This window comes from Lysobacterales bacterium (assembly GCA_014946745.1).
Classification (GTDB): domain Bacteria; phylum Pseudomonadota; class Gammaproteobacteria; order Xanthomonadales; family Xanthomonadaceae; genus Aquimonas.
Window position 1 is genome coordinate 2,983,749 of record JADCRD010000001.1, and the last position, 113,422, is coordinate 3,097,170.

A 113,422-nucleotide genomic window follows, 5' to 3' on the forward strand; every position below is an offset into this window, starting at 1 on the left:
CGCCTGGCGCCAGCGGCGTCGATCCAGGCTCAGGGCGAAGCCCTTTGCCGAGACCGTTGCCAGCAGGACTTCGGGCGCTGAGGCCAGCACCGATGCGCTGCCGATCACGCCGTCCGAGCCGAGTATCAGCAGCTGGCTCGCCCCGACCCCCGTGCCCGCCAGGGACATCGACACCAGTCCCGCCAGCGGGAACAGCAGCGCAGCCCCTGGCTGACCCACCGTCGTCAGCCGCTGGTCGACGCTGAGTTCGCGCAGGCCGCAGAGCTCGATCAGCGGCCGTCGCTGCCGCTCCGGCAGCTGCTGCAGAACGCGATTGGCCGACAGGTTCGGCGGATCCGCTGCGGTGACAGAGATCATCGGGGGCTCTCCTCGGGGTGGCGGACGTGGATCCAGGGGCGTCAGCGACTCCCGCTGCGCACCGTGCAGGGCCGCCGGCCCGGCTGTCTGTACGCTCACTCACTCAGCCGCGTCCGCGCCATTTGTTTGACTTCAGGGCGCGTCGTAAATCCGACACCGCCTCGACGGACCGACCTGCGGCAGGGCAGCGAGCCCGGCACGGCGCTTGCAACCCGGGCGCTCAGTCACTGTCCGGAGAGCTCCATGGCTGCCAAGCCTGCTGCCAAACCCGCCGCTGCTGCGGCGCCCGCCGCGGGCGCCGATGCGCCCAAGAAAGGCTTCCCTATCGTGCTGGTCGCCGTGGTCCTGCTCGCTGGGCTGGGCGTCGGCGGCGGTGCGGCCTTCTTCCTGCTGCCGAAGCCCGCCGCCGAAGCCGAAGCCAGCGAGACCGGGCAACCCGAACGCAAGCCGGTTGAACGCGGCACGCCTGCGCAGTACGTCGCGCTGGAGCCGGCCTTCGTGGTCAACCTGGCCGACGAGGGCAGCACGCGCTATCTGCAGACCGAAGTGCAGCTGAGCTCGCGCGACCCGCAGGTGATCGCCGACATCGGCACCCACAGCCCGGCGATCCGCAACGCCCTGCTGATGCTGTTCGCCAAGAAAACCCAGGCGGAACTGCGCTCGATCGAAGGCCGCGAGCAGCTGCAGAAAGACGCGCTGGCCGAAGTCAATCGCGTGCTCAAGGATGAAACCGGCTACGACGGCGTCGACGCGCTGTTCTTCACCAGCTTCGTGACCCAGTAAGCGGGCGCCCGTGAACAGGGACATCCTCAGCCAGGACGAGATTGATGCCCTGCTGCACGGCGTCGATGCCGGCGTGGTCTCGACCGAGCCGGAGTTCGCGCCGGGCGAGGCGCGGCCCTACGACTTCGCCACCCAGGACCGCATCGTGCGCGGGCGCATGCCCACGCTGGAGATGGTCAACGAGCGCTTCGCCCGCCTGATCCGCATCGGCATCTTCAACCTCTTGCGGCGCTCGCCCGAGATCTCGGTGCGCGGCATCGAGATGCTGAAGTTCGCCGAGTACACCCACGGCCTGTTTGTGCCGACCAATATCAACCTGATCAAGGTCAAGCCGCTGCGCGGCACCGCCCTGATCATCTTCGAGCCCAAGCTCGTGTTTGCGGTGGTGGACACCTTCTTCGGCGGCGGTGGTCGCTTCCACGCCAAGATCGAAGGTCGCGAGTTCACCGCCACCGAGATGCGGGTGATCCAGCTGCTGCTGGAGCAGGTGTTCCGCGATCTGATCGAGTCCTGGGCGCCGGTGCTGAAGCTGGAGTTCGAGTACGTCAATTCCGAGGTCAACCCGCACTTCGCGAACATCCTGACTCCGCGCGAGTACATCGTGGTGTCGCGCTTCTCGGTGGAGCTCGAGGGCGTGGTGGCCGACATCCACATCAGCTACCCCTACGGCATGCTGGAGCCGCTGCGCGAGCAGCTCGATGCCGGCCTGCAGAGCGACCGCGCCGAGCGCGACGAACGCTGGGTCACCGAGATGCGCGCGCAGATCAACGACACCGAAGTCGAGATCAGCAGCGTCCTGACTCGCAAGACGCTCGCCCTGCGCGACCTGCTCAATCTGAAGCCCGGCGACATCCTGCCGATCGAGATGCCGAAGCAGCTCGACCTGCTGGTCGAGAACGTGCCCGTGTTCCGCGGCGAATTCGGCGCCCACGGCGGCAAGCGCGCAGTGAAGATCACCGAAGTGCGCCCGCCCAGCATTCCCCTGAGCCCCGCCCTGCAGAGGCCACAGCCATGAACAGCAATTCCGATGTCCTGGGCGCCACCGCAGCGCAGTTCGGCACCCTGTCGCCGGAGGGCGGCGGCGGCGAGTTGAACCTCGACGTGCTGCTGGACGTACCCGTCACCCTGCAGCTGGAAGTGGGCCGCGCGCGCGTGCCGATCCGCAACCTGCTGCAGCTCAATCCAGGCTCGGTGATCGAGCTTGAGCGCGGTGCTGCCGAACCGCTGGATGTCTACGTCAACGGCACCCTGATCGCGCACGGCGAAGTGGTGGTGGTGAACGACCGCTTCGGCGTGCGCCTGACCGATGTGGTCAGCCCGGCCGAGCGTCTGCGGCGCCTGCGCTGAGGCTCGCCATGTCATCGCCTTTCGCCAGCCTGCTTGCCAGCGCCGCGGCGGCGCCCGCGGCCAGCGCACCTGCGCCAGCCTCGGTCGCGAGCTTCGGCACGCTTGTCGGCATGGCGGGCTCGCTGCTGCTGGTGATCGGCCTGATCCTGCTCTGCGCCTGGCTGCTGAAGCGCATGGGCAGCCTGCAGGCCGGCGGCAGCGGCGTGCTCAAGCTGCGCGCCAGCCTCGCGGTGGGCATGAAGGAGCGCGTGGTGCTGGTCGAGGCCGCCGGCGAAACACTGCTGCTCGGCGTCAGCCCCGGCGGGGTGACCTGCCTGCATCGCTTCGAGGGTCCCGTTCCGGCGGAGACGAACGCGCCGGCGAGCTTCGCCCAGCTGCTGCACAAGCAGCTCGGTCTGGGGCCACGGGCATGAGCGGCCAGCGCCTCATGCGCCTGCTGCAGATGCTGCTGGCGGTACTCGCCATCAGCCTCGGCACCGACGCGCTGGCGGCCCCGCCGACCGTCACGCTGCCGCCGATGCCGGACGTGACCGTCGCCACCGTCGGCACGCAGACGGTCAGCCTGCCGCTGCAGATCCTGGCGCTGATGACGGTCATCACCCTGCTGCCGGGCATTCTGCTGGCGATGACCGCGTTCACCCGGATCATCGTGGTGCTGGCCCTCTTGCGACAGGCACTGGGCACCGGCCAGACGCCGTCGAACCAGATTCTGCTGGCGCTGGCCCTGTTCATCACCGCACTGGTGATGGCGCCGGTCATCGACGCCTCGTGGGCGCAGGGCATTCGCCCCTATCTCGACGGCCAGCTGGGCTTCGAGGCCGCACTCACCGCCACGCTGGGGCCGATCCGCGAGTTCATGTTCGCGCAGATCCGCGAGGCCGACCTGATGCTGTTCGCCGGCATGAGCGGCAGCACCGGCTACGCCTCGCCCGATGAAGTGCCTTTCACCGTGCTGATGGCGAGCTTTCTGACCAGCGAGCTGAAGACCGCCTTCCAGATCGGCTTCTTCCTGTTCGTGCCCTTCGTGATCATCGATCTGGTGATCGCCAGCGTGCTGATGTCGATGGGCATGATGATGCTCTCGCCCATGCTGATCTCGGCCCCCTTCAAGATCCTGCTGTTCGTGCTGGTCGACGGCTGGTCGCTGGTGGTCGGCACGCTCGCTGCTTCGTTCGTGACCACATGAACGCCGACAGCGTCATGTCCGAGCTGCAGACGGCGCTGAGCATGGGCCTGCTGATCGCCACTCCGCTGCTGGCCGTGGCCCTGCTGATTGGTGTCGTGATCGGCCTGCTGCAGGCCGCCACCCAGGTCAACGAACCCGCCATCGCATTCATCGCCAAGGTGTTCAGCATGGCCCTGGTGCTGGCCGTGGGCGGCGGCTGGATGTTGAACCAGCTGGTGCAGTTCACCATCGGGCTGTACCAGCGCATTCCCTCGATGCTCGGCTGAGCTCCGCGATGGACGCCACCACAGCGATCAGTCTCGAAGGCCTCAACCTGCTCAATTACGGCCAGCAGGTGATCTGGCTGTCGCTGCGCATCGGCGGCCTGCTGCTGCTCTCGCCTTTTCTCGGCACCCAGGCGGTGCCGCGGCGCATCCGCTTGATTCTCGCGCTGGCGCTGTCGGCTGCGATCGCACCGCTGGTGCCGGCGCCGGCCATCCAGGCCAACATCAATGCGGAGACCGTGCTGGCGGTGGCGCGCGAACTCGCGATCGGCGCCTCGCTGGGCTTTCTGATGCGGCTGGCGCTGGAAGCCGTGGCGATGTGCGGCGAGCTGGTGGCGCAGGGCATGGGCCTGTCGTTCGCGCAGATGATCGACCCCATGCGCGGCGTGCAGAGCGGCGTGGTCGCCCAGTGGTTCACCGTCGTCGCCGGCCTCACCTTCTTCGCTGTCGATGCGCATCTGGCCCTGCTCGGCGTGGTGTTCGAGAGCTACCGCGTGCTGCCCGCCGGCGCCACGCCGGTGGCGATGTATACCCTGCTCGATGCCATCCCTTCGTTCGCCGGCATCATTTTCCTGGCCGGCGTCAGCCTGGCCCTGCCGATCATGATCGCGATGATCACCGTGAACATCGCCTTCGGCGTGATGGCGCGCACCGCACCCTCGCTGAACCCGATTCAGATCGGTCTGCCGTCGGCCCTGCTGGTCGGCTTCGTGCTGATGATCGCGCTGTTGCCGCATCTGCTTGAGCCGCTGCGCGCGCTGTTCGAACAGGCCCTCACGGTGGGCTCCGGGCTGGTGCAGTGATGGCCGGCGAAGACGAAGGCGAAGACAAAACCGAAGAGCCAACCCAGAAACGGCTCGACGACGCGCGCAAGGAAGGCCAGGTCCCGCGCTCGCGCGAACTGGGCGGCGCGGCCATGCTCGGCATCTGCGTGCTGATTCTGTTCGCCACCGGCGGCCACCTCACCGCCACCGCCGGCGCCTGGCTGGACCGCGCGCTCTCGCTGCCGCGCGAACAGGTGCTGCGGGGGGATCCGGTGGCGCACGTGGGCGAGCTGCTGTTCGGCCTGTTCTGGCCGGCACTGCCGCTGATGCTGGCCGGCGCCATCGCCGGCGCGCTGGCGCCGCTGGTGCTGGGGGGTTTCAACTTCAGCACCAAGGCGCTGGCGCCGAAGTTCAGCAAGCTCGATCCGATCGCCGGCGTCAAACGCATCTTTGGCACCGAAGGCTTGCTCGAGACCGGCAAGGCGATCCTGCGGGTGAGCTTGATCCTGCTGGTCGGCGTGTGGGTGCTGCATTCGCAGCTGCCCGAGCTGATCAGCCTGATCAACGAGCCGCTGCCGCGCGCGGCGGCGCACGGCGGGCGCATGGCCCTGGTCCTGCTGGGCGCACTGACCATCGCGCTGATCTTCGTAGGGATCATCGACGCGCCCCTGCAGCTGTGGAACCACCGCCGCCAGCTGAAGATGACCCGCAAGCAGCTGATGGACGAGTTCAAGGAAAGTGAGGGCAGCCCCGAGCTCAAGGCGCGCGTGCGGCAGGTGCAGCAGGAGATCGCCAACCGCCGGATGATGGAAGCCGTGCCCTCCGCCGACGCGATTCTGGTCAACCCGACCCACTTCGCGGTGGCGATCGTCTACGACGGCCAGAAAATGCGCGCGCCCAAGGTGGTGGCCAAGGGCGTCGATCTGATCGCCGTGACCATTCGCGAACTCGGCGAGAAGCACAAGGTTCCGATCGTCGAATCGCCGCCGCTGGCACGCGCCTTGTATCGGGAGTGCGAGATCGGCCAGGAAATTCCGGTGCGGCTGTATGCGGCGGTGGCCCAGGTGCTGGGCTTCGTCTACCAGCTGAAGCACTGGCGCCGCCACGGCGGCGCACGCCCGACGGCGCCACGCGTCGAGGTCGAGGAAAACCCCGAAGCCGTTCCACCCTCCGACGACAAGGACGCCTGATCCATGGCCGAGCCGGCCACCGCCAGTCGCAGCAGCCAGCTGATGGGCATGCTGCGCCAGGGCCTCGGCGCCCCGCTCATCGTGCTGGTGATGATGGCGATGATCGTGGTGCCGCTGCCGCCGTTGGCGCTGGACGTGCTGTTCAGCTTCAACATCGCGATCTCGCTGGTGATCCTGCTGGCCGTGCTGTACGTGCAGCGGCCGCTGGAGTTCTCGGTGTTCCCCAGCATCCTGCTGATGGTGACCCTGCTGCGGCTGGCCTTGAACGTGGCCTCGACCCGGGTGGTGCTGCTGCACGGGCACGAAGGCCCGGATGCTGCCGGCAAGGTCATCGAGTCGTTCGCCGCTTTCGTCATCGGCGGCAACTTCGCGGTCGGCTTCGTGGTGTTCGCCATCCTCACCATCATCAACTTCGTGGTGGTGACCAAGGGTGCCGGCCGCGTCTCGGAAGTGTCGGCCCGCTTCATCCTCGACTCGCTGCCCGGCAAGCAGATGGCCATCGACGCCGACTTGAACGCCGGCCTGCTCTCGCGCGAAGAGGCCATGCGCCGGCGCGAAGAGGTGCGCGAGGAATCGGACTTCTACGGCTCGATGGACGGCGCGTCGAAGTTCATTCGCGGCGACGCCATCGCCGGCATCCTGATCCTGTTCATCAACCTCATCGGCGGCTTCGCCATCGGCATGGCCCAGCACGGCCTGTCCGCAGGCGAAGCGGCCGAGATCTACACCCTGCTGACCATCGGCGATGGCCTGGTCGCGCAGATCCCCGGGCTGCTGGTGTCGACCGCCGTGGCGATCCTGGTGACCCGCGTCTCGCGCTCGCAGGACATGAGCGGCACGGTGATGAACCAGCTGTTCGGGCAGTACAAGGCGCTGGCCATCGCCGCCACCCTGCTGGGCGTGGTCGGCCTGGTGCCGGGCATGCCCAACTTTGCGTTCCTCAGCTTGGCCGCGGTGCTCGGCTACGCCGCCTGGGTGCTCTACCGGCGCAGCCTCGCGCCGGCACCCGCTGCCGTGGCCGAAGAGGCACCGAAGCCGGCGGCACCGACGGAGCTGAGCTGGGACGACCTGTCGCCGGTCGATTCGCTGGGCCTGGAAGTGGGCTACCGGCTGATTCCCCTGGTCGACCGCGCGCAGGGCGGCGAGCTGATGGCCCGCATCAAGGGGGTGCGCCGCAAGCTCACCCAGGAGCTGGGCTTTCTGATCCCGCCGGTGCACATCCGCGACAACCTGGAGTTCTCGCCCGGCGCCTACCGCATCCTGCTGCACGGCGTGCCGATCGGCGCTGGCGACATTCTTCCGGACCGCGAGCTGGCCCTGAACCCGGGGCGCCTGCCGGTCAACATCGACGGCGTGCCGACCCGGGACCCGGCCTTCGGCCTCGATGCGCTCTGGATCAGCCCGCTCAACCGCCGACAGGCTGAAGCGCTGGGCCTGACCGTGGTCGACCCCGCGACGGTGATGGCCACCCACGTCTCGCACCTGGTGCGCCAGCATGCGCCCGACCTGCTGGGCCACGAGGAGGTGCAGCAGCTGCTGACGGCACTTGGACGCAGCCATTCGAAGCTCGTCGAAGATTTGACGCCAAGAACCCTTCCGCTTTCCGTCATCGTCCGCGTCCTGCAGAACCTGCTGACGGAGAAAGTGCCGATCCGCCAGCTGCGGCGGATCTGCGAAGCCCTGCTCGAACATGGCCCGAACACCCAGGACGCCGCGCAGTTGACCGCTGCCGTGCGCGCCGGACTGGGCCGTTTCATCGTCCAGGAGATCAACGGCCTCGCCCCCGAACTGCCGGTCTACACCCTGGCCCCGCCGCTGGAACGGGTGTTGCAGGAGTCCGTCAGCGGCAACGGCGCCGCGCTGGAACCGGGACTCGCCGAACGCATGCACCAGTCGCTGCTGGAGTGCGTGAAACGGCAGGAAGCGGTCGGCGAGCCCGCCGTGCTGCTGGTGCCGGGGCCGGTGCGATCGCTGATCGCCAAGCTCACCCGCACCGGGATTCCCGAGCTTCATGTGCTGGCCTACCACGAGGTGCCGGACGACAAGAAGCTCAAGCTGGTCGGCAACGTCGGCTGAGGTGATCGCCCTGCGGGGCAGGCGCCCAGCGCGGCATTCGAGTCCACGAGTACAGGCGGAAAGCGCTCATGAAGATCAAACGGTTCTTTGCCCAGGACATGCGCACCGCGCTGCGTCTGGTGCGCGAGGAGCAGGGCCCGAATGCGGTGATCCTGTCGAACCGTCGCGTCGAGGGCGGCGTCGAGGTGGTCAGCGCCACCGACTACGACGAGTCGCTGGTCCAGCAGTCGCTGACGGCCGCACGCCGCGCCGCCGAAGCGGCCAGCGAAGCACCGGCCGCCGCTGCGGTTGCGGTCGCGCCTGCGCCCCGCACCGAAGCGCCACGCGCGCCCAGCGCCCTGATCAGCCCGCCGGCGCCCCCGCCGCCGCCAGACCGTCTGCTGCCGCCGCAGGCCGCGCAAGTCGCGGCGGTGGCGCGAGCGGAAGCCATGAACCCGCGTGCACCGGCTGCCGTGTCCGTCGCACCGGCGCCGCGCACGCAGCTGGCTGCAGTAGAGTCACCACAGCGGCCGATCACCGCCATCGACCAGGTCGAGCGCGCGGCCGCGCGCCGACTCACCCGCATCCCCGACCAGGTCGCCCAGCTCTGCGTGGAAGACCCGCAGATCGCCGAGATGAAGCGCGAGATGGCGCTGCTGCGCGACAGCCTCAAGAAAGAGCTGGAGCGCTTCTCCGACCAGCGCATGCGGCTGTCGCCGGCGCGCGCGGCGGCCTTCGAGGAGCTCGCCGGCTACGGCTGCGATGAGGGCTTCGCTCGCGGCATCGTCGAGCGCATCCCCGCCGACCTCGATCCGCAGCGCGCGCGCGGACTGCTGCTGGGCCAGCTCGCGAAGTCGCTGCGCGTCTGCGAGGACGAGCCCATCGCCCACGGCGGCGTGGTCGCCCTGGTCGGCCCGACCGGCGTCGGCAAGACCACCACCCTGGCCAAGCTGGCGGCGCGCTACGCCGCCCAGCACAGCGCCCGCGACGTCGCCCTGGTCACCACCGACGGTTTCCGCATCGGCGCCCGCGAGCAGCTGTTCACCTACGGACGCCTACTCGGCATGCCGGTGATCGAAGTCGCCAACCCGGGCGAGCTGGGCGAAACCCTGGACCGCCTCGGCGACTACCGGCTGGTGCTGGTCGACACCGCGGGGCTCTCGCACCGCGATCTCGCGCTCGGCGCGCAGCTGTCGGCGCTGGCCAAGCTGCGCCACGTCAATACCCAGCTGGTGCTGCCGGCCAACACACACGCGGACGACCTCGACGAAGTGGTGCGCCGCTTCGGCATCGCCCGGCCGCGCGGCGTCGTGCTGAGCAAGGTCGACGAGACCGGCCGCCTGGGCGCCGCGCTCGGCGTGACCGTGCGCCACGGCCTGCCGATCAGCTACCTCACCGACGGCCAGCGCGTGCCCGAAGACATCCACCGCGCCGAGGCCCACCGCCTCGCCCTGCGCGTGACCGAGCAGCGCCGCGGCAGCAGCCACCTGCACGAGGAGATCGAGCATGTCGCAGGGTGATGCCCGCGCCGATGCCCCCATGGACGATCAGGCGCAGGGCTTGCGCAAGCCACGGGTGAAGCCCGTGCGGGTGATCGCCGTCAGCGGCGGCAAGGGCGGCGTCGGCAAGACCAGCGTGTCGGTCAACCTCGCTGTGGCCCTGGCCGATGCCGGGCGCCACGTCATGCTGCTCGACGCGGATCTCGGCCTGGCCAATGTCGATGTGCTGCTCGGCCTGTCGCCGCGCTTCACCCTGGCCGACGTCATCGAAGGCCGCTGCCAGCTGCAGGACACGATTCTCGAAGGGCCGCACGGGCTCGCCGTGATTCCCGCGGCCTCAGGCAAGCGCGCGATGGCCGAGCTGTCGGCGCCCGAGCAGGTCGGCCTAATCCGCGCGTTCTCCGAGCTCGATCGCGAGGTCGACGTGATGGTGGTCGACACCGCCGCCGGCATCCACGAGAGCGTGCTGACCTTCGCCCAGGCCGCGCAGGACGTGATCCTGGTGGTCTGCAACGAACCGGCCTCGATCACCGACGCCTATGCGCTGATCAAGGTGCTCTCGCGCGAGCGCGGCGTGAACCGCGTGCACATCCTCGCCAACATGGTGCGCAGCCCGGCCGAAGGGCGCGAGCTGTTCGACAAGCTCTCGCGCGTCACCGACCGCTTCCTCGACGTCACCGTCAGCCTGCTTGGCATCATTCCCCACGACGAGTGGCTGCGCCGCGCGATCCAGCGCCAGCAGGCGGTCGTCGAGGCCTTTCCGGCCTGCCCCTCCGCGCACGCCCTGCGCGGCATCGCCCGTCGCATCGACCAGTGGAGCGCGCCCAGCGGCCCGCGCGGCCCGGTCGAGTTCTTCGTGGAGCGCCTGGTCGCTCCGCCCGAGGCGCATGTGTGATGTCGCAGGCGGAAGCCGAATACCGCGCGGTCCGCCGACCGGACGCCAACGAGACCGTGGCCCAGCACGGCACCCTGGTGGCGCGCATCGCCCACCACCTGGTGGCGCGACTGCCGGCCAGCGTTGACGTCAACGACCTGATCCAGGCCGGCATGATCGGCCTGATCGAAGCCTCGCGCAGCTACGACGCAAGCCAAGGCGCGGCCTTCGAAACCTATGCCTCGATCCGCATCCGCGGCGCCATGCTGGACGAGATCCGGCGCGGTGACTGGGTGCCGCGCAGCGTGCACCGTCGCGTGCGCGAACTGACCGCCGCCACGGCCGCGATTGAACAGAGAACCGGCCGCGCCGCCCGCGACGTCGATGTGGCGCAGGCGATGCAGATTCCGGTCGAAGAGCTGAACCGTCTGCTCGAAGATGCCTCGCGCGGGCAGGTGCTCAGCATCGATGCGCATGCGGATGAATCGGGCGAACTGCGCCTGCCGACCAGCACCGCCGCCAGCTCGGCGGCCGTGGGCGTCGAGCGCGAGGCCTTCGCCAACGACCTTGCGGCAGCGATCGGCAAGCTGCCCGAGCGCGAGCAGCTGGTGATGAGCCTGTACTACGAGCAGGAGTTGAACCTGCGCGAGATCGGCGCGGTGCTTGGCGTCACCGAATCGCGGGTCTGCCAGTTGCATGGGCAGGCTCTGGTGCGCCTGCGCTCCCGCCTAGCCGACTGGATCCAGGATCCCGTCGAAGCCGACTGACCCCGTCCCTACCCACGATCCTCTCCTGACGAGCCGTCTCCCATGGACAAGAACATCAAGATCCTCATCGTCGATGACTTCTCAACGATGCGCCGGATCGTCAAGAACCTGCTCAACGACCTCGGCTTCCAGATCACCTCCGAAGCCGAGGACGGCAACAGCGCGCTGGCGCACCTGCGTTCAGCCCCCTGTGACCTGGTGATCACCGACTGGAACATGCCGGGCATGACCGGGATCGAGCTGCTGAAGTCGATCCGCACCGACCCCAAGCTGGCGCATCTGCCGGTGCTGATGGTCACCGCCGAAGCCAAGCGCGAACAGATCATCGAAGCCGCGCAGAGCGGGGTGAACGGCTACATCATCAAGCCGTTCACCGCCCAGACCCTGCAGGAAAAGCTGCAGAAGATCTTCGAACGCATGGGCAGCGCCGCATGAACGCTTCCGCAGCAGAGCGCGAGCACCTGCTGCACCTGATGCATGCGGCGCTGGGCGCACTCGAACAGGGTGACGACACGCTCTACCGCAGCTGCATCGAGTCGCTGGCCCAGTGGCGCTCGCGGCCGATCTACGCCGCCATCGACCGGCTGGCCCGCGAGTTGACCGGCGCCTTGGCCAAACTGCCGATCGACGCGCGCCTGGGCGCGCTGGCGGGCGAAGAGCTGCCGGATGCGCGCGCGCGGCTGAGCTTCGTGGTGCAAACCACGGAGGAGGCCACCCACCGCACGCTCGATCTCGTCGAGGACTGCCGCAACCGCATCGACATGCTGCGCAGCCAGGGCCTGGACTCGGCCGTCGAGAACGAACTGATGAGCGTGCGCAGCAATCTGTCGAGCATCGCGCTGGCGCAGGAGTACCAGGACCTCACCGGCCAGACCATCAAGCGCGTGGTCGGCCTGGTGCAGCAGGTCGAGCAGGCGATCGGCAAGATCAGCCATGCGCTGGGCATGCCTGAGCAGCGCCGTGACACCGGCATCGAAGCGCAGGGCCCGGCCCTGCCAGGCATCGACCGTCATGGCGTGAGCCAGGACGACGCCGATGACCTGCTGGCCGGTCTGGGACTCTGACGGGCACTCTGACATGAGCGGACACGACGACATCGCCGCGGACTTCCTGGTCGAGGCCAGTGAGATTGCCGAGCGCCTGGGGGATGAGCTGGTGCAGCTGGAGATCCAGCCGCAGGACACCAATCTGCTGAACGCGATCTTCCGCGGCTTCCACACCATCAAGGGCGGGGCCAGCTTTCTCAACTTCTCCCCGCTGGTAGAGCTCTGCCACGGCGTCGAGGAACTCTTCGACCTGCTGCGCAAGGGCCGCCTCGCGGTCGACGGCGAGCTGTTCGACCTTGCCCAGGGCGCGCTCGACCATCTCTCCGGCCAGCTGGCCGCGCTGCGCGGCGGCGCGCCAGCGGAGCGTGCCTCCGAACACCTGTTGAACGCGATCCGGATCGCTGCCCTGCCGGATGCGAGCGCTCCGACCGCGCCCGCACCCGCCAAGCCCGCGCCGACGCCGGCCGCCACGCCAGCGAAAGCCAAGACGAACGGCAGCGAGAGCATTACCGAGGACGAGTTCGAAGCGCTGGTCGACATGTTCCAGGCCGCGCAGCAGGTGCCGGCCGGCAAGCCCACGCCGCTGCCGAAAACGCCGGTGCAGACGCCGACGCCGCGCCCATCCGCCGCGCCCGCGCCACCGTCGCCCGCAGCCGCGAGTGGCGCCGCAGCCAAGGCCGCGCCGCCGGCCGAGAGCAGCGTGCGCGTCGACACCAAGCGTCTCGATGGGCTGATGAACCTGGTCGGCGAACTGGTGCTGGCGCGCAACCGTCTGAAGGCCTTGCGTCGACGCACCCGCGACGAGGACATGGAGCGCGCTGTCTCCAACCTCGACGTGGTCACCGCACGCCTGCAGGCCGAGGTGATGCGCGTGCGCATGCAGCCGGTCGGGCGCGCGTTCTCGCGCTTCCCCAAGGTCGCGCGCGATGTCGCCCGCACGCTGAAGAAAGAAGTCAACGTCCAGCTGATCGGCGAAGACACCGAGCTGGACAAGAACCTGGTCGAAGCGCTGTCCGATCCGCTGATCCACCTGGTGCGCAATGCGATCGATCACGGCATCGAAGCGCCCGACCGCCGCGAGTCGATCGGCAAGCCCCGCGCCGGCACGCTCAAGCTGTCGGCGCAGCAGGAGGGCGACCACATCGTCATCATCGTCGCCGACGACGGCGGTGGCATCGACCCCGACATGCTGCGCACCAAGGCGCGCGAGAAGGGGCTGATCGATGCCGACACCGCAGCCAGGCTTTCGCCCACCGAGGCGCTGCAGCTGATCTTTCTGCCGGGCTTCTCGACCAAGGAGCAGGCCACTGATATCTCCGGCCGCGGCGTCGGCATGGACGTGGTCAAGAGCAAGCTGGCCGAGCTGAATGGTCAGGTGCTGATCGAATCCACCCGCGGCGAAGGCACCCGCTTCGTGATCCGCGTGCCGCTGACGCTGGCGATCCTGCCCACGCTGATGGTGACCGCTGCGGGTCGGCCCTACGCGCTGCCGCTGTCCAACGTGCTGGAGGTGTTCAAGTATCGGGAGAGCCTGGTGCGCTTCATCGACGGCCACGAGGTGCTGGACCTGCGACAGCAGACCTTTCCGCTGGTGTTTCTGCGGCGCTGGCTGGGCAAGCCGGTCTCGACCGAGGACGCGGGCGTGGTGGTGGTGCAGACGCAGAACCGCAAGCTCGGCATCGTGGTCGACCAGGTCCGCGGGCGCGAGGAAGTGGTGGTCAAGCCGCTGCCGCAGTCGCTGCGCGGGCTCACCGGATTGGCCGCCGCGACGATTACCGGCGACGGAAATCTGGCGCTGATCCTCGACATCGCCGGCCTGCAGAACGCGGTCTAGGCCCCACGCCGACCGCCTCGCCACGCTGCCGATGATCTCCCCACCCTCAAGCCCCGAGCGCCAAGGCCGCTAGCGTTCCGCATGGATATCCTGAGTGTCATCGGCATTGTGCTGGGCCTCGTCGCCATCATCGGCGGTGCGGTCGCGAAGGGTGCCGGCCTGTCCTCGCTGTGGTCGGCGGCGGCCTTCATCATCGTCATCGTGGGCACGCTCGCCGCCATCCTGGTGCAGACGCCCATGCGGACCTTCCGCCGCGCGCTGCAGATCTTCGTGTGGATCGTCAAGCCGCCCGAAGATCCCGGACGCCAGCTGCTCACCCAGATCGTCAACTGGAGCACGCGCGCACGCAAGGACGGTTTGCTCGGGCTTGAGAACGACATCGGCAAGCTGTCCGACCCGTTTCTGCGCAAGGGCCTGCAGATGCTGGTCGACGGCAACGAACCCGACACCCTGCGCAAAGTGCTGGAGATCGATCTCACCAGCCAGGAGCAGACCGATCTGGCGGCCGCCAAGGTGTTCGAAGGCATGGGCGTCTATGCGCCCACGTTGGGCATCATCGGCGCGGTGCTGGGCCTGATGGCGGTCATGCAGAACCTCGCGGACCCGTCCAAGCTCGGCGTGGGTATCGCGGCGGCGTTTACCGCGACCATCTACGGCATCGCCTCGGCCAACCTGTTCTTCCTGCCCGTCGCGGCCAAGCTGAAGTCGGTGATCCGCCAGCGCGCGCGCACCCGCGAGCTGGTCATCGAAGGCCTGATTGCGATCGCCGAGGGCGAGAATCCGCGCAATCTCGAATCGCGCCTGCAGGGCTACCTGCCGTGAGTCGCCGCCGCGCCCGTGGCGGCCGCGGCGCGCCGCTTGCAGGGTAGGCCCGCACCTGCCGCCTGCGAGTCGCCATGGGCCGTCGACACAGCCACGAAGAGCACGCCAATCACGAGGCCTGGGCGATTCCCTACGGCGACCTCGTGACCCTGCTGCTGGCCTTTTTCGTCGTGATGTACTCGATTTCCTCGGTCAACGAGGGCAAGTACCGGGTGGTGTCGAACTCGCTGTCGGAGGCCTTCGGCGGCCCCGGCAAACATATTCTCCCGGTGCAGTTCGGCGAGCTGCAGCCCGACGGAGCCCGGCTCGATGCGCGCTCGATCATCGGCAGCCAGCTGCCGATGGGCCTGGTCGCCGAACGGATCGCGCAAAGCCTGCCCGAGGAGGAGCGCCAGCGCTGGCTGGACCAGCGCGCCCGCGAGAACGCTCTGCAGCAAGGCCGCTCGCGCGACGCGCTGTCGGCCATCGCAAGCGATATCGAGCAGGCGCTCGACACCCTGATCCTCGAAGACATCGTGCAGGTGTACCGGCGGGGTGACTGGCTGGAGGTCGAGATCAAGTCCGACATGCTGTTCGCCTCCGGCTCGGCGGCGCCACGTCCGGAAGCCTTGGCCGCGGTCACCCGCGTCGCCCAGGTGCTGCGCGACGCGCCCAACCTGATCCGCATCGAAGGCCATACCGACAACGTGCCGATCGCGACCGCGCTGTTTCCCAGCAACTGGGAACTGTCGGCGGCGCGCGCGGCCAGCATCGCCCGCGTGCTGGTCGGCTCCGGCGTGGCCCCGGGCCGGCTCACCGTGGTCGGCTACGGCGAGTTCCAGCCGGTGGCCGACAACCTCAGCGAAGGCGGCCGCAACGCCAACCGTCGCGTCGTGCTGGTGATCCTCGCCCGCAGCGACGCCGAAGACGCACTCACCCCCCCGCAGGAGGGCCCGTAAGCCATGCGCACCTGGTGCATTGCCAACCAGAAGGGCGGCGTCGGCAAGACCACGTCCACGCTCGCGATCGGCGCCTGTCTGGCCGAGCGTGGATTCCGCACGCTGATGGTTGATCTCGATCCTCACGCCTCGCTCTCGCGCTGGCTGGAAGTTCCTGAGGATCCGCCCCCGCCCGGCGTGTTCGAACTGTTCGCCGACGTGCCGCCGCCGCTGGTAACGCTGGCCACGCCCAGCGGCCAGCCGGGGCTCGATCTGCTGCCCGGCCAGCCGGGGCTGGCCACGCTGGAGCGGCAGAGCGCCACGCGCCAGGGATTGGGGCGCGCGCTGGTCCGCGCTTTTGCCGGTCAGCATCGCTACGACTACGCCCTGCTTGACTGCCCGCCGACGCTGGGCGTGCTGATGGTCGCCGCGCTGGCCGCCGCCGATGCGCTGATCATTCCCACGCAAACCGAACCGCTGGCTCTGCATGGGCTGAACGCGATGCTGCGCACCGCCGAGATGGTGCAGCGCTCGCGCCGCGCTCCGGTGCCGGTGCGCATCGTGCCCACCCTGTTCGACAAGCGCACCCGCGCTGCCGTCGACAGCCTCGGCGAGCTGCGCAACCGCCACGGCGAGGCCGTGTGGGATGAAGAGATCCCCGTCGATACCCGGCTGCGCGAAGCCAGCCGGCAGGCGCTGACGCCGTCATCGCTCGGCGCCAGCGCGCGCGGCGCCAGCGCCTACATGCGCCTGACCGACTGGCTGGTGACCGCTGACCTGAAGGCCGCCGCCGACGCCCCCACCCGAGGCAGCACGCCATGAACGGCAAACCCACACTGGACGATTACTTCGACGCCCTGCTCGGCGAGCCATCCGCGGCAGCCGAGCCCGTGGTCGGCCCTTCAGCGGCCGCTGCAGGGCCGGAGCAGCCGGCATCGCCACCGCCGCAACCGCCGGCGCAGACCGACGCGCCGCAGGCCGCCGCAGCGCCCGCTGCCGCTGCCGCTGCCGCTGCCGCAGTCGTCAGCGCACCGCTCGGCGCGCCGCTCGACGAGCTTGAGGCCGTGTTCGAACAGGCCCACGCCGAAGCCAAGGCGGCCGGCGTGTTCAACCAGGCGCCCAGCACACCCGCACCCGCCGCGCCGCTGGGCGATCCCCTCGACGAGCTTGAGGCCGTGTTCGAGCAGGCCCATGCCGCGGCGAAGGCCTCTGGCGTGTTCAACCAGGCGCCCACCACAGCCGCGCCCGCCGCGCCGCTGGGCGATCCCCTCGACGAGCTTGAGGCCGTGTTCGAACAGGCCCATGCCGACGCCAAAAAGGCCGGTGTGTTCCAGCAGACGCCTGCCGCCCCGCCCAAGAGCGCGGGCAACAGCGAGCTGGACGAACTCGAAGCCGCCTTCGAGGCGGCGGCCGAAGCCGCTCGCAGCGCACGTCAGGCGGCTGTGGCGGCCGCGCCCCCACTGCCCAGCCGTGCGCCCCTGCCGGGCCCCGCCGAGGTGCCGCCGCAGCACGGCGTGCTGAAGCCGCAGCTGGCCAAGCGCAGCGAAGCCATGCGCCGCCGGCTTGCGCGCCGGCGCCAGGTGGAGGTGTCCGAAGACGCCCCGATCGCGGTCGAGAAGTTCCACCGCTGGCTGCGCTTCCAGATGGGCGGGCAGAGCTACGCCGTCGAGCTGCTGAAGGTGCAGGAAGTGCAGCGCGTGCCGGACATCCTGCCGGTGCGCGGCGCGTCGTCGCACGTGATGGGGGTGATGAACCTGCGCGGCCAGATCATCGCGGTGATTGATCTCGGCGCCTGCATCGGCCTTCCGCACGAGCCGCTGACCGAAGCCTCGCGCGTGATCGTGCTGGAAACCGAAGAAGAAACCGTCGGGCTGCTGGTCAGCGCGGTGGCCGAAGTGATCTCGCTGTCCGAGCGCGCCGTCGAGAACCCGGTGAGCTCGATCCCCGCCCTGCCCCGCGAAGCCCTGATCGGCATCGCCCGCCACGGCAGCCACATGAGCGTGCTGCTGGATGCGACGGTCTTTCTTCGGTGAAGCGGGGATTCGGGATTCGGGATTCGGGATTCGGGATTCGTTGAAGCAGGCCTCGCCGCGCCATGCCTCCCGGCCAGCCCGGACGGCCGAGCGCCCGTTACCCCAAGCCTCGCGTGCGCACGCTCCTCCGAATCCCCAATCCCTAATCCCCAATCCCCGCTCTCAAGCGCCGCAATCCCGTCACAGACCGCCCGGCACGCCACTTGCCTAAGCATCGTCACGGGCTACCGCGGTTCGCGGCAGACCACGCATCGAGGCCCTGAGCACCGCCATGAGCACGATCCAGATCCCCGAAGACCTCGGCATTGAAGCCGCTGAGCCCCTGTTGGAACAGCTGCGCGGTGAGGCCAAGGGCAAGAAGCCGCTGAAGCTCGACGGCAGCAAGGTCAATCGCCTGCACGCGGCCTCGCTGCAGGTGCTCGCCGCCCTGGTGCTGCAGCGGCGTGGCGCCGGGCTTGAAACCCAGATCGAAAATCCCTCGGACGAGTTCAAGGCCGCGGCGCGCATCTGCGGCCTGGGCGGCCTGTTCGGTTGGTCCTCCCCCTGATACGCATACGGAGTACGCGCAATGAGTGGTGCACGCATTTTGGCCGTGGATGATTCCGCATCGATGCGGCAGATGGTCGCTTTCGCGCTGCGTTCCGCCGGCTGGGAGGTCGAAGAGGCCGAAGACGGCGTGGTCGCACTGGAGAAGGCGAAAGGCGCGAAGTTCAACTGCGTCGTCGCTGACGTCAACATGCCGAACATGGACGGCATCACCCTGATCCGGCACCTGCGCCAGCTGCCCGACTACAAGTTCACGCCGCTGCTGATGCTGACCACCGAGGCCGGCATGGACAAAAAGCAGGAAGGCAAGGCCGCCGGTGCCACCGGCTGGATCGTCAAGCCTTTCGACCCCGACCAGCTGATCGCGACCATCCGCAAAGTGATGGGGTGAGGCCGCCATGCCCATCGACATGAAGCAGTTCCAGGCGGTCTTCTTCGCCGAAAGCCGGGAAGGCCTCGATGCAATGGAGTCCGGCCTGCTCAGCCTGGAGTCGTCGGGCAACGATCCGGACACGATCAACACCATCTTCCGCGCGGCCCACTCGATCAAGGGCGGCGCAGCCACGTTCGGCTTCTCCGCGATTACCGGCACAACCCATCTGCTGGAGACCCTGCTCGATCAGGTGCGCGCGGGCAAGCGGGAGATCAGCCCCGAGCTGTCGGACGCGCTGCTGGCCTCGGTCGACGTGCTGCGCGACCTGCTGGTGGCCGCCGAGACCGGAGACCCCGACGACACAGCCCCCTGCGCCGAGCTCAACCGCCGCCTGTCCGCCCTGCTTGAAGCCGGTGCTCCGGCCGCAGCGGCGCCAAAGGCGGCAGGCGCACCGGCAGCCGCCAGCGCGGCCCCCGCATCGAGCGGCTGGCGCGTCAGCTTCGCCCCCCATCCCAATCTGTTCATCACCGGCAACGACCCGCTGCGCATTCTGCGCGAGCTCGATCGCCTGGGTGGGCTGACGTCGGAATGCGATGCCTCGCAGCTGCCCGCGCTCGACGCCCTGGAGGCAGTGACCTCGTACCTGCGCTGGACCCTGACCCTGCCGGCCAGCGTCAAGCAGGCGGCCATCGCCGACGCTTTCGCCTGGGTCGAAGACGAGTGCGACCTCAGCATCGAGGCGATGACATCGGCTGCGCCTGCACCTGCGCCCGCCGCACCCGCGCCTGCGCCCGTCGCCGCACCCGCAGCTCCGGTCGCGACCGCCGCTGAAGCGCTGCCGGTGCCGGCCAAGAGCGCCGACATCGTGCCGATGCCGCAGGCCGGCGAGCGCAAGGACATCGCCAAACCAGGCGCAGCGGGCGCCAAGGCCGAGCGCCCTGCGGCCGAGGTCGACAGCTCGATTCGCGTCAGCATTTCCAAAGTGGATGCGCTGATCAATCTGGTCGGTGAGCTGGTCATCACCCAGGCCATGCTGCGCCAGCAGTCGCACAGCCTTGACCCGAGCCAGCACGAGAAGCTGCTGAACGGCCTGACCCTGCTGGACCGCAACACCCGCGACCTGCAGGAAGCGGTGATGAGCGTGCGCATGCTGCCGGTGGAGTTCGTGTTCTCGCGCTTCCCGCGCATGGTCCGCGACCTCGCCACGCGACTGAGCAAAAAGGTCAACCTGCGCACCTTCGGTGAGGGCACCGAGCTGGACAAGGGCGTCATCGAACGCATCGTCGACCCGCTGGTGCATCTGGTGCGCAACTCGGTCGACCACGGGCTCGAAACGCCCGAAGAGCGCGAGGCTGCAGGCAAGGATCCGGTCGGCACGGTAGAGCTGGGCGCCTCGCATCAGGGCGGCCACATCGTCATCGAAATCACCGACGACGGCCGCGGCCTCAACCGCGAGCGCATCCTGCGCAAGGCGATGGAGCGCGGCCTGCCCGCCCATGAAGGCATGGCCGATGCCGACGTCTGGCAGCTGATCTTCCACCCCGGCCTGTCGACCGCTGAACAGGTGACCGACGTGTCGGGGCGTGGCGTTGGCATGGACGTGGTGAAGTCCAACATCTCCGAGCTGGGCGGCGAGATCGACATTGAAAGCCACCCCGGCGAGGGCACCCGCGTCACCATCCGACTGCCGCTGACACTGGCCATCCTCGACGGCATGACCGTTGCGGTGGGTGGAGAAACTTTCGTCCTGCCGCTCGGCTACGTCATCGAAGCCATGCAGCCCGATCTGCAGGAGATCCGCAGCGTGCACGGCAGCGGCAAGGTGCTGAAGGTGCGCGGCGACTACCTGCCCCTGGTCAATCTGGCCGAGTTCTATCGCCTGGGCGATGCGCGCCTGGATGAGAGCAGCCTGGTCGTGGTGGTCGAAGGCGCCGGCCGAAAGCTGGCGCTGGTGGTCGACGAGCTGCTGGGCCAGCAGCAGGTGGTCGTCAAGAACCTCGAAGCCAACTACCGACGTATTCCTGCCGTGTCGGGGGCCACCATCCTGGGCGACGGCCGCGTGGCCCTGATTGTCGACATCGGTGGCCTGGTTCGAGCGCTGGCCACCAGCGCCGCGGCCTGAGGCCGCCTCGCCGCTTTCCCACGGTGGCCGCAGCGCGATCGCTGCGGCGCCCCCGCAGCCGGGAACCGAACGCATGGCACACCCTGCAGTCACTCGAATCGCCGCCGCGCTCCGCGCGGCCCGCGAGCGGCTGATCCCCACCGCCCGACGCGCCTGGCAGCGCCTGCGCCAAGGCGGCCTGGTGCGTCAGGCCTCGACGCTGTTCCGCAGTTCGCTGGGCTTGCGGCTGGCCACCGTGGTCGCTGCGGGCGTGCTCACGGTGCTGGCCAGCACCACCCTCGTGGTCGGCTGGCGAGCCGCAGGCGCGCTGACCCAGCGCTCGGTGGACCAGCTCGATACCGCGCTCGACGTCGGCGAACGCCTGCTCGCCACCTACGACAACACCCTGCGGGACAGCGCCAGTCGCATGTACGACACCTTCCTCGCCTTCCTGCCCGAGGAAGACGTCGAACGCATGGATGACGAGATGCATGCGGCTGGCGAGCTCGAGCTGCCCGCGCTGTACATGGGCGAGACCCTGCTGAACGGCAATGACGACCCGGTGGACCGCTTCGAGCTGGCCACCAACGGCGTCGCGATGATCATACAGCTTCATGAAGGGCGCTTCGTTCGCATCAGCACCAACCTGCGCGACGACTCCGCATTCCGAGCCATCGGCAGCACGCTGCCCGAGGATCATCCGGCCCATGCGGCCCTGCTGGCCGGCGAAAACTGGAGCGGCCAGGTCGATCTGTTCGGCACCAACTACATCGCTTACTACAGCCCGGTCAGCTACTTCGACCCCTCCACCGGCGCCAGCGACGAGATCGTCGCGGCGTTCGGGGTCGCCTTCGACTACGCCGAGACCCTCGAAGCGCTCAAACAGTCGCTGAGCGAAACCGAACTGGGCGTCGACGGCTACTTCATCGCGATCAACGTGCGCGAAGGCGAAAGCTTCGGCCTGATCGAGCTGCACCCGGAACTGCAGGGGCAGCGGATCGCCGACCTGGAGGACGCCGATCTGCGCGCCGCGCTCGAAGCACTCGCGACGGGCGATGTCGAGGAGGAATATCGCTTGGACCTGAAGTCGCGCAGCGGCGAAGCGCAGACCATGGTGGCCAAGGTCCGCGACTTCCCAGCCTTTGGCTGGCGTCTGGTGGCGCTGGAGTCGCGCAGCGCGGCCATCAGCGCGGCGCTGGGCCTGCTCAGCACGATGTCGGTGCTGGCGGTGCTGGCGCTGGCCTTTCTGGTGCTGGGCCTGCGTTGGATCGCGCGCCGTCTGGTCACCGAACCCCTGGGCGAGGCCGTGCAGGCGGTCGAAGCCGTCGCCTCCGGCAACCTCGACGTGGCGCTGCGCACCGACCGCGAGGATGAAGTGGGTCGCCTCTATGGCGCGATGACCCGCATGAGTGCGCAGATCAAGGAACGGATGGAGGCCGAGCGCCGCATCGCGAAGCAGAATCTGGGCATTCGTCTCGCCCTCGACCAGGCCAGCGTGGGCGCCCTCATCGCCGACAACGAGCTTCGCATCGGCTACGCCAACCCGGTGGCGCAGCGGCTCCTGGCCCAGCGCGCCGAAGCGATCCGCGCGGTCACCCCGGACTTCGACCCGGAGGCCCTGATCGGCAGCCCGCTGTCGGTGTTCTCCGACGGCCGCACCGATGTCGGCGCGTTCGCGGCCGGGCTGAGCGGATCGCAGCGCCGCGAACTCAGCTACGGCGAGGTGGTGCTGGAGCTCAGCCTGTCGCCGGTGCGCGATGAACAGGGCGAGGCCCTGGGCCTGGTCGCGGAATGGCAGGACCGCACGATCGAGCGTCAGATCGAGCGCGAAGTGGCTTCGGTGGTCGGCGCGGCCGCCGGCGGTGATCTGGCCGTGCGCATGCAGGCCGAGGGCAAGAGCGGCTTCTACGCCCTGTTGGCCGGCAGCCTCAACCAACTCATCAGCAAGGTCGACCTGGGCATTCGCGAGATTCGCGAAGTGCTGGGAGCGCTGGCCCACGGCGACCTCTCGCACACCATCGATGTGCAGATGGACGGCGTGTTCGGCGAGATGACGTCGGATACCAACGCCACCATCCAGCACCTGCGCGAGATCGTCGGCCAGATCCAGGCCGCGGCCGACAGCATCAACACCGCCGCGGGCGAAATCAGCGCGGGCAACATCGACCTGTCGAACCGCACCGAACAGCAGGCGGCGTCGCTGGAGCAGACTGCGTCTTCGATGACCGAGCTGACCGCCACCGTGCAGCAGAACGCCGAAAGCGCGCGTCAGGCGAATGTGCTGGCCGCTGGCGCCGCAGAGGTCGCCGTCAAGGGCGGCCAGGTGGTGGATGGCGTGGTGCGGGTGATGGGCGAGATCAGCACAGCGTCGAAGCAGATCGGCGACATCATCGGCACCGTCGACAGCATCGCCTTCCAAACGAACATTCTGGCGCTGAACGCCGCGGTCGAGGCCGCTCGCGCCGGTGAGGCCGGACGCGGCTTCGCCGTGGTCGCCACCGAAGTTCGCGCACTCGCGCAGCGTTCGGCCGACGCCGCCAAGGAGATCAAGCAGCTGGTCGGCAACTCGATGGACAAGGTGGGCGCCGGCGCTCGCCTGGTGAACGACGCGGGCGCCACCATGCAGCAGATTGTGCAGTCGGTGAAGCAGGTGACTGACCTGATCGCCGAGATTTCAGCAGCATCGGGCGAGCAGTCCCGCGGCATCGAAAAGGTCAACCAGACGGTTGGCCAGCTCGACGAAATGACCCAGCAGAACGCGGCCCTCGTCGAAGAAGCGATGGCTGCCGCGCGTTCGCTGGAGGACCAGGCCCAAGACCTCGTACAGTCCGCTGCGGCTTTCCGCCTACCCAGCTAGCCCCCATACACGGAGACTGCATGCATGAGCACCGATATCGCCAAGGCCACCGCGGCCGCCACTGAAGCCCATGCCGGCATCGGCGATGAGTACCTGACCTTCAGCCTCGGCGATGAGGAGTACGCCGTCGACATCCTCAAGGTGCAGGAGATCCGCGGCTACGAGAACGTCACGCGCTTGCCGGATTCGCCGAACTTCATCAAGGGCGTCATCAACCTGCGCGGCGTCATCGTGCCGATCGTCGATCTGCGGCTGAAGTTCGAGTTGGGCCACGCCAAGTACGACGAGCTGACGGTGATGATCATTCTGAATCTCGGCAGCCGCGTGGTCGGCATCGTGGTTGACAGCGTGTCCGATGTGGTGCGTCTGCCGGCGACCGACATCAAGCCGTCGCCGGATCTCGGCGGCGCCGTCGATACGCGCCACCTGAAGGGTGTCGCCACCGTGGCCAATCGCATGCTGCTTCTGCTCGACATCGAGCCGATGATGCTGGGCCGCGACATGTCCCTGACCGACGCCGCAGCCTGAGGGCCGCTTGCGCGGCGGCTTGGGGCCGCGCATGCCGCCGCCGAGCCGCGGCCCGCGCAGTTCACGCACCACCCCTCAACCGTCCACAGCGCCCATGCCGCCAGGCGGCCGGGCGCAGGCCTACGTCGCATCGGTGTGAGCCCCACTGAGGGCAATCGCGGCACGCCATTCGATGTGGCGCGGCGCCTGAGTACGACGGCGTTGCGCACGCCCATCCTGGGCGTAGTCTTCGCGGCGCGAGGGCGGCACCCAAGGCAAGACGGATCACGTCCATCCTGGCCTCAATCCGTGGTCACCAGTCCAGCACAGGTCCAGACTCGTTCGGCCGCCACGCGGCGACGCTGAGATCTTCAGCGTTGCCTCAAGGCGACGCTCTCGCAGACAGCATCTACGCTCCGCCTCTCGACCATCGCACGCCGATGTGTCAACGCGACGCCGCACGCGATAGCGCGAGCAGAAGCAGCGGCAGCGCCTGCGCCTGCGGCTGCGGCTGCGCCAGAGTCGATGCGTGGGCATCCGCTTGCAGCCGCGGCACTTACGCGCAGCTCGGGCACGGCGCGGCTGCGCAAGCCTCGCGAATCCGTCAGCGCATCAGCGCAACGTCAAGGCGCAGCTCTTGCACTAGCAGCGCAGGCACACCAGACCCCGACGAGGCGCGCACGATGAAGAGCCCCCTTTCGCTGCTGAGCCTTGCGCTGTGCGCAGGCCTCGGCTGTTCAACTGTGCAGGCCCAAGCGCTGCCCCAAGGCTGGACACTTACGCCCACACTCAGTGCCAACTACGACTGGCTGCGCGTGGATGAAGACACGCGCAGCTTTCCCGACGCGCGCGACTTCCGCCGCGCGCGCATCGGCGTCACGATCCGCTCCGGCGAACGCTGGCAGCTGCGCGCCGAGCATGATGTTGAAGAGCGCACGGCTCCGGAAGCCAGCCTGCAGATCTTTCTCAGCGGCGGTCGACACCTGCGCTTCGGCCAGTTCAAGCATCCCTTTCTGCTCGACGATGTGATCAACGAGCGGCAGACGCCGCTGATGGAGCAGTCGCTGGCCACCACCTACGCGGTGGCGCGACGACTCGGCATCGCTTACGGGCAGTCGGACGAGCGGCACAGCTTCGATATCTCGCTGTTCGACAAGCGGCTTGACGGTCGCTTCGAGGGCACGGGCTTGGCAGCGCGCTACACGCGCGTGCTGCGCCGCGACAGCGCGGGGCTTCTGCATCTGGGCGCCTCGCTCGCGCTGGACGATCCACGCGCGGACAGCGCGCGCTGGAGCACCCGTCCAGAGTCGGGCATCGCAAGCGTGTCCCTGGTGGATACCGGCACCTTTGCTGGTGTTGATACCAACCAGCGCTTCGCGGCCGAAGCGCTGTGGCTGCACAACGCGTGGTCGATCCAGGCCGAGCACGCCATCGGGCGCAGCACGCGCTCCGGCCTCGGCGACTTCAGCTCGGACGCGAGCTATGCCCTGCTGAGCTGGTCGCCCACCGGCCACGCCCGCAGCTACAAGTCCGGCGTGGTGGGCTCACCGAAGGCCGGCGAGGGCGAGACGCCCTGGGAGCTGTTCGTCCGCTACAGCCGGGTCGACCTGGACGACGCGCCGGTGCTGGGCGGCGTCGAGCGCGACTGGACGGCCGGCGCCACCTGGTACGTGCACCCGAACGTGCGCCTGCTGGCGAACTACACCCACGTCGACAGCCGCCGCCGCGGCGTGGTCGACAACCCCGATCTGTTCCAGTTCCGGATTCAGTTGACCTACTGAACGGACGCCGCCGCCGAGTCCAAGCTTTGTCACCGCAAGAGCCGCCATCCCAGGGATCGCGGCAAGGAGCCCCCCAATGATGCGTTGGTTCAACAATCTGTTCATCGGCCGCAAGCTGACGATCGCGTTCGCTGTGCTCACTTCACTGGCCGTGCTCATCGGCGGGTTCGGCATCAAGGAGCTGCGCGACGAGAGCGCGTTGATCTCCGATCTGACCGAGCGCGCCCTGCCGGCACGCACGGCGCTGCTGGAGCTGCGCGGCATTCTCGGCGAGTACCGCACCTTCGAAGTGGCCCAGCTGGGCTACCAGGGCCAGGCGGCCGAGCTGGCGGACTATCGCAATCGCACCACCGGCCTGCGCACTGACTTCGACAGCACGCTGGGGCGCTATGAGGCCCTGATCCGCAGCGACGCAGAGCGCGCTCTGTTCGACAAGATCAAGGCGGCGGGTGCCGCCTACTTCGGTGCAGGCACCAAGATCGCCGCGGCGATCGACGCGGACGACTTCGATACGGCGCGGGCGATCTCCGGCGACGAAGCGCGACCGCTGCGACGCGCCCTGATGGACGAGATCAAGGCGCTGATCGAAGAGACCAGCGGCCAGCTGGATGCACAGGTGGCCTCGGCGCAGGAAGCCGCCAGCGCCGCAACCTACCAGCTTGGCGGCGGCATGCTTGCGATCGCCGCTTTTGCCGCGGTGTTCGGCTGGAGCATCACCCGCGCGATCACCCGACCGTTGGAACAGGCCACCCGCGCCGCCGAAGGCATCGCCCGCGGCAAGCTCGATCAGGTGATCCGCGCCGAATCGCGCGACGAGTCCGGGCAGCTGCTGGCCTCGATGGCCGAAATGCAGAAACAGCTCAACGCCGTCCGCGAGGCGCAGCGGCTGCTGGCCGAGCAGCATGGAGCCGGCATGCTCGATCAACGCATCGATGTCAGCCGCTTCACGGGAGATTTCGCGCGCATGGCGGAAGAGGTCAATGCCGTGGTCGACGGCCATGTGAATGCGCAGCGTCGTATGGCCGAGGTCATGGGCTTCTACGCCGAGGGCGACTTCAACCACGACATGGATCGTCTGCCGGGCCAGCAGGCGGCGATCTCCCTGGCGATGGATACGGTCAAAACCCGCCTGGGCGAGATCAACGCCGCCATCTCCGAGCTGTCGACCGCAGCCAATCGCGGCGACTTCAAGACCCGCGGCGATGCCGGCCGCTTCCAGCACGATTTCCGCCGCATGGTAGAGGGCCTGAACTCGCTGATGGCGACCACCGACACCCAGCTCACCGGCATCTCGGTGCTGCTGCGCGCGCTCGCCGAGGGCGACCTCACGCAGCGCCTCGAGAGTCAGGCGCAGGGCGTGTTCGCGCAGATCCGCAGCGACGCCAACCAGATGGTCGACCGACTGCGCAGCATCATCGGCGAGATCAAGGCCTCGTCCGCGACCGTGCGCTCCGCCGCAGGCGAAATCGCCGCCGGCAACGCCGATCTGTCGGTGCGCACGGAGCAACAGGCCGCCTCGCTGGAAGAAACCGCCGCCAGCATGGAAGAACTCACCTCCACCGTGCGCGGCAATGCCGAGAACGCGCGCAGCGCGAACCAGCTCGCGATCGGCGCCGGCGATGTCGCCGAGCGCGGGGGACAAGTCGTGCGTCAAGTGGTCGACACCATGGGCCAGATCAACGCGCAGTCGCGCAAGATCGAGGACATCATCGGCGTCATCGACGGCATCGCTTTCCAGACCAACATCCTCGCCTTGAACGCCGCGGTCGAAGCTGCGCGCGCCGGCGAACAGGGCCGCGGATTCGCCGTGGTCGCAGGCGAAGTGCGCACACTGGCGCAGCGCTCGGCGGCCGCCGCGCGCGAGATCAAGGGCCTCATCTCCGAGACCGTGCAGCGCGTGGGCACCGGCAGCCAGCTGGTCGACTCCGCCGGCGCCACCATGGCCGAGATTCTGTCGGCGGTGAAGCGCGTCACCGACATCATGGGCGAGATCAGCGCGGCGTCGGCCGAGCAGACCTCTGGCATCGAACAGGTCAGCGCCACCGTCACCCACATGGACGAAGCCACCCAGCAGAACGCCGCCCTCGTCGAAGAAGCCACCGCGGCGGCACGCGCGCTCGAAGATCAGGCCACGCGGCTGGCGGAGAACGTGGCGAGGTTCAGGCTTTGACGATCGGGATTCGAGATTCGTGATCGGGGATTCGCAAAAGCGGGGCGTGGCGAGGTCGAGACAGGCGCATCACTTGAACGTCTGAGGGGCCGCAGTGAGGTTTAGGCCCCAAGGTCCGCGATTCGAGATTCGTCAGAGCAGCTGGTCGAGGACGTCGCGCGAGCGCTTCGCGTTTTGCCCCGAGCCGAGCTCACGAGCCGCAGCGGTCTGGATCACAGCCGCCCCCTGCTCCAGCGAATCCCCAAATCCCCAATCCCGAATCCCAGCTTCACAGGCACAGGCCTTGCCTCCTGCAGCTGCAACCGCCGCCAAACCGTCACCGCCGCCTCGGAGCCGCCATGTCCTTCGCCCTTTCCAGCAGCAAGCGTTCGTCCTCGGCGCGGGCGGCAGAGGCCGCCAACGAAGCGCGTCAGGAGTTCCTCACCTTCCGCCTGGGGCCGCAGGAGTTCGGCGTCGACATCCTCAAGGTGCAGGAGATCCGCGGCTACGAGAACGTCACCCGCATTCCCGATACGCCGGACTACCTGAAGGGCGTGATCAACCTGCGCGGCGCTGTCGTTCCCGTGGTCGACATGCGGCTCAAGTTCCGACTGCCGGCGGAGTACGACGCCTTCACCGTGATGATCGTGCTCAACATGGCCGCGGCGGTCGTTGGCATCGTGGTCGACAGCGTGTCGGATGTCACCGCCTTCAGCCCCGACCAGCTGAAGCCCGCGCCAGATTTCGGAAAGACGGTAGACGCTCGCTTTCTGACCGGCATCGGCATGGCCGGTGAGCGCATGGTGCTGCTGCTCGACATCGACGAGATGCTGCGCGCCGAAGCGCTCAGCCTGATGGCCGCCGCCGGCTGAGGCTCAGCCCAACTCAGATCACGGTGGAGGGCTTGCCGATGAGCCGAAGTATCCAGGCGCGTTCCACCTTGATCCTCGGCGCGCTGGCCGCGCTGAGCTTTGCGCTGGCGACGGTGTTGATCCAGAGCAAAGCCGGTGACGCCCAATCGCTGGCGGCCAGTCGCGAACTGGCGGCCATCGCCGAGGCACAGGCGGGGCGGGTGCAGAGGCTGGCCGAGAGCCCCCTGTTCATGAGTCGCGCGCTGGCGGCCAGCACACGCGCTGAGATTCTAAGCGGCACGCCTTCGCGCCAGCGCATTGTCGAAGTCGTGCGTCAGCACGCGCTCTCCGACCCCAGCGCCTTGGGCTACTGGATCGAGTTCGAGCGCGACGGCTTCGACGGCCTCGATGCAAGCAGTCCTGCCGACGCCAGCCTTGGGGTCACCGATAGCGGCAGGCTGTCCATTTACTGGGTGCGGGACGCATCGGGCGCCGTGTCGCTGGAGGATTCCACCGGTACCGAGAACGACACCAATCTGGACGAAGAGGCGTACTACGCGGCTGCGCGCACGCGCGGCGCCGAGATGATGTTTGAGCCGTATCTGTACACCGTCTTCGATCGTGAAGTGCTGATGACCAGCCTGATGGTGCCCATCCTTGTCGATGGCCAGCATCGCGGTGTCGCCGGTGCGGATGTCACTCTGGAAGGCATGCAGCGCGCACTCGGTGAGGTGCGCCCCTTCGAGACCGGCGTGCTGCGCCTGTTCTCGCCCAGCGGCAAAGTGATGGCGGCCCCCGAAACCGAACTGCTTGGCAAGGATTGGCCGAGCCTCCGCTCGCCCGAGGAGCGCGCAAAACTCGCCCAGGGACAGCGCGTGCTGGCAGAAGCCGAAGATCCCGCGGTGGGTGGCCCTGCCATGCAGGTGTTCCTGCCTTTCCGGGTGGGCGCCGGCAGCGATCTGTTCGTGCTGCAGGTCTCGGCGCCTGTCGAAGTGGTCATGGCCAGCGTCGCCGAAGTACGCAACCGCATTCTGTTGATCGGCCTGCTGAGCGTCCTTGTGCTGGTTGTCGCCGTCGCGCTGATCATCCGCCGTCTGGTTGGACAGCCGCTCGCGTCGGCCGTGCAGTCGGTCGAGCGCCTTGCAGCCGGCGACTTCGATGCCCGCATCGACGCCACCTCGGATGACGAGGTGGGGCGTCTCGGCAAGGCGCTGGTGCAGATGCGTGACCTGCTCGGCGCCTTCATGCTTGAACAGATTGAGCTCTCACGTCGACACGCCGAGGGCGAGTTGAGTCTGCGCGTCGAGGCCAGCCGATACCGCGGCGCTTTCGGAGGCATGGCGGCTGGCGTCAATCGCTTGGTCGACCAGCACATCGCGACCAGCAGCCAGATCATCGATGTCGTGCAGGCCTACGCCCGCGGCGATCTGAGCCCCTCGATGCCCGCGATGGCGGGCGAGATGCGCCGCTACAGCGACGCCTTGGCCGGCGTACGCGGCAACCTCACGGCCATACGCGATGAGATCCTGCGGCTGTCGCGCGGCGCCGCGGCCGGTGACTTCCACCTCCGCGGTGATGCAGACCGGTTCGAGCATGCTTTCCGCGAGATGGTCGATGCGCTGAACGCGCTGATGGAGAACGCCGACACGGGTCTCAGCCGCACCTGCGAGGTGCTGGGCGCCATCGCCCAGGGCGATTTGCGCAAGCGCATCGAGGGCGCGGCCTCAGGGCGCTTCGCCGAGCTGCAGGCCTCGACCAATGCCACCGCCGAAGCCCTGCGCGGGATTCTTGGCGAGATTCATTCGGCGGTGGACGCGATCAACAGCGCTGCCAGCGAAATCGCCGCGGGCAATGCCGATCTCTCTTCGCGCACCGAGCAGCAGGCGGCGTCTCTTGAAGAAACCGCTGCCAGCATGGAAGAACTCACCTCCACCGTGCGCGGCAATGCCGAGAACGCGCGCAGCGCGAACCAGCTCGCGATCGGCGCCGGCGATGTCGCCGAGCGCGGGGGACAAGTCGTGCGTCAGGTGGTCGACACCATGGGCCAGATCAACGCGCAGTCGCGCAAGATCGAGGACATCATCGGCGTCATCGACGGCATCGCTTTCCAGACCAACATCCTCGCCTTGAACGCCGCGGTCGAAGCTGCGCGCGCCGGCGAACAGGGCCGCGGATTCGCCGTGGTCGCAGGCGAAGTGCGCACGCTGGCGCAGCGCTCGGCGGCCGCCGCCCGCGAGATCAAGGGCCTCATCTCCGAGACCGTGCAGCGCGTGGGCACCGGCAGCCAGCTGGTCGACTCCGCCGGCGCCACCATGGCCGAGATTCTGTCGGCGGTGAAGCGCGTCACCGACATCATGGGTGAGATCAGCGCGGCGTCGGCCGAGCAGACCTCGGGCATCGAACAGGTCAGCGCCACCGTCACCCACATGGACGAGGCCACCCAGCAGAACGCAGCGCTGGTCGAAGAAGCCACCGCAGCAGCACGCGCGCTCGAAGACCAGGCCGCGCGGCTGGCGCAGAACGTGGCGAGGTTCAGGCTTTAAGCGCCCGAGTCTCTGGGCATCAGGCTGGGCAGGTTCGGGCGCTCGACGAAGAGGGAGCTGGCCACGACCTTGCCGTCGGCATCGAGTTCGGCCTCCGGCTGCAGCGGGTTGGCATACAGCAGGCCCCACTGGCGCACGCCGTTGATGCGCTTGCCGACGTGGCGGTACAAGCCTTCGAAGTGGCGGGGAATGACGCGGGCGTCTGGCGGCGATCCACATCGGTGTCGCATATCGACGCTCAAAAAGCAGAACGCCGGCGCAAGGCCGGCGTTCGCTTGAAGCTCGACGCGTGGGGCGCCGGCCTCAGTGCTTCAGGTTCTTGCGCAGGCGCTCCAAGGCCTGCAGCTGCGCGACCGCTTGCGCCAGCTGGGCTTGAGCCTCGGCCACTTCCATGGCTTCGCTGCGGTTGGCGAGGATGCGCTCGGCTTCTTCCTTGGCCTTCTTGGCCGCGGCCTCGTCGATGTCCTTGCCGCGAATGGCGGTGTCCGTGAGCACAGTCACCACCTGCGGCTGCACTTCGAGAATGCCGCCGGAGACGTAGAACAGCTGCTCTTCGCCGTTCGGCAGGATCACACGAACCTGGCCGGCCTTGAGGCGAGTGATGAGCGGCGCGTGCTTGGGCGCGATGCCGAGCTCACCCATCTCGCCGGTGGCGACCACCATGGAAACCGGGCCGGAGTAGATCTCCTCCTCGGCGCTGACGATGTCGCAACGGATGGTGCTCATTGGTGCTCTCTCGCTTTGCTCGTTCGCAGAATTCGGGATTGGGGATTGGGGATTCGTAAGAGCGGACTGAGGCGAGCTTCTGCTCTACGCCTTTGCAAATCCCGAATCCCGTCTCCCGAATCCCGGTCGGTCGCGGCCTTAGGCCGCGGCCGACATAGCCTTTGCCTTCTCGAACACTTCGTCGATGCCGCCGACCATGTAGAAGGCCTGCTCGGGCAGGTGGTCGCACTCGCCGTCCACGATCATCTTGAAGCCGCGGATGGTTTCCTTCAGCGAGACGTACTTGCCGGGCGAGCCCGTGAAGACTTCGGCGACGAAGAAGGGCTGCGAGAAGAAGCGCTCGACCTTGCGCGCGCGCGACACGACCTGCTTGTCCTCTTCGGACAGCTCGTCCATGCCGAGGATCGCAATGATGTCCTTCAGCTCTTTGTAGCGCTGCAGGGTCGACTGCACCTTGCGGGCGGTGTCGTAGTGCTCGTTGCCGATCACGTTCGGGTCCAGCTGGCGGCTGGTCGAGTCGAGCGGGTCGACCGCCGGGTAGATGCCCAGCGAAGCGATGTTGCGGCTCAGCACGACGGTGGCGTCGAGGTGGGCGAAGGTGGTCGCCGGCGACGGGTCAGTGAGGTCGTCCGCGGGAACGTAGACGGCCTGGATCGAGGTGATCGAGCCGGTCTTGGTCGAGGTGATGCGCTCCTGCAGGACGCCCATTTCCTCGGCCAGGGTCGGCTGGTAACCCACCGCCGACGGCATACGGCCCAGCAGCGCCGACACTTCGGTGCCGGCCAGGGTGTAGCGGTAGATGTTGTCGACGAACAGCAGCACGTCGCGGCCTTCATCGCGGAAGTGCTCGGCGATCGACAGGCCGGTGAGCGCAACGCGCAGACGGTTGCCCGGCGGCTCGTTCATCTGGCCGTAGACCAGGGCGACCTTGTCGAGGACGTTCGAGTCCTTCATCTCGTGGTAGAAGTCGTTGCCTTCGCGGGTACGCTCACCGACGCCGGCGAACACCGAGTAGCCGCTGTGCTCGATCGCGATGTTGCGGATCAGCTCCATCATGTTGACGGTCTTGCCGACGCCGGCGCCGCCGAACAGGCCGACCTTGCCACCCTTGGCGAACGGGCACATCAGGTCGATGACCTTGATGCCGGTTTCCAGCAGTTCGTTGGCAGCCGCCTGGTCTTCGTACGAGGGCGCGGGCTGGTGGATGACGCGGTAGTGTTCGGCATTGACCGGGCCGGCTTCGTCGATCGGGTTGCCGAGCACGTCCATGATGCGACCCAGGGTTTCCTTGCCGACCGGCACCTTGATGCCTTCGCCGGTGTTGTCGGCGAGCAGGCCGCGCTTCAGACCTTCCGTCGAACCCAGTGCGATCGTGCGGACCACGCCGTCGCCCAGCTGCTGCTGGACTTCCAGCGTGATGTCGGTGCCACCGACCTTCAGCGCGTCGTACACGCGCGGGACCGACTCACGCGGGAATTCCACGTCGACGACGGCGCCGATGATCTGGACAACTTTACCCTGGCTCATTTCTGTGCTCCGAAGTGTGTTTCTTTGTTCGCTCGGTGATGCGGGCTTGGGTTCGAGGCGCTAGCTGCGTGTTGCCGCGCTGGTCAATCCCGAATCCCCAATCCCGAATCCCGTGCTCTTAAACCGCCGCCGCGCCGCCCACGATCTCCGAAATTTCCTGGGTGATCGCGGCCTGGCGGGCCTTGTTGTAGATCAGGTTCAGCGTGTCGATCAGCTTGCTCGCGTTGTCCGACGCCGACTTCATCGCAACCATGCGCGCCGCGTGCTCGGACGCGAGGTTCTCAAGCACGGCCTGGTAGACCAGCGACTCCACGTAACGCGTCAGCACGTCGTTCAGCACGCTGGGCGCGTCCGGCTCGTAGATGTAGTCCCAGTCGTGGCTCTGGGCCATTTCCTCAGCGGGCGGCAGCGGCAGCAGCTGGTCGACGGTCGGCCGCTGCGTCATGGTGTTGATGAAGTCGTTGTAGGCCAGCTTGACGCGATCGACGGTGCCGCTCTCGTAGGCGTCCAGCATGACCTTGATGATGCCGATCAGCTGCTCGACCTGCGGCTTCTCGCCGAGGTGGGTGACCGAAGCCACCATGTTGACCTTGAGGCGACGGAAGAAAGCGTTCGCCTTCTGGCCGATCGCCACCACATCAACCTCGACGCCCTGCTGCTGGTGCTCGCGGATCTCGCCGAGCAGCTTGCGGAACAGGTTGGAGTTGAGGCCGCCGCAGAGGCCGCGGTCGGTGGACACCACGATGTAGCCGACCCGCTTCACCGTGTTGCGCGCCGCCATATAGGGGTGCACATAGTCGGTGTTGGCGCGGGCGATGTGGCCGATCACCTGCTTCATCAGTCGCGCATACGGGCGCGAGGCCTTCATGCGGTCCTGGGCTTTACGGATCTTGGATGCCGAGACCATCTCCAGTGCGCGGGTCACCTTGCGGGTGTTCTGCACCGACTTGATCTTGGACTTGATTTCGCGGCCGCCTGCCATTGCTTTGCTCGCTCTGCTCGCTGCGCGGGAATGGGGATTCGGGATTCGGGATTCGCAAGCGGGGCGCCGGGTCGCCCTTGCGAATCCCGAATCCCCACTCCCGAATCCCGGCTACATCACCACGTCCCGGTGGACTTGAACTCGCTGATGCCCTTCTTGAAGGCGCCTTCGATGTCCTTGTTCCAGTCGCCGTTCTCGACGATCTTGGCCATCAGTTCGCCCTGGGTGTTGGCGAAGTGCGCGTGCAGGCCGGCCTCGAAGGCGCCGATCTTGTTGAGCGGCAGGTCGTCCATGTAGCCGTTGTCGACGGCGTACAGCGACAGCGCCATCTGCGCGATCGACAGCGGCGAGTACTGCTTCTGCTTCATCAGCTCGGTAACGCGCTGACCGCGCTCCAGCTGCTTGCGGGTGGTTTCATCGAGGTCCGACGCGAACTGCGCGAACGCCGCCAGCTCGCGGAACTGCGCGAGCGAGAGGCGGATACCGCCGCCCAGCTTCTTGATGATCTTGGTCTGGGCGGCACCACCGACGCGCGACACCGAGATACCGGCGTTGACGGCCGGGCGGATGCCGGCGTTGAACAGGTCGGTTTCCAGGAAGATCTGGCCGTCGGTGATCGAGATCACGTTGGTCGGAACGAAGGCCGAGACGTCGCCGGCCTGGGTCTCGATGATCGGCAGCGCCGTCAGCGAGCCGGTCTTGCCCTTGACGCGACCGTTGGTGTGCTTCTCGACGTACTCCTCGTTGACGCGCGCAGCGCGCTCAAGCAGACGCGAGTGGAGATAGAACACGTCACCGGGGTAGGCTTCGCGGCCCGGCGGGCGACGCAGCAGCAGGGACACCTGGCGGTAGGCCACGGCCTGCTTGGACAGGTCGTCATAGATGATCAGGGCGTCTTCGCCGTTGTCGCGGAAGTACTCGCCCATCGAGCAGCCTGAGTACGGGGCGATGAACTGCATCGCAGCGGACTCCGACGCGGTGGCGGCAACCACGATGGTGTGGGCCAGCGCGCCGTACTCTTCCAGCTTGCGCACGACGTTCGCGATCGAGGAGGCCTTCTGGCCGATCGCCACGTAGATGCACTTAACGCCGGTGCCCTTCTGGTTGATGATCGCGTCGATCGCCAGTGCGGTCTTGCCGGTCTGGCGGTCGCCGATGATCAGCTCGCGCTGACCGCGACCGACCGGGATCATGGCGTCGACCGACTTGTAGCCGGTCTGCACCGGCTGGTCGACCGACTTGCGCCAGATCACGCCCGGAGCCACCTTTTCGATCGGCGCACTTTCGGTCGCTGCAATCGGGCCCTTGCCGTCGATCGGAGTGCCGAGCGCGTCAACCACGCGACCCAGCAAGCCGGTGCCCACCGGCACTTCGAGAATGCGGCCGGTGGTCTTGACGGTGTCGCCTTCGCGGATGTGCTCGTAATCACCCAGCACCACTGCGCCGACCGAGTCGCGCTCGAGGTTCAGGGCCAGCGCGTAGGTGTTGCCCGGCAGCTCGATCATTTCGCCGGCCATCACGTCGACCAGGCCGTGGATGCGAACGATGCCGTCGGCGACCGAGGTCACGGTGCCTTCATTGCGCGCTTCGGCGGCGAGCTTGACCTTCTCGATGCGGCCGCGGATCAGTTCGCTGATTTCGGAGGGGTTGAGCTGGCTCTGCATGGGAGATCCCTGGAGATTTCGAATTCGTGAATGGGGTGCCGGACCGACGCCTCGGGCTGGCCGCCCGCTGCGCGCCGCAGCTCACCCTTGAGCGAGCGCGCGCGCAGCAGAGGACTGCAAGCCTGGTCTCGTGTCCGCCGACGGTCCCTAGGGACCGACGCGAACCGGCACATCCCTGCGCCCGGGGAGCGACTTGCCCCCCGCGGATGGCGCCCTGCATGCGGCAGGACGCCGAAAAACAGAACAGCGCGTCTGGCGTCAGGACGCCAGAGCGCGCTCCATACGCTTCAACTTGCCGCGGACCGAACCGTCGATGACGATATCGCCCGCGTTGATCACCGCGCCGCCGATCAGCTCGGCATCGACCGCGAGGGTGATGCTGACGTCGGCGCCGAAGCGCTTCTTCAGCGAGGCCTTCAGGGCTTCGACTTCGGCGTCGGACAGTGCGGCAGCGGACACCACCTGCACCGGCACCACGCGCTCGGCTTCGGCGCGCAGCACTTCGAACTGGGCCGCGATTTCGGTCAGCAGCGAAACGCGACCGTTCTCGGCCAGCACGGCCAGGAAACGGATCTGCTCCTCGCTGGCGCCGGGCGGCTGCAGCAGTTCAACCAGCGCCTTGGCGCCGACGTGCGGATGACCGAACAGGGCCGAGACCGCGGGGTTTGCGGCGGCCTGGGCGCTGAACGACAGCGCTGCCGACCAGGCCGGCAGGGCCTGCTGGCCGCGCGCCACCTGGAAGGCGGCACGGGCGTAGGGACGGGCGAGAGTGGCTGCGCTGCTCATGCTCAGATCTCAGCCGCCAGCTCGGACAGCAGCGCCTTGTGGGCGTCGGCATTGATCTCGCGGCGCAGCACCTTTTCGGCGCCAGCCACGGCCAATGCGGCGACCTGCTGGCGCAGCTCCTCGCGGGCGCGGTGCGACGCGGCTTCGATTTCGGCTTTGCCCGCGGCGAGCTGACGCTCGGCTTCGGCAACAGCGTCCTGCTTGGCCTTGTCGATAATCTGGTTGGCGCGGGCGTGGGCCTGCTCGATGATCTCGTTGCCCTTGCCGCGGGCTTCCTTCAGCAGATCATTGACGCGGGTCTCGGCCTGCACCAGGTCGCGCTGGCTGCGCTCGGCGGCGGCCAGGCCTTCAGCAATCTTCTTCTGGCGCTCTTCAATGGCCTGCAGAAGCGGCGGCCAGATCTTGGTCGCAACGATCCAGATCAGGCCGGCGAAGGCCAGACCTTGGGCGATAAGTGTGGCTAGGCTCATGGGATGTTTTCCGGAGAAGTGGGCCCCAGCGCACTGCCGGGGCATCGCTCACCGGCAGCGCCGGCGTTGGCCGGCGCCACCGACAGATCCGGATCAGCCGCCCTGGATCACGCTGATCAGCGGGTTGGCGAAGGCGAACAGCATGCCGATCGCGACGCTGATGATGAAGGCCGCGTCGATCAGGCCGGCGGTGATGAACATGCGGACCTGCAGGACCGGAATCAGCTCCGGCTGACGCGCAGCAGACTCCAGGAACTTGCCCGCCATGAGCGCCATACCGATACCGGCGCCCAGCGCAGCCAGACCGATCATGATGCCGATGGCCAGCGCGGTGGACGACTGGACGGACGCGAGGTGGAGGATGGCTTCCATGGTTTTTCTCCGAGAGCGAAGTGCTTTGAGGTGGGTGAAACGAAAGGGTGAGATCCGCGCGGGGGCGGGGTGCTGCGATTGACCAAGCGCCCCGGGCGCTTAGTGGTGCTCTTCCATGAGGCTCAGGTAGACCACCGACAGCATCATGAAGATGAAGGCCTGCAGCGGGATCACCAGTAGATGGAACAGCATCCAGCCGAGGCCGAAGGCACCGCTGGCGACGACGCCGAACACGCCAGCGCTGGCGAGCACCCAGATGAGCAGGAACACGATTTCGCCGCCGAACATGTTGCCGAAAAGACGCATCGCCAGCGAAACGGGCTTGCTCAGAAGCTCGACCGCGTTGAGCAGCAGATTCGCCGGGAACATCCAAGGACCGAAGGGCGCGACGAACAGCTCCTTGACGAAACCGCCGAGCCCCTTGGCGCGCAGCGCGAAGAAGATCATCAGGAAGAACACGCTGATGGACAGGCCGAGGGTCGCATGCACGTCCGCGGTCGGCACCGGCTTCCAGTAGTTGTACTTGCTGGGGTCCTCAGCGCCCGCCATTTCGGCGACGAGCATGCTGAGCTTGCCCATGGGCACCGCAATGAAATCTGCCGGAATCATCTTCAGCAGGTTCATCAGCAGGATCCACACGAACAGGGTGATCGCGATCGGCGTAACCAGCTTGGAGGCGCCGTGGTAGGCGTCCTTGGCCTGCTTGTCGAGGAACTCAAGAACGATCTCGACAAAGGCCTGCCACTTGCCGGGCACGCCCGCCGTGGCCTTGCGGGTCGCCATCCACATCGCAAACACGCCGATCAGACCCATGAAAACGGCCGTCAGAAAGGTGTCGACGTGCAGCGTCCAGACACTGCCTTCCTGAAAGCTGACCGTAAGGTTCTTCAGGTGGTGCTGGATGTAGGTCGTGGGAGTCTGTGCGCCTTCAGCCGCCATTGCGATGGATCCCGAAACGTTTGAATGCGGAGAGCAACCCGTAGCACCGGGCCGCGGGGGTGGCTTAGTTGCGCTGCGGTCCAGCGCTCGAGGCGGGGATGGCGGCCGCGACCGCGAAGGTCACCAGCCCGACAACCACACCGAGCAGCAAGGGCAGCGGCGGCAGCCGCCACAGCCCGAACCCCAGCAGCAGGACAAATCCCACCACGAGAATCTTCATCACCAGACCCGCCACCAGACCGCCGAGCGCCTCGCTGGGGCTGGGTGCACGACCCGGAAAGGCGCGCCACCCAAGCAGCAAAGTGCCGGCCCCGAGTGCCGCTGACCCGAGCCCTGCAGCCACCGCCGCGAGCGGCGACACCAGCAGGAATGCGAATGCCAGCACGCATGCCATGACCAGCTGGGCCAGCGCACAGCGCCGCGCCAGACGTCGGCCGGAGGCCAGGGGTGAAGTCACGGTTGCAACCTGTCTGCGTGAAAATCGGCACTGTCGGCCGACCAAAGCCGGCGAAGTATAGCAGTGCGGAAAATGGCCGGACAACTCGCCCGAGGTCGACAAAGTCGGAGCCGGGCAGCGAAAACTCCGATATCTGGCCCGCTTCGGGCTGGACCGGGTCCACTCCAGCGAGCCAGATGCACGGGCTAACCCAGCGCGCGGCGGCGCTGCGAAGGCGTCCCATCGGGCTCGTTACGCCTGCCGGCCCAGGCTAGTGAGAAGCGCGCTTGGGGGCCTTAGAGAGGAGCTCGCACAGGGGCTGCGCTCGCGCGGCGGCCGCGGAGGCGACCAACTCCCTGCCTCGCCGGGCGTGCCCATGGGGCCTGATTCACCGGCACGCACACCCGGCCAGCACCTTGCGGGCCAACGGGGTGCCCAGTGCGGTGACGGACGGCTGCAGCGTTCAGCGAGTCAGGTCACCGAGCGCACTCGCCGCCAGCAAGAACGCCCCGCTGCGCCCCGAGCGTTCGCCCAAGCCTGGCGTGATCAGACAGGTCTCCGGCTGGAATCCGCTGCCGTCTGGATCGAAGTAGCCCGCGAGTTCGGCTGCCGCGACCGCGCGCACTTCGGGCAGCAGGCGCCTGTCCTCGAACACGCCGCCGCCCAGCAGCACGCGCTCGGCGCCCGTCAGTACCAGGGATGCGCAGAGCTGCCCGAGCGCATGAGCGACGATCTCGATGCCAGCGTGCCCGTCCTCCAGCGCCACGAGGGGACTGCCGTAGCGGGCAAGAATCGCTGGGCCGCTGGCCACGCCCTCAAGACAATCGCCGTGGAAGGGGCAGGTTCCGGCAAAGCCGAGATCCAGCGGGTGTCGGCGCAGCTTCAGATGGCCCAGCTCGGGATGCAGGGCGCCGTGCACCGCCCGCCCATGCACGACCCAGCCCCCGCCGATGCCGGTGCCGACGGTGACATAGACCAGCGACTGGCAGCCCTGCCCTGCGCCCCAACGCGCCTCCGCCAGCGCGGCCGCATTGACGTCGGTGTCGAGCGCGAAGGCGCAGCGTGGCCGCTCACGCAGCAGTCGACGCCAGTCCGTCCCCTGCCAACCGGGCTTGGGCGTGGCGAGCACGCACGCGTAGTCCGGCGCCTGCGGGTGAACCCGCACCGGGCCGAAGGCAGCCACACCGATCGCTGCGATCGGGCCATGGGTGCGCTCAGCATCAACGAGAACTCGCTCGATCGCCTCCAGGGTTTCGGGGCCAGCGCCGGTGGCCACGCGCGCGGAGTGCAGCACGCGATCGGGACCGTGGCCGACTTCCACCCAGCATTTGGTGCCGCCCGCTTCAATCGCCGCCAGCAGCGGCCCGGGCGCACTCATCCGAGGTCGTCCCGGCGATACCACTGGAACTGCAGCGGCGGCAGCACGTCCGAAGGCGCCTCGTTTCGCAGGGCCCGCCAGCGCCCCGTCGGCAGAGCGATGCGGGTGGACTCAGCGCCAAAGTTGAAGGCGGCTAGGAAACCCTCCCCGCTTCGCAGCAGCAACTGACCCGGCGATTCCGAGGGCACGCGGCGGCAGTGCACGCCAGCGCTCAACTCCGGCTGCTCGGCGCGCAGCGCAATCAAGGTCTGGATCGCCGCCAGACAGCGCAGGCCGATCTCGTCCGCCTGCGGATGCTCCGGACCCGCCCAGGGCATCGGGGGACGATGCAACCAACGTCCCTCGTGGCAGCGCTGCGGATCGCTGCGCCAGCCCGCGTCGTTGTCGAGCGCGATCTCGTCGCCCATGTACAGCACCGGCAGACCGGGCAGAGAGAAGCTCAGCGCGTACATCAGCAGCAGGCGATCCAGCGCAGTCTGCAGCGCTTCGCTGTCGCCCAAGCGACGCGCCGCACTCAAGCCACACAGGGCCGCGGTCATGCCGTTGGTGCCGTGCGCATGCGCACCCGCTTCGCTTTGGAAGCTCTCGCCCCGGGCGAGGCTGCCGTCGGCGCCGGTGTAATGCTCCGCAATGCGGGCGAGGTCGATGCCCGCCCTCGCACACTCCGTGGCGAGCACCTGCCATCCGATGTCGTCGTGACAGCGCACGTAGTGCACCCACGCACACGCAGCAGGCAAGTCCGGCAAGGCGTCAATGACCTGCGCTGGCACCTGCGTATCGCGCGCGGCAAGCGCTACCCATCCCGCGGCCATCCAGCTGCTGCAGTAGGCCAGCTGACACTCGCGCTCGGGGCGCGCAGGATCGGACAGACCGAAGTAGGCGGGCACTTCGGCCGTGGGGACAATCGCTTCCGCCTTCAGCAGCACGCCGGGCGCCACCCGATCGAGACCCGCGCGCAGAGCCTGGACGATCCAATGGGTCTCCGGTTCGTTCATGCAGCGCGTGCCTTGCCGCTTCCACAGGAAGGCCGTCGAGTCGAGCCGGAACACATCGATGCCGCGGTTGGCCAAGCGCGTCATGGTCAGCAGCATCTCGCCGAAGACCTCGGGGTTCGACCAGTCGAGATCCCACTGGTAGGGGTAGAAGGTGGTCCACACCCAGCTGTCCAGTGCGTCCACGCGGGTGAAGTTGCCCGGCGCGGTGCGCGGAAAGATCTGCGGCAGCGAAGCCTCCCAGCGCCGCACGGCATCGGCACTCGGAAGCGTGCGATAGAACGCGCGGAAGCGTGGATCTCCCGCGCGCGCCGCCTGCGCCCAGGCGTGGTCATCGGCGGTGTGGTTCAGCACCAGGTCCGCGCAGAGGCGGATGTCCGCGCGGCGAAGGGCGCGGGTCAGCGCAAGCAGGTCCTCGTCGCTGCCGATCCGGGGATCCACACGCTCGTAGTCGCGGACCGCAAAGCCGCCATCGTTGTCGCCCTCTCGCGGCAGCGTGAAAGGCAGCAGATGCAGGTAGCCCACACCGAGTCGCTGCAGGTACGGGATACGCTCGATCACCCCGCGCAGGCTGCCACCGAAGCGATCCACATACGCGCAGTAGCCGATGCCCGCCGGTCCGACTGCAGCGTCTTCCGCTCGTCGGGCATCCAGCGACCGCAGCTCAGGCGAACGGTCCGCTCGCAGCGACTGCAGCTGCGCCTCAAGCGCCCGCATCCAGGCGTTGAAGCCCGGATGCGATCCATAGAGTCGCTGCAACCGCTCGCGCAGCGCATTGCCCTGCGGGGCCTGCTTGGGCACCGTCAGCGGCGTCTGTGGAGTGTCACCGGCCATCAGAACGCGTACCGCAGGACAAGGTTGGCGGTGCGACCGTTGATCGAGCGCGCGCGCAGGATGTTGTCCTGGCCTTCGACGATCGCCCCCTCTTCGACTTCGGTCAGACCAAGGGTGTCGAACAGGTTGTTGACGCTCACGCCCAGGCTCAGCCCGTCGCGCAGCTCGTACTCACCGAACAGGTTGACCTGGGTGTAGCCGGGCATGACCAGCACGTTGTTGTCTTGCGCATAGGCGTCGGTGGTGCCGATCAGATTCAGCCCGGCCAACCAGCGTTCGCCGGCGTAGCTGCCGGTGAACTGGTAGATGGCACGCGCCTGGCGACGCGGACGGTTGCCCTCGAACTGCGGCGTGATCGCATCGCGGCTGATCTCGGCGTCGGTCAGGGTCAGGCCGCCGCTCAGCGCGATCGGCCCGCTGTACCAGGCAGCCTCGAACTCGACGCCGTTGGCGGTGTAGACGCGGTCGAGGAAGCGCTGGCTGGTGGCCTCGAAGTTCTGCTCTTCGGTCTCGGCGCGGAACGCGGTGACGAACAGGTTGAGCGGGCCGCTGCGGTACTTCAGGCCGAACTCCAGCTGGTTGACCAGATCGATCGCGTCCTGGCTGCGCACCGAACCATCGGCGGCGACCACGCCGAACAGCAGCCGATCGGCGTTGGCGCGGCCACCGCGGCTGATGCGGGCGAAAGCGCCGAGATCCTCATTGAGCAGATAGTTCGCGCCCGCCGAGTACGAGGTGTAGCGCCAGTCGTAGTTGACCGGCTGACGCACCGCGCTTATCACCGACACGCTGCGCTCGTTGGCGCTGATCACGCCGTTGCCGTCGACGTCGAAGTTCTCGCGCTGCACGCTGCCCGCATAGCTGCCGCGGGCCTTGCCGCTGTCGCGGCGCAGGCTCAGGTCGAAGTCCCAGGCGCCCAGACTGTGGGTGAACGCGAGGTAAGGCGCCTCGACGCTGTAGTCGGTGTCGTAGCTGCGCGTGCAGCAGTTGCCCCAGAACGGCACCCCGTAGGCGTAGAGCCCGCCCTGCGAGAAGACCGTGCCATTGGCGCCGATGACATTCAGCAGGGCCGCGTTGTCACCCTTGAGCTCCAGCGCATAGGAGTTCCACAGCCAGTCCATGTCGATGCTCTGGCGCGACACGTACAGGCCGCCCTTGAGGCTGGCCTCGCCGCCGCCGAGGGCGAACGCGCGGGTCAGCTGCAAATCGTTCTGGGCATTGCCGAAGTCGTTGATCTCGACGTCGAACAGATGGATGCGCAGCGCTTGGCCGCTGAAGGTCTGGCCAGCCTGTGGCCCATTGGCATAGACCAGACGCGCGCCCGCGCCGCCGATCGATGCGGCGAGCGCTGCGGCGCCGCTGGCCTCGGCGGGGAAGGGCGAGATGAAGCGGCCGCTGTTGTCGGCGATGCGGAAGCGGTTCAGCACCGACCAGTCGCCGCCGAGATCGAAGGCGAACTCGGCGCCGAAAGCGGTGGACTGGGGACGCATGCCATCGGCGATGTCGGATCGGCGTCGGTTGTTCTCGCCATCGAGACCGAAGTTCGAAAGGAAGAAGGCGGAATGCGGGGTGTCGCTGCGCGGATCGAAACCCGGCAGGCTGCCGAGGTCGGGATCACTGTTGCGGCCGCTCGCGCGCACCGGCATCGGCAGATAGCCGATCGCGCGGTCGTCCAGACGCTTGAAGTAGACACGCGCGTAGCCCTGCTCGAACTGTCGGGTCAGGTTGCCCTTGATCTGGCCGCCGGACTCACCGTCGTAGCCGGCGCGACGCACGCCCTCGCCCTGGCGCCAGAAGCCACCGATATGGAAGTTCCAGCCGTCGCCGACGGGTGCTCCGTACTCGAAATCGGTGCGCAGGTTGTCGTAGCCCAGGCCGTAGTTCAGCGCCACCGAACCGCCGGCGTACTCGCCGGTCTTGCTGATCAGGTTGATCACGCCGCCGGGCGAGTTGCTGGCGAAGGTCGAGGCGCTGCCGCCGCGCACAGCTTCGATACGGTCGAGCGTGGCGTCGGCGCGCAGGAAGATGTCGGCGTTGCCGAAGGCGATGTCGCCGAACTCCATCACCGGCAGACCGTCCTCATGCAGCTGCAGGAACTTGGCGCCGCCGGCGGCCACGGGCAGGCCGCGCACGGCGATGTTGGCATTGCCCTCGCCGCCCGTGCTCTCCGAACGCACGCCAGGCAGGTTGCGGAAGATCTCGGCGGTGCTGCGCGGCGCCGATTCGCCGATCGCCTCCACGCCGAGCGTGCTGACCGAGTTGCTGGCCCGCATCTTCGAGATGGGCAGGGCCGCGGCGGTGACCACCACCTGATCCAGATTGAGGCCGCGCTCGTCCTCGGCGGCCTGTTCGGCGTTCTCGTTCGCCGGGGCGTCTTGGGCAGACACCTGCAGACCGCAACAGGCAAGACCAATGGCCAGCGCCAGCGGATGCAAGCCGCGCTGAGTGGAATCGACGCGACGCGTGGTTCGACGTGTGCTGTTCATGCGTTCCCTCCCCAGGGATGTATGGATGCTCGGCTGAGCCGGTCTCGCCCCATCTTCCTACGGCGCGTCTGTGCAGGCCTGCAGCGGACGATGTGGCGCCCGAGGCCGACCTTCTACGCCGCTCTGCAATCGATTGCAATACGCAGCGCAGAATGCAGGACTCACCCGCTCGGCCTAGCATGCAGACCCACCACCCACAGCAGCGGAAGCCAGCGCATGCCAAGCCCGTTCACTGCCGGACTGTCTGCCCTCGACGTCGCCATCATCGTCGCGTACCTGCTGGGTGTGATCGCTCTGGGCCTGTACGTCTCGCGACGCCGCAGCAGCACCGACGACTTTTTCCTGGCTTCGCGCGATTCCACCTGGCCGGTGATCGGCTTCGCCCTTCTGGCTTCGAACATTTCCTCCACCACTCTGGTTGGGCTGGCCGGCGCGGCCTACGCGATCGGCATCTCGGTCTACAACTACGAATGGATGGCCACCGTCGTGCTGGCCTTCTTCTGCGTGTTTCTGCTGCCCTTCCTGCTGCGCTCGCAGGTCTACACCATGCCGGAGTACCTGGAGCGTCGCTACGACCGCCGCTCACGGCTGGCATTTTCCGGATTGACGGTGTTCCTGAACGTGGTGGTCGACACCGCTGGCGCGCTGTACGGCGGCGCGCTGCTATTCAAGCTCGCGTTTCCGGACGTACCGCTGTGGCAGATCGTTGCCGTGCTGGCGCTCTCGGCCGGCATCTACACCTTGGTCGGCGGCCTGCGCGCGGTGATGGTCACGGAAACTGTGCAGGCCGTGCTGCTGCTGGTGGCCTCTCTGGTGATCAGCGTGTTCGCGTTCGACGCCGTCGGCGGCTGGGACGCGCTGATGGCGCAGATCGCCCCCGAGAAGCTGTCGCTGATCCGGCCGATGGACGACCCCGGCGTGCCCTGGCACGGCCTGCTGCTGGGCGTGCCCCTGCTGGGCTTCTACTTCTGGTGCACCAACCAGTTCATGGTCCAGCGCGTGCTGAGCGCACGCAATCTCAATCACGGCCGCTGGGGCAGCCTATTCGCCGGCCTGCTCAAGCTGCCGGTGCTGTATCTGATGGTGCTGCCGGGTACCTGCGCGATCCTGCTCTACCCCCAGCTGTCCTCGCCCGACCTGGTCTACCCCACCCTGCTGTTCGATCTGCTGCCGGCCGGCCTGCTGGGCCTTGTGGTCGCCGGCTTTCTCGCTGCGATCATGTCGTCGATCGCCTCGACCTTCAATTCGGCGGCGACGCTGGTAACCATGGACTTCGTGCGGCCGCTGCGGCCGCAGGCCAGCGACGCCAGCCTGGTGCGCACCGGCCGCATCACCACCCTGGTGTTCATGGTCGTCGCCGTGCTGTGGGCGCCGCAGATCGAGCGCTTCGGCTCGCTCTGGCAGTACCTGCAGGCGGTGCTGGCCTACGCGGTGCCGCCGATCGTGGCGCTGTTCGTGGTCGGCATGTTCTCGCGCCGCGCCAACGCCACCGGCGCGTTCGCCACGCTCATTGCTGGCGCCCTGGGCGGTGCCGTTTTGTTCTATCTCAACGTGCTGGCCGCAGAGCCGATCGGCCTGCACTTCCTGCTGGTGGCGCCGATCCTGTTCGCGCTGTGCACCGTCACCCATCTGGTCGCCAGCCGATTCGCCGAGGCGCCCAGCCGCGAAGCCCTGGCGCCGCTGCTGTGGACACCTGCGGCCTTCCGCGCCGAAAGCGAAGAGCTGCGCGTGCTGCCGCTGTGGCAGAACTACCGCGTGCAGGCCATCGCCCTGCTTGCCCTGACGGCGGCCATCGTCTGGAGCTTCCGCTGAACGCTCCGCCTCAGGCCGAAGCCCGCACCACCAGCACGGGCGCCATCTGCACAGAGTCCGCACAGTCGCAGCGCCCCTCCAGGATCATCTCGACCAGCAGATGCGCGGCGCGCGCGATGTCCTGCCGGATCGTGGTCAAGGGCGGCAAGGTGTGGCGGGCCAGCTCGACATCGTCAAAGCCCACCACGGCCACATCCTCAGGCACACGTCGGCCGGCCTCCGCCAGGGCACGCAGCGCACTGGTGGCGATCACGTCCGAGGCCGCGAACACCGCGTCGAACTGCAGTCCCTTGGCCAGCGCCTTGGAAATCGCCGAGTACGCATCGTCGGCGCTGAAGCGCGTGCGGATGCGCAGCGCGGCCTCGGGCTTCACCCCCGCGGCCTTCAGAGCCTGCAGGTAGCCCTGATGACGCAGACCGATCTCGGGCAGACGCTCGTCGCCGAGAAAAGCGATGCGGCGGCGCCCCTGCGACAGCAGATGTCGGGTCGCCATCGCCCCGCCCACGGTGTTGTCGCAGCCGACGGAGGCATAGGCCTGATCAGGCAGTCGGCCACCCCAGACCACCAGCGGTCGTCCACGCTTGGCGGCCGCGTTGATGGTCGAGTGCTCATGGCTCTGGCCGATCAGGATCACTCCGTCGGCGCGGCCCGGCTGCAGGAAGCGATCGATCCAGTCATCCTCGTGCACCGGCACCTTCGACAGCAGCATGCTGTAGCCGCGCTCGGCCAGCGCATCGGCGATGTGCGCCAGCATGCTCATCAGGAACGGGTCGGACAGCGACTGGCTGGCCTCGTGCACCAGCGGCACCGCCACCGCAATCGTGCGAGAGCGCTGCACGCGCAGGCTCTGCGCCACCGGGTTGATCGAGTAGCCCATCTTCTTGGCAAGCGCCTGGATGCGCTTGCGGGTGTCCGCGGACACCAGCGGGTTGTCGGCCAGCGCGCGGGAGACGGTGGACTCGGCGACACCGGCACGGCGGGCGACGTCGGACATGGTCAGTGCGGGCGGCACGCCGCCACTGCGAGGTTTTGCTTTGCTTGAGCTCATGCGCCAAGGATGCCCCTCGCGCGGCCCGAGAGCCAGCTTCAAGCGAGCTGGATTGCGCCAATCGCGAGGTGATCCACGTTTACGGGCTCAGCGCGCGTCAGGGAGTCTTCGCCCACAGCGACGCGAACGCCGCGCTGCGCCCGCGCGCGCGTGCCGAAAGCGCGCGCCGGGTCCGTAAGCTCGCCCTTCGCGGCGCAGCGCCGGGCCTCACTGCGATGCGGCGGCGGACTGCGGCAGGCGCAGCACCACCGACAGCCCGCCGCCTTCGCGCAGACCGAGGCGCACCTGTCCACCGTGCGCCTCGACGATCTCGCGCACCAAGGCCAAACCCAGGCCGGTGCCGCTCCGCTTGGTGGAATAGAACGGCAGCAGGGCCTGCTCCAGCACCAGCGGGCTCATGCCCGGGCCGCGATCCGCGACCTCGATGCACAGCCAGCCAGCCAGCTCGCGCGCCTCCAGCGTGACGCCCTCGGGCGGCGAGCCGGACTCGTGTGCATTTTTCAGCAGGTTGAGCAGCGCCTGACCCATCTGCGCCGGATCGAATCGCGCCTGGGCCGGCGGAGGCGACACCAGCGCGAAGCTGCGCTCGGCCGCCAGCCTCTGCAGGAAGGGCGCGAGTTCGACGTTCTCGGGCTGCGGGTTGGGCAGCTTGGCGAAGCGCGCATAGCCGCGAATGAACGCGTTGAGGTGCCGCGCGCGCTCTTCGATGGTTTCGAACACCGGGCCCAGGCGCTCGTGCTGGCCGCGGCGATTGAGCTCCGCGCCCGAATGCGCGAGCGAGGCGATCGGCGCCAGCGAGTTGTTCAGCTCGTGGCTGATGACCCGGATCACCTTCTTCCAGGCGCGGACCTCGGTGCGCCGCAGCTCATGGGTGAGCGGACGCAGCAGCAGCAGGCGGTGCTCGCGGCCATTCAGGCGGAACCCGCGCTGGGCCAAATGCCAGGTGTCGTCGTCCTCGCGCTCACCCAGCGCCACCAGCCCATCGCGGCCGCCTTCCACGGCCTCGCGCAAGGCCTGCGGCTGGCCCTCCAGCGCCCCGTGCAGGGTCAGGCCCTGCATGCGACGCCCGCCGTTCAGAAGGCGTCGCGCCGCGATGTTGGCGTAGACCAGAAAGCCTCGCGCATCGGCCAGCAGCATGGCGACAGGCGTGTTCTGCAGCATGGTGTCGAGCAGCAGCTCGCGCTGTACCAGAATCTGGCGCTGATCGCGCAGCACGCTGCCGAGCTCGTTGTGGGCGCGCACCAGGTCGCCCAGTTCATCGTCGGAATCCCAGGCGACACCGAAGCTGAAATCGCCGTCGCGGTAGCCGCTGACGGTGCCGCCCAGCGCGCGGAACAGGGAGAGGATCGGATGCAGCACGCGCCGCGCCGCCAGCAGAGCCAGCGGCAGGCAGACCAGCAGGGCCGCGCAGACCGCCAGCACAGGGCTGTGCAGGTATTCGACCAGGGCGACAGAGAGTGCGGCTGCCAGGGCCATCAGCGCGCCCAGAGCCAGCAGCAGGCGACCGGCCAGCGAGCGGCGGCGACGGCGCAGCGGCATCAGCGTGCGATGCCCAGGCGCTCCATGCGCCGGTACAGCGCCTGCCGGCTCAAGCCCAGCTCGGCGGCCGCCTGCGCAACCACGCCACCGGCGCGCGCCAGTGCCGCTTCGATGCTGGTGCGATCGGGTTCGTCCGCGAAGCCCGCCTCGCTCTGCGGCGCGGACACCGGCGCTGCCGGCAGACCGAGATCCGTGGCTTCGATCTGCGCGCCGCGCGCCAGCAGGCTGGCGCGTTCGATCACATTGCGCAGCTCGCGCACGTTGCCGGGCCAGGCATGCCGCAGCAGGGCTTCGCGCGCACCGGCCGACAGCGGCTTGCGGCCGGCAAGGAAGTGTTCGGCCAGCGGCAGGATGTCGAGCGGCCGCGCGGCCAGCGGCGGCAGCTTCAGCTCGATCAGGTTGAGCCGGTAGTACAGGTCTTCGCGGAACTGCCCGGCGCGGATCATGCTCGGGATGTCGGCATTGGTCGCGCTCAGCACGCGCACCCGCACCTGGCGCTCGCGGTTGCTGCCCAGGCGCTCGAAGCGGCCGGTCTCAAGCACGCGCAGCAGCTTCATCTGCCCGGCCGGCGGCAGGTTGCCGATCTCGTCCAGAAACAGGGTGCCGCCGTCGGCGGCCTCGAACTTGCCCTCGCGCGCCTTGCTGGCGCCGGTGTAGGCGCCGGCTTCGGCGCCGAAGAGTTCGGCTTCGATCAACTCGGACGGCAGCGCGCCGCAGTTGAGCGTGACGAAGGGGCCTTCGCGCACCTGCGAGTTGGCCTGCAGGATTTCGGCGATGCGCTCCTTGCCGGCACCGTTGGGGCCGGTGATCAGCACCGGCACATCGGCGCGCGCGATCTGCGCGACCAGCTGCAGCAGCTCGGCCATGGCCGGGTCGGCAAACACCAGGCCACGCAGATCGAGCTCACTCTTCAGCGCCTCGCTGCGCCGGCGCTGGCTGGATTTGAGCCGCATCAGCTCGCGGTTGGCCTGACCCAGTTCGACCAGGTTGCGCACGCTCGCGACCAATCGCGCATCGTCCCAGGGCTTGGCCAGGTAGTCCGCCGCGCCGGCCTTGACCAGTTCCACCGCCGCTTCGAGGTGGGTCCAGGCGGTGAGCAGGATCACCGGCAGGTCCGGATACGCCGCGCGAATGCGCCGGAACAGGGCCACGCCCTCCGCACCGGAGGTGGTGTCAGCGCTGAAGTTCATGTCCTGAATCACCAGATCGATGCCGCCCGCCGCCAGCCGCTCCAACCCGGCCTCGGGATCGGCGGCGTGCTCGGCCTCGATGTCATGCAGGGACAGCAGCACCGAGAGCGCGGTGGCGACGGCCGGGTTGTCGTCGATGATCAGGACGGTGGGCATTGGAAGCCGGGATTGGGGATTGGGGATTCGTCAGAGCGGGGTGCGGCGAGCTTCGACGCCGCGAGGTTAGCAGCGTCTGTTGAAGCGGGGATTGGGAAATCGGGAATCGGGATGGGGGATTCGCAGCAGCGCCGTGCTGCGAGACGGGTGGTCGCTCGATACGCCGATGTGTTCTCCGTGAGCTCCATCGGCGCGCCATTCAGACCTGCGCGACAGGATCGAACGAAGCGCTGCGAATCCCGAATCCCGAATCCCGAATCCCCAATCCCGCGCGCAGCGCCCTCAGGCGCTGCGGGTCGCCTCTGCCGGTGGAATTCGCGAGGCCCGCCAGGCGGGGCCGAAGGCCGCCAGCAGGCCGAGCAGCCACAGACCCAAAGCGCCCAGCGGCAGCTGCGCCAGCGGCAGTCGCTCGACCTCCAGCTGACTGATGAGCAGCTGGTTCAGGCCCAGCGCCAGGACGATGCCGACCGCGATGCCAGCGCTGGTGACCAGAAAGTTCTCGATCAGGAAGTAGCGCAGGATGTCGAAGCGGCGTGCGCCGATCGCGCGACGCACGCCGATCTGCTTGCGCCGCTGGTTCACCCACAGCGTGGCCATGCCGACGATGCCCGAGGCCGTGACCATGAGCAGCAGCCCGACCACGGCCAGCAGCATCCAGGCCAGCGAACGGTCGGCGCGATAGCGGTTCACGCGCGCCTGCTCAAGGCTGACCGTGCCCAGGTGGACACGGTCATCACGTGCAGCCATGAGCGCATCCTCGACCTCGCGCATCAGACGATCACGCTGGCCGGGCTCGGTGCGTACGATGTACTGGCCGACGGGATCCAGCGAGCGGACCGCACCGATCATGCTGCGCTCACCGTCCACGCCCAGCTGGCCCCAGGGACTCTGCAGGCGCTCGACCACGCCCACGACTTCGAACGGGCTTTCGCCAAGATAGGCGGTGCGGCCCACCCAAGTCGTCTCGCCGGGGAACAGCTGTTCGGCCATCGCGCGGCTCAGGATCGCCACGCGCGGGGCCATGGTCGCCATCGAGGGTTCGATGGTGATGCTGTCGGTCTCGACAAAGTCGCGGCCCTCGATCAGCGACAGGCCCAGCGCGTCCACCAGGCTGTCGCCGGTGTAGTAGAACGCGGTGTTGAAGCCGCTCTGGATCGGATCTTCCAGCGAGCGCCGCACGCCGAGGTTCCAGCCCGACTGGCCCAGCGGAATCATGTTGGACCTGGCCACGGCCACCACGCCGGGCATCGCGCGGATCATCGCGAGGTCGGCGTCGTGCATTGCCGGTACGTCGACGCCCTCGCGGAAGACATAGCTGCGGAACTGGAAGGTGTTGGCCTCGTCGGCCCCGGTGGGACGCGCGGCGATGGCGAGGCGGTCGGCCACGATGTACAGCGCATTGCCGAGAATGGCGAGGGTCAGCGCGACCTGCATGGCAATCAGCAGGGCGCCGGTCTTGGAGCGCATCAGCGCCGAGAGGATGGGGCGGAGTTCCATGATGGGCCTCACTGGGTCTTGAGCTGGATGGCAGGGGCGACCTGGCAGGCACGCCAGGTGGGCAGCAGGCCGGCGAGCACGGCGGCGCCGATCGCAGTGCCGACGGTGACCAGCAGCATCGTGGGGCTCATGTGCGCCACCGCGGCCACTTCGGATGATTGCTGCGCGAGCACCCACAGGCCGCCGAAGGTCAGGCCGAGGCCGATCAGGCCGCCGGCCGCACCGACCACGCTGGCCTGCACCAGGTACTGCTGGAACACCTGGCCGCGGGTGGCGCCCAGCGCACGGCGCACGCCGATCTCGCCGGCATGCGCGGTGAACTTGGCCAGCAGCAGGCCGACGGTGTTGACGATGCACACCAGCAGGAAGCCGGCGGCCAGCAGGGTCTGCAGCACAGTGTCGTCGCCGAGCACCTCCTGGTCGTCCATCAGCTCGATCACGTCGAGCAGCCGCGAGGTCTCGCCCACCGGCAGCCGGCCCAGTGCCTTCTGTGCGGCGACGTGGCCGCGCAGGCGCTCCAAGTAGGCGTCGCGGTCGCCGGCGTCGGCCAGCTCCACCCAGTACTGCATGAACACGCACTCGGAGTTCACGAAGGCCTCGAAGCCCGGCTCCGGGCCGTCACCGGAGCAGTTGACCCGGCCGTTCGGGCCCGCCTCGTTGGCGATCGCGTTGCGCAGCGGGATGAACACGTCGTCGGTTTCGCTGAAGCGGTTGTCGCCGCCGATCAGCCAGTAGTACTTGGGCATCGGCTGCCACGCGGCGAGCACGCCGGTGATCACGTACTCGCGCTCGAACATGCGCAGGCGGCGGCCGGTGGGATCTTCGTCGCCGAACAGGCGGCGGGCGAACGCGGCCGACAGCACCACCTCATTGGCGCCGCGGGCGTCGGCGTCCGCGCTCCACGCCCCGCCGTAGGCGAAGGGCGCCTCGAACATCGCGAAAAAGTCGGCGCCCACCGCCATGCCGCTGACCAGCTGATTGCCGAGATCGCCCTCCAGCTCGGCCACGCCGCCGACGGCATACATGGCCGAGCGGCGCAGACCGGCGGCCGCATCCGCGTCGAGCAGTTCGCGCAGGTCCAGCCAGCTCTGGTGCGGGGAGACGAAGCCGACCTCGCCGCCGTCCTCGGGCGTGGGCTGGTTGTTCACCTGCACCGCAATCAGGCGGTCGCTCTTGGACGGGATCGGATCGCCCGACATCGCGCGCAGCACGGTGAGTGTCGACATCGCGGTGGCCACGCCGACCGCCAGCGTCAGCACCATCAGGGCGGTCAGCACGGGGTTGCGGCGCAAGCCGCGCAAGCCCAGCTTCAAGTAGTAAGCGAACATGGGGCGCTCCTCAGGCCTGCACGGCGCGCAGGGCGACGTGGCCGTGGTCGAGATCGCTGACCTGGCCGTCGACGATGTGCACGTTGCGCTGCGCACGCGCGGCGAGTTCCGGGTCGTGGGTGACCATGACGATGGTCGTGCCCTCGGCATTGATCTGCTCCAGCAGCTCCATCACTCCGCGCGCCATCTGCGAGTCGAGGTTGCCGGTGGGCTCGTCCGCCAGCAGCAGGCGCGGCTGGCCGGCCAGCGCGCGGGCAATGGCCACACGCTGCTGCTGACCGCCCGAGAGTTCTGCCGGGTAGTGCTTCATGCGCGAGGCCAGCCCGACCTTGCCCAGCGCCTCCTCGATCCGGCGCTTGCGTTCGGCGGCGTTGAAGCCGCGGTAGCGCAAGGGCACATCGACGTTGTCGAACAGGTTGAGATCGGCGATCAGGTTGAAGCCCTGGAAGATGAAGCCGAGCTTCTGGTTGCGCAGTCGCGAACGGGCATCGTCGTCCAGGCCCTGCACGGCCACACCGTCGAGCAGGTACTCACCGCCGCTGAACTCCTCCAGCAGGCCGGCGATATTGAGGAAGGTGGTCTTGCCCGAGCCCGACGGCCCGGTCACCGCAACGAACTCACCCTCGCGCACCTCGATGTCGATACCGCGCAGGGCGTGGGTTTCGATCATGTGGGTGCGGTAGACCTTGCTGAGTTTGCGCATCGAGAGCATGGGGCGATCCTTCTGTGGTCGGCGCTGCGCGCCGGTGGTCCTGGAAGCTGGGATTCGGGATTGGGGATTCGTCAGAGCAGGTCGCGGCGGGACTTGAGCTGTTGGCGGTTTCGGATGTTCGGAGCGGGCCTGCGGAGTTCGCGAAGGGATGAGGACCGTCGGCCAACCCCGAATCCCCGATCCCCAAGCCCCGCTCTCACCTCACCACCACCCGCTCGGCATCGTCGAACAGGTCGGTGCCGGCAATGACGATGCGGTCGCCGGGGGCGGCGCCTTCGAGGATCTCGACCGCGCCGACGCTTTGCGCGCCGAGCCGGATCTCGCGGCGAACGGCGATGTCGCCCTCCATCACCCAGGCAAGGCGACCGCCCTGGGCTTCGACGAAGGGCCCGCGCGGCACGATCAGCACATCGGGCTTGGACTCGAACAGCAGGCGCGCCGACAGACGCTGGTTCTGGCGCAGGCCCTCGGGCTGGCCGCCTTCGAACTCGACGCGTACACGCACCCGGCTGGCGACGACCTCGGGCGAAACCGCGATCACCCGACCCGGCGCTTCGTTCTGCCCGAGACGGACAGACACCTGCAGGCCGAGGCCCACGTCGTCCGCATAGGCCTCGGGCACTTCGATCTCGGCCTGCAGGCGAGAGAGGTCGACCAGGGTGACCAGCGGCGTGTTGGCGGCAACCACGGCGCGGTCGATCACCGACACCGTGCCCACCTGGCCGTCGATCGGCGCACGCAGGTGCAAGGCATCGATGCGACGTTCAAGCTCCTGCACCGCCAGCCGCTGCCGCTGCAGGGCCTGCTCGCGGGTTGCGAGATCGAAGCCGACGCTGCGGCTTTCCAGATCGACGCCGCGCAGCGCGTGCTCGCGCACGATCTCCGCGCTCTTGACTGCATCCTGTGCGCGCAGCACTTCGATCTCGGCCAAGGCCCCCATGCGGTGAGCGCGCTCGGTGCGCTCAAGGTCACGACGGCGCGCGTTGAGCGCGATCTCGGCCTCGTCCAGCGTGCGCCGCGCCAGCTGGCGCTGCTTCTCGGCCTCGATCCGCTGACGACCGACTTCAGCGTCGAGGCTGGCCAGGGTGGCCTGCTCGCGGGACAGCTCGGACTTCAGCTCGGGCGAGTCGATCGCGAGCAGCACCTCGCCCGTCTTCACCGTCGCACCGGCCTGGATGCGCAGGCTGACCGTGCCGGCCGAGGGCGCGTACAGGGTCGGGCTGACCGCGGCGACCACGCGGCCATCGACCACCGCATCGCGAACCAGGGTGCCGCGCGTCACTTCGGCAATGCGCAGGCGTTCGGCATTGACGCCGCGCTCCGCCGACAGCCACCCGGAGAGGCCCCACAGTCCGAGCACCAGCGGCAGCGCGATCAGCGCGGCGCGGCGCGCAGCCGGGCGCTTCCACAGCGGCAGCGTGGCAGGTGCAAGCGCTCGGTCTTGGGCGGCGGTGTCGCGGATCATGCTCAGCCTCCTTGGCGGATGCTTAGCCCCAAGCAGACTGCGTGCCAAGTCTCAAGCATATGTTTTACATGGATTTTGTGAGGCGCAACGCCACGTCCGCACCGACCGCTCGGACGTCCGGGCGGACAGGCTGCCCGCAGGGCTCGGCCAGCGGACTGCTAAAGTCCGCGCCCGCCCGATGTGCGAGTTCGTCCCATGCCTCCCTTCAAGGAACGCGGCACCCAGGTGACCCGCGTCGAAGCCTTCGTCGATGCCGCCTTCGCGTTTGCCATCACCCTGATGGCGGTGGCTGGCGAATCGATACCGGACAGCGTCGAGTCGCTGAGCAATGCGATGAAAGGCATTCCGGCCTTTGCCCTCGCGTTCGCGCTGATCCTGCGGTTCTGGGCGTCGCACGCGGACTGGAGTCGCGCTTACGGGCTGGACGACGTCGGATCGGTGCGTTTGAGTCTGCTGCTGGTGATGCTGCTGCTGGTCTTTGTCTACCCGGTGCGGATGGTGTTCGCCGCCCTGTGCAACTCGCTCAGCGGTGGCTGGCTGCCCGCCGGCTTCACCATCACCGAGCTGTCGGATCTGCCGGTGCTGTTCATCACCTTCGCGGTGGCGTTCGGCTCGATGGGGGCCGTGATGTGGGCCCTGTATCTGCGCGCCTGGCGGTTCCGCGAGCGGCTTGATCTCGATGCCCGCGAGCGCCTGTGGACGCGCCTCTGCCTGTGGAACTGGGGCCTGGTGCCGGTGGTGGCGATGGTGTCGATCACCTTGGCGCTGACGATTCCCGCCACGCGCGAATCGGGCTGGCTGCTGGGCCTGCCGGGCTTCGTGTTCTTCGTGCTGCACTTGAGCGAACTTTTCCTGCGACGCCGGCTGGGCAAACAGCTGAAGGCGCTGGAGGCCCCATGAGCGCGGTGAACCCGCACCGCCGTGCGCAAACACCCGGCGACCCTGCACTGGCGCGGTGTCAGGCCTGGCTGGAGCGCGCGGTGATCGGTCTGAACCTCTGCCCGTACGCGCGCGCGCCGCATGTCGGCGGACGCATCCGCTGGGTGCTGAGCGAGGCCGCCAACAGCGATGCACTCGTCGAAGAGCTGCTGCGCGAGCTGGAGCACCTGCGCCAGCACGACACCGCCGAGGTCGAGACCACCCTGCTGGTCGTTCCCCATCTGCTCGCCGATTTCGACGACTACCTCGACCTGCTGCACGCCGCCGAGGCGCTGATCCAGGCGCTCGGCTATGCCGGCGAATTCCAGCTGGCCAGCTTCCACCCCGACTACCGCTTCGAAGGTGCAGCAGTCGACGCGATCGAGAACTGCAGCAACCGCTCGCCGCTGCCGATGCTGCATGTGCTGCGCGAAGACAGCATCAGCCGCATCGTCGATGCCGGTGCCGATGTTGAGGCGATCCCCGAGCGCAACCAGCAGCGCCTGCGCGAACTGGGGCACGAGGGCTGGCGCAGGCTGCTCGACGCGCTCTGACAGCCGACGCCGCGGGCGCCCTACTCGGCTGCCAGCCCCTGCGGCATGCTGCGCGCCAGCTCCGAGTGGATCCGCCCCATGCATCGCCTGTCATCGCCCGATCTGCGACGCAGCCTGTCGCGCCTGCTGCTCGCCCTGCTGCTGATGTTGGCCCTGCCTGCCTTCGCCGCGGACGCATCCGCAGGCCCGGGCGAGACCGCGGACGCTGCAGGCACGCGCGACCTCGCTCCGCGTCCGCGCGTCGGCCTGGTGCTGGGCGGCGGCGGTGCGCGCGGCGCCGCCCACATCGGCGTGCTGCAGGTGCTGGAGGAACACCGCATTCCGGTCGACAGCGTGGCGGGCACCAGCATGGGCGCCCTGGTCGGCGGCATGTACGCGACGGGGCTGTCGCCCACCGAGATGGAAGCGATCATGCGCGCCATCGACTGGGGCCGGCTGTTTCGCGACAGCGCCGACCGCGCCGAGCGGCCGATGCGGCGCAAGCGCGACGACATCGCCAACCTCGGCGGCGCCGAGCTCGGCTTCCGCGACGGCAGGCTCGCGCTGCCGCGCGGCGCCCTGCAGGGCCATCGCCTGCTGCTGTGGCTGCGCCGGCAGACCATGGGCGTGGCGGGCATCGACGACTTCAGCCGGCTGCCCCTGCCCTTCGCTGCAGTCGCCACCGACATCGTCAACGGCGAGCGCGTGGTGATGCGCGGCGGCGATCTTGCGCTGGCGATGCGCGCGAGCATGGCTGTGCCCGGTGTGTTCGCCCCGATCCGCGTCGATGATCGGCTGATGGTAGACGGCGGCATCGTCGAGAACGTGCCGGTGCGGGTGGCCCGCGAGCAGGGCGCCGAGCGCCTGATCGTGGTCGACGTCGGCGCGCCGCTGCTGAAGGAGGAACAGCTCGGCTCGCCGCTGTCGGTGACCGTGCAGATGATCTCGGTGCTGATGAAGCAGGAGACCGACCGCGTGCTGGCCGAGCTGGATCCGGACGACGTGCTGATCCGCCCGGCGCTGGGCGAGTTCTCTTCGGCCGACTTCGAGAACAGCCTGTCGACCATCGCCATCGGCCGCGCCGCCGCCGAAGCCGCCCTGCCGGCCCTGCTGCCGCTGGCGCTGGACGAAGCGGCCTGGGCCGAGCATCTGGCCGCGCGCCGCGTCAGTGCGCGCGAGGCGCCGCAGGTCGCGCGCTTCGAAGTCAGCGAGGAGCGCTCGCGCTCAGCCCTGCGCCTGCAGAAGCTGCTCGGCGACATCGCGCCCGGCGCGCTCGATCTGGATCAGCTGGAGGCGCGACTCGACGAAGCCATGGCCGGCGGCGACTACGAGCGCATCAACTACCGCCTGCGTCGCGAGGCCGATGCCGCCGTGATCGAGGTGCAGCCGGTCGACAAGGGCTGGGGCCCGGGCTATGTGCAGTTCGGCTTCGCGCTGGGGGACGACTTCAGCGGCGGCAGCAGCTACCAGGCCAGCGCCGATCTGCGCCTCACGGGCCTCGACGAGCGCGGCCGCGAATGGCGCTCGCGGGTCAACCTCGGCCGCCGCTCCGGCGTGTACAGCGAGATCCACCAGCCCTTCGGCGGCGACGGCCGCTACTACCTGCAGGCCTTCGGGCTGTACGAGGCCACCCGCCAGCCCGCGGAACTGCTCGGGGTGAAGATCGCCGAGTTCAACCGCCGCGAGCTGCGCGCCGGCGGCGAGATCGGGCTCTACCCTGATGCGCGCTGGCAGCTCTCGGCCGGCATGCAGCACGCGCGCCGGCAGCTGCGTCGCGACATCGGTTCACCCGACATCCAGCGCAACACCAACACCACGCTGGGTGCGCTGGTGCTGGCGGCCACCTTCGACAGCCTCGACGACGTCGGCTTTCCGACCCGCGGCGCCCGGCTCGACGTCGCCACCGAGCTGTATCGGCCGGGCATCGGCTCCGACGACCGCGCCGACGTGCTGCGCCTGCGCGCCGATCTGCCGATCGCGCTGCGCCCGGTGACGGTGCTGCTCGGTCTGCGCGCCGACTGGGCGCTGGCCGGGGTCGACAGCGACGAGGCGCTGAATTTTCTGGGCGGCTTCGGCCAGCTCTCGGGCCTTGCCGACAGCGAGCGCATCGGCTCGCGGGCCTTCGTCGCGCGCAGCCTGTTCTATCGCCGCATCAACGATCTTGGGCTCGCCACCCTGCCCTTGTACGTGGGCGGCAGCCTGGAGGCGGGACAGAACTGGCTGCCCTTCGAACGCCCCTCGACCGGCAGCCTCGATTACGCCGCGAGCGTCTTGTTCGGCGTCGACTCGCCGCTGGGGCCCGTCTACCTCGGCTACGGCCGCTTGAGCTCCGGCGACTCGGCCGCCTTCCTGCGGGTCGGCGGGGTGATCGAGGACCTGCGGCGCTGAGAGCCTGTGAACACCCTCCGCCGACGGCGGCCGCCTCCGGCCGCGCCTGGCGGCAGGGCGTCCGAATGTCTTCGCAGGCTCTGGGTTGTCGCGGGGCCTACGGACCTGAGGCGTCGACGACAGGCCCGCGCCACTGCGCGCGCGGCACCCATTTGGCCTCGGCGGGGTCACCCACGTAGTGCGGCGACATGATCTGCACGCCATGGGCGTTGAAGGCATCGAGAATGGCCGCGTGCAGCTGGCTCAACACCTGCGCGCGCGGCAGCGCGCTGCTGCCGTCGAGCTCGGCGACGAGGCGGTACTCGACGTAGAAATCCGACAGCGCGGTCTGGATGACATAGGGCGCCGGCGTGCGCAGCAGCGCGGGCACCTCGGCGGCCGCCGACTGCAGCAGGGCATGCACCTGCCGCCAGGGGGTGTCGTAGCCGATGGTGACGCCGGTTTCCAGCACCGAGCCGCCGGCGCTGGCCGCATGTCGCGAGAGATTGCGCGTGACCTGGCCGATCACCAGCGAATTCGGCAAGGCGATCTCCTCGCCCTTGCCGTTCTTGAGCCGGGTCAGGCACAGGCCGATTTCGGTGACCGTGCCCTCGTGCTCCTGGATGCGCACGTATTCGCCCACCCGCAGGGCGCGGGTGAACACCAGGATCAGGCCTGCGGCAATCTGCCCAACCAGGCCGGAGGCGCCGATCGACACCATCAGGCCGAGCAGGACCGACAGGCCCTTGAAGGCTTCGGTCTGTGAGCCCGGCAGATAGGGATAGGCCATCGCCAGGGCGAACAGCCAGATGCCGAGGTTGATCAGCCCGCGGGTGGCCGGCGCGGTGTGCGCATCGAGGGCGCCGAGCTGCACACTGCCCTCGTTGATGCGGTCGAACAGGCTGCGCGTCACCTGGGTCAGCAGGCGCGCCAGCAGAAAGATCATCAACGCCACGAACAGCCCCGGCAGCGCCGCAGCGCTGGCCGCCATGGCCTGGCCCAGCGAGCCCAGCAGCGAGTCGACCAGACGCTCGGCGGCCGGGCGGGTCAGCGCGAACAGGCCCAGCGCATAGGCCAGAAACGCGACGAGCACGGCCAGCGCGAGCAGCCAGACCAGCACCACGCTGACCCGCACCGCGAGCGTCACCAGCAGGCTCTGCAGATGTGGCCGCACTGCACCCGGCAGCAGCTGCTGCATTTGCTGGGACAGGCGCGCGCTGAGTCGCCTCTGCAGCACGCGCGACAGCTTCAGCAGCACGGCCAGCGCCAGCATGAGCAGCAGCAGGGCGGCCGCCAGCTTGCCCAGGGCCAGCAGGTTCAGGCGCGGATCGCGGTGCTCGCGATGTTCGGCCGCGATCTGCTGCAGTACCCGCGCCGAGCGATTGGCCAGGGCGTGCGCGGTCTCGCCGCGCTCGCTGCGCGCATCGCCGGGCAGCACCACGAAAAGGTTGGCATCATCGAGCTGGACCGCCACGCCCTCGGCCAGCGGCAGCACCGAGGTCCAGCCGGCGCCGCCTTTTTCCAGGGCTTCGCGAACATGCCGCTCGGCAAGCTCCGCGCGCTCTTCGGCCGACAGCGCCCCCAGCGGCGCGCGGAAGACGTGCAGCGGGCGCCCGCCCACCACCAGCTCAACGCCGTCCTCCACTGCGGGCGCGGGCTCGGCGCCCGCCGTCGCCCCGACCGACAGCGCGACCAGCGCGAGCAGCCCCTGCAGGAACACCCCCACCGCCGGCCCCGGCCTCAGCCGGCGCCACAGCCTTCGCAGACTCGACATGCGACCCCCACGGCGCTCCCCGCGCCCGCGCGGTCCAGTATGCCCGGGGAGGCGCTTCGAAAAGGCTTCGCGTGTGGGTGCCTGAGCGTCGCGCTCAGTCGCTGCCGTGGCTGCCGTCGTGGCCGCCGCTGTCATGGCCGCCGCTGTCGCCGCCCTCGCTGCCGCCGTAAGGGTCATCGAAGCCAAAGCTCAGCTCGGGCCCGCGTTCGTCCTCACCGCTGTCGCGCTGCATGGCCGGGCCTTCGCTGTAGGTCACCGGGCCACCGGGCCGCTTTTTCTTGGGGTCGGGCAGCAGAGCGCTCAGCTGCTCGACCTCGGCGGCCATCTGCTGACGGCGCTCCTCCGGCACCTGCTGCCAGTGGCAGCCCAGCAGCGCGCCTTCGAGCGAATACAGCAGGTTCAAGCTGGGCTTGAAGCCGGCGCGCTTGACCTTCATGAAGGCGCCCACCGCGCCCGCCGCGACCAGATCCTCGGGCGTGCGGATGCCGACCTGGCGCAGCCAGGCGGCCGACTTGGGACCGACGTTGCGCAGGCGATCACCGCTCATCGCAGCGACTCCACGAAGACCTCGGCCAAGGCTTCCAGGCCGCGCACGTCGTCAGCGTCGAAGCGCGCCAGCACCGGGCTGTCGATGTCGAACACACCAACCAGCTGGTCGCCCTGGAACATCGGCACCACCACCTCGGAGCGCGAGGCCGAGTCGCAGGGGATATGGCCGGGGAAGGCGTCGACGTCGTCGACGCGCTGGGTGCGGCCAGTGGCAGCGGCCGTGCCGCAGACACCGCGCCCGAGGGCGATGCGGACGCAGGCCGGCTTGCCCTGGAAGGGGCCGACCACCAGCTCCTTGCCGTCGTAGAAGTAGAAGCCCAGCCAGTTCAGATCGGGCAGCGCATGGAAGGCCAGCGCCGACAGGTTGGCGGCATTGGCCACGCGGTCGTGCTCTCCGGCCAGGAGGGCCCGGGCCTGCTCGACCAGAGCGGCGTACTGTTCCGGCTTGGAACCGGTCAGGGCGGCGGCTTCGAACATGCGGGAGATCCTCGTCTGTGGATGCGGCGCGCAAGTCTAGCAGCGCACGCCGCGGCGCTAGACTTGGCGCCTTCTTCGTCCCCCGCGGAGCTTCTGCATGCACTTCAGCTGTTTCGTCACCGGCACCGACACCGGCGCGGGCAAGACCCACGCCAGCTGCGCGCTGCTGCACGCCATCCGCCGCCTCGGCCGGCGCGCGGTGGGCATGAAGCCGGTCGCCTCGGGCGCCCGCGAGAACCGCCACGGCTGGGTCAACCAGGACGCCCTGGACCTGATGGGCGCCAGCAGCTTCCAGGCCGACTACGCGCGGGTCAATCCGGTCTGCCTGAAGGCCGCCACCGCGCCCGAGATCGCGTGCCAGATGGAGGGCGTCCAGTTCGGTCTGCCCCAGCTGATCACCGCCTACGAGCAGCTGCACGCCGAAGCCGATGTGGTGGTGGAGGGCGTCGGCGGCTGGTGTGCGCCGCTCAACCACGAGCTGATGCAGGCCGACCTGGTGCGGGCGCTCGACCTGCCGGTGGTGCTGGTGGTCGGCCTGCGTCTGGGCTGCATCAACCACGCCCTGCTGACCCTGGCGGCCCTGCAGGCCGACGGCATGCGCGTGGCCGGCTGGATCTGCAACGTGATCGACCCGGAGCTCGAGTTCGCCGAGCACTACTTCGAAGCCCTGCATCGGCGCATCCCGGTGCCCTGCCTCGGCCGACTCGCCTGGCAGGCGCCGGCCAGCCTCGCCGACCTCGACCTCGGCCCGCTCGGGCTCATGGCCGGCGACGCGTGAGCACGGCGCCGGGCCAGAGTTCAGAAGACGGGCCGGCGCTGACCGCCCTGATCAACGCCGCGCGCGCTGGCGATGCGCAGGCCGGCGAGCGCGCGCTGGCGGCGACCTATGCGCAGCTGCGCGCACTGGCGCAGCGCGTGCGCAGCGGCGCAGTGTCGGAGCTCAGCCCCACCGAGCTGCTGCACGAGGCCTGGTTCAAGCTGTTTCCACAGGGGGCTGCGCCCGCGCTCGACAGCCGCGCCCACTTTCTCAATCTGGCCGCCCGCGCCATGCGCCAGGTGCTGGTGGACCTGGCCCGCGAACGCAGCGCGCAGAAGCGCGGCGGCGACTGGATCGCGGTCACCCTGGGCACCGCCCTGCCCGCCGCCGATGCCCCCGACCTGCTGGCGATCGACTTCGCCCTGCAGAAGCTCGAACGCCGCGACCCCACGCTGGTGCGCATCGTCGAAGCCTACTTCTTCGCTGGCTTGAGCTTCGAGGAGACCGGCGAAGCGCTCGGCAGCAGCGAGCGCAGCGTGCGTCGCGGCTGGGATCTGGCCCGCGCCTTTCTGCTGGCTGAGCTCGACGAGGGCGCATGAACGACGCGGCCAGTGATCCCGACTGGGCAGCGCTGGCGGCGCTGTTCGCGCGTCTCGCCGACCTGCCCGCGGCCGAGCAGGCGCAGGCGCTGGCCGCTCTCGAGAATGCGCCCGACAGCGCGCGCCTGCTGCCGCGTCTGCGCAGCCTGCTGGACGCGCATGCGCGCAGCGACCCGGGTCTTGCCCAGGGCGCTGCAGCCCAGGCCCTGGGTGCCGTCGATGCCGTCGCTACGGCGCGCCGTGGCGACACGCTCGGTCCGTGGACCCTGCTGCAGCCGCTCGGCGAAGGCGGTATGGGCGAGGTGTGGCTGGCCGAACGCGAGGTCGAGGGTGTGCGCCAGCGCGCGGCCCTGAAGCGCATCCGCAGCGGCCTCGGGCCGGAACTGACCGCGCGTTTCCTACGCGAGCGCCGGATCCTGGCGCGCCTGCGGCATCCGCACATCGCCGCCTTCATCGACGCCGGCGTCGAGGCCAGCGGCACGCCGTGGATGGCGATGGAGTACGTCGAGGGCGAGCGCCTGCACGACTACTGCAGGCGCCAGCAGCTCGATCCGCGCAGCCGCGTGGGGCTGATCGTGCAGGTGCTGGACGCCCTCGACCACGCACACCGTCAGCTGGTCGTACACCGCGATCTGAAGCCCGGCAACGTCATGGTCGATGGTGACGGCCGCATCAAGCTGCTCGACTTCGGCATCGCCCGCCTGCTTGACGACAGCGAACTGGACGCGGGACTGACCCGTACCCGCGCGCCGGCGCCACTGACCCCGCGCTACGCCGCGCCCGAACAGCTGGCCGGCGAGCCGGCAGGCATCGCCGCCGATCTGTACTCCGCGGGTCTGCTGCTGTTTGAACTGCTCTGCGGTCGCTCGCCCTTCGGCGAGGCTGCGGCATCGGTGGCCGCACGCGAGTCGCCCGAGTCGCTGTGGCGCGCCTTCGGGCGCGCCGAGGGCGCGGCGGGCTATGCCATCCATCAAGGCGCAGTGCGCCGGCAGCTGCGCGGCGACCTGCAGCAGATCCTGAGCCGAGCCCTGCAGACACAGCCCGGCGCCCGCTATCCCAGCGCCGCGGCCCTTGCCGAGGACCTGCGCGCCTGGTGCGAACAGCGCCCGCTGCGCAGCCGTCCCACGCCCTGGCCGCAGCGCCTCGGCAAGTGGATGCGCCGTCAGCCGCTGGCCAGCGCCAGCCTCGCCATCGCCGTGCTGGCGGTGGCCGCCGGCGTCGGCAGCAGCCTCTGGCAGGCCCAGCGCGCGGCCGAGCGCGCGGCCCAGGCCGAGGCGGCTCGACGCTTCCTCGGCGACGTGTTCAGCGCCGCCGACCCGCTGCTGCAGGATGCGGAGCCGCCCACCCTGGCCGCGGTGCTGGCGCGTGGCGCCGAGCGCCTGCGCGCCGACGCCGAACTCGACCCGCGCTCGCGCCTGATGCTGCTGCAGGATCTGGCCCGCGCCCATCTCGGCCTGGACCAGATCGAGGAGGCGCGGCGTCTGCTGGACGAAGCCGGGACGCTCGCCGCCACGGTCAGGTTAGGCACCGCCGAGACGCGCAGCCTGCAGCTCGATCGGGCGGCCTTGGCGCTGGCCTCGGACCGTCTCGATGAGGGGCTCCAAGCACTGAGCGTCCTGCCGCTGCCATCCGTCGACGCCGCGCCCGACGCAGTCGACCTGCGCGAAATCGAGCTGCGCAGCCAGCAGCTGCTGGCCGGGTCGAAGTCGCAGGACGCCCTCCAACTGCTGGCGCCCTACCTGCAGGCTGCCGCCTGGGGCGAGCCGGCGACGCGCGCCGAGCTGCTGGCGTTCGCGGCGCGCGCGCAGATGCAGGCCGGACGCCCCCGCGACGCCGTGGCCGCGGTCGAACAGGCGCTGGGCCAGCTCGACGCACGGGCGCCGCTGGGCCTGCGCCTGCAGCTCTACGAGACCGAGGTCGAGGCGCTGCGCGGCCTGCTCGAAACCCCGCGCGCGCTGGCCCGCCAGCGCGAGGTGATCGCATTGGTCGAAGCGCGCCTCGGCCCGGCGCATGCGCGCAGCCAGTGGGCGCGGATGATGCTCTGCGGGCTGCTGATCGGCGCCGGCGCACTGGGTGAGGCCGACGCCGAGTACGCAGCGCTGTGGCAGACGCTGGGCGCACTGAACGACCGCGATTCGCTGCGCGGCGAAGCCCTGTTCGGCTGGGGCATGGTCAGCTTCCGCCGCGGCGAATTCGTCCTTGCACGCCAGCGTTTCGGCGAATCGCGGCTGCTCTTCGAGCGCGCTTTCGGTGCTGACTCGCACAAGACCCGCAACGCGCTTGAAGCTGAAGCCATGGCCCAGGTCGAAGTCGGTGAGGTCGAGGCCGGGCTGGCTGCGCTGCAATCGCTGGTCGCGCAAAGCCGCGCCCTGAATGACCCGGCGCGGCTGTCGGCGCAGCTCAATTCGCTGGCGCTGGCGCAGGTCGCTGCGCAGCAAGCATCCCAGGCCCTGCCGCTGATCGACGAGAGCCTTGCGCTGGCGGCCGAGTTGGGTCAGGCCACGGCGTGGACGCGGGTGATCCAGGCGCGCGCGCTGCGGCTCGCCGCTCGCGTCGACGAGGCCATCGAGGTCGCCGACGTGGTGGTCAGCGAGTACCGCGACAGCATCTCGCCAAACGGCGGCCCGCGGCGTGCGGAAGCCGAACGCGAACTGGCGCTGGCCCTGCTCGCGCAGGCCGAGCCGCCGCGCGCGCGGGCAATCGAGCTGCTCGAAAGCGTGCTTGCACAGCGACGCGCCAGCTTGGGCGACGACAGCCCGCTGACCCGCGCCAGCGAGGAAGAATTGGCCCTGGCCACCGCGGCGGACCGCAGGCCATAGGGTGGGTCTCGACCCACCGTGGCCTCGACCCTCGCCCCGGTCACGATTCAACGCCCGCCACAAAACACGCCGTCCCGCGCCCCGAATGCCCCACGTTGGGCCTCGCTACGCTCGGCGCCAACCTACGGCTGCCGACGCCTCCACGCGTCGATCCCATGGGGTGGGTCTCGACCCACCGTGGCGACGCAAGGCCCGCGCCGGATCCGTCGCGCGTTCTGCGTATCCCCGGGCAGACACCCACGGAGCCTGCCGATGTTCACCTGCCTCATGCCCCTGTTTCGATCCGCCTGCGCCCTGCTGATGCTGGCCGCCCTGCCCGCGGCCGCCCAGGTCAGCCTGGACGCGAGCTTCGACGGCGACGGCCGGCGGACCGTGTCCTTTGATCTGGACAGCGCGGCCGTGGACCGCGCGCGCCGGATCTTCCCCACCGCGGGCGGCTATCTGGTGGTCGGTCAAGCCAGCAACAGTCCGGGACTCGCCCTGGCCCTGACCCGCCTTAACCTGTCCGGCCAGCTCGACCTGTCGTTCGGCACCAACGGCAAGCGCAGCTACGCCGTGGACGCGCCCGCGATCATCGATGCGGTGCAGGACAGCCAGGGGCGCGTGATCTTTGCCGGCAACGCGGCGGTCTCCGGCGGCAGCGATGTACTCGTGGGCCGCGTGCTTCCCAACGGTGAGGTCGACGCCAGCTTCGGCGTTCTCGGCGTCGCCCGCATCCATCTGAATACCGAAGACGATGTGCTGGCACTGGCCGTCGGTCCCCAGGATCAGGTCCTGGCCCTGGTGCGCGCACGCCCCGGCCCGAGCTTCGGCTGGACCACGTACGCAACGGCCATGGATGCCAATGCACAGAACCCGGGCTCGGTTCTGCTCGGCGCCTCGCCCCTGCTGGAAGCCGGCGCGGCGGCGTGGTCGAACGGGCGCAATGCCCTGCTGGTCGGACTGCCCGTTTCCGGCCCGCAGAACTGCATTCTCGGTGTCTACAGCGTCAGCTTGGGACAGGGCCCAGGTGGCCTCACCCTGGATGCCGACCCGCTGGGCAGCACCACGCTGACGGGCACCACCAGCGGCTGTACCCAGGTGACGGTCACCGCCATCGCTGCGACGCCCGGCAGCGGCGGGGCGCTGCTGACAGCGCATCGGGTCAACCCGAATGGACCCACCGGCAACGAGCGCCAAGTGGGCCTTCTGATGCGGCTCGCCGGCAGCGGGTCGGTGGACTTCCTGCGCACCGAGTTCGCGCCCTTCCCGGCCGACGATCTGCGCCTCCAGGCGGTGGGCGTGGACGCCGCGGGCCGGCTGCTGGTCGCCGGCGACATCACCAACAGCGCCGGGCCCAGCAGCCGCTTCGGTCTGTTCCGCTATCTGGCGAACGGCTCGCCGGACACCGCCTTCAACGGCGGCAGCGCGTTCATCAGCACCAGCTTCAACGCGTCCAACGGCCTCGATTCACCGCAGGCAACGGTGCGCGATCTGCGCGTGCTCGGCCCGCGCATCCTGCTGGCCGGCCGCAGCCGCTGGACCGGCAACACCGACGATGATTTCGCGATCGCGGCCTTCACCACGCCTGACGCCCCGCTGTTCCGCGATGGCTTCGAGCCCTGACTGCGCCAGGCGATCGAATGGCCCGCGCCACCTACGCGCGCTCGCCCCGCGGCGGATGCTGGCGCCAGTGCTCGGCCAGCAGCACCGCCACCGCGTTGGCGATGTTGAGGCTCTCGACGCGGCCGCTGCCGGGGATCGACACCGCGCGCTCGCAGTGCTCGACCAGGCGCTTCTGCATGCCCTCGCCTTCGGCGCCGAGCACGAACACCGCGCGCTGCGGCAGCGGCTGGGCGTACAGATCGGAGGCGCCGGACGGCAGGGTGGCGACGGTGACGAAACCGGCCTCCACCAGCTGCTCCAGGGCGCGGATCTCGGCGCTGCTGCCCTGCCCGTCCAGCCGCACCAGCGGCACGTGCTCGGCACCGCCTTCGGCAACGCGCGCGGCGGCAGCCGACAGACCGAGGGTCGACTGCGGCGGCAGCAGCACCGCCTGGGCACCGAAGTGCGCAGCCGAGCGCAGCACCGCCCCGAGGTTGTGCGGATTACCCACGCCGTCCAGCCACAGCAGGCGCACCGGCCCGCTGCGCGGCAGCGTCTCCAGTAGGCCCTGCAGATCGCGCTCGGGCCGCGGCTGCATCAGCAGGCAGACGCCCTCGTGGTGGCTGCTGCCGCTGATGCGTTCGAGCTCTTCGTCCTCGACCACGCGATAGCCGAGCCGCTTGGTCACGCAGAAGGCCAGCAGCTCGCGCAGTGCGCCGATGCGGGCCTCGCTCAGATACACCTTGCGCAGGGCCTCGGGCCGCGCGGCAAAGGCCGCACGCGCGGCGTTCAGGCCACAGATCTTCTGCTCGGGATCGCGCTGCACGCGCGCGGTCGGCACACCCTCGTCGTGGCGCTCATCGCGACGCGCCGGCCGCGGCCCGCGGCGGTCGTCCGCGCGGTGGCCAGCGGCTGCCGTGTCCGCGTCGCGTCGCGAGGGCCCGCGTTCGCGCCCGGGGCCCGGCCGGGCCTCGCCGTAGGCTGGACGCTCGCTGCCCTGGCGCGGGCGCGGCGCAGACGCATCACCTCGCGGCGGCTCACGCCGCGGGCCCGCGGAGGCCGCGTCGCCACGCGACCACGGGCCGCGTTCGCGGGCAGGTGCGGCCGCCTCGCCGGACCGGCGCTCACTGCGTTCGCGCTGCGGCTCAGACGTGTCCGCCCGCGGGCCACGGCCGCGCGGCGCGTCTGCAGGGCGTGAGGCACGCGCGGGCCACGGCTCACCGCTGCGCTCGCCGCTGCCTTGCGGGCTGCGCGGTCCGCCTGCGCGCGCGGGGCCTTCGCCCGCAGCACGACGCGTCGGCCATGGCGACCCCGGGCCCGCGCCGCCTTTGCCGCCGCGACCGCGATCGCCCTCGTTGCCGCCGTCTCCGCTCTCATGACTCATGCGTGGCCCCCCACCGGCGCGACCTGCTCGTCGAGTTCGTCGAGCTTACGTCCCAGCGCCTCGGGTGAGCGGGTGAACGGCGCCAGCAGGGCATAGAAGGCCGGCACCACGAACAGCGACAGCAGGGTCGAGAACGCCACGCCGAAGATCACCACCACGCCGATGGTGGCGCGGCTGGCCGAGCCGGGGCCGCCGGCCACCACCAGCGGCACGGCGCCAGCGATGGTCGCGATCGAGGTCATCAGGATGGGGCGCAGGCGCACGGCGGCGGATTCGATGATCGCGTCCAGCACCTGCCGGCCTTCGTCGCGCAGCTGGTTGGCGAACTCGACGATGAGGATCCCGTTCTTCGCCGCCAGCCCGACCAGCATGACGATGCCGATCTGACTGAACAGGTTCAGTGTGCCCCCCGTCAGCCAGAGCCCGCCAAGCGCGCCGAGCACCGCCAGCGGCACGGTGAACATGATCACCAGCGGATGGATGAAGCTCTCGAACTGCGCGGCCAGTACCAGGTAGACCACCAGCAGGGCCATCGCGAAGGTCGCCAGCGCGCTGCCGCTGGCCTTGACGAACTCGCGCGAGCCGCCCTTGTAGTCGATCTGCGCGTAGTCGGGCAGCTCTTCGCGCGCGGTCTGCTCGACCCACTGGATGGCCTCGCCCAAGGTGTAGCCCGCGGCGAGATTGGCCGAGATGGTGATCGCGCGCAGGCGGTTGAAGCGGTTGAAGCTGCCCGGCTCGGCCAGCTCAGACAGGGTCACCAGGTTGGCCAGCGGAATCAGCTCACGGCTGCGCTCGGAGCGCACGTAGACGCCGGTGAGGTCGGCCGGGCCGGCGCGGAAGGCCTCTTCCGCCTGCAGCACCACGTCGTACTCCTCGCCGTCCTCGACATAGGTGGTGACGCGGCGCGAGCCCATCAGGGTCTCCAGGGTGCGGCCGATCTCCTGCACCGACACGCCAAGGTCGGCCGCGCGCGCGCGGTCGATGTCGATGCGCATCTGCGGGCGCGTCTCCTGGTAGTCGGAGTCGGCGGCGAAGATGCCGGGGTTCTCGTCGATGCGCGCCAGCATGCGGTCGCGCCACTCGGACAGCTCCTCGTAGTTCGGGCCGCCCAGCACGAACTGCAGGGGCTGACCGCGGCCGCCGCCCAAGCCGCCGCCGCGGCCCTGGGCGAAGGCGCGGACGCCGGGGATGGCGTTCAACTCCGCGCGGAAGGCGTCGATCACTTCGGCCGTGCTCATCTCGCGCTCGGCCCAGTCCTTCAGGATCACGATGGCGAAGCCGGTGTGCATCTCCTCGCTGGCGCCGAAGCCGCCGGGCACGCGCGTGTTCATGCGCTGCACCGGGCCGTCGGTGACGAAGGGCATCAGCCGCTGCTCGATCTGTTGAACCTGGCTCACGGTGTAGTCGAAGCCGGCGCCCTCGGGGCCCTGGATGTTGACGAAGAAGCTGCCGCGGTCCTCATCGGGCGCGAGCTCGCTGGGCACGGTGTAGAACAGCGCCGCCGCGCCGCCGCCGACCAGGGCGAAGGTCAATGCCAGCCCCCCCCAGAGCGTCGCGCGGCTCTGCCGCACCATGGCTCCGACCGCGCGCGCATAGGCGCGGCTCATGCGCTCGATCAGGTCGAGCACGGCCTGGTTCACGCGGTTGTGCTTCTCGTTCGGGCGCACCAGCTTGGAGCACATCATCGGGGTCAGCGTCAGCGCCACGAAGGCCGAGATCGCCACCGCGCCGGACAGCGCCACCGCCAGCTCGCGGAACAGCCGCCCGGCGTTCGACTGCATGAAGCCCACCGGCAGGAACACCGCCACCAGCACCGCCGTGGTGGCGATCACCGCGAAGGCCACCTGCGCGGTGCCGCGCTTCGAGGCCAGCAGCGGCGGCTCGCCGAGGTCGGCGCGGCGCTGCACGTTCTCCAGCACGATGATGGCGTCGTCGACCACGAGGCCGATGCACAGTACCAGCGCCAGCAGGGTCAGCAGATTGATCGAGAAACCGAAGGCCGACAGCGCCATGAAGGCGGCGATCAGGCAGACCGGCACGGTCACCGCCGGCACCAGGGCCGCGCGCAGGCTGCCGAGGAACAGGTAGATCACGATCAGCACCAGCACCATCGCTTCGAGCAGGGTCCACTGCACGCGCTTCAGGGCTTCGTCGATGAAGATCGTGGTGTCGAAGGCGACGATCAGGCTGGCGCCTTCGGGCAGGCTGGACTGGATACGCTCCACCTCGGCCTTGACCGCGGTGGCGACGTCGAGGCTGTTGGCGGTCGAGGTCTTGACGATGCCAAGCCCGAGGTTGGGTTGGCCGTTGCCGCGGAAGTAGGCGCGGCGGTCGCTGGAGGCGCGCTCGACGCGGGCGACGTCGCCGAGGCGCACGACATAGCCGTCCTCGCCCTTGGTCAGCGAGAGCTGGGCGAAGTCGTCGGCGGTGAGGTAGCTGCGGGTGACGCGCAGGGTGAAGTCGCGGGTCTCCGACTGCAGGCGCCCGGCCGGCAGCTCGATGTTCTCGCGGCGCAGCGCGCTCTCGACGTCGTTGACGGTGAGCCCGCGCGCCGCCAGGGCCTGGCGGTCGAGCCAGATGCGCATGGCGTAGCGCTGCTGGCCGCCGATGCGCACCGCGGCGACGCCGTCGATGGCCGACAGGCGATCGGTGATGTAGCGCTCGGCGTAGTCGGTCAGCTCGAGCGTGTCGAGCCGATCGGAGTTCATGTTCAGCCAGATGATCGGCTGCGAGTCGGCCTCGACCTTGGCCACCTGCGGCGCGTTGACCTCGGGCGGCAGACGGTCGAGCACGCGGCTGATGGCGTCGCGCACGTCGTTGGTCGCGGCCTCGATGTCGCGGCTCAGGCCGAACTCGATGGTGACGTTGCTGCCGCCGTTGCGGCTGCGCGAGTCCACCGACTCGATGCCCTCGATGCCGCTGACCGCGTCCTCCAGGATCTGGGTGACGCGGGTTTCCACCACCGCCGCCGAGGCGCCGGTGTAGGTGACTTCGACCGAGACGATCGGCGGGTCGATGTCGGGCAGCTCGCGCACGGTGAGCGTGCTGTAGGCCATCACGCCCAGCACCACCAGCAGCAGGTTCATGACCACGGCCAGCACCGGCCGCTTGATCGAAATGTCGGAAAGCACCATGTCGGATCCTCCCTCAGCCGGCCGGCGCCGCCGCCGTGGCGGCAGCCGCCTCGACGACGCGCGTGCCCGGGCGCAGCTTGACGGTGCCTTCGACGACGATGCGCTCGCCGCCGCTCAGGCCTTCGACGATCTCCACCTCGCCGCGGCGGCGCGCACCGGCGCGCACGTCGATGCGGGCCACCGCGCCGTCCTCACCGACCTGGTAGACGAAGCTCTGGCTGCCGATCTGCAGCAGGGCCAGCTCGGGGATCACCAGGGTCTCGCGGGCCGGCTTCTCGACCCGCACGGTCATCAGCATGCCGGGGCGGATCCGCAGCTCCGGGTTGTCGAACTCGGCGCGCACGGTCACCGCGCGCGAAACCGGATCGACGCGCGAATCGACGGTGGCGACGCGGCCGGTGAAATCCTGGTCGGGGTAGGCGGCGCTGCGCGCACGCACGGTCTGGCCGGGCGCGATCGCCGAGAGAAACGTCTCGGGCACGGCGAAGTCGAGCTTGACCACCGAGATGTCGTCGAGCGTGGCGATCGGCGTGCCCGGCGTGACCAGGGTGCCGGGGCTGACCTGGCGGAAGCCGAGCACGCCGGCGAAGGGCGCGGTGATGACGCGGTCGGCCAGTCGGGCGCGGATGGTTTCGACGCGCGCGCGCGCGGCGTCGCGGGCAGCGACCTGGCTGTCGAGCTGGCTGCGCGGCACGGTGCCGTTGTCGACCAGGCCGACCAGACGCTCGTACTGCTGCTGGGCCTCTTTGTACGTGGCCTGCGCCTCTTCGAGGTTGGCCACCTCGGCGCGACCGGACAGGTCGACCAGGATGTCGCCGGCGGCGACGCGGTCACCGTCTTCAAACTTCACGGCCTCCACCGTCTCGGTGACCTTGGCGGTGATGGTGACCGACTCGCTGGCCTGGGCCGTGCCCAGGGCTTCGATCTGATCGATCCAGGGCTGGCTGGCGACGGTGGTGCTGATCACGGTCACCGGCGGCGGGCCGCCGGCCGGGCCCTGCGCCGGGCCTTCGCTGCCGCAGGCGGCGAGCAGCAGGCTGAGCGCGAGCGCGCAGGCGAGCGGAGCGAGGGGGCCTTGCGTTCGTTTCGGGTGCGGAGAGCGGTGCATGCGAACCTCGGGGGCGGTTGCAGCCGGCGGCGGCGCGGGGAGGGCGGCGGCGCGGCGAAAGGGAAAAGCAGGCGCGGGCGGTGGCGGAAACCCTCTGCGGCAGCACGCCCGACTTGCACGGACGTGAAGCATGAATCCTCGGATGCGCCCCAGCCTGTGCCGTAAGTCCACGCACGCGCTGGAAATTGTGGCGATGCGGTGAAGAGCGGCGGCGCAGCTCGGGCGATCGCGGGACCGCGCATATGCCCGGAAGCACTATCTAAGCATCCGATCCGCGTTTCTGCCCGCCGCCGTGCGTTGCGACAGTGCCGATCCGATCCGCTGAACCCGGTGTGCGATGTCCGCTTCTTCTGCCCTGCCCGACCTGAGCGTGCTGCCGCTGCCGGCCGCCGCTGCGGTAGCGCCCATCGCGCGCGCACTGGACGGCCTGGACCCGGCCAGCCTGTGGTGGCTGTCAGGCTACGCGGCTGGCCTCGCGCGCGGCGGCGTTGCCAGCGCTGCAACCGCCCCGCAGGCGGAGGCCATCGCCCTGCCGCGGCTGACCGTGCTGTACGGCAGCCAGACCGGCAACGCCAAGCGCGCCGCCGAGGCGCTGGTCACGGCGGCCGAAGCCACCGGCTTCGCGGTGCGCCTGGTGCGCGCCGACGCCTACCCCACCCGCGAGCTCAAAGACGAGCGCCTGCTGTGGGTGGTGATCAGCACCCAGGGCGAGGGCGAGCCGCCGGAGGACTCACTCGGTTTCGTCGAATTCCTGCTCGGCCGGCGCGCACCGAAGCTGCCCGAACTGAAGTACGCCGTGCTGGGCCTGGGCGACAGCAGCTATCCAAAGTTCTGCGAGACCGGCCGCCAGATCGACGCGCGTCTTGCCGAACTGGGCGCTCAGCGCCTGCAGGCGCTGGGCGAGGCCGATGTCGACATCGACGCGGTCGCCACGCCTTGGCGCACGCGTGCGGTGGAGTCACTGAAAGCGCTGGCGGCCCAGTTCGCCCCCGCCGCACCCGCCGCGCACTCGGCTGCAGTGATTCCCTTGCGCCCGGGGGTCGCGGCGGCTCTGCATTCGCGCGAGCAGCCCTTTGCCGCCGAACTGATCGAGCAGGTGCGCCTGACCGGCCGCGGCAGCCCGCGCGACGTCCGCCATCTCGAATTCAGCCTCGCCGGCTCGGGCCTGCACTACGCGCCGGGCGATGCGCTGGGCGTGTGGGCACCGAATCCCTCGGCCCTGGTCGAGGCCGTGCTTGAACTCACCCGGCTCGACGGCGAATCACCGCTGACGCTGGACGGCGTCGAACGTCCGCTGCGCGTATGGCTGAGCGAGCACCGCGAACTGACCCGTCTCGCCAAGCCGCTGCTGGTGGCGCTGGGCGCGGTGTCGAAGCACCCGGAGCTGCAGCGCCTGCTCGATCCCGCTGAGGCCAGCGCGCTGTCGGCCCTGCTGTCCGCCCGGCAGCTCATCGATGTGCTGCGCGAGTGGCCGGGCGAATGGACAGCCGAGGCCTTCGTGCGTGCACTGCGGCCGATGGCGCCGCGCCTGTACTCGATCGCGTCGAGCCCGCTGGCCTATGCCGATGAGGTGCACCTCACCGTCGACGTGGTCGGCGCCGAAGAGGCCGATCCGCTGCGCCTCGGGCTGGCCTCGCACCATCTCGCCCAGCTGGATCCGGGCGCGCGTGCTCGCGTCTTCATCGAGGAGAACCCGCGCTTCCGCCTGCCCGCCGACAGCAGCCGCGACCTGATCATGCTCGGCGCCGGCACTGGCATCGCACCCTACCGCGCCTTCGTGCAGCAGCGCGTGGCTGAGGGCGCCAGCGGCCGACACTGGCTGCTGTTCGGCGCGCGCACCCTGCGCGACGACTTCCTCTACCAGACCGAGTGGCAGGAGCACCTGCGCCGCGGCGAGCTGCAGCACATCGACCTTGCCTTCTCGCGCGATGGCGACGCCACTCGCAGCCGGCCCCGCGTCTACGTGCAGCAGCGTCTGCGCGAGCAGGCCGCACGCCTGTTCGAGTGGCTGGACGGCGGCGCGCACTTCTACGTCTGCGGCAGCCTTGCGCTGGGCCGCGACGTCCACCAGACCCTGCTCGACCTGTTCGCCCAGCGCCTCGGCAGCGCCGAAGCGGCGACCGAGGCCCTGCAGCAGCTGCAGCAGTCCGGGCGCTACGCCCGCGACGTCTACTGAGACCGCGCCATGGCCAGCCATTCCGTCGAAGACATCAAGCGCGCCAGCCGCGGCCTGCGCGGCACGGTTGAACAAAGCCTCGCCGACGCCGTCACCGGCGCGCTGCGCGACACCGACCAGGTGGTGCTCAAGTATCACGGCAGCTACCAGCAGGACGACCGCGATATCCGCGAGGAGCGCCGCCGCGCCAAGCTCGAACCCGCGCACAGCTTCATGATCCGCACGCGCACGCCGGGCGGGGTGATCACGCCCGAGCAGTGGCTGAAGCTGGATGCCATCGCCACCACCTACGCCGAGCGCGGCCTGCGCATCACCACCCGCCAGGCCTTCCAGTTCCACGGCGTGATCAAGCGCGATCTCAAGCCCACCATGCAGGCGATCAACGCCGCGCTGATCGACACGCTCGCCGCCTGCGGCGACGTCAACCGCAATGTCGCGGTGGCCGCCAACCCGCTGCTGTCGGCGCTGCACGACACGGTCTACCGGCAGGCGGCCGCGCTGTCCGAACACCTGCTGCCCAACACCCGCGCCTACTACGAGATCTGGCTGGACGAAGAGCGCGTCGCCGGCGACGAGGGCGAGCCCATCTACGGGGCGACCTATCTGCCGCGCAAGTTCAAGATCGGCTTCGCGATCCCGCCGTACAACGATGTCGACGTCTTCAGCCAGGACCTCGGCTTCATCGCCGTGATCGAGAACGGCGAGCTCGCCGGCTACAACGTCACCGTCGGCGGTGGCATGGGCAGCACCCATGGCGACGCCGAAACCTACCCACGCCTCGCCGACGTCCTCGGGTTCATTTCTCCCCACGACGTGATCCCTGTCGGCGAGGCCGTGGTTACGGCGCAGCGCGATTTCGGCAACCGCGCCACCCGCAAGCGCGCGCGTCTGAAGTACACGATCGACGAGCACGGGCTCGACTTCTTCCGCAGCGAGGTCGAGCGTCGCTCAGGCGTGAGCCTGCAGCCGCCGCGCGCCTTCGAATTCGCCCACAGCGGCGACCGCTTCGGCTGGGTCGAAGCGGACAGCGGCCAGTGGCACCTGACCCTGCGCATCCCCGCCGGGCGCATCCAGGACAGCGCGGATCGACTGCACCTCACCGGCCTGCGCGAAGTCGCCAAGGTGCATCGCGGGCACTTCCGCATGACGCCCAACCAGAACCTGGTGATCGCCGACATCGCGCCTGAGCGCCGCGCCGGCATCGATGCTCTGCTGCGCCAGTACGGCCTGCTCGACGCGCTCGAAACCAGCGCCTTGAAGCGCGAGGCGCTCGCCTGCGTCGCGCTGCCAACCTGCGGCCTCGCGATGGCCGAGGCCGAGCGCTATCTCGACGAAGCCCTGCACAAGGTGCAGGCCCTGCTCGATCGCCACGGCGTTGGCGAGCAGTCGATCCTGCTGCGCATCTCCGGCTGCCCGAACGGCTGCTCGCGGCCGTATCTCGGCGAGATCGCGCTCGTCGGCAAGGCGCCCGGCCGCTACAACCTGATGCTCGGCGCGGACCACCGCGGCCAGCGCCTCAATCGCCTCTACCGCGAGAACATCACCGAGGCCGAGATCCTTGCCGAGCTCGATCCGCTGATCGCGCGCTACGCCGCCGAGCGCTTGCAAGGCGAACACTTCGGCGACTTCCTTCTACGCGCCGACCTGCTGCCGCCGGAACCGCTGCGGGTGCGCAAGGTGCTGGCCGCATGAGCGCGCAGGCGATCCGCATCGACACCGCGCCCGCCGATCTCGACGCGCTGGTGGCGGCGGCGGCCGACGACGACGGCGCCGCGCTGGACCGGCTCAACCACTGGCTGGAAGGTCTGGACGCCGATGCGCGGATCCGCTTCGCGCTGGAGCACCTGCCGGGCCGCCAGGCGCTGTCCTCAAGCTTCGGCGCGCAGGCCGCAGTCAGCCTGCACCTGCTGAACCAGCACCTTCCCGGCCTGCCGGTGGTGGTGGTCGACACCGGCTATCTGTTCGCCGAGACCTACCAGTTCATCGACACGCTGACTGAGCGCCTCGATCTCAACCTGCACATCGTCCGCAGCGCGCGCTCGCCGGCCTGGATCGAGGCCCGCCACGGCCGCCTGTGGGAACAGGGCCTGGACGGCATCGAGCGCTACAACCGCATCCACAAGGTCGAGCCGATGCAGCGCGCCCTGCGCGAGCTCCAGGTCGGCACCTGGTTTGCCGGCCTGCGCCGCAGCCAGTCGCAGAGCCGCAGCAGCACGCCCGTGCTGCAGCGTCGCGAAGGTCGCTTCAAGCTGCACCCCATCGTCGACTGGAGCGACCGCGACGTCGGCCGCTACCTCGCCCAGCACGGCCTGCCTTACCACCCGCTGTGGGAACAGGGCTACGTCTCGATCGGCGACACCCACACGACCCGCCCCCTGCTCGACGGCATGCGCGAGGAGGACACTCGGTTCTTCGGGCTGAAGCGGGAGTGTGGGTTGCATGAGTAGGAGCTGGGATTGGGGATTCGGGATTGGGGATTGGTTGGCGCGCCTGAGTCCGCGGGGAAGCCCACGCTTCGTTCTCAAGGGTTCGGAGCGCGCCTTGAGCGATCTACGCAATCCCCCCATCGAAGCCACGCTCCGCCCCCCTCTCCCCGTGGGAGAGGGGTCGGGGGAGAGGGTCCGGGCGGAACACATGCCTCCAACCCGCGACACCCCTGCTCTTGCGAATCCCGAATCCCCAATCCCCAATCCCAGCTCCGAGGCCATGCGGGTCCGCGCGGAGCGCCCCCTCCAACCCACCGAGGCTCAGTCTCCCCTTTCCCCTTGTGGGAGAGGGGCCGGGGGAGAGGGGGCAAACTTGTCGCGAGACTGCCCCCTCCCCCCAACCCCTCTCCCACAAGGGGAGAGGGGCTCAGAAGCACGAGCACCGAGGATCGGATCGAGTGGCTCGAGTGCGGCTGCCGCGCCGCTCTACCCACTTTTCCTCAACCTTGCTGACCGCCCCATCCTCGTCGTCGGCGGCGGCGAAGTCGCCGCGCGCAAGGTGCTGCCCCTGCTCGAGTGCGGCGCCGAGGTGCGCGTCGGCGCGCCCGTACTCAACGCGGCCCTGCAGAAGCTCAAGGCCGAGGGCCGCATCCATCACCTCGAAGGCGAATTCCAACCGCACTGGCTCGATGAGGTATTCCTCGCCATCGCCGCCACCGACGAGGTCGACGTCAACCGCGCCGTTGCCGAGGAAGGCGCCGCGCGCAAGCTTTGGGTCAACGTCGTCGACGACACCGAACTCACCCGCGTGCAGGTGCCCGCCGTGGTGCGTCGCGGTCCGTTGACCGTCGCCATCAGCAGCGGCGGTGCGGCACCCGTGCTGGCGCGCCAGCTGCGCGAGAAGATCGAACAGTCGGTGGACGAGAGCTTCGGCCAGCTGGCCGAGCTGTTGCGCATCCACCGCGCACGCCTGCGCGCACGCTTCCCGCACGTGCCCAGCCGCCGCAAGTTCATGGAGACCCTGTGGCCCGGCGAGGTCGGCGAGCTGCTGCGCGCCGCGCGCTTCGATGCCGCACGCGCCCGCCTGATCGAACTGATCGAAGCCGGCGAACCCGAAGGCTCAAGAGAAGGCTTCGTCAGCCTGGTCGGCGCCGGCCCCGGCGACCCCGGCCTGCTCACGCTCAAGGGCCAGCGCCGCCTGCAGGAGGCCGACGTGATCCTGCACGACCGCCTGGTCAGCCGCGCCGTGCTCGAACTCGCGCGCCGCGACGCCCAGTTCATCGAAGTCGCCAAGGAAGCCGGCACCCACCACACCACCCAGGAAGGCATCCACGCGCTGCTGCTCGAACACGCGCGGCAAGGCAAGCGCGTGGTGCGGCTGAAAGGCGGCGACCCCTTCATCTTCGGCCGCGGCGGCGAAGAGCTCGAACACCTGCGCGCGCACGGCATCGCCTACGAGGTCGTGCCCGGCATCACCGCCGCACTCGCCTGCGCCGCACACGCCGGCATCCCGCTCACCCATCGCGACCACGCCCAATCCGTTCGCTTCGTCACCGCCCACTGCCGCAACTCGATCGATGCGCTCGACTGGCGCGCGCTGGCGCAGGAGAAGCAGACCCTGGCCGTCTACATGGGCGTCAGCGGCTTGGACACCCTGCGCGAACGCCTGCTCGCCCACGGCCGCGCCGCGAATACCCCGGCCGCGCTGATCGAAAACGGCAGCCGCGCCGAGCAGCGGGTGATCCACTGCACGCTCGCCAGCCTGCCGGAGACGGCAAAGCGCGAAGCGGTGAAGTCGCCGGCGCTGCTGATCCTCGGCGAGGTGGCGGCCCTAGGGCGGACGCTGGCGTGGTTCGGCGCGGATGCCGTCGATGCAAAGGCTGCATCGACAGCGCCGGCGCGGGTGCCGCTGTGCCTCGACCTGCGGGCGTAAGGTCGCTGCTGCGGCAGCCGCCGCTCTCCCTCTCCCGCTTGCGGGGCGACAGGCGACGCGTCGCGCGACGAGAGCCCGTCAGGAATCGCGCCTCGCGGACTCGCGCCCCGCGCCTTTCCCGACCGGGGTTGCCGCGGGCGACTGCGACGACAGCCGCCGGACCGGCGGTTCGTCGGGCTCTAGCATGGGGCCCAACAACCTGCGCTGCCCACCTGGACATGCGCGCGCTGATCGACCGGCGCGCAGAAGCGGCGCAGGGCCTGCGCGTCCGGCCTCGATTGCACGGGTGGGCTCAAGCGGCCCGAAAGGCACGTTTCCTTGACCAAGGTGAGGGGCGTTCCTGACGTCGCTGCAAAGCTGGCTGGTCGCAAGCCCCTTCCGGTAACGTACCTGCGCCCCGGAGGAACCCCTTGGAACACCCCGCCGCCATCACTGCCCTGCTGCATGCCTGGCGCGCCGGCGCGGCGGATGCAGCACCCCGCTTGAATGCGCACATCTACGATCGCCTGAAGCAGATGGCGCGGCAGCGCTTCCAGGGCGCCGACGTGGTGCTGAGCCCGACCGTGCTGGTGCACGAGGCAGTGGCGCAGATGCTCGGTGCGGAGGTCGACTGGGATTCGCGCGCGCATTTTTTCGCACTCGCCGCACTGCAGATGCGCACCGTGCTGGTCGACCATGCGCGCCGCGCCGCGGCCGCCAAGCGCGGCGCGGATGCGGTGGCGGTGACGCTTGACCCGGAGCACGCGGCGATCGACGACGGTGTTGGCGTGATTGAAGTGCATGAGGCGCTGGAGCGGCTGGCTGTCGAGGACGCGCGTGCCGCGCGCGCGCTCGAGCTGACCTACTTCGGAGGGCTCGACGCGCGCCAGGTCGGTGAGGTGCTGGGGGTGTCGGTGGCCACGGTCGAGCGCGACCTGAAGTTCGGCCGCGCCTGGCTGCGCGAGGCGATGTCATGAGTTCGCCGGTTGGACTGCGGGCGCTGTTCGAGCGCGCGCAGGGGCTGACGCTGGCGCAGCGCGAGGCCCTGTATCGCGCTGAAGGCATCGATGCAGCGCTTGCCGCGCGGGCGGAGGCGCTGCTGGCTGCCGCCACCGATCCCGATGCCAATGCAAGCATGGACGAAGACGCGATCGCCCAGCGCGTGCGCGGCGCCGCCGCGGCTGCACTGCGCGGCGCCCTGCCCGAGCGGATCGGCCCCTGGCGCGTGCTCGGTCTGGTCGGCGAGGGCGGGATGGGCGTGGTGCTGCTGGGCGAGCGCGACGACGGCGAATACGACCGCCGCGTCGCACTCAAGCTGGTGCGCGGCTACGTGTCGGAGCGCGTGCGCGAGCGCTTCCGCCGCGAGCGCCAGCTGCTGGCGGCGCTGGAACATCCGCACATCGCCGGGCTGATCGACGGCGGCACCACCGAGGCCGGCGAGCCCTGGCTGGCCATGCCCTTCGTCGAGGGGAAGCAGCTGCGCGAGTGGCTGCGCGGCGAGCGGCCGCCTTCCCTGCGCGAGCGACTGACGCTGTTCGCCACGCTGTGCCGCGCGGTACATCACGCGCATCAGCGCTTGATCGTGCATCGGGATCTGAAGCCCTCGAACGTGATGGTGCGGACCGACGGCAGCCCGGTGCTGCTGGACTTCGGCATCGCCAAGCTGATCGACGACACCGAGGGCGGCGAGACCCAGACCCGCGCGCTGACCCCGCGCTATGCCAGCCCAGAGCAGCTGCTGGGCCTGCCGGTCACCACCGCCACCGATGTCTACGGGCTCGGCCTGCTGCTGTACGAAATGCTGGCGGGCGAGGTGCCCGAACGCGGCGAAGGCGTGCGCGCCGCCAGCACCGAGCTGCCGGCGGCTTCGGCCGCCGCGCTGTCGAACGCTGCCGGGCCGTGGCGCGCCGATGCGCCGCGCCTGCGCGGCGATCTGGATCGCATCGTCCATCGCGCGGTGCGCACCGACCCGTCCGCGCGTTACCCCTCGGCGCTGGCGCTGGCCGAAGACATCGACGCCTGGCTGGAAGGCCGGCCGGTGCAGGCGGCGGGCCGGCATCGCCTGTATCTGCTGCGTCGCTTCATCGGCCGCCACCGGCTCGGCGTGGCGGCGGTCGCGGTGGCCGTGCTCGCCGTGGGAAGCATGTCGCTGCAGTGGAAGCTGCAGCGCGACCGCGCCCTTGAAGCGGAGGCTGCCGCGCGCCGCGAAGCCGCCGCAGCACAGGGCGTAACCGAGTTTCTCGAAGGTCTGTTCGACGAGCTGGACCCCGGCCTGCACGGCGGCCGCGAACTGTCCGCGCGGGCGCTGCTCGCCTTGGGCCGCGAGCGCATACCCGCAGCGGACACGGCGGGCGTCGAGCTGCGCGCACGGCTGCAGTCGAGCATCGGCCGCATCTACGCCCACGCCGGTGAAACCGACACCGCGATCGCCCTGCTCAGCGAGGCCGATGGGGTGCTCCAGCGCAGCGCCGATGCACCCACGAGAATGGCCGCGCGCAAGGCGCTGGCGAACGCCCTGAACGTCGCCGGCCGTCACGCCGAAGCCAATCCGCTGGCGGTGGCGCTGGCCGAAGATGCGCTGGCGCAGGACCCGCCCGACCGCATGATGGCCGCGCATGCCGGCACCGAGATCGGCATCTCGGCCGAACAGCTCGGGCGCCGCGACGAGGCCATGGCCGCGTTCGCGCGCTCCGAGGTGCTGTTCACCGCCGAGGATGCGCAGGGCGAGCTGGGCTCGATGATCCACAACCGCGCCTGGCTGCTGGAGCGCTCGGGCGACTACATCGCCGCACTGGCCGGCTACGAGGACGCGGTGGCGCGCAAGATCGCGGTCTTCGGCCCCGAACACCCGCAGGTCGAGCCGAGCCAGTACGGCCGCGCCAAAATGCTTTCGCTGCTCGGGCGCTACCGCGAGGCGGCGGACGTGATGCTGCAGACCCTGCCGATCGTCGAGAAGGTGAGCGGGGAGCGTTCCGCTCCGATGAGCTTCACCCTGTCGATGCTGGGCTCGATCCATCTCGACCTCGGCGAGTACGCGCAAGCCGAGGCCTTCTACCGCCGCGGGCTGGCGGTCGATCGCGCCATGGCCGGCGCCGAGCCCTCCTCCGCCGTGGCGAGCGGGCTCAACAGCCTGGCCGCCGTGCTCGACGAGCGCGGCGAGGTCGACGCCGCCGAGGCCCTGTTCCAGGAATCGCTGGCCCTGCGCCGCGCGATCAACCCGACAGGCCACGCCAGCATCGCCGCGCCGCTGCAGAACCTTGCGCGTCAGGCGCTCGACAGCGGTCGGCTGGCGCCGGCCGCCGCTTACTGCACCGAAGCGCTGACGATCCGCACGGCAGCGCTTGGAGAGGCGCATCCGCAGACCCTTGCATCGCGACTGCTCTGCGCCAGCATCGATGCGCGCGCCGGCCGCATCGAGGCCGCCACCGCCGCCATCGACGCCGTGCGCGACGCGATGGCGGAACTGCCCGAGCCGCCGAAGCCGCAGCGTCTCGCCCTGCTGCAGGCGCAGGCCGCGCTGGCAGAAGCGCGGGGTGACAGCGAGGCCCGCCTGCAGCTGCGTCGGCAGGCACTTGCACTGGTCGAGTCACTGCACGCCGAGGGGCACCCGCGTCGCGCTCGCGCCCAGCTGGCGCTGGCCGAAGCTGAGGCCGCCGCGGGCGACCTCGGTTCCGCCCGCGCGCGGCTCGCCGAAGCGACGCCGCTACTGCGCGCCGCCCTGCACCCGCGCAGCCCGGCGCTGGCCCAGCTCACCGCACTGTCGGCCCGGCTTGCATCGCCCCAACCCGGCAACGCGCCCTGACCCTGCGCTGCGCCCGCCCCTCGACGGGGCGGGCCGCATGCATATGGCAGTGTTCGCGAAGTGATGGCTCCCGGCTGTTGGCGCTCCGATCAAGGCGCCGCCGCCTCGAAGCCGCTGGCGAAGATCGCGTTCGGCCGCGCCGGGAAGCAGTTGGACGCCGGCGGCGCGCCACCGATCCGGCTCCAGCCCAGCCCGCGCACGACGTAATCGACCACCGTGTAGCGGTGCGTGTAGCCGACGTTGCTGCGATCCGTCACCGCGTAAGAGTAGGGCTGCGGCCGGTAATCGCAGTTGCTGGCGCTGGGGTTGCTGATGCTGCGCATGGCGCCGGCGTACTGCAGGGACTGACCCCAGTACATCGTGGTCGACTGCTCCTCGGTCGCGCCGCTGGCGAATTCGTAGGCCACGCCGGCGATCGCACCGACCACCAGCCCGAGCTCGGCTTCGATCTCCGCGCCGACCCGCGCCGAATGCGAGAGCGAGGTCGTGCTGCCGACGAGGTTGCTCGAGGCCTGCTCCAGCGCCCACGCATTGGTGCCGGTGCCCGCGAACGAGACCAGCTCCCAGATGCCGGCGCTGCGCACGCCGGCATGCAGCGAGGGCGAGACGCCGCAGCGCGGGTCCTCGCGGTTGGCGACGCCCGTCCACAGCAGGTCGCCGCGCATCTGGATCGTGCGCCAGCGATTGGGCACGGAGACCGTGTCCGCGACCACGGCGAGGAAGGTACCGTCATGGGCAACGGGGTCGCAGACCGCGTCGGGATAGTCCACCGGCTCGCGGTGCACGTCGCCGAACACCTGCACCTCGGCGATCTCCAGCGCATCCTGGCCGCCGCCGCCAAGGGATTGGATGCGCACGAAGCGCCCGCGCAGCGGGGCGCCGGTCGCGGGGTCGCGTGTCCAGACGTTCCAGCGGTCGACGCCGTTGCCGGTACCCGGATCGGGCGTGAAGTTGGCCATGCCGGTGGGCACCGCATCGCCAAGAATCGGCGTTTCGGAAACGTAGATGCGCACGTCGCGGAAGGTGTTCACGCCCAGAAGGTTGGTCAGCCTGCGACTCGGCCAGACGCGGATGTTGCTGATGTCGCGCACCTCACCCAGATCGATCTGGGCATACGGAAACGTCTCACCGAAGATGCGCGAGTTCCAGCCGGACGAGAAATCGCCGTCGGTGATCGCCGTCGGTACGTTCGGCTGCTGCAGCTGCGCCGGCGGCCGCGTCGAGGTCGGCCGGAACAGCGCGAGGTTGGCCCAGTCGGGGTGCAGGGGCTTCCACTGGGCCGGGGTGGCGCCACCGCCGGGGGCGCCCGCGGTTGCGGTGTCCCAGGTCTCCAGGTCCAAGGCCACCATGGTGCGCGGATTGCTCCCGCCGTCGCCGGTACGGACGATCTCGCAGGCGCGCAGGGTGCTGGCAGGCAGCGCCTGGCCGCCGCGCAGGACCTCGTAGGAGTAGCAGTCGAACAGGTTCTCCTCGACCACCACCAGGCCTTCGCCCACCGACTGCGACTGTGACTCGGTCAGGGTGGTGGTCTGCTCGCTGCCGCGCAGCTCGGTGCGGCTGCTCTGCCAGTTGCCGCCGGCCTTGACCTTGGCGGAGAACTTGAAGCCGAGCGTCTCGCTGCCCACCTGCGCGCCGAAGTAGCCGGACACATCGTGCGAACTGAAGGTGCCGAAACGCTGCTCGACGGTGGCACCGGCACTGGTGGTGCGGCCGATCGTGGCCAGGGCCTCCGACGCGCCGCCCTGCAGCCGCTCCCAGTAGGGCGGCAGCTTGACCACGCTGCGCACCAGCGGTTCGCGCACCCGGCGACAGGTCGCGCTGACCGTCGCCACGGTCGAGTCCTGGTCGATGTCGGCAAGGCGCAGCTCGATGTTGCCGGTGGCCGCGAAGCTGGTCGGGAAGTCGTAGCTCGCGCGCAGACTGAAGCTCGCGGTGTCAGCCAGGGCGTCCGCGCTCGGCGGTGGGGTCATCGCCAGACGACGCAGGCGCGTGCCGAAGTTGGCCGCATCCTGGAATGCGAAGTAGACGTCGCCAATGCTGTCGCCATCGGCATCACCGATCGCCGCGCGCAGGCGACCGGTCGGATTCGCCGGCACATCGGCGACCACGCCGCGCGCATCCGGGCCAAAGCTCACGGGCACCCCCGCGGTGCTGAAGCCGACATCCAGAAGCTCGGTGCGGATCACCGCCTGGCCGCCGCCCGTGAACGGCCGCAGGAAGGCGATCTCCTTGCCGGGCAGGCGATCGACCTCGCCCACCGCCACCGCGAAGCGCTGCCCGCTGATGTTGGGCTGGTAGTTCAATGCGGCGCCGGACAGGGTCGCTCCCTGCACGCTGTTGCCGGCGTCGCGGGTGGTGGCGTACCAGCGCAGGCGCAGGCGCGGCGGGTTCAGGCTGCCGTTCTCCGAGCTCTGGGTGCTGACCAGCACTTCGTGCGCGGCGCTGCCGCCGAAGTCGGCCACCTGCACGCTGAAGTCCTCGAGGTCGCCCGGCGCGCTGAAGGCCTCCTCGGCGTAGGAGCCGGGAAAATCGACGAAGGTCAGCTCGCCCTCGAAGGTGCCGGCGCGCAGCACGCTGTAGCCCAAGCGGGTTTCGCCGCCGGTCTGGCGTCGGGTCACCAGCATCACCTGCTCGGCGCGCTCCAGCAGCGGGTTGCCGCCGGCGATGCGCAGGGCGTCCACGCCCGAGAAGTTGGTGCCGAAGGCCGGGCTCACCGTGGCGATGTAGTTGATCAGGGTCCCCTGATCGTCATGGGCGATACCGCCACCCGGCGCAGCATCGAGCGCGACCACGCGGAAGCGGTCACTGCTGTCGATCCAGCCCAGCACGATCTGGCGGGAGCCGTTGCGGCGTCCGAGCAGATCGGCGGTGGTGACCTGCAGATCGCGCGCGGTGGTGTTGAAGGCGGTCATTCGCCAATTGTCGATCTCGACCAGCGCATTGCCGGCGCTCGCGCTGCGGCCGAAGGTGGCGACCTGGACAAAGTCGGATCGGTAGACCACGACGATCTGCTCCTCGTCGCCGTCGCCGTCGATATCGGCGGCGGTGGTGACGACACGCTGCCCGGCGGCCAGGCTGCCGCTGCCGCCCAGCAGCTCGCGCTCGGGCTGTATTGGCCCGCCCGAAAGCTGATAGAGCGAAGGCGTGGTGCCGACGATGCGGGTGACCAGCACTTCCTGATCCAGACCCAACTCGATGAAGCGTCCGAAAGGGGTGGCATCGCAGGCGATCGGCGAGCCGGTCTTGATGGTGTACGGCGCCGGCTTCGGTTCGACGCCAGCGGCCGACCCGGCGGCGGCCAGCAGCAGGGCGATGGCGCTCAACATGCGTTTCATGGCTGTACTCCTTTTCCCCAGCAGGTCGGGGTGCGGAGCAAGCAAGCGCAGCAGAGTGGCGAACTCCCTCAGAGCGATTCGTGAAACCTAGGGCGGCGCTTGGCCACGATGGTTTCAGCGAGCCCCCCTTCCGGTGAGAGCGGCGCTGCCGGCACGATGGATCGTGGCGGCAGTGGCGAATACGGGACACCGCTTGGAGCCCAGCCGGGGGCAAGGCCGATGCGTCATCTGCGATGCGCTGGACCACGCGCATCGTTCACGGGCGCAGCCAGTACAGGCCTGCGGTCTTCGCGGGATCACTGACCGACTGCGCCGCGCGGCAGGCACCCGAGCGGATGCAGATCAGGCGGCGCATCGGGGCACCGGCGTGCCGACTCAGGAGCCCGCCTGCTGGCCGCCCGCGTGGGCATTCGCGCTTGCCTCGCGAAGATACTGGCCCGGGGTAACGCCGAGCGCCAGGCGGAACATGCTGACGAAGGCGCTCACGCTTGCGTAGCCGCATTCGCCTGCGACCGTGGCGACGCTGGCCGATTCCGACAGGCGCCTCAGCGCATGCTGCAGCCGGGCTTGCAGACGCCACTGATTGAAGGCGAGACCGGTCTCGGCCACGAACAGGCGTTCGATGGTCCGCGCGCTGGCGCCGCAGTCGCGAGAAAGCTGTGCAAGCGTGTCCGTACTTGCGAGGTCTGCGCGAGCCCGCTCGGCGACCCGGCGTGCGCGCGGATCCCGCGGCATCGGCAGCGCGAGCCCGAGATTCCTTGCGCGCGCCAGCTGATCGACGATCAGCGCAGCCAGATGCGGATGCGATGGCTCGCTCCCCTCCAACGCGCCTGTTCGCGCGGCCTCGAGCACAAGTTCGCGCAGCAAAGGCCGAACATCGAGCACGCAGATCCCGCCGTCAGGCCCCGGCGCGCCTTGCGACGCGAGTCGGGGCGAAAGGTACAGCGTGCGCAGCCACACCACGCCCAGCGTCTCGACCACATGATGCGTGTCGGACGGCACCCAGAGCATCCGGCTGGGCGGAACCACCCACTGCCGGTCGGCCACGGACACCGCCAGCGCGCCTCGTTCTGCGAACACCAGCTGCGGCCAGGCATGGGCATGTTCATCCAGGCGCAGGCCACGCGGCAGCTTCAGCGACAGGGAACGCAGCAGCATCAAGGAGGACTCCGGATGACGGAAGGTCGACAGGACTTGGCGGAATCGCGCTACGTGCACGCCGCATCGCAACGCTACCCTACGCCTCGTCGCTTCCGACCCCTACCGCTGCGATCGAGGAGACTCCATGTCGAACGATGTCGTCCATTTCGCGATTCACGCCGATGACTGCGAACGCGCCAGGACCTTCTACCAGAGCGTCTTCGGCTGGTCCTTCCAGCCCTGGGGCCCGCCGGACTTCTGGCTGATTCGGACCAGCGAGAACGGCATTCGCGGCGCCCTGCAGAAGCGCCGCGGACCCGGCGGACCCGGCGCAGGGGGTTACGAATGCACGATCGCGGTTGCCGACATCAAGGCCAGCGTTGCAGCGATCGAGGCGGCGCAGGGCCAGCTGATGCACCCTCCGTTTCACATCGACCGCGTCGGCACGGTCGCGCAGTTCCGCGACACCGAGGGCAACCTGGCGAGCGTGATGCAGTACGAGCCCGGCGTTCTGTCCTGAGGACTGTGGGCGGCCGCGCACGGCTGTTTCAGTCTCCACAGCAGTCATCGGCGCCTTTGCTGCCATGCACATGAGCGGATGACGGCAAGGCGGGCAGCGAGGCGCATCGGTCTTGGCGAGCGCCCTCGCGAACATGCATCGCACGAAAGAGCGCTTCAGCGCCTGCAGCACCTGCTGTTCGGACCCGAACGGCTCGCGCGCTTCAGGGCATTCGCTGCAAGCGCGCTGGCGCCGCCGCTCAAGGCCGCGACAGTCGCCGATATCCACCGGCGACAGGGCCGGGCCAGACCTCGTCGCCCGGCCCAGACCACTCGCTTCGGGTCCTCTGACAACGTCGCTCCGAAGGATCGACGACAGGATTCGGGGCCGGCGACCCAGCCGCGCAGACCGATGTGCTCGGCGTGTTCGCGCCTCTCGACGCTCAAGACTCGAACTGATCGCGAAACAGCGGACCTTGGGTGCAGTCGGAAACCTGCTCGGGAACCACCAGCACGTTGTAGCTCTTGCCGATGATCGAGCCGCTCATCGAGAAGATGCGCCAGTGGCCGTCAGAGGTGCTGTAGACGAGATCGAAGATCGCCCCGGCTGCATCACTCGCAGGGCTCACATTCGACAGAACGGCAGCAAAGCGGGCGCAGGGATTGCCGTCGAGCAGGGGATGCCTCAGCAGCAGCGCCTCGTTGGTGAGGGGGTCGCCGGCCTGCTTGTCGACGCGAAAGACATTCGGCGTGGGCGGCTGCGAGTACACGTTGAACTTGGCGCCGGCCGGCAGCGCCACGCCGTTGGCGTTGTGCACGAACGCCTCGCCGCCGGAGCTGCCGACCGCGATGGGATTGTTGTTGTAGACGCCGGGCGCGCCGGACCCGTTCCAGTTCTGTTCGGCGAGCACGATATGGCCGGCGTCCGGGCTAGGCAGAACGCTCGCGTTCGGAAACCCCGGAATCGTGGTGGTGACCGTGTGCATCGTCGAGTCGCTCGACGGCAGCGGGTGAAACACGTTGTAGGCCAGCGTCGACGACATCGCTGAGTGGTCCTGGTTGAACACGTTCCACACCAGGCCGTTGAAGAACACCCCGGTTGCACGGGGATTGGTGACGAACGGATTGATGAATCGATTAAGCGCGGTGAAGAGGCGCGTGCCGTTGCCTGCGTTGATCAGCGCGTCATCGATCGGAGAATAGTTGAGAGCGGCAAAGCTCGACGGCGCGAGCAGCATGCGATGGCCGTATTCGTAGGCGCCGATGTCGACCGTGGCCGGCCCGCCGCTGCCGCTGACAAGGCGCCGCAATCCGTCGGCATCCACCAGTGGCAGGGTGCCTCCGCCAAACAGCGCGAACGAGTTGCCGGCGTCGATCGCGGGGCTGCCCGGCCCCACGCGCGGCGCATCGAGCGAGCGCAGCAGCGGGTCGGCGTTGACGTCGTTGGCGCCGGGCGTGTACGCGCCCGCACTCAGGTTGTTGCGCAGCAGGTTGTAGTTGTTGGTCGCGGTGCCGCTCGGCGCCAGGTTCTGCAAGCCGCGGCGGTTGGCGACGATGAGATTGTTGGCGATCAGACCGCTGGTGGTGCCGGTGGCCGGCGGGCCACCACCGCCCCAGCGCGACAGCCCGATGCCATCGGCGCGGACCACGGTGTTGTTGATGATCTGGGCGTTGGTCGAGCCCTGCTTGACCACGCTGGCGATGCCGCCCGAGGACGCCCGCTCTCCGATCACCACGTTCGAAAGCACGCGCGCGGTGACGGTTGACGCGTCATCCGACAGCAGCCCCTCGGACACCATGATTCCGGAGCGCTGGAATTCACCGCGGACCGCGTTGCCCTGGATTCGGAACTCGGCCGTCGTCGCGCGCACCGCGCTCGCCAGAATGCCCCAGCCCTCGGACACGCCGCGGGAGCTGATCTCGTTCCAGAAGATCTCGCCGGCGTGCGTCCCGGTTCCGCCCCCGAACTCGACCTCGATGGCACTGGAGAACAGCGTCGGTGCGGCGACTCGAAGCCGGTTTTGGTAGACCCCGACGTAGTGGGCTGCGCTACCGCCGGAGGTGCGGATACTGATTCCCGCCGCGCTCGCGCTGCTGCTGGAGTCGAGCTGCATGTCGGCGACCTGGAGGGTGGCGCTGGCCGTGCCGAAGTAGCGCAATTGAACGCTGGCATCGGTCAGACGGAAGCCGCGCAGGGTGAAGCGCCATTCGTTCGCGCCGCCCACGTTGCCGGTGATTCCCCGGCCCGCAGCGAAACGCGGGGACACGTTGCGCGCCGCGAGCAGACTGACGCTGCCATTGACGGTGATGCTTTCGTCGATTGGCGACGAGGTGGTCACGAGTACGGTGCCCTGTACTGCCTCCACACCGTTGATGCACGCTTGCAGCGTGGTGTCGCAGGGCGCCGTGGCGCTCGGCCAGGTGAACTGCTCGCCCGTGGCCATGGCCAGGGGCCCCGTCGCCGCCGCCGCGCTTGCGAACAGCGCTGCCGCGAGCGCCAGAAGGGCCACCCTGCTCGCGGCTTCGAGCCAGCGGCGACGCGCGCAGCCCGTGCGTTGCTCCAAGCGGCGGGAGCGCGGATCACGTGCTGCACCTGCGCAGCCTGCAGAAGGCGAGCCGGGGACAGATGACACCTGTTCGCGGTGCGCGAAGGCGTTTGGGGTGGGCGTGTGCCGAGCGTCTCCGGTCAAGCTGCGCTTCGCAGTAGGGGCGGTGCTGATCAAGAGGGCTGTCCGGTACGTCACTCCGCTGTGACCACTCGGTTGCGGTTCATCGAGGCGCGATGCGACATGGCCGACCAGAAGGCGAGAGAGGCCCCGGACTGCAGCCCTTTGGGCCTCGCTTGCGCGCGGCGCAGGCGGGGAACTCCCCACATCCCTCATCCCTGCTCCGTCATCCGGAGGGCAGGAAAGGCCGGCGGCAGGCCCATGGTGGGTCGAGCGGGGTAGCGCAGGAACTCGCGCACAGGTCTGCTTCTGCCATCCCACGCCCCAGCGACCCGGAACACACACCGGGCGCGCTGGCGGTCGAACTCAGTGCGGCGTGATCGCCACCTTGAGCACGCCGTCGCGCTGGTGCGAGAACAGCTCGTAGGCGGCGACGATGTCGTTGAGCGCGAAGCGATGGGTCACCAGTGCGCCGAAGTCGGCGCGACCGGATTCGACCACCGCCATCAGCCGGCGCATGCGCTCCTTGCCGCCGGGGCAGAGTGCGGTGGTGATGCGGTGGTCACCGAGGCCGGCGGCGAGCGCGTCCAGCGGGATCACCAGGTCCTCCGAGTACACCCCGAGGCTCGACAGCCGCCCGCCGGGCTTGAGCACGCGCAGGGCGGAGGTGAATGTCCCCTGCGTGCCCAGCGCTTCGATCGCGGCATCGGCGCCGCGGCCGCCGGTGAGCTTCATCACCTCGTCCACCACGTCGCAGCTCGTGAAGTTGAGGGTGACATCGGCCCCCATGCGCTTGGCAATGGCGAGGCGGTGGTCGTTGCCGTCGATGGCGATGATGGTCGAGGCGCCGCGCAGGCGCGCGCCGGCCGTCGCACACAGGCCGATCGGGCCCTGCGCGAACACCACCACGACATCGCCGATGCGGATGTCCGCGTTCTCGGCCCCTTTGAAGCCCGTGGACATGATGTCCGGGCACATCAGCACCTGTTCGTCGCTGAGGCCGTCGGGAATCGGCGCGAGATTGCCCTGCGCGTCAGGCACGCGCAGGTATTCCGCCTGCGCGCCATCGATGAGGTTGCCGAAGCGCCAGCCCGCCGTGGCCTTGTAGCCGTGGGCGGCGCAGCCGCCGCTGGCGACGAGGTAGCTGCCGTCCTGCGAGGGCACGCCGTCCTGCGCCGCGTACGAATTGAAGTCGGGACAGATCGCGCCGGCGATGACGCGCTGGCCCTCGACATAGCCGGTGACTGCGCTGCCGAGCTTCTCGATCACGCCCACCGGCTCATGGCCGACGGTGAGCCCCTTCGCGACCGGATACTCGCCCTTGAGGATATGGACGTCGGTGCCGCACAGGGTCGTCGTGGTGATCCTGATCAGCGCGTCCTTGGGGCCGATATCGGGGATGGCCTTGTCGGCCAGTTCGATGCGTCCGCGTTCGACGAATACCGCTGCTCTCATCCGCGTCATGACGCTCTCCTGTGGCTGCACGGCAGGACAGGGTGTTGCTCAGCAAAGCCGCGCGTCTGTGCGCCAGCCGACGCGGGCCTGCAGGCTGCGGGCGCAGAGGAGGAGATCAGCCGGACTTCGGCCAACGACTCCGCAGAAAACGCAAAAATCGGTAACATCGCGCGGCGCTGATTCGGCACTTCAGGGTTTGCACGGCGCGTGGCTCGCATCGCCCGGCCGCGCCGATCCCCACCGGTCGACAGCGTCTATTCCTCCCATCCCCTTTCACGGATACCGACCATGAACACACGTGTTGTCTGCGCCCTGGCCCTGATCGCTGCGCTTTCGGGCTGCAGCCGGGAAGCCGAAGTCCAGTGCACCACCGCCAGCAAGGACACCTGGCAGAACGAGCAGGCCTTCAAGGACGGTCTGACCGCCAAGGGCTACACCATCAACGAGTTCAAGGTCACGCCGGGCAACTGCTACGAGATCTACGGCACCGACCCGCAGCAGGCCAAGGTGGAGATCTACTTCAACCCGGTCGATGGCGCCGTGGTCAAGGAAGAGAAGAAGTAAGCTTGGCCGGCGAATCACTGCGGATCTGGGACCCGGTGCTGCGCACGCTGCACTGGGTCACCGCCTGCCTCTTCGTGCTGAACTACTGGGTGCTGGAGCCGGGCAGCGACTGGCACCAGTACCTCGGCTACGCCATGGCCTGCATGGTCGTCGTGCGCCTGGTCTGGGGACGTTTCGGGCCGGCCAACGCGCGCTTCTCGCTGCAGGCGCTGGGCCCCGCGCACTGGCGCGAGCACGTCCGCGAGCTGCGCGCGCGGGCCATCCCGCCGGGCAGCGGCCACAACCCCTTCGGCTACCTCTGGCTGTACGCATCGCTGGGCCTGTTCGCGTCGCTTGCGCTGAGCGGTTTTCTGCTGGAAGAAGTGGACTACTTCTTCGGCAGCGACCTGCTCGAAAGCCTGCATGGGCTGTTCGCGGACAGTGTGTTCGTGCTCGCCTGCATCCATGTCGCGGCCGTGATCCTGGTCGGCTGGTGGGGGCGCATCGAACTGATCCGACCCATGCTGACGGGCGTTCGACGGCGGTAGCCAAACGGCGTTCGCCGTTCGCCGAGCGCGACGCGCCGACGATCGCGCACACGAAACCACACATCGAAGCATCGAAGCGACCATCGGCACCGGCAGCGGCGAGGCGCTGCAAGGCCTCGCCGCTGCCGGTGGATTCACAGGCCCACAGGCATCGATTCACCGCAGCACGGTCATCGCTGGCCCTGCCCGGCCAAGCGCCGCGCGAACGCAAGGGCCGCGGGTCAATCCAGCGCGCGCCCACCGGCCCAGGTGGAGCCGTGCTGCCACAGATCTCAGCGCACGCAGCCCGGTCTCGGCACCACCCGGCGCAGCGGAATCGTGCCGCTCTCGCCGGTGTTGAAACGGAAGACGAAGCGGCCCTGGTCGCAGCTCACGAACTCGAACTCGCCGCCGCCCACCGCCTGCGTCTGCACCGCTGTCGGTGCGTTGAAGGCGCCGCCGCTGCTCGCGAACAGCTGCACCTGCGCGCGCGCGCCTGCGACGTCACCGACCCCGCTCCACCAGACCTGCTCGCCGCTGCGGCTGCTGCCCGGCGCGCCGGTCGACCAGGTGAACCAGGCGAAGCCGAACTTGCCCTGCTCGCGCAGCGAGTCGATGTACAGGCCCTGGCCCGAGGTGGCCGGGTTGTACCAGGCGCCATCGATGCCTTCGCTGATCGCGAACGTGGGCGGCTCGGCCAGCTCCGACTTGACGGTGTAGCTCCAGAAGCAGATCGCCCCGCCGGTGTTGGCGATGAAGGCTTCGGGGTTCTCGTCGACCCAGCCGGGCCAGCCGTCGCAGAGCTCGATCGCGAAATCGGCGAAGCCTTCGACCTCGCTGATGTGCCAGCGCCAGAGCCGCTGCTCGGGATCGCGGATGTCGCGGTTGAAGCCATCGCCGCCGGGCTTGATTGTGGCGATCAGAATCGCTCCGAGCCCATCGGTCGGCCGCCCCTGGTTGGCCACCAGGGCACGCGCATGGGCGATGTGCTCGGGGTTCGACAGCGGCACCAGGAAGCTCTGGTTGCGGTTGGTTTCGATCTCGGCAACTTCGAACCAAACGGTCTCGGCCTGGGCGGACGAGACGCTTGCGGCCGCAAGGGCCACAGCGAGCGTGAGGGAATGCATGGTCATGGGATCCAAAAGGTCATGGGCAAGGCCCGCACCGCGGCGGCGCGGGCGCGCGGAGTGTGCCATGCACGAGGGCCATCCTCATCTCCTGCGCGGCGGCCGCAGGCCCGCGGAGCGCAGGCCGCGCGACGGTCAGCCGCCATGACAACGGAGCGCGTCGCTGTCCGCGCGGGCTCCGGTTCGGGGCCGCGTGATTTCCATGCCCCGGACGGCTGCGCGCCGCGGGTCCGCCTCGCCGATCGCGAACGCAGCGCCCCACGGTGCTGGACCGCTGCGCTGGCCCGCTCCGCTCAGAAGCGGAAGACGAAGGCATTGACGAAGCAGTGGTCCCAGACCAGCACCGCGTTGAGGTTCGGCATCCAGCGCAGGCGCCCGGCGATCAGCCGCCGAGCCACCGGATGCGGGTTCGGAAACGACAGCCGGGACAGCGTCCAGGGCGTGGTGCTGGGGTCCAGCTCCAGCCACTGCATGTCGCCCACGCCGGCACTCGCACTTGCCCGCGTGCAGACCCAATAGCGATTGCTCGGCGGAACGAAGACCATGCCGGCGCCGTCGTAGAAGGTGCTCGCGCTGACGAAGGCGGACAGGCCGAGCCCACCGCCCAACTGCACGTAGTCCTGCAGCATCTGTCCGCTGTCCAGATCGAGCCGCCAGTAGCGTCCCCGGCCCACGCTGGTGTCGCTGAAGGGCGGCTGGAACGCGGTCACGGTCCGACCGTGCCGGCTCTGCGCGGCGTGGTTGAAGTTCAGGCCATAGCTGCCGCCCCAGGGCTCCCACGTCTGTGTGTCCCAGCGGTACGCGAAGGCGCCGGCGCCCAGCGAGCCGCTGGCGCTGCAGAGCACGCGCGCACGGACTTCGTCCCAGACGCCCAGCGCGGACTCGGCGGCATGGATCTCGACGACGCCGGTGGCGTTCGGCGAGGCCGGATTGCCGCGCACGCGATCGTTGACCAGACGCTTCCACTCCCAGCGTCCACTGGCCAGATCGAAGCGCCACAGGCGGCGGGCGTGCATGAAGATCGAGCCGCGCGCGCCGACCTCGGGCGCGTACGCCATCCCCTCGTAGGTGTGCCGCGCGGTCGGCTTGCCGTCGAAAGGCACCTGGTCGTAGAAGGGACCGTTCTCGGCGGGCACCAAGGGGCCCGTCGTCGTCCCCGCAGGGTTGTTGGCGTTGAAGTTGGCGACGGCCGCCGCGGCGGAATCCGGGTAGTTCGTGCTGCTGCCGTTGCTGAGGTAGGCGGCGCTCATCTGCGAGCGCGCACTCGGCGGGCACTCGATCGACCACTGCATGCGCTGGCAGTCGAAGCGATACAGGCCGTTGTTGTAGCCATCGGAGTGGCCGCCGCCCAGGAACCAGAAGCGATCGCGGCGCGGATCCACACAGAACCCCGACCACGACTGGAACAGGTTGAAGCCGGGCCCCGATTCCGCCCCCCACAGACTGCCGCGATCCCAGCCCGGCGACAGCGCCTGCACGGCGGCGGTCAGCTGTTGATCGATCCGCGTGCCGGCCACTTCGATCCAGCGCCCCCGCGGCACGCGATCCCAGGACACCGCATTGACCCTGCCCTCGGCGTCGCGCCCCGGGGTCCAGACATCGCCCTGCAGCGCGCCCGAGTCCGCCCCCGCGCCCCAGGCGAACGGCGGATCGCCCCCCGGCTCGAAGCCGTCGGCGAACACGCCCGCAGCGCCCGCGCCCTGCGCCTTGGCGGCGCCGTGCATCAGCGGAGCGATGCCGAGCCCGGCGGCGGCCTGCAGCAGCTCGCGCCGCCCGAGCCGCGGCGGCGCGGCCTCGTCGTTCTCCGCTGCGGGCTGGAAATGATTCGACTTCTGCATGCTGTGCCCTCCACCGCCGGCGCCACGCCGGGCCCGAGACGAAAACTTGCGAGAGCCTAGTTTGGACGGCGGCGCTGGCACTGACCGCCGGTCCGCGCGCTGGCTCCGGCTGTCCTGCGCGGGCGCTTCAGTGCGAACGCAGCCGCCTGCGCTTAGCGCGCTGGCACCGCCTCGAAGCCGTCGCGGAACAGCTGGCCGGGTTGGAACTGCAGCACGTGCGTGCTCGGCGGTGGCGGGTCGCCAAACACGCCACCCCAGACGGCTGGCTCGGCCACCACCCAGCTGCGGTCGAAGCGGCCGGTCTGGCTGCCCGCCTGACGCAGCTGCAGTCCGCTGCGCCGATACACGGGCGCGGCGATGCCGGTGGAAGTCAGCGGGAACAGGGTCAGCTCGCTCGCACCGCTGGCCAGGGTCTGGTTCGCCCACATCCAGACACCCGACGGCTCCGACAAGGGGAACAGTGCGCCGACCCGGCCATCGAGCGGGGCGTCGGAACAGCCCAGCAGTGCGCCGTCGGCTGCAGCCAGACGGCAGACGCGCAGCGGGAACACATCCGGCCCGACGTTGGGCGGGAAGGCGACGTGCACGACGCCCTGGCCGTCGGTGTCGACCGCCGTGTAGACCTGCCCCGGGCCGGCCGCACGCAGCGGCTGCTTGATGCGCTGCTGCCACAGGCGAGTGCCCGAAGTGTCGAAAGCGGCCACCAGCAGAGCGCTGGGACGAGAGGCCGAGGCTGAGGCAAACACCGGCGCGCTGATCAGCGTGATCGCCCGGCGGGTGATGGCGTCGATGCGCACGAACTCGGCGGTGCCCAGCGGGGCCAAGGACCACGTGACCGCTCCCGGCACCGTCTGGCCGTTGGCCGCGATCGCCAGCAGACTCACGCCGGCCGCGCTTTGGTCGAGCGGATCGAGCCGCCGCAGAAACACCCGCGAACCCAGCACGTGCGAGATCTCCACATCGCTGGAAACCTGCACCTGCTGGAGGCGCGTATCGACCTGGACGCTGCCGGCGCCGTCGTAGCAGCGCCAGAGTGGCGCCTGCCAGGGGCGTCCATCGCGCTGTGCGAAGCCGAGGCCACAGAGTTGGGCGCCTCCGGTGCCAGTGGACACCCGCGCCAGCTGCTTGAAGGGCTCATCGAGTTCGCGCTCCCAGAGCATCTGCCCCTGCGCATCGAGCGCCCACAGACGGTGCTGGTTCGCCAGCGGCCCGCGCGCCGAGGCCGCCACGTGGACGTTGCCGTTCACGACTTCGACCTGGGCGTCGGCGACGTCGAAGCGCGGGAACTGCAGCTGTCGGCGCCAGAGCACGTCGCCGCGCTCGGACAGGCGGGTGAGCTCCAGGAGCTCTTTCTCACCGTTGCTCACATACCGCGCGTGGGCGACCTCAAGCGTATTGACTTCGCGCACCACAGCAGGCGCGCGCTCGCGCAGACGCGCATAGGTCGGGAAAGCGAAGCCGGTGGGATTCAGGCCGCCCAGCGCTGCGCCAGCGGCGGAGTCGAACACCTGCACATCGAGGCTGCTCGCGAAGGACACGCCGCGCGGCGCGCAGGGGATGTCCAGACAGGTGCTGGGGTCACGCTGCCAGACCGACTGCGGCGCACCGCTGGCCGCGGACACATGCCTGTCGAGGCCTAGCGGACCCGCAGCGAGCACCCCCAGGGGAAACCCTGCTCCGACCTGCACTGTGCCTTCCGTCAGATCGAAGGTGAGCACGGCGCCGCGGCCGGCGATCTGCGCGACCAGGACGCGGGCGCGCGGCCCCAGCACCTGCCATTCGCCGAGCCGGGCTGCAAACGCCGGGCTCGACAGTCGCCAGCGCTCGACGCCATCCGCGCTCATGCGCCGCACTTCGTCGGCACCCAGCGTACTCAGGAACGCATCGCCGTCGGTCAGCCAGCCGCGCACGTAGAACCGAACCGTTTGCGGAATCTCCGCGCGAAGGTTGCCGTCTGCGCGAACGACCCGCAGCCCACCTGCGCCATCCGTCAGCCAGGCATCGCCAGCGGGGGACAGCCCCAAACCCCTCTCACTTCCCAAGCTCAACCCGCTCCGCCACCGCTCATTGCCCCCCTGGCGAAGACGCGTGTCCGGCGCGGAGGCGGGTGCAGCCGCATCGAACGTGTTGATCAGAAAGCCCAGGCCGCGGCGGAAATCCCGCACGTCCAGGAAGCGCCCCTCGGGCGCGGCGATGACATCGAGAAGCTGGCCCGCGTCATCGAGCGCGCAGGCATAGGCAGGCCTGCCCAGCAGCGCATTGCGGCTGGCAAGGATCAGATCGCCGTCAGCATTCAGAAACAGGTGGTCGACCGCGACTGACTGCTCGTTGGGAGAGCAGGCCGCCGGCGGCTGCAGGGCATCGACCTGCCGGGCCGCGCCGTTGGCATCGAGGTAGAGCGCTTGCGTGCCGGCGAGCACCGCCAGCCCACCGTTCGGCGTCAGGCGCGTTTGCCCGAGCGCCACGGGCAGCGCAGGGCCGAGATCGCTCTGGGCGACGCCCAGGTTCCAGAAGCGCTTCCACAGCACCTGACCCGCTGTATCCAGGCGCAGGATCTGGAAGCCGCGCAGCCGCTGCCAGGACGGGTTCACCACGAAGCCCAGCTCAGCGCTGCTCTCGCCGCCGCCATTGACCGGCAGGATCAGGTAGGCGCCATCCTCACGCGTCACCACCGCACTCGGCGAAAAGCCGGGCTGTTCGTAGGACTGGGAAGCGGGAAAGCCGAACAGCGTCGCGCGTGCGCCATTCGACTGCGGCGTGGGATCCACGGACTCCCAGGCCATGCCCTGGGCTGCAACCTGGGGCATCGCCGCACTCAGCAGCAGCGACAGGCAGAACGCTCGCGAAAACGACATGGGTCTCCCAATTCGTTGGCTGCGCAGACGAACTGTCCGCGAAGCGCGGCACCTTAGCTGTTCGCGATGGCCTAGTGAAGCCCGCGGCGGCGCAGTCGACGCCAATCCGCCGTCGATGCCAAGGTGCGTTCAAGCCGCTCCTGCGCGACGTCTGCGCGGCTGCCGCATGAGCCAGAACGATTCGCTGTCTCAGGCCGAACCAGCGCGCCCGCGCGCGACGGTTTCGAGCGCTGAGCGATGGCCCTGCAGGAGGACCGAGCTGTTCCGCCTCGCTGCACCCCGGCGGCGCGCGCCTGTCAACCACGCGCCCGCCGATGGATCTATCGGAGGCTCGCCTGGACGGGCGTTCGACCTGCGACGACGAAGCGCGTGCAGGGTGGACCGGATGCCGGTTGCCCTAGAATCCCGCGCTGACTCCGCCCAACGCCTTTCCATGAACCTTCCGTGGCTCAGCCTGCTCATTCCCGTGTACAAGGTCGAACCCTGGTTGCCTGCGTGTCTCGCGTCGATACGCGCCCAGGCCGTCCCGAACATCGAAGTGCTGCTGCTCGATGATGCGTCTCCCGACGGTTCGGGAGCGCTGGCCAGGCAACTCACCGAAGACTGGCCGGAAGCGCGCGTGCTCGTCCATCCGCGCAATCGCGGCCTTTCTGCGGCGCGCAATTCGCTGCTGGCCGAGGCGCTCGGGGAGTACGTGTGGTTCCTCGACTCCGACGATGTGCTGCTGCCCGGGTCGATCCAGAGCCTGCGCGAGGCGATCGCCCAGGGCGCTCCGGATCTCGTGCTCTGCGACTTTCGCGTTGTGCGCGAGCGCATGCGCCTCAAGCACCGGCTGCGCGGAGAGCTGCATCGCCGCACCTTCGCGGGAGCTCCCCGGCAAACGCGCCCGGCGGGACCCGAGCTTGTGGCCGGTCTGCTGCAGGTCGGTCAGCTGCACAGCTGGAGCAAGATCGCGCGCCGCGAAGTCTGGCAGGCCGCACCGTTTCCTGAGGGCCGCTACTACGAAGACATGGCGGTCATTGCGGCGCTGATCGCAGGCAGCCGCAGCTTTCGCTATGTGCCCGAGACCTGGGTGGGCTATCGACAGCGTGAGGGCAGCATTCTGGCCAGCTCCAGCCCGGCCAAGCTGCGCGATCTTCTGCACAACGCCGGCACCCTGAGGGCCGAAGTGCACGCGCTGCCGCAGCTGTCCGATCCCGCGGCGCGCTTCGCGCTGGATCACTTCTGCCTGCGAACGGTGCTCACCGGCCTGCGTCTGGCGGCGCCTCTGCGCTCAGGCGCACCCGAGCTGGATGCGGAGATCCGCACGGCCGTCGCGCAGCTGTTGCCGGATGCCGGCGCGGCCGTGCTGCGCGGCTACCTCGGGCGCGGCTGGTGGTGGCGCTGGCTGCGCGCACGCGCGCGTCTTCGCCGGTGGGGTGTCGCCGCTGGCTGAGCAAGCAGTACGTCTCGCCAGCGTCTGCGCCAGCGCCAGCGCCAGCGCAGCAGAATCCACCGCGCTCGCCCCCGGCGCTCCCGACACGCTTGAGCCGAGGGGCCTGGTCTTGCTGCACAGCCGGGCATGACCCGACTGCGGCGATCCGGCGCCCTGCCTGGGCCGGCAAGCCCTGCCCAGCAGACAGGGCCAAGACTTGAGCGAGGCGCGCCGCCAATCCATGCTGTGCGCTCCATCCCTGCCTTCGATTGAACTGCCCATGAAAGAGTCGCGCGATTACCTTGAACTGAGCTTCCGCTCGGTGTCCTGCTTCGGCAACGACGGCCGCCTCGACGCCAGTGAGCTGGATCACCTGATCAGCATCGCCGAGCGCGACGGCCAGATCGATGCCAACGAGATGCGGGTATTGAAGAGCATCATCGAGCGCATCCGCCCGGACGAGATCGACGCAGCGATGAAGGCGCGACTCGACGCGCTGTCGGCCAAGCTGCGCGAAGCACAGGGCTGAGTGCACCGGGATTCGGGATTCGGGATTCGGGAGAGCCTCACGGCTGGGCGTGCAGTCAAGCCCATCGCATAGGGTGGGCCCTGGCCCAGCTTCAGCCCCATACCTGCCCCGGCGCAGGCTCGCCCCGCGGGTCGCTTCTTTGGCGCGCGCAAACGCGAAACTCGCAAGCTGCGCGGCCGCCTCGCGAACAACAGCGGGACATCGAGGCCGTGGTGGGCCAAGGGCCCACCCTATCACGTGGACTCCGACGCCAATCCCGGTCCACGGCCGGATGAGGGCTTCACCGTGGCAGCCGCGCGCTCCGGTGTCAGGACTCGCAAGGCGCTTGCGAATCCGGATTCCCGATTTCCCGAATCCCCGCTTCAACGCACCACGTGCCACTCGGTCTGCCGACCGGCGAGGTAGATCACCCGCTCGCCGTCGAACACAGCGCCCTGCTCCAGCTTGATCTGCACCCACTGGCCGTCCCACTCCGGCAGCTGCGCCTTGATGTTGCCTTCGATGGCGTAGACCGTCGACGGATGCAGCGGCCAGTCGCCCTGTACAGGCGTGGCGCCCTGGTTGTCCCACATGCCGATGGTGGGACCCGGCGCGTGGCCGAACATGCCCAGTGGGTGCGTGTAGGTGCTGCTGACGATGCCTGCCTTGTCGGCGGCCGCGCGCGTGCGCGCCAGCACCTCGTTGCCCGGGCGGCCGGTGCGGTACTCGCTGGTCAGGATGTCCTGCCACTGGTTGCCGACGCGCAGCGCTTGCTGCAGTCCTGCAGGCACAGCGGATTCGCCGGCGCGGGCGACATAGGCCATTTCCTGGGTGTCGGTGCAGAGCTTCAGGTAGCAGATGCCCACGTCGGTGTGCAGCACATCGCCCGGCTGGATCACCCCGTCGATGCCGCAGAAGGGGTTGTCCTGCTCGCAGGCCACGCCCGGGCGCTGCAGGTTGACGTAGGGCATGAACCAGATCGGCAGGCCCAGCGATTCGAAGCGCTCGCGGATGTACCAGGCGACGTCGTCCGTGGTGGTGGCACCCGGGGTGATCACCCGGCTGCTGAAGGCCTCGCTGATCACCCCGCGGGCGATGCCCATGATGTGCGGGTACACCGCCAGCTCCGACGCGCTGCGGGTTTCCAGCCAGCGGACCACCAGGTTCTCGGCCGGCACCAGACGCTGCTGCAGCTCAGGGCTGAGCACCTCCAGCAGCTGCGCATGCAGGCCTTGCGTCAGCCCATCCGCGACCGGCCATTCGCGCGAAACGTTGATGCCGATGCGCTGGGGATCGCGCTCGGCGATCAACGCACCCAGCGCCTTCCACTGCTCGGCGAGATCGCCACCGGCCCAGGCCGACTCGTAGGGCGCGCCCAGGGGGTAGCGGTTGACGCTGAGCTTGTCGACGCTGCCGTCCGCTTTGCGGTGGAACACCAGCATGGTGGTGCGGCGCGCGGCGAAGCTCGGCTGCGGCACCAGCGAGAAGTAGACCGGGTCTTCGGCGTATTCGCGGTTGATCACCAGCCAGAGGTCAAGCTCGGCCTCGGCCATGAGCCGCGGCAGCAGCTGCTCCAGGCGCTCGGTCAAAATGCGGTTCTCGGGCTCGATGCGGGCGCGCGGCGGCAGCACGCCGTAGTCGGCGGCGCCGGCAATGACGCGGCCCTGGGCCGGAGCGGCATCGCGCGCGCTGGCGCTACTGGCGACCGCAAGGGCGCCTGAGAGCGCAGCGCAGAGCAGCAGGCGGGAAGTCGCAGGGGCGCGGACGGTCGACATGCGGGAACCTCGGCAGGCGTGGGAAGCCGCAAGCCTGCCACAGCGATGCCCTGCGCCGATCTGCCAAAGCGCATGGATCGCCTGCGCCGAGGAGGCCGCACGAGGGCACGGCGGATCGCAGCGGCGCGTCACCGGGCGGTGAGAGCGACACAGCGCAAGTGAATCCTGGACGTGAGCCGCGGTCGCGCGTCCGGCGCCTCTGCGGACACGCTTGCGCTGGATGAGGCAGCGCCCGCTCCAGCGGCGAGCGCGGCCTCCGGGGCGCGCGGCAAGGCTGAAGGCTTCAGCATCGCCGCGCGATCGGCGCGCGTCGAGCAGGGCTTCAGCTCATCCCCAGCTCACGCACTTCCACACCGCCGCCCTGCATGCAGGGCATCTTCGCCGCCCAAGCGAGGGCGTCGTCCAAGGATTCGACTTCAATCAGGTAGTAGCCGCCCAGGGTTTCGCGTGTCTCAGCGAAGGGCCCGTCGATCGGCTCACCGGCCTTGCCGCCTGCGAAGCGCACGGTGCGGGCAGTGGCCACCGGCTTCAGCTCGGCGCCGCCGCGGATCACGCCGGCGGCTTCCATCGCCTCGCCATACGCCTGGTGCGCGGCGTAGCAGGCCTGCCAGTCGGCCTCGGTCCAGTTCGCGCTTTCGGCTTCGTCGGCATAGATCAGCAGCATGTAGTTCATGTCGGCATTCCTTGGAGGACCTGCGGGCTGCAGGCAGGGATGGTCGCGGCAGCGCGCCGGGTTTCGACATTTTGCGTCGCGGCCCATGCGACCGCCTTGCGGGAATCGCGGGCCGAAGACAGAACCCCGCGCCAAGGGCGCGGGGTTCGCACGAGGTCGGGTCAGCGCGCTTGGCAGATGCAGACCTCGGTCGGAGACCTTCCGGCTTCGCGAATCCCGAATCCCCAATCCCGGCTCCGACCCTCAACTCCGCCGACGCGGCCGGTAGTCCGACAGCGCATCCACCAGGCTGTCCAGCCGCGGCTCGATCGACTCCAGCGCCTTGATCTCGGCGTTCAAGGTGGTGAAGTCGACGCGCTCGCGCCAGCCCGCGCCCAGCGGACGCTGGTCGCCCACCACGAACGCGCGCACGCCGAGCTGCACCGAGTACAGCGTCGAACTCTGGCCGTAGTACTGCAGCTCCTGCGAGCCGATCGGCTCGGCGCGCACCACCACCACGGCCGCGGCCTGACGACGGATCTGGCGGAACATCTGCGGCAGCGGTGCGCCGCCGTCGACATCCAGAAGATCGCTGTCCACCACGTCGAAGCCCTGACGAATCAGCTGCTCCTCGATGCGCTGGCGGGCCGGCCCGGTGATCGCCGAGTCGCCCAGTGCGACCACAGCGATGCGCGGCGGCGGCGGTGGCATCTGGCTGCGCGGCGGCTCCGCGCTGGCGGTCTGGACGGGCGCCTGCGCGACGGCATTGGCGTTCGCGGCAGGGTTTCGCGAGGGCACGGCCTCACGGGTGTTCGGCCCGGTGGTCGCAGAAGGCGCATCCGCGGAGCCTGCCAGTTTGGCGCCGACCACGGCCGCGGCCGCAGCGGCGGTGGGCTCTGCGGCTTCCAGCGCGGTCGAGGGCGCGGCAGGCTCGGGCTGCGCGTCCGGCAGCGTGGGCTCGACCGGCGGCGTCTGCACCGCGACCGCGCTGCCGATGGTATTGCCGCGCGCCGCGGCATCGGCAGCGATCAGGGCGGCACTGCCCGCCGCTGCATCGAGCGAATTGGCGCCGGTCTGGCTGGGCGCGACCTCGTTGGCCGGGGCCGTCGCCGCCGTGCTGGTACCGACAGGATTGCTGGCGCGCCCAGCGGCGACGCCGTCCGAGTAGCTGCTGCCAACGAATCCGTCGTAGAAGCCGCTGACCAGATTCATCAGCGGCGCACGGAAGGCGAATACGCTGCCCGCCACCAGCAGGGCCAGTCCCGCCGCGATGCCAATCGCCAGCTTGCCGCCGCCGCCGCGCTTCTGCGCTTCCAGCACGGAGGGCCGCGCCGGAGACCGCGCACGCGTCGCGGTGTCTGGCACCGGTGGCGCTGCTGCCGGTGGTACCGGCGGCGGGTTGGAGCCAGGCGCGGGCGTGGTCACACCGACCCCAGCCGCACTCACCACCGGCGGCGGCGTGGGCGCGCGCTTGGGCTGCGAGGCCGGAGTGGGCGCACCGATCACGGTGGCGTCGGACATCGCCGCCTTCACGGCCGGCAGCTTCAGCGCGCCGGTCTGCGCCACCAGCGGATGCGCCTGCAGCGCAGCCGCAAGGTCGTGGCAGTTCTGGAAGCGGTCATGCGGATCCTTGGCCAGCATTTTCGCGAGGATCGCCGCGGCCTGGGTGTCGACCGCCTCGTTCAGCTGGCGAACGTCCGGAATCTCGGCCTTGACCACCTCCAGCATCAGGCCCAGCGGGCTCTCGTCCGAGAACGGCGTCTTGCCGCTCAGCATCTCGAACAGCACGATGCCCAGCGAGAACACGTCCGAACGCTGGTCGACGGGCTTGCCGAGGCACACCTCGGGCGAGAGGTAACCGGGGGTGCCGACGAACTCACCGGTCGTGGTGAGCTTCTTGGACAGATCCTGGGTCGCGAGCGCGATGCCGAAGTCGGCGATCTTGACCTGGCCGCGGGTGGACAGCATCAGGTTGCCGGGCTTGATGTCGCGGTGGATCACTCCGGCGTCGTGGGCCGTGGCCAGGCCCTGCGCCGTCTGGTGCAGGATCTTCAGCGCCACCTCCGGCTGCAGGCGACCCTCGCGCTTCAGCAGGCCCGACAGCGATTCGCCCTCGACGAACTCCATCACGAAGAAGGGCTGGCCGTTCTCCTGGCCGATGAAATAGATCTGGATGATGTGCGGGTCGTTCAGCGCCGCCATCGAGCGCGCCTCACGCAGGAAGCGCTCGACCAGCTGCGGGTCGTGGGCCAGCGAGGGCGAGAGCTCCTTGATCGCGACGAAACGGTTCAGCGCCGGCTCGAAGCCCTTGTAGACGACGCCCATGCCGCCGCGTCCCAGCTCCGCGACGATCTCGTAGTGGCCGAGGTGGGTCTTCATGGTCGCCTCCTGGGGCGACGGAATGGTGAGGGTCATCCTAGCACCGGCCTTTCGCGCTGGCCCCGCGGGGTGCGGGCCTTGTGCTGGAGGAGTACGAAGTCCGGCGACGCCACGCGACATCGCTGGGCCTGGCGTTGGCGGGCATTCATCCGCGGGTCTGTGCAGGGCCCGGCCAGCCGCAGCCAGCGCCTACAATGCCGGGCCTGCTCAAGCACCGGAGACACTCATGGAAGCCAAGACCACCGACCTCTGCGACACCTACGGCGACGCCCTGCGGGTGGTCGAGGAGCCGCTCTCCGACTTCGGCGGCCTGATCGCCTTCGGCGGCCCGGTGCACACCATCCGCGCCTACGAGGACAACAGCCTGGTGCGCGCGGCGCTCTCCGAACCCGGCCAGGGCCGCGTGCTGGTGGTCGACGGCGGCGGCTCGCTGAAGCGCGCGATGCTCGGCGACGAACTCGCCGCGCTTGCGGTCAAGAACGACTGGGAGGGCATCGTGATCTTCGGCTGCGTGCGCGACTCCGCCGCGCTGGCTGAGCTCGAAATCGGCATCAAGGCGCTGGGCACCTGCCCGCGCAAAACCGACAAAACGGGCCAGGGCCTGCGCGAGGTGCCGATCCGCATCGGTGGCGTCGACATCCGCCCCGGCGACTATCTGTATGCCGATGAGGACGGCATCGTGGTCTCGGCCAAGCGCCTGCAGGAAGCCGGTTGAGTGCTGCGACAGCGCATCGATGTCCCGTGGCATTCGTGTCCGCACGCTGCCTGGATGCCTTTGGCCTCGATCCGATTGAACCTTGCCCAGCACTGCACGAGTTGAGCGTGACCTTCGATTCGGCGCCACGCCTCGGCTAGCGCGCCAAGGCCAGCGTGTGCAGCGGGCGAACGGCCACCGCTTTCGCACCAGTGACCCGCATGGACCACTTGAACCTCAACGACATCGCACTCTTCGTCCAGGTCATGCGCCACGGCAGCTTCGCCGAGGCCGGACGTCAGCTGGGACTGCCGTCGAACACCGTCAGTCGGCGCATCCAGGACCTGGAGTCGCAGCTCGGCGTCCGGCTGCTGCAGCGCTCCACCCGCAAGCTCACACCGACCGGCGCGGGGCTGGCGCTGCATGCGCGCTGCGCCGAGCCGGTCGAGGGCCTGTTCGAGGCCTCGCAGGACCTGATGCTCGGCCACGAGGAGCCGCGCGGCGTGGTGCGGGTGGCCGCCCCGGCGGACTTCTTCGACTTCTTCGCGATGCCGTGGGTGGCCGGGTTCCTGCAGTCCCACCCGCGGGTGTCGCTGGACTTCGTGCTCAGCGACGCGAACACCGACCTGATCGCCGAGCGCATCGACGTGGCGTTCCGCGGCGGCGCGATGGAGGACTCCGGGCATGTGGGCCGCGCCGTTCTGCCTGAGGGCGAGGAGGGCTTGGTCGCCAGCCCCACCTATCTCGCCGCCCGCGGCGTGCCGACGACACTGGCCGAACTGGCTGCGCACGCATTCGTGGCGTTCTCCCGCCCGGGACGCAGCGTCAGCTGGAGGATGCGAGGCCCGGACGGCAGCGAGGACGAAATCAAGGTGACCCCTTGCTTCAGCGCCAACACCGCCCAGGTCCTTCGCAAGGCGACCTTGGCCGGGATCGGCATCGCGCTGCTGCCGCGCCCGGTGATCCGCCGCGATCTCGACGCCGGGCTGGTGGTGCCCGTGCTGCCGGGCTGGACACGCCGCGGCCGCGGGCTGCACGTGCTCTACCCGAGCCGGCGGCACCTGCCGGCCGCGGTGACCGCCTTCATCGATCTGGCGGTCGAGCGCTTGCGGGAACTGGAAGCCTGAAGAGCCCTGGCAGCGTGTCGCCCCCCTCCCGAGAGTGGTTCATGTCGGCGGTGCGGCGCAGGTCCTTTCCGCCTCACGACAAAGCAATCGCTGACGCGCTTGCTTCGTCGCCCCGGCCATCCCTGGCCGGACCAGCAGGCTGCTTTTCAACAGCCTGCTAGAAGCCGCCACCATCGAGCGCGGCGAGGAAGGCCTGCGGGTTCCAGTACTCGCGATACCCAGCGATGAGCCCATCGCGGAAGGTGGCGAAGGTGGCGTAGCGCATGTCGTAGGGTCGGCCGGTCGCAATGACGCGGCCGGTAGCGCGCCACTCCGCGATCGCGACGCCGGGATCAGCGGCGGCCTGAACATGCAGGCTTGGTATGGCCTGCACGTCGATCACAGACGGATAGTTCTGCAGGTAAGCGTGCAGCGCGGCGCGGCCCTCGATCCGGCGGGGCAAGCCCTCGGGCGCGAACGGGAACTCGGCGACGACATCCTCGGCGCAAAGCGCCGCCCAAGCGTCCATGTCCTTTGAGAGGAAGACCTGCAGGCTGTGACGGAGCAGGTCCTGCGGGCTGGCGTGGGTGCCCATGCGATAGATCCTCGATGGCGGGCGCGGACGCTCAGAGCGCGATGAAGTGGGTCGCAGCCAAGGCGCCGAAGGGCAGCGACGCGAGGCGGCCGCCCACTTCGATCGAGCCCAGGTCGACCGGGAAATGGCCCATCTCATCGATCAGCGCGCGGACCTCGGCCTTTGCATTGGCGTCGTCGCCGGAATAGAACTGCACGCGCCTTCCGCCCGGTACGGTGGGCTGCGCCAGCACCTGCACGTCAAGGTGGTTGAAGGCCTTCACCACCCGCGCGCCCGGCACGAAGCCGCTGAACACCTCGGTCGAGGCGCGGCCGCCGAGGTCGATCTCCTTGATCCCCCAGGCCGCGAGCGGATTCGTGGGATCGCTGGCCTCGGGCGAGCCCGGCTCAAGGAAGGCCACGGGGTTGGTACCGTCGATGACGATCCGGCCATTCCAAGCCGGCAGGCCGGCGAGCGCGGTCCCGAGGTCGACCCAGCGCACGGCCACGAGCACGATGTCGGCGCTGGCGGCCTCAGCGACAGTGCCAGCGGTGATCGAAGGACCGAGCTCAGCGACGAGCGGTGCGAGCGACGCGGGGCCGCGGCGGTTGGCGATGGTGGCGGGGACCTGCCGGCTGGCGAGGACCCGCGCGATGTTGGAGCCGAGGCCGCCGGAGCCGATGATGCCAATGCGCATGGTGATTCCTCTGGGTTCATTGGGGGCGTAGCGCCCCGCGAAGTCGTGGTGGAGTTGCGGTGGACGCAGGGAGTGCACGATAGGAAGGCGCAGCCGCCCCCGGAAGTCGGCCGCGATGGAGTGGACTCGTCCACGACGCGAGGGAATCCGACCCAGCAAGAGAAAGCCACGCCGTGATCGAGGCTGAGTTCGAGGCGTGGGCTGACGGCGCGATTTCAGGCGAGGCCATTCAGAAAGCTCTGCGACCGCACCTTCGGCGATAGGCAGGCATGGGTGTGTCACGCTGGCGCAGACGAGGGCCCCCACCCGGATCCGGAGCGCTGTCAGTGCAGGCAACGGGCGCCTGCTTGGTCGGGGGACGCGTCGATGTCGTGGAATCCGGACGGCCTGCTGGGCGCGGGGCTCGGAGCCACCCAGTGGATTGCAGCTCCGCTGCAGGAAGCGCGTTGCGGCCGCGCGCAGGCACTCCCGGTGCTCGCCGTTCACGCCGGGATCGCCTTTCGCTGATCCGGGCTTGACTGCGGCAACGGCAGGCTGCGCGCTGTTCCGCTCATGAAAGCCACCATGTTCCTCAGTCGTCTCATCTACGCCAGCCGCGCCGTCGACAGCCTGCAGACGGCGGATATCGAACAGATTCTCGAGGCCTCACGCCGCAACAACGGCAAGGTCGGCGTCAGCGGTGTGCTGCTGTTTTCGGCCCGCGAATTCCTGCAGTGTCTCGAAGGCTCGCGCGAGGCGGTCAACCAGACCTACGCGCGCATCCTCGGCGACCCACGCCACGCCGAGGTGCTGATGCTCGACTACCGCGAAGTGTCCCGCCGCCTGTTCCCCGACTGGAGCATGCAGGCGCTGGCGCCCGGGCTGTTGTCGCGGCAGCGGGTGCTGCGCTACTCCGAGCGCGAACTGTTCAGCCCCACACGGATGGGCGCGGCGAGCGCGTTGGCGATGCTGGAAGACATCGCCGGTGACATCGAGCGCCATGGCCTCGCCGAGGTCAGCGCCGCCCGTGAATCCGGCTCGACGCCCGCGGAGCCGCTCTCTGCCGGCGCGCGCAACAGCCTGTTGGCCAAGCTGCGCGGCGGAGCCGGCTGACCCGGCGCAGCGCATCCATGTCCGAATCCGGCGAGTGCGGGCATGCGCGCAGGGCTAGTCTGTGCGCATGCCGCCCCTCCAGCCACCGCCCGATGCCGTTTGCGAACAGGCCCGCCTGTCGCGCGATGCGCGCTTTGACGGGCTGTTCTTCACCGCGGTGCGCTCGACCGGCATCTACTGCCGGCCGGTGTGTCCGGCGCCTGCGCCCAAGCCGAGCAACGTGCACTACTACGTCAGCGCCGCCGCGGCCGAGGCCGCTGGCTATCGACCCTGCCTGCGCTGTCGGCCCGAGCTTTCGCCTGCCGCGGGCCCCTGGCGTCGCGGCGAGGCGGTGCTGGGTCGCGCGCTGCGGCTCATTGAACACGGCGCACTCGAAGGGAATGGGGTGCCCGCGCTGGCAGCTCGGCTGCACGTCGGCGAGCGCCAGCTGCGGCGACTCTTCGCCAGCGAGTTGGGCGTGTCGCCCCTGCAGGTCGAAGCCACGCGCCGGCTGCTGTTCGCCAAGCAGCTGCTGAGCGAGACCGCGCTGCCGGTCACCGAGGTCGCGCTGGCCGCGGGCTTTGCCAGCCTGCGCCGCTTCAACGCCGCCTTCCTGCAGGCCTACGGTTTGGCTCCGAGCCAGCTGCGTCGCGCGCGCTCCGAGGCGCCGGCCAGCGCGCCGTCCGGCCCGCTCGTGCTGCGCCTGAACTACCGTCCGCCCTACGATTTCGCGGCCCTGCTCGACTTCCTACGCGGTCGCGCCCTGCAGGGCCTTGAGCAGGTCGATGGCTTGGGCTATGCCCGCCTGATCGCCGCCGACACCGGCGCCTGGCTGCGCGTATCGGCCTGGCCCGGCGGCGCCGATGCGCTGCGCCTTGAGCTGCACGGCCTTGCGGCCAGCGCGCTGCGCGATGTGGTGCAACGCGTGCGGCGCATGTTCGACCTCGACGCCGAACCTGCCGCCATCGAATCGGTGCTCGGCCGCGATGCACGCCTGTCCCCGCTGCTGCGCGCGCGTCCCGGCCTGCGTCTGCCGAGCGGCTGGGACGGCTTCGAGATCGCCGTGCGCGCGGTGATCGGCCAGCAGATCAGCGTCGCCGGCGCGCGCACCCTGACCCAGCGACTGCTGCAGCGCTGCGGACAGGCCGTGCCGGCGCCACTGCAGGCACAGGGCTTCAGCCATCGCCTTCCGACGGCCGCGGAACTCTCCGTCGCCGATCTCGATGGCCTGGGCCTCACCGGCGCGCGCCAGCGCACCCTGCACGCGCTGGCGCAGGCCGTCGTCGAGCGGCGTCTCGACTTCGATCCAAGTCAGCCGCTGGAATCCTTCATCGAGCGCTGCGTCGCCTTGCCCGGCATCGGCCCGTGGACGGCGCACTACCTGGCCCTGCGTGCGCTGGGGCATCCGGATGCGTTTCCGAGCGGCGATCTCGTGCTGCAGAAGGCTTTGCCGGACGACGGCAGCCGAGTTTCAGCCGCAGCGCTGGAGGCGCGCGCCGAGGCATGGCGCCCCTGGCGCAGCTACGCGGTGATCCACCTCTGGCACACCGCAGCCAACGGAGACTGACGTGCACATCCACTACCTCACCCTGGAAAGCCCGATCGGCACGCTGACCGTGGCCGCCAGCGCGACGGCGCTCCACGCCATCGAGTTCGAGCACAACCGCCATCCGCAGTCGCGCGCAGATTGGGTGCGCGGCGACAGCGCCCTGCTGCAGCAGGCAGCCGAGCAGCTGCGCGCGTACTTCGCCGGCCAGCGCCGGCAGTTCGAGCTGCCGCTGGCGCCGCAGGGCAGCGAGTTCCAGCGCGCCGCCTGGCAGGCGCTTGCCGCGATTCCCTTCGGCGAGACGCGCAGCTATGCGCAGCAGGCCGCAACGCTGGGCAGGCCTGCCGCGACCCGCGCCGTGGGCGCAGCCAACGGCCGCAACCCGCTGCCGATCGTCCTGCCCTGTCATCGCGTGATCGGCGCGAACGGCGCGCTGACCGGCTTTGGTGGCGGCATCGAGGTCAAGCGCTGGCTGCTGGCGCATGAGGCCAGCGCAGGGTTTCGTTTGCACTGAGCGCGCCGCCGATGGCTGCCTGTGGAGTTCAGCCACGGGCGACGCCCAGCGGCAAGAGGCGCCTTGCGAGCGCGTAGACACACAGCCCCGCTCAAGGCGGGGCTGTGCGTTTACGCGTGAAGACAGTCAGCGGATCATCCGCGTCGCCGCAGCTGCAGGCCGGCGATACCGAACATCAGCAGCACCAGGCTCAGCAGCGCCCAGGGCGCGTCCACCGGAATCACGGCAGGGCGCGGGTTCGACGGCGGCGTCGGGCCGACCGCATCTTCGTTGTTGTTGTTGATCGGATCGAGCTGGTCGCCGCGCACCGTCGCCACGTTGCGGAAGTTGCCTGTCGCCTGCACGCGCACCTGCATCACCAGGGTCTCGGTCTCGCCCACCGCGAGGTTGCCCACGGTCCACAGC

General features: G+C 69.3%; 91 protein-coding genes and 1 pseudogene (1 of these 92 running past the window's edge). 52 read left to right on the forward strand and 40 right to left on the reverse strand.

Annotation, left to right across the window (positions count from 1 at the left end; genetic code table 11):
* A protein-coding gene (locus tag H4O13_11960; protein ID MBE5316101.1) for a Crp/Fnr family transcriptional regulator crosses the window boundary here: on the reverse strand, positions 1-357 show its beginning. The gene continues 381 nt to the left of window position 1, outside the view; only the first 357 of its 738 coding nucleotides appear in the window; the start codon lies at positions 355-357; the stop codon falls past the left edge of the window.
* 243 nt (positions 358-600) lie between these two features.
* Here H4O13_11960 and H4O13_11965 point away from each other — a divergent pair, with 243 nt between their 5' ends.
* The 28 genes from H4O13_11965 (at position 601) to H4O13_12100 (ending at position 31,445) form a co-directional block, all read left to right on the forward strand.
* Complete coding sequence (locus H4O13_11965) at positions 601-1,140, forward strand: flagellar basal body-associated FliL family protein (protein MBE5316102.1); 540 nt, start codon at positions 601-603, stop codon at positions 1,138-1,140.
* Between the two features lie 10 nt (positions 1,141-1,150).
* Positions 1,151-2,155 (forward strand): flagellar motor switch protein FliM, encoded by a 1,005-nt coding sequence (gene fliM, locus H4O13_11970; GenBank protein ID MBE5316103.1) that lies wholly within the window; start codon positions 1,151-1,153, stop codon positions 2,153-2,155.
* Positions 2,152-2,487 carry a flagellar motor switch protein FliN gene (gene fliN / locus H4O13_11975; GenBank protein ID MBE5316104.1) on the forward strand — a complete coding sequence of 112 codons (336 nt, stop codon included), beginning with the start codon at positions 2,152-2,154 and terminating at the stop codon, positions 2,485-2,487. Before fliM ends, fliN begins: the two co-directional genes overlap by 4 nt.
* 8 nt (positions 2,488-2,495) lie before the next feature.
* The gene (gene fliO, locus H4O13_11980) at positions 2,496-2,900 is read left to right on the forward strand and encodes a flagellar biosynthetic protein FliO (GenBank protein MBE5316105.1); all 405 of its coding nucleotides are present in this window, start codon (positions 2,496-2,498) and stop codon (positions 2,898-2,900) included.
* Positions 2,897-3,673, forward strand: a complete 777-nt coding sequence (fliP, locus tag H4O13_11985) for a flagellar type III secretion system pore protein FliP (GenBank protein ID MBE5316106.1) — start codon at positions 2,897-2,899, stop codon at positions 3,671-3,673. Before fliO ends, fliP begins: the two co-directional genes overlap by 4 nt.
* Positions 3,670-3,939 (forward strand): flagellar biosynthetic protein FliQ, encoded by a 270-nt coding sequence (locus H4O13_11990; GenBank protein ID MBE5316107.1) that lies wholly within the window; start codon positions 3,670-3,672, stop codon positions 3,937-3,939. The genes fliP and H4O13_11990 overlap by 4 nt, the downstream gene beginning before the upstream one ends.
* A gap of 8 nt (positions 3,940-3,947) precedes the next feature.
* Positions 3,948-4,739, forward strand: coding sequence for a flagellar biosynthetic protein FliR (gene fliR / locus H4O13_11995; GenBank protein MBE5316108.1), 792 nt, complete (start codon positions 3,948-3,950; stop codon positions 4,737-4,739).
* The gene (flhB, locus tag H4O13_12000; protein MBE5316109.1) at positions 4,739-5,890 is read left to right on the forward strand and encodes a flagellar biosynthesis protein FlhB; all 1,152 of its coding nucleotides are present in this window, start codon (positions 4,739-4,741) and stop codon (positions 5,888-5,890) included. Before fliR ends, flhB begins: the two co-directional genes overlap by 1 nt.
* Positions 5,891-5,893: 3 nt before the next feature.
* Positions 5,894-7,966 carry a flagellar biosynthesis protein FlhA gene (flhA, locus tag H4O13_12005; protein ID MBE5316110.1) on the forward strand — a complete coding sequence of 691 codons (2,073 nt, stop codon included), beginning with the start codon at positions 5,894-5,896 and terminating at the stop codon, positions 7,964-7,966.
* A 68-nt stretch (positions 7,967-8,034) separates the two neighbouring features.
* Positions 8,035-9,465 (forward strand): flagellar biosynthesis protein FlhF, encoded by a 1,431-nt coding sequence (flhF, locus tag H4O13_12010; GenBank protein MBE5316111.1) that lies wholly within the window; start codon positions 8,035-8,037, stop codon positions 9,463-9,465.
* Positions 9,466-9,484: 19 nt separating this feature from the next.
* Positions 9,485-10,339 (forward strand): MinD/ParA family protein, encoded by an 855-nt coding sequence (locus H4O13_12015; GenBank protein ID MBE5316112.1) that lies wholly within the window; start codon positions 9,485-9,487, stop codon positions 10,337-10,339.
* Positions 10,339-11,085 (forward strand): RNA polymerase sigma factor FliA, encoded by a 747-nt coding sequence (locus tag H4O13_12020; protein MBE5316113.1) that lies wholly within the window; start codon positions 10,339-10,341, stop codon positions 11,083-11,085. The genes H4O13_12015 and H4O13_12020 overlap by 1 nt, the downstream gene beginning before the upstream one ends.
* Before the next feature lie 42 nt (positions 11,086-11,127).
* Positions 11,128-11,520, forward strand: coding sequence for a chemotaxis response regulator CheY (gene cheY / locus H4O13_12025; protein MBE5316114.1), 393 nt, complete (start codon positions 11,128-11,130; stop codon positions 11,518-11,520).
* Positions 11,517-12,149, forward strand: coding sequence for a protein phosphatase CheZ (locus H4O13_12030; protein MBE5316115.1), 633 nt, complete (start codon positions 11,517-11,519; stop codon positions 12,147-12,149). The genes cheY and H4O13_12030 overlap by 4 nt, the downstream gene beginning before the upstream one ends.
* A 13-nt stretch (positions 12,150-12,162) precedes the next feature.
* Positions 12,163-13,965: a chemotaxis protein CheA gene (locus H4O13_12035; protein ID MBE5316116.1), complete on the forward strand. Its 1,803-nt coding sequence runs from the start codon at positions 12,163-12,165 to the stop codon at positions 13,963-13,965.
* An 81-nt stretch (positions 13,966-14,046) separates the two neighbouring features.
* The gene (locus H4O13_12040; GenBank protein ID MBE5316117.1) at positions 14,047-14,787 is read left to right on the forward strand and encodes a flagellar motor protein; all 741 of its coding nucleotides are present in this window, start codon (positions 14,047-14,049) and stop codon (positions 14,785-14,787) included.
* Between the two features lie 74 nt (positions 14,788-14,861).
* Positions 14,862-15,725, forward strand: a complete 864-nt coding sequence (motD, locus tag H4O13_12045; GenBank protein MBE5316118.1) for a flagellar motor protein MotD — start codon at positions 14,862-14,864, stop codon at positions 15,723-15,725.
* Between the two features lie 3 nt (positions 15,726-15,728).
* On the forward strand, positions 15,729-16,526 hold the full coding sequence (locus tag H4O13_12050) for a ParA family protein (GenBank protein ID MBE5316119.1): 798 nt from the start codon (positions 15,729-15,731) through the stop codon (positions 16,524-16,526).
* Complete coding sequence (locus tag H4O13_12055; GenBank protein MBE5316120.1) at positions 16,523-17,737, forward strand: chemotaxis protein CheW; 1,215 nt, start codon at positions 16,523-16,525, stop codon at positions 17,735-17,737. Before H4O13_12050 ends, H4O13_12055 begins: the two co-directional genes overlap by 4 nt.
* A 271-nt stretch (positions 17,738-18,008) precedes the next feature.
* On the forward strand, positions 18,009-18,284 hold the full coding sequence (locus H4O13_12060) for an STAS domain-containing protein (protein MBE5316121.1): 276 nt from the start codon (positions 18,009-18,011) through the stop codon (positions 18,282-18,284).
* A 21-nt stretch (positions 18,285-18,305) separates the two neighbouring features.
* Positions 18,306-18,674 carry a response regulator gene (locus tag H4O13_12065; GenBank protein MBE5316122.1) on the forward strand — a complete coding sequence of 123 codons (369 nt, stop codon included), beginning with the start codon at positions 18,306-18,308 and terminating at the stop codon, positions 18,672-18,674.
* A gap of 7 nt (positions 18,675-18,681) precedes the next feature.
* Positions 18,682-20,778, forward strand: coding sequence for a chemotaxis protein CheA (locus tag H4O13_12070; protein ID MBE5316123.1), 2,097 nt, complete (start codon positions 18,682-18,684; stop codon positions 20,776-20,778).
* A 73-nt stretch (positions 20,779-20,851) separates the two neighbouring features.
* Positions 20,852-23,614 carry a Cache 3/Cache 2 fusion domain-containing protein gene (locus H4O13_12075; protein ID MBE5316124.1) on the forward strand — a complete coding sequence of 921 codons (2,763 nt, stop codon included), beginning with the start codon at positions 20,852-20,854 and terminating at the stop codon, positions 23,612-23,614.
* Positions 23,615-23,638: 24 nt separating this feature from the next.
* Positions 23,639-24,142 (forward strand): chemotaxis protein CheW, encoded by a 504-nt coding sequence (locus tag H4O13_12080; protein MBE5316125.1) that lies wholly within the window; start codon positions 23,639-23,641, stop codon positions 24,140-24,142.
* Between the two features lie 662 nt (positions 24,143-24,804).
* Positions 24,805-25,902 carry a hypothetical protein gene (locus tag H4O13_12085; protein ID MBE5316126.1) on the forward strand — a complete coding sequence of 366 codons (1,098 nt, stop codon included), beginning with the start codon at positions 24,805-24,807 and terminating at the stop codon, positions 25,900-25,902.
* Positions 25,903-25,978: 76 nt separating this feature from the next.
* Positions 25,979-28,072, forward strand: coding sequence for an MCP four helix bundle domain-containing protein (locus tag H4O13_12090; GenBank protein MBE5316127.1), 2,094 nt, complete (start codon positions 25,979-25,981; stop codon positions 28,070-28,072).
* 338 nt (positions 28,073-28,410) lie between these two features.
* Positions 28,411-28,923: a chemotaxis protein CheW gene (locus H4O13_12095; protein MBE5316128.1), complete on the forward strand. Its 513-nt coding sequence runs from the start codon at positions 28,411-28,413 to the stop codon at positions 28,921-28,923.
* Positions 28,924-28,961: 38 nt separating this feature from the next.
* The gene (locus tag H4O13_12100) at positions 28,962-31,445 is read left to right on the forward strand and encodes a HAMP domain-containing protein (GenBank protein MBE5316129.1); all 2,484 of its coding nucleotides are present in this window, start codon (positions 28,962-28,964) and stop codon (positions 31,443-31,445) included.
* Here H4O13_12100 and H4O13_12105 read toward each other — a convergent pair.
* The 13 genes and pseudogenes from H4O13_12105 to H4O13_12165 all read right to left on the reverse strand — a co-directional run bounded on the left by H4O13_12105 (position 31,442) and on the right by H4O13_12165 (position 45,037).
* On the reverse strand, positions 31,442-31,675 hold the full coding sequence (locus H4O13_12105) for a hypothetical protein (protein MBE5316130.1): 234 nt from the start codon (positions 31,673-31,675) through the stop codon (positions 31,442-31,444). The two genes, H4O13_12100 and H4O13_12105, sit on opposite strands and share 4 nt — an antisense overlap.
* 73 nt (positions 31,676-31,748) lie before the next feature.
* Positions 31,749-32,171: a F0F1 ATP synthase subunit epsilon gene (locus H4O13_12110; protein MBE5316131.1), complete on the reverse strand. Its 423-nt coding sequence runs from the start codon at positions 32,169-32,171 to the stop codon at positions 31,749-31,751.
* A 138-nt stretch (positions 32,172-32,309) separates the two neighbouring features.
* Entirely contained in the window at positions 32,310-33,698 is a 1,389-nt protein-coding gene (atpD, locus tag H4O13_12115) for a F0F1 ATP synthase subunit beta (GenBank protein ID MBE5316132.1), read from the reverse strand.
* A 118-nt stretch (positions 33,699-33,816) separates the two neighbouring features.
* Complete coding sequence (gene atpG / locus H4O13_12120; protein MBE5316133.1) at positions 33,817-34,680, reverse strand: F0F1 ATP synthase subunit gamma; 864 nt, start codon at positions 34,678-34,680, stop codon at positions 33,817-33,819.
* 116 nt (positions 34,681-34,796) lie between these two features.
* Positions 34,797-36,344, reverse strand: coding sequence for a F0F1 ATP synthase subunit alpha (locus tag H4O13_12125; GenBank protein MBE5316134.1), 1,548 nt, complete (start codon positions 36,342-36,344; stop codon positions 34,797-34,799).
* A 258-nt stretch (positions 36,345-36,602) separates the two neighbouring features.
* Positions 36,603-37,130, reverse strand: a complete 528-nt coding sequence (locus H4O13_12130) for a F0F1 ATP synthase subunit delta (GenBank protein MBE5316135.1) — start codon at positions 37,128-37,130, stop codon at positions 36,603-36,605.
* A 2-nt stretch (positions 37,131-37,132) separates the two neighbouring features.
* Positions 37,133-37,600 carry a F0F1 ATP synthase subunit B gene (locus H4O13_12135; protein ID MBE5316136.1) on the reverse strand — a complete coding sequence of 156 codons (468 nt, stop codon included), beginning with the start codon at positions 37,598-37,600 and terminating at the stop codon, positions 37,133-37,135.
* Between the two features lie 93 nt (positions 37,601-37,693).
* Positions 37,694-37,972 carry a F0F1 ATP synthase subunit C gene (gene atpE, locus H4O13_12140; GenBank protein ID MBE5316137.1) on the reverse strand — a complete coding sequence of 93 codons (279 nt, stop codon included), beginning with the start codon at positions 37,970-37,972 and terminating at the stop codon, positions 37,694-37,696.
* Between the two features lie 99 nt (positions 37,973-38,071).
* Positions 38,072-38,911 carry a F0F1 ATP synthase subunit A gene (gene atpB, locus H4O13_12145; protein ID MBE5316138.1) on the reverse strand — a complete coding sequence of 280 codons (840 nt, stop codon included), beginning with the start codon at positions 38,909-38,911 and terminating at the stop codon, positions 38,072-38,074.
* Between the two features lie 64 nt (positions 38,912-38,975).
* Positions 38,976-39,368 carry a hypothetical protein gene (locus tag H4O13_12150; protein ID MBE5316139.1) on the reverse strand — a complete coding sequence of 131 codons (393 nt, stop codon included), beginning with the start codon at positions 39,366-39,368 and terminating at the stop codon, positions 38,976-38,978.
* Positions 39,369-39,810: 442 nt separating this feature from the next.
* Entirely contained in the window at positions 39,811-40,725 is a 915-nt protein-coding gene (locus H4O13_12155; protein ID MBE5316140.1) for an ROK family protein, read from the reverse strand.
* Positions 40,726-41,033: 308 nt separating this feature from the next.
* A pseudogene (locus tag H4O13_12160) lies at positions 41,034-42,551 on the reverse strand (amylosucrase).
* Entirely contained in the window at positions 42,551-45,037 is a 2,487-nt protein-coding gene (locus H4O13_12165) for a TonB-dependent receptor (GenBank protein ID MBE5316141.1), read from the reverse strand. Before H4O13_12165 ends, H4O13_12160 begins: the two are co-directional and overlap by 1 nt.
* A 216-nt stretch (positions 45,038-45,253) precedes the next feature.
* Between H4O13_12165 and H4O13_12170 the strand changes: the two genes are divergently transcribed.
* Positions 45,254-46,849, forward strand: coding sequence for a sodium/solute symporter (locus tag H4O13_12170; GenBank protein ID MBE5316142.1), 1,596 nt, complete (start codon positions 45,254-45,256; stop codon positions 46,847-46,849).
* Positions 46,850-46,859: 10 nt separating this feature from the next.
* Here H4O13_12170 and H4O13_12175 read toward each other — a convergent pair whose 3' ends face one another.
* The 7 genes from H4O13_12175 to H4O13_12205 all read right to left on the reverse strand — a co-directional run bounded on the left by H4O13_12175 (position 46,860) and on the right by H4O13_12205 (position 55,784).
* Positions 46,860-47,843: a LacI family DNA-binding transcriptional regulator gene (locus H4O13_12175; protein MBE5316143.1), complete on the reverse strand. Its 984-nt coding sequence runs from the start codon at positions 47,841-47,843 to the stop codon at positions 46,860-46,862.
* 261 nt (positions 47,844-48,104) lie between these two features.
* Positions 48,105-49,436, reverse strand: coding sequence for an ATP-binding protein (locus H4O13_12180; protein MBE5316144.1), 1,332 nt, complete (start codon positions 49,434-49,436; stop codon positions 48,105-48,107).
* A complete protein-coding gene (locus tag H4O13_12185) occupies positions 49,436-50,782 on the reverse strand; it encodes a sigma-54-dependent Fis family transcriptional regulator (protein ID MBE5316145.1) in 1,347 nt (448 codons plus the stop codon). Before H4O13_12185 ends, H4O13_12180 begins: the two co-directional genes overlap by 1 nt.
* 282 nt (positions 50,783-51,064) lie before the next feature.
* On the reverse strand, positions 51,065-52,279 hold the full coding sequence (locus H4O13_12190; protein MBE5316146.1) for an ABC transporter permease: 1,215 nt from the start codon (positions 52,277-52,279) through the stop codon (positions 51,065-51,067).
* An 8-nt stretch (positions 52,280-52,287) separates the two neighbouring features.
* Complete coding sequence (locus H4O13_12195; GenBank protein ID MBE5316147.1) at positions 52,288-53,607, reverse strand: ABC transporter permease; 1,320 nt, start codon at positions 53,605-53,607, stop codon at positions 52,288-52,290.
* Positions 53,608-53,617: 10 nt separating this feature from the next.
* A complete protein-coding gene (locus H4O13_12200; GenBank protein MBE5316148.1) occupies positions 53,618-54,319 on the reverse strand; it encodes an ABC transporter ATP-binding protein in 702 nt (233 codons plus the stop codon).
* 196 nt (positions 54,320-54,515) lie between these two features.
* Positions 54,516-55,784: an efflux RND transporter periplasmic adaptor subunit gene (locus tag H4O13_12205; GenBank protein MBE5316149.1), complete on the reverse strand. Its 1,269-nt coding sequence runs from the start codon at positions 55,782-55,784 to the stop codon at positions 54,516-54,518.
* Positions 55,785-55,979: 195 nt separating this feature from the next.
* Between H4O13_12205 and H4O13_12210 the strand changes: the two genes are divergently transcribed.
* The 3 genes from H4O13_12210 to H4O13_12220 all read left to right on the forward strand — a co-directional run bounded on the left by H4O13_12210 (position 55,980) and on the right by H4O13_12220 (position 59,623).
* Positions 55,980-56,684 (forward strand): DUF1211 domain-containing protein, encoded by a 705-nt coding sequence (locus H4O13_12210; protein MBE5316150.1) that lies wholly within the window; start codon positions 55,980-55,982, stop codon positions 56,682-56,684.
* Positions 56,681-57,256 (forward strand): DUF1415 domain-containing protein, encoded by a 576-nt coding sequence (locus H4O13_12215; protein MBE5316151.1) that lies wholly within the window; start codon positions 56,681-56,683, stop codon positions 57,254-57,256. The genes H4O13_12210 and H4O13_12215 overlap by 4 nt, the downstream gene beginning before the upstream one ends.
* A gap of 78 nt (positions 57,257-57,334) precedes the next feature.
* Entirely contained in the window at positions 57,335-59,623 is a 2,289-nt protein-coding gene (locus H4O13_12220; GenBank protein ID MBE5316152.1) for a patatin-like phospholipase family protein, read from the forward strand.
* A 97-nt stretch (positions 59,624-59,720) separates the two neighbouring features.
* Here the strand turns inward: H4O13_12220 and H4O13_12225 are convergent, their stop codons facing one another.
* The 3 genes from H4O13_12225 to H4O13_12235 all read right to left on the reverse strand — a co-directional run bounded on the left by H4O13_12225 (position 59,721) and on the right by H4O13_12235 (position 62,402).
* The gene (locus tag H4O13_12225; protein MBE5316153.1) at positions 59,721-61,376 is read right to left on the reverse strand and encodes a mechanosensitive ion channel; all 1,656 of its coding nucleotides are present in this window, start codon (positions 61,374-61,376) and stop codon (positions 59,721-59,723) included.
* A 94-nt stretch (positions 61,377-61,470) separates the two neighbouring features.
* Positions 61,471-61,923 carry a TfoX/Sxy family protein gene (locus H4O13_12230; GenBank protein ID MBE5316154.1) on the reverse strand — a complete coding sequence of 151 codons (453 nt, stop codon included), beginning with the start codon at positions 61,921-61,923 and terminating at the stop codon, positions 61,471-61,473.
* Entirely contained in the window at positions 61,920-62,402 is a 483-nt protein-coding gene (locus H4O13_12235; protein MBE5316155.1) for a GAF domain-containing protein, read from the reverse strand. The genes H4O13_12230 and H4O13_12235 overlap by 4 nt, the downstream gene beginning before the upstream one ends.
* A 97-nt stretch (positions 62,403-62,499) precedes the next feature.
* Here H4O13_12235 and bioD point away from each other — a divergent pair, with 97 nt between their 5' ends.
* From bioD to H4O13_12255, 4 genes are all read left to right on the forward strand, one after another.
* On the forward strand, positions 62,500-63,180 hold the full coding sequence (gene bioD, locus H4O13_12240; protein MBE5316156.1) for a dethiobiotin synthase: 681 nt from the start codon (positions 62,500-62,502) through the stop codon (positions 63,178-63,180).
* A complete protein-coding gene (locus H4O13_12245; protein MBE5316157.1) occupies positions 63,177-63,758 on the forward strand; it encodes a hypothetical protein in 582 nt (193 codons plus the stop codon). The genes bioD and H4O13_12245 overlap by 4 nt, the downstream gene beginning before the upstream one ends.
* The gene (locus H4O13_12250) at positions 63,755-66,577 is read left to right on the forward strand and encodes a protein kinase (protein ID MBE5316158.1); all 2,823 of its coding nucleotides are present in this window, start codon (positions 63,755-63,757) and stop codon (positions 66,575-66,577) included. The genes H4O13_12245 and H4O13_12250 overlap by 4 nt, the downstream gene beginning before the upstream one ends.
* 252 nt (positions 66,578-66,829) lie before the next feature.
* A complete protein-coding gene (locus H4O13_12255; protein ID MBE5316159.1) occupies positions 66,830-68,182 on the forward strand; it encodes a hypothetical protein in 1,353 nt (450 codons plus the stop codon).
* 31 nt (positions 68,183-68,213) lie between these two features.
* Here the strand turns inward: H4O13_12255 and H4O13_12260 are convergent, their stop codons facing one another.
* The 3 genes from H4O13_12260 to H4O13_12270 are packed head-to-tail and all read right to left on the reverse strand — an operon-like array spanning position 68,214 to position 73,787.
* Positions 68,214-69,545 (reverse strand): hypothetical protein, encoded by a 1,332-nt coding sequence (locus H4O13_12260; GenBank protein ID MBE5316160.1) that lies wholly within the window; start codon positions 69,543-69,545, stop codon positions 68,214-68,216.
* Complete coding sequence (locus H4O13_12265) at positions 69,542-72,679, reverse strand: efflux RND transporter permease subunit (protein MBE5316161.1); 3,138 nt, start codon at positions 72,677-72,679, stop codon at positions 69,542-69,544. Before H4O13_12265 ends, H4O13_12260 begins: the two co-directional genes overlap by 4 nt.
* Before the next feature lie 13 nt (positions 72,680-72,692).
* A complete protein-coding gene (locus tag H4O13_12270) occupies positions 72,693-73,787 on the reverse strand; it encodes an efflux RND transporter periplasmic adaptor subunit (GenBank protein ID MBE5316162.1) in 1,095 nt (364 codons plus the stop codon).
* A gap of 337 nt (positions 73,788-74,124) precedes the next feature.
* Between H4O13_12270 and H4O13_12275 the strand changes: the two genes are divergently transcribed.
* The 6 genes from H4O13_12275 (at position 74,125) to H4O13_12300 (ending at position 84,103) form a co-directional block, all read left to right on the forward strand.
* Complete coding sequence (locus tag H4O13_12275; GenBank protein MBE5316163.1) at positions 74,125-75,963, forward strand: assimilatory sulfite reductase (NADPH) flavoprotein subunit; 1,839 nt, start codon at positions 74,125-74,127, stop codon at positions 75,961-75,963.
* Positions 75,964-75,972: 9 nt separating this feature from the next.
* Positions 75,973-77,655, forward strand: a complete 1,683-nt coding sequence (gene cysI, locus H4O13_12280; GenBank protein MBE5316164.1) for an assimilatory sulfite reductase (NADPH) hemoprotein subunit — start codon at positions 75,973-75,975, stop codon at positions 77,653-77,655.
* Positions 77,652-78,410, forward strand: coding sequence for a phosphoadenylyl-sulfate reductase (locus H4O13_12285; protein MBE5316165.1), 759 nt, complete (start codon positions 77,652-77,654; stop codon positions 78,408-78,410). The genes cysI and H4O13_12285 overlap by 4 nt, the downstream gene beginning before the upstream one ends.
* A gap of 259 nt (positions 78,411-78,669) precedes the next feature.
* Entirely contained in the window at positions 78,670-80,322 is a 1,653-nt protein-coding gene (cobA, locus tag H4O13_12290) for a uroporphyrinogen-III C-methyltransferase (protein MBE5316166.1), read from the forward strand.
* Positions 80,323-80,732: 410 nt separating this feature from the next.
* The gene (locus H4O13_12295; GenBank protein ID MBE5316167.1) at positions 80,733-81,278 is read left to right on the forward strand and encodes a sigma-70 family RNA polymerase sigma factor; all 546 of its coding nucleotides are present in this window, start codon (positions 80,733-80,735) and stop codon (positions 81,276-81,278) included.
* Positions 81,275-84,103 carry a serine/threonine protein kinase gene (locus tag H4O13_12300; GenBank protein MBE5316168.1) on the forward strand — a complete coding sequence of 943 codons (2,829 nt, stop codon included), beginning with the start codon at positions 81,275-81,277 and terminating at the stop codon, positions 84,101-84,103. The genes H4O13_12295 and H4O13_12300 overlap by 4 nt, the downstream gene beginning before the upstream one ends.
* Before the next feature lie 89 nt (positions 84,104-84,192).
* Here H4O13_12300 and H4O13_12305 read toward each other — a convergent pair whose 3' ends face one another.
* The gene (locus tag H4O13_12305) at positions 84,193-87,438 is read right to left on the reverse strand and encodes a discoidin domain-containing protein (protein MBE5316169.1); all 3,246 of its coding nucleotides are present in this window, start codon (positions 87,436-87,438) and stop codon (positions 84,193-84,195) included.
* Positions 87,439-87,813: 375 nt separating this feature from the next.
* Positions 87,814-88,485, reverse strand: a complete 672-nt coding sequence (locus H4O13_12310) for a helix-turn-helix domain-containing protein (GenBank protein MBE5316170.1) — start codon at positions 88,483-88,485, stop codon at positions 87,814-87,816.
* A gap of 238 nt (positions 88,486-88,723) precedes the next feature.
* Between H4O13_12310 and H4O13_12315 the strand changes: the two genes are divergently transcribed.
* Complete coding sequence (locus H4O13_12315; protein MBE5316171.1) at positions 88,724-89,098, forward strand: VOC family protein; 375 nt, start codon at positions 88,724-88,726, stop codon at positions 89,096-89,098.
* Positions 89,099-89,519: 421 nt separating this feature from the next.
* Here H4O13_12315 and H4O13_12320 read toward each other — a convergent pair whose 3' ends face one another.
* Positions 89,520-92,063, reverse strand: coding sequence for a hypothetical protein (locus H4O13_12320; GenBank protein MBE5316172.1), 2,544 nt, complete (start codon positions 92,061-92,063; stop codon positions 89,520-89,522).
* 45 nt (positions 92,064-92,108) lie between these two features.
* Positions 92,109-93,206, reverse strand: a complete 1,098-nt coding sequence (locus tag H4O13_12325) for an NAD(P)-dependent alcohol dehydrogenase (GenBank protein ID MBE5316173.1) — start codon at positions 93,204-93,206, stop codon at positions 92,109-92,111.
* Positions 93,207-93,485: 279 nt separating this feature from the next.
* Here H4O13_12325 and H4O13_12330 point away from each other — a divergent pair, with 279 nt between their 5' ends.
* Positions 93,486-93,761, forward strand: a complete 276-nt coding sequence (locus H4O13_12330) for a PepSY domain-containing protein (GenBank protein MBE5316174.1) — start codon at positions 93,486-93,488, stop codon at positions 93,759-93,761.
* Between the two features lie 2 nt (positions 93,762-93,763).
* Positions 93,764-94,288, forward strand: a complete 525-nt coding sequence (locus tag H4O13_12335; GenBank protein ID MBE5316175.1) for a cytochrome b/b6 domain-containing protein — start codon at positions 93,764-93,766, stop codon at positions 94,286-94,288.
* A gap of 272 nt (positions 94,289-94,560) precedes the next feature.
* Here the strand turns inward: H4O13_12335 and H4O13_12340 are convergent, their stop codons facing one another.
* From H4O13_12340 to H4O13_12350, 3 genes are all read right to left on the reverse strand, one after another.
* The gene (locus H4O13_12340; GenBank protein MBE5316176.1) at positions 94,561-95,394 is read right to left on the reverse strand and encodes a hypothetical protein; all 834 of its coding nucleotides are present in this window, start codon (positions 95,392-95,394) and stop codon (positions 94,561-94,563) included.
* A 293-nt stretch (positions 95,395-95,687) separates the two neighbouring features.
* Positions 95,688-97,232: a hypothetical protein gene (locus H4O13_12345; protein MBE5316177.1), complete on the reverse strand. Its 1,545-nt coding sequence runs from the start codon at positions 97,230-97,232 to the stop codon at positions 95,688-95,690.
* A 152-nt stretch (positions 97,233-97,384) separates the two neighbouring features.
* Positions 97,385-100,087, reverse strand: coding sequence for a hypothetical protein (locus H4O13_12350; protein MBE5316178.1), 2,703 nt, complete (start codon positions 100,085-100,087; stop codon positions 97,385-97,387).
* Between the two features lie 433 nt (positions 100,088-100,520).
* Here H4O13_12350 and H4O13_12355 point away from each other — a divergent pair, with 433 nt between their 5' ends.
* Both H4O13_12355 and H4O13_12360 read left to right on the forward strand, forming a co-directional pair.
* A complete protein-coding gene (locus H4O13_12355) occupies positions 100,521-101,522 on the forward strand; it encodes a glycosyltransferase (protein MBE5316179.1) in 1,002 nt (333 codons plus the stop codon).
* A gap of 259 nt (positions 101,523-101,781) precedes the next feature.
* Positions 101,782-102,030, forward strand: a complete 249-nt coding sequence (locus tag H4O13_12360; GenBank protein MBE5316180.1) for a hypothetical protein — start codon at positions 101,782-101,784, stop codon at positions 102,028-102,030.
* 362 nt (positions 102,031-102,392) lie between these two features.
* Here H4O13_12360 and H4O13_12365 read toward each other — a convergent pair whose 3' ends face one another.
* From H4O13_12365 to H4O13_12375, 3 genes are all read right to left on the reverse strand, one after another.
* Positions 102,393-103,784: a M24 family metallopeptidase gene (locus H4O13_12365; GenBank protein MBE5316181.1), complete on the reverse strand. Its 1,392-nt coding sequence runs from the start codon at positions 103,782-103,784 to the stop codon at positions 102,393-102,395.
* A gap of 322 nt (positions 103,785-104,106) precedes the next feature.
* Complete coding sequence (locus H4O13_12370; GenBank protein MBE5316182.1) at positions 104,107-104,457, reverse strand: YciI family protein; 351 nt, start codon at positions 104,455-104,457, stop codon at positions 104,107-104,109.
* Between the two features lie 243 nt (positions 104,458-104,700).
* Complete coding sequence (locus tag H4O13_12375; GenBank protein MBE5316183.1) at positions 104,701-106,815, reverse strand: serine/threonine protein kinase; 2,115 nt, start codon at positions 106,813-106,815, stop codon at positions 104,701-104,703.
* A gap of 226 nt (positions 106,816-107,041) precedes the next feature.
* Between H4O13_12375 and rraA the strand changes: the two genes are divergently transcribed.
* A complete protein-coding gene (rraA, locus tag H4O13_12380) occupies positions 107,042-107,530 on the forward strand; it encodes a ribonuclease E activity regulator RraA (GenBank protein MBE5316184.1) in 489 nt (162 codons plus the stop codon).
* 200 nt (positions 107,531-107,730) lie between these two features.
* The gene (locus tag H4O13_12385) at positions 107,731-108,636 is read left to right on the forward strand and encodes a LysR family transcriptional regulator (GenBank protein MBE5316185.1); all 906 of its coding nucleotides are present in this window, start codon (positions 107,731-107,733) and stop codon (positions 108,634-108,636) included.
* Positions 108,637-108,793: 157 nt separating this feature from the next.
* Here H4O13_12385 and H4O13_12390 read toward each other — a convergent pair whose 3' ends face one another.
* Both H4O13_12390 and H4O13_12395 read right to left on the reverse strand, forming a co-directional pair.
* On the reverse strand, positions 108,794-109,210 hold the full coding sequence (locus H4O13_12390) for a nuclear transport factor 2 family protein (GenBank protein MBE5316186.1): 417 nt from the start codon (positions 109,208-109,210) through the stop codon (positions 108,794-108,796).
* A gap of 31 nt (positions 109,211-109,241) precedes the next feature.
* Entirely contained in the window at positions 109,242-109,886 is a 645-nt protein-coding gene (locus H4O13_12395) for an NAD(P)-binding domain-containing protein (protein ID MBE5316187.1), read from the reverse strand.
* Positions 109,887-110,450: 564 nt separating this feature from the next.
* On the opposite strand from H4O13_12395, the gene H4O13_12400 reads away from it, so the two are divergent.
* From H4O13_12400 to H4O13_12410, 3 genes are all read left to right on the forward strand, one after another.
* Complete coding sequence (locus H4O13_12400) at positions 110,451-110,978, forward strand: BLUF domain-containing protein (protein MBE5316188.1); 528 nt, start codon at positions 110,451-110,453, stop codon at positions 110,976-110,978.
* A gap of 67 nt (positions 110,979-111,045) precedes the next feature.
* A complete protein-coding gene (locus H4O13_12405; protein MBE5316189.1) occupies positions 111,046-112,524 on the forward strand; it encodes a DNA-3-methyladenine glycosylase 2 family protein in 1,479 nt (492 codons plus the stop codon).
* A 1-nt stretch (position 112,525) separates the two neighbouring features.
* Complete coding sequence (locus H4O13_12410; GenBank protein ID MBE5316190.1) at positions 112,526-113,017, forward strand: methylated-DNA--[protein]-cysteine S-methyltransferase; 492 nt, start codon at positions 112,526-112,528, stop codon at positions 113,015-113,017.
* A 134-nt stretch (positions 113,018-113,151) separates the two neighbouring features.
* On the opposite strand, the gene H4O13_12415 is transcribed toward H4O13_12410, so the two are convergent.
* Positions 113,152-113,422 (reverse strand): hypothetical protein (locus H4O13_12415; GenBank protein ID MBE5316191.1); only part of this gene is annotated, 271 nt, incomplete at its 5' end.

Coding starts and splice junctions, on each gene's coding strand:
- atpB (MBE5316138.1), bottom strand. CDS start 38,911: ATGGCGGCTGAAGGCGCACAGACTCCCACGACCTACATCCAGCACCAC.
- fliO (MBE5316105.1), top strand. CDS start 2,496: ATGTCATCGCCTTTCGCCAGCCTGCTTGCCAGCGCCGCGGCGGCGCCC.
- fliN (MBE5316104.1), top strand. CDS start 2,152: ATGAACAGCAATTCCGATGTCCTGGGCGCCACCGCAGCGCAGTTCGGC.
- H4O13_12035 (MBE5316116.1), top strand. CDS start 12,163: ATGAGCGGACACGACGACATCGCCGCGGACTTCCTGGTCGAGGCCAGT.
- H4O13_12350 (MBE5316178.1), bottom strand. CDS start 100,087: ATGTCGTTTTCGCGAGCGTTCTGCCTGTCGCTGCTGCTGAGTGCGGCG.
- atpE (MBE5316137.1), bottom strand. CDS start 37,972: ATGGAAGCCATCCTCCACCTCGCGTCCGTCCAGTCGTCCACCGCGCTG.
- rraA (MBE5316184.1), top strand. CDS start 107,042: ATGGAAGCCAAGACCACCGACCTCTGCGACACCTACGGCGACGCCCTG.
- H4O13_12275 (MBE5316163.1), top strand. CDS start 74,125: ATGTCCGCTTCTTCTGCCCTGCCCGACCTGAGCGTGCTGCCGCTGCCG.
- H4O13_12325 (MBE5316173.1), bottom strand. CDS start 93,206: ATGACGCGGATGAGAGCAGCGGTATTCGTCGAACGCGGACGCATCGAA.
- H4O13_12285 (MBE5316165.1), top strand. CDS start 77,652: ATGAGCGCGCAGGCGATCCGCATCGACACCGCGCCCGCCGATCTCGAC.
- H4O13_12015 (MBE5316112.1), top strand. CDS start 9,485: ATGGACGATCAGGCGCAGGGCTTGCGCAAGCCACGGGTGAAGCCCGTG.
- H4O13_12165 (MBE5316141.1), bottom strand. CDS start 45,037: ATGAACAGCACACGTCGAACCACGCGTCGCGTCGATTCCACTCAGCGC.
- H4O13_12300 (MBE5316168.1), top strand. CDS start 81,275: ATGAGTTCGCCGGTTGGACTGCGGGCGCTGTTCGAGCGCGCGCAGGGG.
- H4O13_12075 (MBE5316124.1), top strand. CDS start 20,852: ATGGCACACCCTGCAGTCACTCGAATCGCCGCCGCGCTCCGCGCGGCC.
- H4O13_12255 (MBE5316159.1), top strand. CDS start 66,830: ATGTTCACCTGCCTCATGCCCCTGTTTCGATCCGCCTGCGCCCTGCTG.
- cobA (MBE5316166.1), top strand. CDS start 78,670: ATGCGGGTCCGCGCGGAGCGCCCCCTCCAACCCACCGAGGCTCAGTCT.
- H4O13_12215 (MBE5316151.1), top strand. CDS start 56,681: ATGAGCGCGGTGAACCCGCACCGCCGTGCGCAAACACCCGGCGACCCT.
- H4O13_12185 (MBE5316145.1), bottom strand. CDS start 50,782: ATGCCCACCGTCCTGATCATCGACGACAACCCGGCCGTCGCCACCGCG.
- motD (MBE5316118.1), top strand. CDS start 14,862: ATGGGCCGTCGACACAGCCACGAAGAGCACGCCAATCACGAGGCCTGG.
- H4O13_12395 (MBE5316187.1), bottom strand. CDS start 109,886: ATGCGCATTGGCATCATCGGCTCCGGCGGCCTCGGCTCCAACATCGCG.
- H4O13_12250 (MBE5316158.1), top strand. CDS start 63,755: ATGAACGACGCGGCCAGTGATCCCGACTGGGCAGCGCTGGCGGCGCTG.
- H4O13_12220 (MBE5316152.1), top strand. CDS start 57,335: ATGCATCGCCTGTCATCGCCCGATCTGCGACGCAGCCTGTCGCGCCTG.
- H4O13_12155 (MBE5316140.1), bottom strand. CDS start 40,725: ATGAGTGCGCCCGGGCCGCTGCTGGCGGCGATTGAAGCGGGCGGCACC.
- H4O13_12080 (MBE5316125.1), top strand. CDS start 23,639: ATGAGCACCGATATCGCCAAGGCCACCGCGGCCGCCACTGAAGCCCAT.
- H4O13_12315 (MBE5316171.1), top strand. CDS start 88,724: ATGTCGAACGATGTCGTCCATTTCGCGATTCACGCCGATGACTGCGAA.
- H4O13_12385 (MBE5316185.1), top strand. CDS start 107,731: ATGGACCACTTGAACCTCAACGACATCGCACTCTTCGTCCAGGTCATG.
- H4O13_12400 (MBE5316188.1), top strand. CDS start 110,451: ATGTTCCTCAGTCGTCTCATCTACGCCAGCCGCGCCGTCGACAGCCTG.
- H4O13_12055 (MBE5316120.1), top strand. CDS start 16,523: ATGAACGGCAAACCCACACTGGACGATTACTTCGACGCCCTGCTCGGC.
- fliR (MBE5316108.1), top strand. CDS start 3,948: ATGGACGCCACCACAGCGATCAGTCTCGAAGGCCTCAACCTGCTCAAT.
- atpG (MBE5316133.1), bottom strand. CDS start 34,680: ATGGCAGGCGGCCGCGAAATCAAGTCCAAGATCAAGTCGGTGCAGAAC.
- H4O13_12345 (MBE5316177.1), bottom strand. CDS start 97,232: ATGCAGAAGTCGAATCATTTCCAGCCCGCAGCGGAGAACGACGAGGCC.
- H4O13_12095 (MBE5316128.1), top strand. CDS start 28,411: ATGTCCTTCGCCCTTTCCAGCAGCAAGCGTTCGTCCTCGGCGCGGGCG.
- H4O13_12085 (MBE5316126.1), top strand. CDS start 24,805: ATGAAGAGCCCCCTTTCGCTGCTGAGCCTTGCGCTGTGCGCAGGCCTC.
- flhF (MBE5316111.1), top strand. CDS start 8,035: ATGAAGATCAAACGGTTCTTTGCCCAGGACATGCGCACCGCGCTGCGT.
- H4O13_12370 (MBE5316182.1), bottom strand. CDS start 104,457: ATGAACTACATGCTGCTGATCTATGCCGACGAAGCCGAAAGCGCGAAC.
- atpD (MBE5316132.1), bottom strand. CDS start 33,698: ATGAGCCAGGGTAAAGTTGTCCAGATCATCGGCGCCGTCGTCGACGTG.
- H4O13_12330 (MBE5316174.1), top strand. CDS start 93,486: ATGAACACACGTGTTGTCTGCGCCCTGGCCCTGATCGCTGCGCTTTCG.
- H4O13_12365 (MBE5316181.1), bottom strand. CDS start 103,784: ATGTCGACCGTCCGCGCCCCTGCGACTTCCCGCCTGCTGCTCTGCGCT.
- H4O13_12200 (MBE5316148.1), bottom strand. CDS start 54,319: ATGCTCTCGATGCGCAAACTCAGCAAGGTCTACCGCACCCACATGATC.
- H4O13_12100 (MBE5316129.1), top strand. CDS start 28,962: ATGAGCCGAAGTATCCAGGCGCGTTCCACCTTGATCCTCGGCGCGCTG.
- H4O13_12125 (MBE5316134.1), bottom strand. CDS start 36,344: ATGCAGAGCCAGCTCAACCCCTCCGAAATCAGCGAACTGATCCGCGGC.
- flhB (MBE5316109.1), top strand. CDS start 4,739: ATGGCCGGCGAAGACGAAGGCGAAGACAAAACCGAAGAGCCAACCCAG.
- H4O13_12040 (MBE5316117.1), top strand. CDS start 14,047: ATGGATATCCTGAGTGTCATCGGCATTGTGCTGGGCCTCGTCGCCATC.
- H4O13_12030 (MBE5316115.1), top strand. CDS start 11,517: ATGAACGCTTCCGCAGCAGAGCGCGAGCACCTGCTGCACCTGATGCAT.
- H4O13_12355 (MBE5316179.1), top strand. CDS start 100,521: ATGAACCTTCCGTGGCTCAGCCTGCTCATTCCCGTGTACAAGGTCGAA.
- H4O13_12190 (MBE5316146.1), bottom strand. CDS start 52,279: ATGGAACTCCGCCCCATCCTCTCGGCGCTGATGCGCTCCAAGACCGGC.
- H4O13_11990 (MBE5316107.1), top strand. CDS start 3,670: ATGAACGCCGACAGCGTCATGTCCGAGCTGCAGACGGCGCTGAGCATG.
- H4O13_12390 (MBE5316186.1), bottom strand. CDS start 109,210: ATGGGCACCCACGCCAGCCCGCAGGACCTGCTCCGTCACAGCCTGCAG.
- H4O13_12065 (MBE5316122.1), top strand. CDS start 18,306: ATGAGTGGTGCACGCATTTTGGCCGTGGATGATTCCGCATCGATGCGG.
- H4O13_12305 (MBE5316169.1), bottom strand. CDS start 87,438: ATGAAACGCATGTTGAGCGCCATCGCCCTGCTGCTGGCCGCCGCCGGG.
- H4O13_12105 (MBE5316130.1), bottom strand. CDS start 31,675: ATGCGACACCGATGTGGATCGCCGCCAGACGCCCGCGTCATTCCCCGC.
- cheY (MBE5316114.1), top strand. CDS start 11,128: ATGGACAAGAACATCAAGATCCTCATCGTCGATGACTTCTCAACGATG.
- H4O13_12375 (MBE5316183.1), bottom strand. CDS start 106,815: ATGAAGACCCACCTCGGCCACTACGAGATCGTCGCGGAGCTGGGACGC.
- H4O13_12090 (MBE5316127.1), top strand. CDS start 25,979: ATGATGCGTTGGTTCAACAATCTGTTCATCGGCCGCAAGCTGACGATC.
- H4O13_12235 (MBE5316155.1), bottom strand. CDS start 62,402: ATGTTCGAAGCCGCCGCCCTGACCGGTTCCAAGCCGGAACAGTACGCC.
- cysI (MBE5316164.1), top strand. CDS start 75,973: ATGGCCAGCCATTCCGTCGAAGACATCAAGCGCGCCAGCCGCGGCCTG.
- H4O13_12110 (MBE5316131.1), bottom strand. CDS start 32,171: ATGAGCACCATCCGTTGCGACATCGTCAGCGCCGAGGAGGAGATCTAC.
- H4O13_12170 (MBE5316142.1), top strand. CDS start 45,254: ATGCCAAGCCCGTTCACTGCCGGACTGTCTGCCCTCGACGTCGCCATC.
- H4O13_12210 (MBE5316150.1), top strand. CDS start 55,980: ATGCCTCCCTTCAAGGAACGCGGCACCCAGGTGACCCGCGTCGAAGCC.
- H4O13_12070 (MBE5316123.1), top strand. CDS start 18,682: ATGCCCATCGACATGAAGCAGTTCCAGGCGGTCTTCTTCGCCGAAAGC.
- H4O13_12405 (MBE5316189.1), top strand. CDS start 111,046: ATGCCGCCCCTCCAGCCACCGCCCGATGCCGTTTGCGAACAGGCCCGC.
- H4O13_12270 (MBE5316162.1), bottom strand. CDS start 73,787: ATGCACCGCTCTCCGCACCCGAAACGAACGCAAGGCCCCCTCGCTCCG.
- H4O13_12225 (MBE5316153.1), bottom strand. CDS start 61,376: ATGTCGAGTCTGCGAAGGCTGTGGCGCCGGCTGAGGCCGGGGCCGGCG.
- H4O13_12360 (MBE5316180.1), top strand. CDS start 101,782: ATGAAAGAGTCGCGCGATTACCTTGAACTGAGCTTCCGCTCGGTGTCC.
- H4O13_12175 (MBE5316143.1), bottom strand. CDS start 47,843: ATGTCCGACGTCGCCCGCCGTGCCGGTGTCGCCGAGTCCACCGTCTCC.
- H4O13_12265 (MBE5316161.1), bottom strand. CDS start 72,679: ATGGTGCTTTCCGACATTTCGATCAAGCGGCCGGTGCTGGCCGTGGTC.
- H4O13_12180 (MBE5316144.1), bottom strand. CDS start 49,436: ATGCCGCTGCGCCGTCGCCGCCGCTCGCTGGCCGGTCGCCTGCTGCTG.
- fliP (MBE5316106.1), top strand. CDS start 2,897: ATGAGCGGCCAGCGCCTCATGCGCCTGCTGCAGATGCTGCTGGCGGTA.
- flhA (MBE5316110.1), top strand. CDS start 5,894: ATGGCCGAGCCGGCCACCGCCAGTCGCAGCAGCCAGCTGATGGGCATG.
- H4O13_12135 (MBE5316136.1), bottom strand. CDS start 37,600: ATGAGCCTAGCCACACTTATCGCCCAAGGTCTGGCCTTCGCCGGCCTG.
- H4O13_12205 (MBE5316149.1), bottom strand. CDS start 55,784: ATGATCCGCGACACCGCCGCCCAAGACCGAGCGCTTGCACCTGCCACG.
- H4O13_12195 (MBE5316147.1), bottom strand. CDS start 53,607: ATGTTCGCTTACTACTTGAAGCTGGGCTTGCGCGGCTTGCGCCGCAAC.
- H4O13_12130 (MBE5316135.1), bottom strand. CDS start 37,130: ATGAGCAGCGCAGCCACTCTCGCCCGTCCCTACGCCCGTGCCGCCTTC.
- H4O13_12260 (MBE5316160.1), bottom strand. CDS start 69,545: ATGAGTCATGAGAGCGGAGACGGCGGCAACGAGGGCGATCGCGGTCGC.
- bioD (MBE5316156.1), top strand. CDS start 62,500: ATGCACTTCAGCTGTTTCGTCACCGGCACCGACACCGGCGCGGGCAAG.
- H4O13_11965 (MBE5316102.1), top strand. CDS start 601: ATGGCTGCCAAGCCTGCTGCCAAACCCGCCGCTGCTGCGGCGCCCGCC.
- H4O13_12060 (MBE5316121.1), top strand. CDS start 18,009: ATGAGCACGATCCAGATCCCCGAAGACCTCGGCATTGAAGCCGCTGAG.
- H4O13_12020 (MBE5316113.1), top strand. CDS start 10,339: ATGTCGCAGGCGGAAGCCGAATACCGCGCGGTCCGCCGACCGGACGCC.
- H4O13_12230 (MBE5316154.1), bottom strand. CDS start 61,923: ATGAGCGGTGATCGCCTGCGCAACGTCGGTCCCAAGTCGGCCGCCTGG.
- H4O13_12340 (MBE5316176.1), bottom strand. CDS start 95,394: ATGCATTCCCTCACGCTCGCTGTGGCCCTTGCGGCCGCAAGCGTCTCG.
- H4O13_12050 (MBE5316119.1), top strand. CDS start 15,729: ATGCGCACCTGGTGCATTGCCAACCAGAAGGGCGGCGTCGGCAAGACC.